The sequence below is a fragment of the Acidovorax sp. genome (genome assembly GCF_034519795.1).
In the GTDB taxonomy this organism is placed as follows: Bacteria; Pseudomonadota; Gammaproteobacteria; order Burkholderiales; family Burkholderiaceae_C; genus Acidovorax.
Genome location: NZ_JAXHOB010000027.1, coordinates 1 through 112,901, shown reverse-complemented (window position 1 = coordinate 112,901; position 112,901 = coordinate 1). Strand labels below are relative to the sequence as shown.

The 112,901-nt window shown below is 68.1% G+C and carries 99 protein-coding genes and 1 pseudogene (1 of these 100 running past the window's edge); 53 read left to right on the top strand and 47 right to left on the bottom strand.

The window, feature by feature from the left end:
- The 4 genes in view from U5N23_RS28150 to U5N23_RS28135 are tightly spaced (at most 38 nt apart) and all read left to right on the top strand, a layout consistent with a single transcriptional unit that may run on beyond the window.
- Window positions 1-472: the 3' end of an NADH-quinone oxidoreductase subunit M gene (locus U5N23_RS28150; protein WP_322596008.1), read on the top strand. 1,004 nt of this gene lie to the left of the window's left edge; 472 of the gene's 1,476 nt are visible here — the last part of the coding sequence; the start codon falls outside the window, past its left edge; its stop codon occupies window positions 470-472.
- Window positions 473-496: 24 nt separating this feature from the next.
- Window positions 497-1,990, top strand: coding sequence for an NADH-quinone oxidoreductase subunit NuoN (nuoN, locus tag U5N23_RS28145; protein ID WP_322596007.1), 1,494 nt, complete (start codon window positions 497-499; stop codon window positions 1,988-1,990).
- A gap of 21 nt (window positions 1,991-2,011) precedes the next feature.
- Window positions 2,012-2,317: a DUF2818 family protein gene (locus tag U5N23_RS28140; protein WP_322596006.1), complete on the top strand. Its 306-nt coding sequence runs from the start codon at window positions 2,012-2,014 to the stop codon at window positions 2,315-2,317.
- A gap of 38 nt (window positions 2,318-2,355) precedes the next feature.
- On the top strand, window positions 2,356-2,820 hold the full coding sequence (locus tag U5N23_RS28135; RefSeq protein WP_322596005.1) for a DUF1178 family protein: 465 nt from the start codon (window positions 2,356-2,358) through the stop codon (window positions 2,818-2,820).
- Between the two features lie 33 nt (window positions 2,821-2,853).
- Here U5N23_RS28135 and U5N23_RS28130 read toward each other — a convergent pair whose 3' ends face one another.
- Window positions 2,854-4,671 carry an ABC transporter transmembrane domain-containing protein gene (locus U5N23_RS28130; protein WP_322596004.1) on the bottom strand — a complete coding sequence of 606 codons (1,818 nt, stop codon included), beginning with the start codon at window positions 4,669-4,671 and terminating at the stop codon, window positions 2,854-2,856.
- Between the two features lie 373 nt (window positions 4,672-5,044).
- Here U5N23_RS28130 and U5N23_RS28125 point away from each other — a divergent pair, with 373 nt between their 5' ends.
- From U5N23_RS28125 to U5N23_RS28105, 5 genes are all read left to right on the top strand, one after another.
- Window positions 5,045-5,815, top strand: coding sequence for an ABC transporter ATP-binding protein (locus tag U5N23_RS28125; RefSeq protein ID WP_322596003.1), 771 nt, complete (start codon window positions 5,045-5,047; stop codon window positions 5,813-5,815).
- A complete protein-coding gene (locus tag U5N23_RS28120) occupies window positions 5,815-6,528 on the top strand; it encodes an ABC transporter ATP-binding protein (protein WP_322596002.1) in 714 nt (237 codons plus the stop codon). Before U5N23_RS28125 ends, U5N23_RS28120 begins: the two co-directional genes overlap by 1 nt.
- Before the next feature lie 72 nt (window positions 6,529-6,600).
- Window positions 6,601-7,797, top strand: coding sequence for an ABC transporter substrate-binding protein (locus U5N23_RS28115; protein WP_057202194.1), 1,197 nt, complete (start codon window positions 6,601-6,603; stop codon window positions 7,795-7,797).
- A gap of 50 nt (window positions 7,798-7,847) precedes the next feature.
- Window positions 7,848-8,732, top strand: coding sequence for a branched-chain amino acid ABC transporter permease (locus tag U5N23_RS28110; protein WP_322596001.1), 885 nt, complete (start codon window positions 7,848-7,850; stop codon window positions 8,730-8,732).
- Between the two features lie 15 nt (window positions 8,733-8,747).
- Window positions 8,748-9,746, top strand: coding sequence for a branched-chain amino acid ABC transporter permease (locus U5N23_RS28105; protein ID WP_322596000.1), 999 nt, complete (start codon window positions 8,748-8,750; stop codon window positions 9,744-9,746).
- Between the two features lie 883 nt (window positions 9,747-10,629).
- Here U5N23_RS28105 and U5N23_RS28100 read toward each other — a convergent pair.
- The 8 genes from U5N23_RS28100 to gdhA form a co-directional block, all read right to left on the bottom strand.
- Entirely contained in the window at window positions 10,630-11,739 is a 1,110-nt protein-coding gene (locus U5N23_RS28100) for a lipocalin-like domain-containing protein (protein ID WP_416208682.1), read from the bottom strand.
- Window positions 11,740-11,761: 22 nt separating this feature from the next.
- Window positions 11,762-12,844, bottom strand: coding sequence for a PLP-dependent cysteine synthase family protein (locus U5N23_RS28095; protein ID WP_322595999.1), 1,083 nt, complete (start codon window positions 12,842-12,844; stop codon window positions 11,762-11,764).
- A gap of 41 nt (window positions 12,845-12,885) precedes the next feature.
- The gene (locus U5N23_RS28090) at window positions 12,886-15,483 is read right to left on the bottom strand and encodes an FtsX-like permease family protein (protein ID WP_322595998.1); all 2,598 of its coding nucleotides are present in this window, start codon (window positions 15,481-15,483) and stop codon (window positions 12,886-12,888) included.
- A gap of 20 nt (window positions 15,484-15,503) precedes the next feature.
- Window positions 15,504-16,160 carry an ABC transporter ATP-binding protein gene (locus U5N23_RS28085; RefSeq protein WP_322595997.1) on the bottom strand — a complete coding sequence of 219 codons (657 nt, stop codon included), beginning with the start codon at window positions 16,158-16,160 and terminating at the stop codon, window positions 15,504-15,506.
- On the bottom strand, window positions 16,157-17,128 hold the full coding sequence (miaA, locus tag U5N23_RS28080; RefSeq protein ID WP_322595996.1) for a tRNA (adenosine(37)-N6)-dimethylallyltransferase MiaA: 972 nt from the start codon (window positions 17,126-17,128) through the stop codon (window positions 16,157-16,159). Before miaA ends, U5N23_RS28085 begins: the two co-directional genes overlap by 4 nt.
- A complete protein-coding gene (locus U5N23_RS28075; protein ID WP_322595995.1) occupies window positions 17,115-18,356 on the bottom strand; it encodes a multidrug effflux MFS transporter in 1,242 nt (413 codons plus the stop codon). The genes miaA and U5N23_RS28075 overlap by 14 nt, the downstream gene beginning before the upstream one ends.
- Before the next feature lie 238 nt (window positions 18,357-18,594).
- Window positions 18,595-19,515: an alpha/beta hydrolase gene (locus tag U5N23_RS28070; RefSeq protein ID WP_322595994.1), complete on the bottom strand. Its 921-nt coding sequence runs from the start codon at window positions 19,513-19,515 to the stop codon at window positions 18,595-18,597.
- Window positions 19,516-19,654: 139 nt separating this feature from the next.
- Window positions 19,655-20,998, bottom strand: a complete 1,344-nt coding sequence (gene gdhA / locus U5N23_RS28065; protein WP_322595993.1) for an NADP-specific glutamate dehydrogenase — start codon at window positions 20,996-20,998, stop codon at window positions 19,655-19,657.
- A 253-nt stretch (window positions 20,999-21,251) separates the two neighbouring features.
- Between gdhA and U5N23_RS28060 the strand changes: the two genes are divergently transcribed.
- The gene (locus tag U5N23_RS28060; protein ID WP_322595992.1) at window positions 21,252-22,421 is read left to right on the top strand and encodes a glycerophosphodiester phosphodiesterase; all 1,170 of its coding nucleotides are present in this window, start codon (window positions 21,252-21,254) and stop codon (window positions 22,419-22,421) included.
- A gap of 75 nt (window positions 22,422-22,496) precedes the next feature.
- Here the strand turns inward: U5N23_RS28060 and mutL are convergent, their stop codons facing one another.
- Window positions 22,497-24,509 carry a DNA mismatch repair endonuclease MutL gene (mutL, locus tag U5N23_RS28055; RefSeq protein WP_322595991.1) on the bottom strand — a complete coding sequence of 671 codons (2,013 nt, stop codon included), beginning with the start codon at window positions 24,507-24,509 and terminating at the stop codon, window positions 22,497-22,499.
- Window positions 24,510-24,605: 96 nt separating this feature from the next.
- Here mutL and U5N23_RS28050 point away from each other — a divergent pair, with 96 nt between their 5' ends.
- Complete coding sequence (locus U5N23_RS28050) at window positions 24,606-25,256, top strand: DedA family protein (protein WP_322595990.1); 651 nt, start codon at window positions 24,606-24,608, stop codon at window positions 25,254-25,256.
- 281 nt (window positions 25,257-25,537) lie between these two features.
- Here the strand turns inward: U5N23_RS28050 and U5N23_RS28045 are convergent, their stop codons facing one another.
- Entirely contained in the window at window positions 25,538-25,783 is a 246-nt protein-coding gene (locus U5N23_RS28045) for a glycine zipper 2TM domain-containing protein (protein ID WP_322595989.1), read from the bottom strand.
- A 295-nt stretch (window positions 25,784-26,078) separates the two neighbouring features.
- Between U5N23_RS28045 and U5N23_RS28040 the strand changes: the two genes are divergently transcribed.
- Window positions 26,079-27,662, top strand: a complete 1,584-nt coding sequence (locus tag U5N23_RS28040; protein WP_322595988.1) for a methyl-accepting chemotaxis protein — start codon at window positions 26,079-26,081, stop codon at window positions 27,660-27,662.
- Between the two features lie 2 nt (window positions 27,663-27,664).
- Here the strand turns inward: U5N23_RS28040 and U5N23_RS28035 are convergent, their stop codons facing one another.
- From U5N23_RS28035 to tsaE, 3 genes are all read right to left on the bottom strand, one after another.
- Window positions 27,665-27,997, bottom strand: a complete 333-nt coding sequence (locus tag U5N23_RS28035; RefSeq protein WP_322595987.1) for a cupin domain-containing protein — start codon at window positions 27,995-27,997, stop codon at window positions 27,665-27,667.
- A gap of 97 nt (window positions 27,998-28,094) precedes the next feature.
- The gene (locus U5N23_RS28030) at window positions 28,095-29,555 is read right to left on the bottom strand and encodes an N-acetylmuramoyl-L-alanine amidase (RefSeq protein WP_322595986.1); all 1,461 of its coding nucleotides are present in this window, start codon (window positions 29,553-29,555) and stop codon (window positions 28,095-28,097) included.
- A 4-nt stretch (window positions 29,556-29,559) separates the two neighbouring features.
- Window positions 29,560-30,114: a tRNA (adenosine(37)-N6)-threonylcarbamoyltransferase complex ATPase subunit type 1 TsaE gene (gene tsaE, locus U5N23_RS28025; protein ID WP_322595985.1), complete on the bottom strand. Its 555-nt coding sequence runs from the start codon at window positions 30,112-30,114 to the stop codon at window positions 29,560-29,562.
- A 12-nt stretch (window positions 30,115-30,126) separates the two neighbouring features.
- Here tsaE and queG point away from each other — a divergent pair, with 12 nt between their 5' ends.
- A complete protein-coding gene (gene queG / locus U5N23_RS28020; protein ID WP_322595984.1) occupies window positions 30,127-31,167 on the top strand; it encodes a tRNA epoxyqueuosine(34) reductase QueG in 1,041 nt (346 codons plus the stop codon).
- Window positions 31,168-31,239: 72 nt separating this feature from the next.
- On the top strand, window positions 31,240-32,553 hold the full coding sequence (locus U5N23_RS28015; RefSeq protein WP_322595983.1) for an ArgE/DapE family deacylase: 1,314 nt from the start codon (window positions 31,240-31,242) through the stop codon (window positions 32,551-32,553).
- 78 nt (window positions 32,554-32,631) lie between these two features.
- Here the strand turns inward: U5N23_RS28015 and U5N23_RS28010 are convergent, their stop codons facing one another.
- Window positions 32,632-33,447 (bottom strand): helix-turn-helix transcriptional regulator, encoded by an 816-nt coding sequence (locus tag U5N23_RS28010; protein WP_322595982.1) that lies wholly within the window; start codon window positions 33,445-33,447, stop codon window positions 32,632-32,634.
- A gap of 216 nt (window positions 33,448-33,663) precedes the next feature.
- Between U5N23_RS28010 and U5N23_RS28005 the strand changes: the two genes are divergently transcribed.
- From U5N23_RS28005 to U5N23_RS27970, 8 genes are all read left to right on the top strand, one after another.
- Window positions 33,664-35,253 carry an ABC transporter substrate-binding protein gene (locus U5N23_RS28005; protein ID WP_322595981.1) on the top strand — a complete coding sequence of 530 codons (1,590 nt, stop codon included), beginning with the start codon at window positions 33,664-33,666 and terminating at the stop codon, window positions 35,251-35,253.
- A gap of 49 nt (window positions 35,254-35,302) precedes the next feature.
- Window positions 35,303-36,292: an ABC transporter permease gene (locus tag U5N23_RS28000; protein WP_322595980.1), complete on the top strand. Its 990-nt coding sequence runs from the start codon at window positions 35,303-35,305 to the stop codon at window positions 36,290-36,292.
- A gap of 18 nt (window positions 36,293-36,310) precedes the next feature.
- Entirely contained in the window at window positions 36,311-37,141 is an 831-nt protein-coding gene (locus U5N23_RS27995; RefSeq protein WP_322595979.1) for an ABC transporter permease, read from the top strand.
- Window positions 37,138-38,793 carry an ABC transporter ATP-binding protein gene (locus U5N23_RS27990; protein WP_322595978.1) on the top strand — a complete coding sequence of 552 codons (1,656 nt, stop codon included), beginning with the start codon at window positions 37,138-37,140 and terminating at the stop codon, window positions 38,791-38,793. The genes U5N23_RS27995 and U5N23_RS27990 overlap by 4 nt, the downstream gene beginning before the upstream one ends.
- Before the next feature lie 73 nt (window positions 38,794-38,866).
- On the top strand, window positions 38,867-39,793 hold the full coding sequence (locus U5N23_RS27985) for a glyoxylate/hydroxypyruvate reductase A (protein ID WP_322595977.1): 927 nt from the start codon (window positions 38,867-38,869) through the stop codon (window positions 39,791-39,793).
- A gap of 52 nt (window positions 39,794-39,845) precedes the next feature.
- Window positions 39,846-40,832 (top strand): alpha/beta hydrolase fold domain-containing protein, encoded by a 987-nt coding sequence (locus tag U5N23_RS27980; RefSeq protein ID WP_322595976.1) that lies wholly within the window; start codon window positions 39,846-39,848, stop codon window positions 40,830-40,832.
- An 11-nt stretch (window positions 40,833-40,843) separates the two neighbouring features.
- The gene (locus U5N23_RS27975; RefSeq protein ID WP_322595975.1) at window positions 40,844-41,479 is read left to right on the top strand and encodes an FMN-binding negative transcriptional regulator; all 636 of its coding nucleotides are present in this window, start codon (window positions 40,844-40,846) and stop codon (window positions 41,477-41,479) included.
- A gap of 26 nt (window positions 41,480-41,505) precedes the next feature.
- Window positions 41,506-42,243: a class II aldolase/adducin family protein gene (locus U5N23_RS27970; RefSeq protein WP_322595974.1), complete on the top strand. Its 738-nt coding sequence runs from the start codon at window positions 41,506-41,508 to the stop codon at window positions 42,241-42,243.
- A 9-nt stretch (window positions 42,244-42,252) separates the two neighbouring features.
- Here the strand turns inward: U5N23_RS27970 and U5N23_RS27965 are convergent, their stop codons facing one another.
- Both U5N23_RS27965 and U5N23_RS27960 read right to left on the bottom strand, forming a co-directional pair.
- A complete protein-coding gene (locus U5N23_RS27965) occupies window positions 42,253-42,864 on the bottom strand; it encodes a GDSL-type esterase/lipase family protein (RefSeq protein WP_322595973.1) in 612 nt (203 codons plus the stop codon).
- A gap of 44 nt (window positions 42,865-42,908) precedes the next feature.
- Window positions 42,909-43,814, bottom strand: coding sequence for an AEC family transporter (locus tag U5N23_RS27960; RefSeq protein ID WP_322595972.1), 906 nt, complete (start codon window positions 43,812-43,814; stop codon window positions 42,909-42,911).
- Between the two features lie 128 nt (window positions 43,815-43,942).
- On the opposite strand from U5N23_RS27960, the gene U5N23_RS27955 reads away from it, so the two are divergent.
- From U5N23_RS27955 to U5N23_RS27945, 3 genes are all read left to right on the top strand, one after another.
- Window positions 43,943-44,905, top strand: coding sequence for a tripartite tricarboxylate transporter substrate binding protein BugE (locus U5N23_RS27955; RefSeq protein ID WP_322595971.1), 963 nt, complete (start codon window positions 43,943-43,945; stop codon window positions 44,903-44,905).
- Between the two features lie 69 nt (window positions 44,906-44,974).
- Entirely contained in the window at window positions 44,975-45,874 is a 900-nt protein-coding gene (gene xerD, locus U5N23_RS27950) for a site-specific tyrosine recombinase XerD (RefSeq protein ID WP_322595970.1), read from the top strand.
- Window positions 45,875-45,921: 47 nt separating this feature from the next.
- Entirely contained in the window at window positions 45,922-46,929 is a 1,008-nt protein-coding gene (locus U5N23_RS27945; protein ID WP_322595969.1) for a tripartite tricarboxylate transporter substrate binding protein, read from the top strand.
- A 66-nt stretch (window positions 46,930-46,995) separates the two neighbouring features.
- Here the strand turns inward: U5N23_RS27945 and U5N23_RS27940 are convergent, their stop codons facing one another.
- From U5N23_RS27940 to U5N23_RS27930, 3 genes are all read right to left on the bottom strand, one after another.
- Window positions 46,996-48,276 carry an EAL and HDOD domain-containing protein gene (locus U5N23_RS27940; RefSeq protein WP_322595968.1) on the bottom strand — a complete coding sequence of 427 codons (1,281 nt, stop codon included), beginning with the start codon at window positions 48,274-48,276 and terminating at the stop codon, window positions 46,996-46,998.
- A gap of 102 nt (window positions 48,277-48,378) precedes the next feature.
- Window positions 48,379-49,650: an EAL and HDOD domain-containing protein gene (locus U5N23_RS27935; protein WP_322595967.1), complete on the bottom strand. Its 1,272-nt coding sequence runs from the start codon at window positions 49,648-49,650 to the stop codon at window positions 48,379-48,381.
- Between the two features lie 82 nt (window positions 49,651-49,732).
- A complete protein-coding gene (locus U5N23_RS27930; protein ID WP_322595966.1) occupies window positions 49,733-50,536 on the bottom strand; it encodes a ferritin-like domain-containing protein in 804 nt (267 codons plus the stop codon).
- 104 nt (window positions 50,537-50,640) lie between these two features.
- Here U5N23_RS27930 and U5N23_RS27925 point away from each other — a divergent pair, with 104 nt between their 5' ends.
- From U5N23_RS27925 to U5N23_RS27915, 3 genes are all read left to right on the top strand, one after another.
- The gene (locus tag U5N23_RS27925; RefSeq protein WP_322595965.1) at window positions 50,641-51,165 is read left to right on the top strand and encodes a gamma carbonic anhydrase family protein; all 525 of its coding nucleotides are present in this window, start codon (window positions 50,641-50,643) and stop codon (window positions 51,163-51,165) included.
- Between the two features lie 40 nt (window positions 51,166-51,205).
- Complete coding sequence (locus U5N23_RS27920) at window positions 51,206-52,198, top strand: Hsp33 family molecular chaperone HslO (protein WP_322595964.1); 993 nt, start codon at window positions 51,206-51,208, stop codon at window positions 52,196-52,198.
- 132 nt (window positions 52,199-52,330) lie between these two features.
- Window positions 52,331-52,801: a CZB domain-containing protein gene (locus U5N23_RS27915; RefSeq protein ID WP_322595963.1), complete on the top strand. Its 471-nt coding sequence runs from the start codon at window positions 52,331-52,333 to the stop codon at window positions 52,799-52,801.
- Here U5N23_RS27915 and U5N23_RS27910 read toward each other — a convergent pair.
- The 6 genes from U5N23_RS27910 to U5N23_RS27885 form a co-directional block, all read right to left on the bottom strand.
- Window positions 52,761-53,237 carry a hypothetical protein gene (locus tag U5N23_RS27910; protein ID WP_322595962.1) on the bottom strand — a complete coding sequence of 159 codons (477 nt, stop codon included), beginning with the start codon at window positions 53,235-53,237 and terminating at the stop codon, window positions 52,761-52,763. The two genes, U5N23_RS27915 and U5N23_RS27910, sit on opposite strands and share 41 nt — an antisense overlap.
- 32 nt (window positions 53,238-53,269) lie before the next feature.
- Window positions 53,270-53,548, bottom strand: coding sequence for a septum formation initiator family protein (locus U5N23_RS27905; protein ID WP_007859924.1), 279 nt, complete (start codon window positions 53,546-53,548; stop codon window positions 53,270-53,272).
- Between the two features lie 100 nt (window positions 53,549-53,648).
- Window positions 53,649-54,935: a phosphopyruvate hydratase gene (gene eno, locus U5N23_RS27900; RefSeq protein WP_305745761.1), complete on the bottom strand. Its 1,287-nt coding sequence runs from the start codon at window positions 54,933-54,935 to the stop codon at window positions 53,649-53,651.
- Window positions 54,936-55,102: 167 nt separating this feature from the next.
- Entirely contained in the window at window positions 55,103-55,393 is a 291-nt protein-coding gene (locus U5N23_RS27895) for a DUF1330 domain-containing protein (RefSeq protein ID WP_007859228.1), read from the bottom strand.
- Between the two features lie 4 nt (window positions 55,394-55,397).
- Window positions 55,398-56,255: a 3-deoxy-8-phosphooctulonate synthase gene (gene kdsA / locus U5N23_RS27890; protein WP_322595961.1), complete on the bottom strand. Its 858-nt coding sequence runs from the start codon at window positions 56,253-56,255 to the stop codon at window positions 55,398-55,400.
- A 36-nt stretch (window positions 56,256-56,291) separates the two neighbouring features.
- Entirely contained in the window at window positions 56,292-57,962 is a 1,671-nt protein-coding gene (locus U5N23_RS27885; protein WP_322595960.1) for a CTP synthase, read from the bottom strand.
- 139 nt (window positions 57,963-58,101) lie between these two features.
- Between U5N23_RS27885 and coaBC the strand changes: the two genes are divergently transcribed.
- The 4 genes from coaBC (at window position 58,102) to U5N23_RS27865 (ending at window position 61,018) form a co-directional block, all read left to right on the top strand.
- Complete coding sequence (coaBC, locus tag U5N23_RS27880; protein ID WP_322595959.1) at window positions 58,102-59,325, top strand: bifunctional phosphopantothenoylcysteine decarboxylase/phosphopantothenate--cysteine ligase CoaBC; 1,224 nt, start codon at window positions 58,102-58,104, stop codon at window positions 59,323-59,325.
- Between the two features lie 40 nt (window positions 59,326-59,365).
- Window positions 59,366-59,869 (top strand): hypothetical protein, encoded by a 504-nt coding sequence (locus U5N23_RS27875; RefSeq protein ID WP_322595958.1) that lies wholly within the window; start codon window positions 59,366-59,368, stop codon window positions 59,867-59,869.
- The gene (dut, locus tag U5N23_RS27870; protein WP_322595957.1) at window positions 59,866-60,312 is read left to right on the top strand and encodes a dUTP diphosphatase; all 447 of its coding nucleotides are present in this window, start codon (window positions 59,866-59,868) and stop codon (window positions 60,310-60,312) included. The genes U5N23_RS27875 and dut overlap by 4 nt, the downstream gene beginning before the upstream one ends.
- A 208-nt stretch (window positions 60,313-60,520) precedes the next feature.
- Window positions 60,521-61,018 carry a glycine zipper 2TM domain-containing protein gene (locus U5N23_RS27865; protein WP_305745766.1) on the top strand — a complete coding sequence of 166 codons (498 nt, stop codon included), beginning with the start codon at window positions 60,521-60,523 and terminating at the stop codon, window positions 61,016-61,018.
- Window positions 61,019-61,080: 62 nt separating this feature from the next.
- Here U5N23_RS27865 and U5N23_RS27860 read toward each other — a convergent pair whose 3' ends face one another.
- A complete protein-coding gene (locus U5N23_RS27860; protein ID WP_322595956.1) occupies window positions 61,081-61,605 on the bottom strand; it encodes a peptidylprolyl isomerase in 525 nt (174 codons plus the stop codon).
- A 53-nt stretch (window positions 61,606-61,658) separates the two neighbouring features.
- Here U5N23_RS27860 and U5N23_RS27855 point away from each other — a divergent pair, with 53 nt between their 5' ends.
- The 3 genes from U5N23_RS27855 (at window position 61,659) to U5N23_RS27845 (ending at window position 63,796) form a co-directional block, all read left to right on the top strand.
- A complete protein-coding gene (locus U5N23_RS27855; RefSeq protein ID WP_322595955.1) occupies window positions 61,659-62,798 on the top strand; it encodes a cupin domain-containing protein in 1,140 nt (379 codons plus the stop codon).
- 2 nt (window positions 62,799-62,800) lie between these two features.
- Window positions 62,801-63,328: a hypothetical protein gene (locus U5N23_RS27850; RefSeq protein ID WP_322595954.1), complete on the top strand. Its 528-nt coding sequence runs from the start codon at window positions 62,801-62,803 to the stop codon at window positions 63,326-63,328.
- A gap of 219 nt (window positions 63,329-63,547) precedes the next feature.
- Entirely contained in the window at window positions 63,548-63,796 is a 249-nt protein-coding gene (locus U5N23_RS27845) for a hypothetical protein (protein ID WP_322595953.1), read from the top strand.
- Window positions 63,797-63,895: 99 nt separating this feature from the next.
- Here the strand turns inward: U5N23_RS27845 and U5N23_RS27840 are convergent, their stop codons facing one another.
- From U5N23_RS27840 to U5N23_RS27815, 6 genes are all read right to left on the bottom strand, one after another.
- A complete protein-coding gene (locus tag U5N23_RS27840) occupies window positions 63,896-64,732 on the bottom strand; it encodes an MBL fold metallo-hydrolase (protein WP_322595952.1) in 837 nt (278 codons plus the stop codon).
- A gap of 74 nt (window positions 64,733-64,806) precedes the next feature.
- Window positions 64,807-65,904, bottom strand: coding sequence for an outer membrane protein assembly factor BamC (gene bamC / locus U5N23_RS27835; protein WP_322595951.1), 1,098 nt, complete (start codon window positions 65,902-65,904; stop codon window positions 64,807-64,809).
- Between the two features lie 41 nt (window positions 65,905-65,945).
- Window positions 65,946-66,842: a 4-hydroxy-tetrahydrodipicolinate synthase gene (dapA, locus tag U5N23_RS27830; RefSeq protein ID WP_322595950.1), complete on the bottom strand. Its 897-nt coding sequence runs from the start codon at window positions 66,840-66,842 to the stop codon at window positions 65,946-65,948.
- Between the two features lie 32 nt (window positions 66,843-66,874).
- Window positions 66,875-67,429, bottom strand: a complete 555-nt coding sequence (locus tag U5N23_RS27825) for a class I SAM-dependent methyltransferase (protein WP_322595949.1) — start codon at window positions 67,427-67,429, stop codon at window positions 66,875-66,877.
- Window positions 67,430-67,437: 8 nt separating this feature from the next.
- On the bottom strand, window positions 67,438-67,605 hold the full coding sequence (locus U5N23_RS27820) for a hypothetical protein (RefSeq protein WP_322595948.1): 168 nt from the start codon (window positions 67,603-67,605) through the stop codon (window positions 67,438-67,440).
- A gap of 30 nt (window positions 67,606-67,635) precedes the next feature.
- Window positions 67,636-68,853, bottom strand: coding sequence for an MFS transporter (locus U5N23_RS27815; RefSeq protein ID WP_322595947.1), 1,218 nt, complete (start codon window positions 68,851-68,853; stop codon window positions 67,636-67,638).
- 118 nt (window positions 68,854-68,971) lie between these two features.
- Between U5N23_RS27815 and U5N23_RS27810 the strand changes: the two genes are divergently transcribed.
- The 6 genes from U5N23_RS27810 (at window position 68,972) to U5N23_RS27785 (ending at window position 78,146) form a co-directional block, all read left to right on the top strand.
- Window positions 68,972-70,954, top strand: coding sequence for a DNA topoisomerase IV subunit B (locus U5N23_RS27810; protein ID WP_322595946.1), 1,983 nt, complete (start codon window positions 68,972-68,974; stop codon window positions 70,952-70,954).
- Window positions 70,954-71,937, top strand: a complete 984-nt coding sequence (locus tag U5N23_RS27805; RefSeq protein WP_322595945.1) for a hypothetical protein — start codon at window positions 70,954-70,956, stop codon at window positions 71,935-71,937. Before U5N23_RS27810 ends, U5N23_RS27805 begins: the two co-directional genes overlap by 1 nt.
- Before the next feature lie 238 nt (window positions 71,938-72,175).
- Entirely contained in the window at window positions 72,176-72,952 is a 777-nt protein-coding gene (locus U5N23_RS27800; RefSeq protein ID WP_322595944.1) for a hypothetical protein, read from the top strand.
- A 56-nt stretch (window positions 72,953-73,008) separates the two neighbouring features.
- Window positions 73,009-73,827: a lytic transglycosylase domain-containing protein gene (locus U5N23_RS27795; protein WP_322595943.1), complete on the top strand. Its 819-nt coding sequence runs from the start codon at window positions 73,009-73,011 to the stop codon at window positions 73,825-73,827.
- On the top strand, window positions 73,824-76,178 hold the full coding sequence (parC, locus tag U5N23_RS27790; protein ID WP_322595942.1) for a DNA topoisomerase IV subunit A: 2,355 nt from the start codon (window positions 73,824-73,826) through the stop codon (window positions 76,176-76,178). Before U5N23_RS27795 ends, parC begins: the two co-directional genes overlap by 4 nt.
- Window positions 76,179-76,394: 216 nt before the next feature.
- The gene (locus U5N23_RS27785; RefSeq protein ID WP_322595941.1) at window positions 76,395-78,146 is read left to right on the top strand and encodes a methyl-accepting chemotaxis protein; all 1,752 of its coding nucleotides are present in this window, start codon (window positions 76,395-76,397) and stop codon (window positions 78,144-78,146) included.
- A 28-nt stretch (window positions 78,147-78,174) separates the two neighbouring features.
- Here U5N23_RS27785 and U5N23_RS27780 read toward each other — a convergent pair whose 3' ends face one another.
- The gene (locus U5N23_RS27780; protein WP_322595940.1) at window positions 78,175-78,633 is read right to left on the bottom strand and encodes a RidA family protein; all 459 of its coding nucleotides are present in this window, start codon (window positions 78,631-78,633) and stop codon (window positions 78,175-78,177) included.
- Between the two features lie 153 nt (window positions 78,634-78,786).
- Here U5N23_RS27780 and U5N23_RS27775 point away from each other — a divergent pair, with 153 nt between their 5' ends.
- The 3 genes from U5N23_RS27775 (at window position 78,787) to U5N23_RS27765 (ending at window position 83,866) form a co-directional block, all read left to right on the top strand.
- On the top strand, window positions 78,787-81,357 hold the full coding sequence (locus U5N23_RS27775; protein ID WP_322595939.1) for a DNA internalization-related competence protein ComEC/Rec2: 2,571 nt from the start codon (window positions 78,787-78,789) through the stop codon (window positions 81,355-81,357).
- Between the two features lie 92 nt (window positions 81,358-81,449).
- The gene (locus U5N23_RS27770; protein WP_322595938.1) at window positions 81,450-82,907 is read left to right on the top strand and encodes a circularly permuted type 2 ATP-grasp protein; all 1,458 of its coding nucleotides are present in this window, start codon (window positions 81,450-81,452) and stop codon (window positions 82,905-82,907) included.
- The gene (locus U5N23_RS27765) at window positions 82,907-83,866 is read left to right on the top strand and encodes an alpha-E domain-containing protein (protein ID WP_057202295.1); all 960 of its coding nucleotides are present in this window, start codon (window positions 82,907-82,909) and stop codon (window positions 83,864-83,866) included. The genes U5N23_RS27770 and U5N23_RS27765 overlap by 1 nt, the downstream gene beginning before the upstream one ends.
- 64 nt (window positions 83,867-83,930) lie before the next feature.
- Here the strand turns inward: U5N23_RS27765 and U5N23_RS27760 are convergent, their stop codons facing one another.
- Window positions 83,931-85,262, bottom strand: a complete 1,332-nt coding sequence (locus tag U5N23_RS27760; protein WP_322595937.1) for a PLP-dependent aminotransferase family protein — start codon at window positions 85,260-85,262, stop codon at window positions 83,931-83,933.
- Between the two features lie 90 nt (window positions 85,263-85,352).
- On the opposite strand from U5N23_RS27760, the gene U5N23_RS27755 reads away from it, so the two are divergent.
- On the top strand, window positions 85,353-85,970 hold the full coding sequence (locus U5N23_RS27755; protein ID WP_322595936.1) for a DJ-1/PfpI family protein: 618 nt from the start codon (window positions 85,353-85,355) through the stop codon (window positions 85,968-85,970).
- Window positions 85,971-85,983: 13 nt separating this feature from the next.
- On the opposite strand, the gene U5N23_RS27750 is transcribed toward U5N23_RS27755, so the two are convergent.
- Window positions 85,984-86,274, bottom strand: a complete 291-nt coding sequence (locus U5N23_RS27750) for a VF530 family protein (protein WP_322595935.1) — start codon at window positions 86,272-86,274, stop codon at window positions 85,984-85,986.
- 138 nt (window positions 86,275-86,412) lie between these two features.
- Window positions 86,413-87,330: a LysR family transcriptional regulator gene (locus U5N23_RS27745; RefSeq protein ID WP_322595934.1), complete on the bottom strand. Its 918-nt coding sequence runs from the start codon at window positions 87,328-87,330 to the stop codon at window positions 86,413-86,415.
- A 166-nt stretch (window positions 87,331-87,496) separates the two neighbouring features.
- On the opposite strand from U5N23_RS27745, the gene U5N23_RS27740 reads away from it, so the two are divergent.
- The 5 genes from U5N23_RS27740 (at window position 87,497) to U5N23_RS27720 (ending at window position 96,442) form a co-directional block, all read left to right on the top strand.
- A complete protein-coding gene (locus U5N23_RS27740) occupies window positions 87,497-88,378 on the top strand; it encodes an alpha/beta hydrolase (RefSeq protein ID WP_322595933.1) in 882 nt (293 codons plus the stop codon).
- A 442-nt stretch (window positions 88,379-88,820) separates the two neighbouring features.
- A complete protein-coding gene (locus U5N23_RS27735; RefSeq protein WP_322595932.1) occupies window positions 88,821-90,065 on the top strand; it encodes an efflux RND transporter periplasmic adaptor subunit in 1,245 nt (414 codons plus the stop codon).
- 46 nt (window positions 90,066-90,111) lie between these two features.
- Window positions 90,112-93,345, top strand: a complete 3,234-nt coding sequence (locus U5N23_RS27730) for an efflux RND transporter permease subunit (protein WP_322595931.1) — start codon at window positions 90,112-90,114, stop codon at window positions 93,343-93,345.
- Between the two features lie 19 nt (window positions 93,346-93,364).
- Window positions 93,365-94,849, top strand: coding sequence for an efflux transporter outer membrane subunit (locus U5N23_RS27725; protein WP_322595930.1), 1,485 nt, complete (start codon window positions 93,365-93,367; stop codon window positions 94,847-94,849).
- A gap of 156 nt (window positions 94,850-95,005) precedes the next feature.
- Window positions 95,006-96,442: an NAD-dependent succinate-semialdehyde dehydrogenase gene (locus U5N23_RS27720; protein ID WP_322595929.1), complete on the top strand. Its 1,437-nt coding sequence runs from the start codon at window positions 95,006-95,008 to the stop codon at window positions 96,440-96,442.
- 66 nt (window positions 96,443-96,508) lie between these two features.
- On the opposite strand, the gene U5N23_RS27715 is transcribed toward U5N23_RS27720, so the two are convergent.
- Window positions 96,509-97,300 (bottom strand): LytTR family DNA-binding domain-containing protein, encoded by a 792-nt coding sequence (locus tag U5N23_RS27715; protein ID WP_322595928.1) that lies wholly within the window; start codon window positions 97,298-97,300, stop codon window positions 96,509-96,511.
- Entirely contained in the window at window positions 97,297-98,421 is a 1,125-nt protein-coding gene (locus U5N23_RS27710) for a sensor histidine kinase (protein ID WP_322595927.1), read from the bottom strand. Before U5N23_RS27710 ends, U5N23_RS27715 begins: the two co-directional genes overlap by 4 nt.
- Window positions 98,422-98,576: 155 nt before the next feature.
- Here U5N23_RS27710 and U5N23_RS27705 point away from each other — a divergent pair, with 155 nt between their 5' ends.
- From U5N23_RS27705 to U5N23_RS27695, 3 genes are all read left to right on the top strand, one after another.
- Window positions 98,577-99,317, top strand: coding sequence for a LuxR family transcriptional regulator (locus U5N23_RS27705; RefSeq protein ID WP_322595926.1), 741 nt, complete (start codon window positions 98,577-98,579; stop codon window positions 99,315-99,317).
- Window positions 99,318-99,415: 98 nt separating this feature from the next.
- Window positions 99,416-99,937: a MarR family winged helix-turn-helix transcriptional regulator gene (locus U5N23_RS27700; RefSeq protein WP_322595925.1), complete on the top strand. Its 522-nt coding sequence runs from the start codon at window positions 99,416-99,418 to the stop codon at window positions 99,935-99,937.
- Entirely contained in the window at window positions 99,934-100,611 is a 678-nt protein-coding gene (locus tag U5N23_RS27695) for a GNAT family N-acetyltransferase (protein WP_322595924.1), read from the top strand. Before U5N23_RS27700 ends, U5N23_RS27695 begins: the two co-directional genes overlap by 4 nt.
- Window positions 100,612-100,661: 50 nt before the next feature.
- Here U5N23_RS27695 and U5N23_RS27690 read toward each other — a convergent pair whose 3' ends face one another.
- The 8 genes and pseudogenes from U5N23_RS27690 to U5N23_RS27660 all read right to left on the bottom strand — a co-directional run bounded on the left by U5N23_RS27690 (window position 100,662) and on the right by U5N23_RS27660 (window position 112,532).
- Window positions 100,662-102,227 (bottom strand): diguanylate cyclase domain-containing protein, encoded by a 1,566-nt coding sequence (locus U5N23_RS27690; protein WP_416208681.1) that lies wholly within the window; start codon window positions 102,225-102,227, stop codon window positions 100,662-100,664.
- 234 nt (window positions 102,228-102,461) lie between these two features.
- A pseudogene (locus U5N23_RS33200) lies at window positions 102,462-102,953 on the bottom strand (MHYT domain-containing protein); the annotation flags it as partial.
- Between the two features lie 335 nt (window positions 102,954-103,288).
- Window positions 103,289-105,460, bottom strand: coding sequence for a TonB-dependent siderophore receptor (locus U5N23_RS27685; RefSeq protein ID WP_416208678.1), 2,172 nt, complete (start codon window positions 105,458-105,460; stop codon window positions 103,289-103,291).
- Between the two features lie 219 nt (window positions 105,461-105,679).
- Entirely contained in the window at window positions 105,680-106,396 is a 717-nt protein-coding gene (locus U5N23_RS27680) for a DUF4198 domain-containing protein (RefSeq protein ID WP_322595922.1), read from the bottom strand.
- A 110-nt stretch (window positions 106,397-106,506) separates the two neighbouring features.
- The gene (locus U5N23_RS27675; RefSeq protein ID WP_322595921.1) at window positions 106,507-108,714 is read right to left on the bottom strand and encodes a TonB-dependent receptor; all 2,208 of its coding nucleotides are present in this window, start codon (window positions 108,712-108,714) and stop codon (window positions 106,507-106,509) included.
- A 33-nt stretch (window positions 108,715-108,747) separates the two neighbouring features.
- Window positions 108,748-108,984 (bottom strand): hypothetical protein, encoded by a 237-nt coding sequence (locus tag U5N23_RS27670; RefSeq protein WP_322595920.1) that lies wholly within the window; start codon window positions 108,982-108,984, stop codon window positions 108,748-108,750.
- Window positions 108,981-110,162 (bottom strand): PepSY domain-containing protein, encoded by a 1,182-nt coding sequence (locus tag U5N23_RS27665; protein WP_322595919.1) that lies wholly within the window; start codon window positions 110,160-110,162, stop codon window positions 108,981-108,983. The genes U5N23_RS27670 and U5N23_RS27665 overlap by 4 nt, the downstream gene beginning before the upstream one ends.
- A gap of 210 nt (window positions 110,163-110,372) precedes the next feature.
- A complete protein-coding gene (locus U5N23_RS27660) occupies window positions 110,373-112,532 on the bottom strand; it encodes a TonB-dependent siderophore receptor (RefSeq protein ID WP_322595918.1) in 2,160 nt (719 codons plus the stop codon).
- Window positions 112,533-112,901: the final 369 nt, after the last annotated feature.

Below are 112,901 nucleotides of genomic sequence, written 5' to 3'. Positions count from 1 at the left end.
CTTCGTCTCGGGCGCGATGTTCCTGTCCATCGGCGTGCTGTACGACCGCGTGCACTCCCGCGAGATCGCGGCCTATGGTGGCGTGGTGAACACCATGCCCAACTTCACGGCCTTCGCGCTGCTGTTCGCCATGGCCAACTGCGGCCTGCCGGGCACTGCCGGTTTCGTGGGCGAGTGGATGGTGATCCTGGGTGCCGTCAAGGCCAACTTCTGGATCGGCCTGGCTTCGGCCACGGCGCTGATCTTCGGCGCCGCCTACACCCTGTGGATGTTCAAGCGCGTGTACCTGGGCCCGGTGGCCAACGACCACGTCAAGGAACTCACCGACATCAACAGCCGCGAATTCCTCGTGATGGCGCTGCTGGCGATTGCCGTGCTGGGCATGGGCCTGTACCCACGCCCCTTCACGGACGTGATGGACACTTCGGTCGCGGAACTGCTCAAGCATGTCGCACTGTCGAAGCTGAACTGACCAGACTGAACTGAGAGATTCGAGATGATTGACAACATCAGCTGGCTTGCGATTTACCCCGAGATCGTCCTTTTGGTCATGGGCTGCGTGATCGCGCTCGTTGACCTGGGCGTGAAAAGCCCCCGCCGCACGGCGACCTACGTGCTGACCCTGCTCACGCTGGCCCTCGTGGCCGGCCTGCAGGCCATGTATGCCAGCACCGGCAGCACCTTCTACGGCTTTGGCAACATGGTGGTCAGCGACTCCATGGGCAACTGGCTCAAGTGCTTCGCCACCATCGCCGTGATGGTCACCCTGGTCTATGGCCGCCCCTACGCGGCAGACCGCGACATGATGCGCGGCGGCGAGCTGTTCACGCTGTCGGTGTTCGCGCTCCTGGGCATGTTCATCATGATTTCGGGCAACAACTTCCTGATGATCTACCTGGGCCTGGAGCTCCTGACCCTGTCGAGCTATGCCCTGGTGGCCCTGCGCCGCGACAACGCCACCGCGACCGAAGCCGCGATGAAGTACTTCGTGCTCGGCGCCATGGCCAGCGGCTTCCTGCTGTACGGCCTGTCCATGGTCTACGGCGCCACCGGTTCGCTCGACATCGGCCAGGTGTTCAAGGCCGTCAACTCCGGCCAGATCCGCCACCAGGTGCTGGTCTTCGGCCTGGTGTTCGTGGTCGCCGGCCTGGCCTTCAAGCTCGGCGTCGTGCCCTTCCACATGTGGATCCCCGACGTCTACCAGGGTGCGCCCACGGCCGTCACGCTGATGATTGGCGGCGCCCCCAAGCTGGCGGCCTTCGCCATCACCATCCGCCTGCTGGTGGACGGACTGCTGCCCCTGGCCATCGATTGGCAGCAGATGCTCGGGGTGCTGGCCATCGGCTCGCTGCTGGTGGGTAACCTCGCCGCCATCGCGCAGACCAACCTCAAGCGCATGCTGGCCTACTCGACGATCTCGCAGATGGGCTTCGTGCTGCTGGGCCTGATGTCGGGCGTGGTCAATGGCAACGTCGAAGCCGCCGCGGTCGAGAACGCCTACAGCGCCTCCATGTTCTATGTGGTGAGCTACGTGCTGACCACGCTGGCCGCCTTCGGCGTGATCCTGCTGCTGGCCCGCGAAGGTTTCGAGAGCGAAGAGATCGCCGACTTTGCCGGCCTGAACCAGCGCAGCCCGCTGTACGCCGCCGTGATGGCCGTGTGCCTGTTCTCCATGGCCGGCATCCCGCCCATGGTCGGCTTCTACGCCAAGCTGTCGGTGCTGCAGGCGCTCGTCGCCTCGGGCCAGGCGGCCTACATCGCCATGGCGGTGTTCGCGGTCATCATGTCGCTGATCGGCGCGTTCTACTACCTGCGCGTCGTCAAGGTCATGTACTTCGACGCCCCGCTGACGGCCACCAGCGTCTCCGCCCCCGTGGACGTGCGCGTGGTGCTCACCATCAACGGTGCCCTGGTGCTGGTGCTCGGTCTGCTGCCCGGTGGCCTGATGGCGCTGTGCGCCGAGGCCGTCGTGCGCGCCCTGGCCACCTGACCGACCGGCCGGAGCGAGCCCGTGTCCCTGACCGGTTCCGTCTGGCTGGTGATCGTGGCGGCGCTGATCGCCGCCAACCTGCCCTTTGCCAACGAGCGCTGGCTGGTGGTGGGGCCGGTGGCGCAACCGAAGAAGGGCCTGCCGGTCCGCATCGCAGAACTGGTGCTGGCGTATTTCCTGGTGGGAGGCCTGGCGCTGCTGCTGGAGCGCCGCGCCGGGCAGATCGCGCCCCAGGGCTGGGAGTTCTACGCCATCACCGGTACGCTGTTCCTCACGCTGGCCTTCCCCGGCTTCGTGTACCGCTACCTGCTGCGCCGCCACGGCTGAACAGCTTCGGCGTCCCTTTCCCCTCTGCTGCGCATCCCATGAAAGTGCTCGACCTGCACTGCCACGAAGGCCATGTCTTTGAAGGCTGGTTCGCATCGGAGGACGATTTCCAGAGCCAGAACCAGCGCGGCCTGGTGCAGTGCCCCTGGTGTGGGGATTCGAGCATTTCCAAGCGCCTGAGTGCGCCGCGCCTGAACCTGGGCGCCAAGCCGCCGGCTCCCGCACCTGCCAAACCTGCTGCCACCGCCGGCAGCCAGGAAGCCGTGGCCTTGCCCCCGGCCCTGCAGGCAGCCTGGCTGGAACTGGCGCGCAAGATCGCCGCCAACACCGAGGATGTGGGCAAGCGCTTTGCCGACGAGGCCCGGCGCATGCACCACGGCGAGACCGAGGAGCGCGCCATCCGCGGCCAGGCCACGCCCGACGAGGCCGCGCAACTGCTCGACGAAGGCATTGCCGTGCTGCCGCTTCCCCTGCCCGCGGCCACCAAGGAAACCTTGCACTGAATTCCGGCAGGGCAGATCTGCCCTGCCTTGCATTCAGGCCGTGAACTGCAGTGCTGCCAGCCGCGCGTAGATGCCCTCGGCCGCCAGCAGGTCGGCATGCGTGCCTTGCTCCACGATCCGGCCATGCTCTAGCACCACGATGCGGTCGGCGTTCTGCACGGTGGCCAGGCGGTGGGCGATCACGAGCGTGGTGCGCTGGCCGGTGTGGCGCTGCATGGCCGTGTCCAGGGCGGCCTGCACCATGCGCTCGCTCTCTGCGTCCAGGGCGCTGGTGGCCTCGTCGAGCAGCAGCAGCGGCGGGTTCTTGAGCATGGCGCGGGCAATCGCGATGCGCTGGCGCTGGCCGCCCGACAGGCGCACGCCGCGCTCGCCCAGAAAGGTGCCATAGCCCTCGGGCAGGGCCATCAGGAAGTCGTGTGCAAAGGCCGAGCGCGCTGCGGCCATCGCTTCTTCGTCCGTCGCCCCGGGGCGCCCGTAGCGGATGTTCTCCATCGCCGATGACGAGAAGATCACCGCATCCTGCGGCACCACGCCCACATGTGAGCGCAGCTCGGTCAGTGCCATGGACCGGATGTCCGTGCCGTTCAGCCGGATGGCGCCGCGTGGCTGTTGGCCATCCACCGCATCCACGTCATAAAAGCGCTGCAGCAGTTGGAACACCGTGGTCTTGCCCGCCCCGCTGGCGCCCACCAGGGCCACGGTCTCGCCCGCAGCCAGCTGCAGGTTGAAGCCCTGCAGAGCCGATTGGTCCGGGCGCGAGGGGTAGTGGAAGTCCACCTGGTCGAAGTCCACCGCCAGGCCCCTGCCGGTACCGGGCAGGGCCACGGGCGCGGCAGGCTCGGCCACGGGCGAGCGGCTGCCGAGCAGCTCCATCAACCGCTCGGTGGCGCCCGCCGCGCGCAGTAGATCGCCATAGACCTCGCCCAGCACCGCCACGGAGCCCGCCAGCAGCACCACATAAACAATGGTCTGCCCCAGGTGCCCGGCGGTCATCTTGCCGGCCAGCACGGCCTGCGTGCCCTGGTACAGGCCCCACAGCAGCAGGGCGGCGTTGGCGATGATGATGAAGGCCACCAGCACCGCCCGCGCCAGGGTGCGGCGCACGGCCACCTGGAAGGCGTTTTCGTTGGCCTGCGTGAAGCGCTGGGCCTCGCGCGGCTCGGCCGTGTAGCTCTGCACCACGGGGATGGCGTTGAGCACCTCGGCCGCGATGGCGCTCGAATCGGCCACGCGGTCCTGGCTGTCGCGCGAGAGGCGCCGCACGCGCCGCCCGATCCACATGGTGGGCACGACCACCAGCACGATGGCCAGCAGCACCCACGACATCACGTAGGGGTTGGTCCACACCAGCATGGCCAGCGCGCCGATGCCCATCACCGCGTTGCGCAGCCCCATGGACAGGGAGGAGCCCACCACCGTCTGCACCAGCGTCGTGTCCGCCGTCAGGCGCGAGAGCACCTCGCCGGTCTGCGTGGTCTCGAAGAACTGCGGGCTTTGCTGCAGCACATGGCTGTACACCGCATTGCGCAGGTCGGCCGTCACGCGCTCGCCCAGCCAGCTCACCATGTAAAAGCGCCCGGCCGAGAACACCCCGAGCGCAATCGCCACGGCGAACAGCGCCTCGAAATGCTCGCGCAGCGCCATGGCCTGCTCGCCCCTGTCGGCGTTGACCAGACCGCCATCGACCAGCGTGCGCAGCGCGATCGGAAACGCCAGCGTGGCCAGCGCCGCCAGCACCAGAAAGACGCCCGAGAGAGCAATGCGCCCGCTGTAGGGCCGCAGGAACGGCAGCAGGCCGCTCAGGGAGCGCGGCGCACCGCGCGCGGGGGAGGATGTCGAGGGAGAGGCCATGCGCGCAGTGTAGGGGGCCGGGTGCTTGCGCGTGCGAGGGACGCTGACAACCGCACAGGCCGGTGCAGGTCCCCGCCCAACCCACGCATGTCCTACCAGTCAGTAAAAAGTCAGCCGCCCGAACGCGTGCGTCCGGCGCTGCCCGCATCGGGCTGTCGCGGTCTGTTCCAGAGGAGGCATTCGGGTATACGCGCATGCCCCGGGCGGGGTGCATACCGCCCCGCACTGTCACCTAGGCGTTTATACATAGGCATTAGTCCCAGTATCTGCGGATGGGCTCACCCGCATACGATGCGTTGCAACAAATAAGTATGCATGGAGACCTTGTTGCAAGGCCCTTGCATCCCGCACACCACGGAGCAGCCAAGGCGCAATGAGCGACGTCATCCTCGAAACCACCAGCCTGACCAAAGAGTTCAAGGGCTTCACCGCCGTCAGCGACGTGAACCTGGCCGTGCGCCGGGGTTCCATCCATGCGCTGATCGGGCCCAATGGCGCAGGCAAGACCACCTGCTTCAACCTGCTGACCAAGTTCCTCACGCCCACGTCGGGCGTCATCCGGTTCAACGGCCATGACATCACGCGCGAGCAGCCCGCACAGATCGCGCGCCGCGGTGTCATCCGCTCGTTCCAGATCTCGGCCGTGTTCCCGCACCTCACGCTGATGGAGAACGTGCGCCTGGGCCTGCAGCGCAAGCTCGGCACCTCGTTCCACTTCTGGCGCAGCGAACGCAGCCTGCACCAGCTCGACGACCGCGCCATGCAGCTGTTGACCGAGGTGGGCCTGGCCGACATCGCCGACGAAGTCACCGTGAACCTGCCCTATGGCCGAAAGCGCGCGCTGGAGATCGCCACCACGCTGGCCATGGAGCCCGAACTGATGCTGCTCGACGAACCCACCCAGGGCATGGGCCACGAGGACGTGGACCGCGTCACCCAGCTCATCAAGAAGGTCTCGGCCGGCCGCACCATCCTCATGGTGGAGCACAACATGAAGGTGGTCTCCACCATTGCCGACCGCATCACGGTGCTGCAGCGCGGCGCCGTGCTGGCCGAAGGGCCGTATGCCGAGGTATCGAACAATCCGCTGGTGATGGAAGCCTACATGGGAACCACCGACGGCCAACTGCAGGGAGCCCACTGATGGCCGGTACCCCCGCACTCGAAATCAAGGGCCTCGAAGCCTGGTACGGCGAGTCGCATGTGCTGCATGGCGTGGACATCGTCGTGCAGCCCGGCGAAGTGGTCACCCTGCTGGGCCGCAACGGTGCGGGCCGCACCACCACCATGCGCGCCATCATGGGCCTCACGGGCGCTCGCAAGGGCTCGGTCAAGATCCATGGCGTCGAAACCGTGAACATGGCCACGCACCGCATCGCCCACCTGGGCGTGGGCTACTGCCCGGAGGAACGCGGCATCTTCTCCAGCCTCTCGTGCGAAGAAAACCTGCTGCTGCCCCCAGCCCTGAAAACCGGCACGCCCGGCATGTCGGTGCAGGAGATCTACGCCATGTTCCCCAACCTGGCCGAGCGCAAGAACAGCCAGGGCACGCGCCTGTCCGGCGGCGAGCAGCAGATGCTGGCCGTGGCCCGCATCCTGCGCACCGGCGCCAAGCTGCTGCTGCTCGACGAGATCTCCGAAGGCCTGGCGCCCGTGATCGTGCAGGCCCTGGCGCGCATGATCACCATGCTGCGCGAGAAGGGCTACACGGTGGTCATGGTGGAGCAGAACTTCCGCTTTGCCGCACCCCTGGCCGACCGTTTCTACGTCATGGAGCATGGCCGCATCGTCGAGAAGTTCGGTGCCGCCGAACTCGAAGCCAAGATGCCGGTGCTCACCGAGCTGCTGGGCGTCTGAGCCGACCACAGCGCCCTTTCGAAGACCCCTCCCTCGATTCTTCACCACCACCACACCTACAGGAGACAAACCATGAAGAACCAACTCAAAGTGCTGGCCTTGATGCTCGGCGCAGCAGGTCTTGCAACGTCGGCCGCGCACGCGCAGGACAAGGTCAAGATCGGTTTCATCACCGACATGTCCAGCCTGTACGCCGATGTGGAAGGCAAGAACGGCGCGCTGGCCATCCAGATGGCCATCGACGACTTCGGCGGCAAGGTGCTGGGCATGCCCATCGAGCTGATGAGCGCCGACCACCAGAACAAGGCCGACATCGCCGCCTCCAAGGCGCGCGAGTGGATCGACACCCAGGGCCTGACGATGATCTTCGGCGGCACCAACTCCGGCACGGCCCTGGCGACGGCCAAGGTGGCGTCGGAGAAGAAGCGCGTGTACATCAACAACGGCGCGGCCAGCTCGGCCCTGACCAACGAGCAGTGCTCGCCCTACACCGTGCACTATGCCTACGACACCGTGGCGCTGGCCAAGGGCACGGGCTCGGCCATCGTCGACACCGGCGGCAAGAGCTGGTACTTCCTGACCGCCGACTACGCTTTCGGCCACGCTCTCGAAGCCGACACCACCACCGTGGTCAAGGCCAAGGGCGGCAACGTGGTGGGCGCCGTGCGCCACCCGCTCAATGCCTCGGACTTCTCGTCCTTCCTGCTGCAGGCGCAGAACTCCAAGGCCCAGATCCTGGGCTTGGCCAATGCCGGCGGCGACACCATCAACGCCATCAAGGCCGCCAAGGAGTTCGGCATCGGCAAGACCATGAAGCTCGCCGGCCTGCTGATCTTCATCAGCGACGTGCACAGCCTGGGCCTGCGCAACACCGAAGGCCTGCAGTTCACCACCAGCTGGTACTGGGACCTGAACGACGAGACGCGCAAGTTCTCGGCCCGCTTCTTCGAGAAGACCAAGCGCATGCCGACCGAAATCCAGGCCGCCGACTACTCGGCCACGATGAACTACCTCAAGGCCGTGGAAGCCGCCAAGAGCATCGATGCCGACAAGGTCATGACCACCTGGCGCGGCATGAAGATGAACGACTTCTTCGGTTCGGGCCAGCTGCGCGCCGATGGCCGCTACGTGCACGACATGTACCTGATGGAAGTCAAGAAGCCTTCGGAATCCACCAAGCCATGGGACTACTACAAGCTCGTCAAGAAGCTGCCCGGCGACACGGTGTTCACCACCAAGGCCGAGAGCAAGTGCCCGCTCTGGAAATAAGCCCGCGCCCACCGACCTGAACCACTTCGCACCTCCTGCCGCCTTCGCCCATGGAAATCTTTGGTGTCTCATTGCCAGGCCTGTTGAGCCAGCTCCTTCTGGGGCTGGTCAACGGATCCTTTTATGCAATCCTCAGCCTGGGGCTGGCCGTGATCTTCGGCCTGCTCAACGTCATCAACTTTGCGCATGGTGCGCTGTTCATGACGGGGGCACTGATCACCTGGATGGCCATGAACTACCTGGGCATCAACTACTGGTGGATGCTGGTGCTGGCGCCGCTGGTTGTGGGGGTGTTCGGGGTGGTGATCGAGCGCTTGTTGCTGCGCTGGATCTACAAGCTCGACCACCTGTACGGGCTGCTGCTCACGCTCGGCCTCACGCTGCTGATCGAAGGGGTGTTCCGCTCCATCTACGGCGTGTCGGGCCTGGGCTACGACACGCCCGAGCTGCTCGAAGGCGCGACCAACCTCGGCTTCATGATCATGCCCAACTACCGGGCCTGGGTGGTGGTGGCCTCGGTGGTCGTGTGCCTGGCCACCTGGTACGTGATCGAGAAGACCAAGCTCGGCGCCTACCTGCGCGCCGGCACCGAAAACCCGCGCCTGGTGGAGGCCTTCGGCATCAACGTGCCGGTGATGGTGACCCTGACCTACGCCTTCGGCGCAGCCCTGGCCGCATTTGCCGGCGTGCTCGCCGCGCCGGTCTACCAGGTCACGCCGCTGATGGGGCAGAACCTGATCATCGTGGTCTTCGCCGTGGTGGTGATCGGGGGCATGGGCTCCATCATGGGCTCCATCCTCACCGGGCTGGGCCTGGGCGTCATCGAAGGCTTCACCAAGGTGTTCTACCCCGAGGCTTCTTCCACCGTGGTGTTCGTCATCATGGTCATCGTTCTCCTCATCCGCCCCGCCGGCCTGTTCGGCAAAGAAAAGTAAGCAGGGGCCGCTCGCATGAATCTCAAGAACCTTGCCCCCATCGGCTACGGCCTGCTGCTGCTCGCCTTGATCGCCGCGCCTTTCCTGGGGGCCTACCCCGTCTTCGTGATGAAGCTCATGTGCTTCGCACTGTTCGCTTCGGCCTTCAACCTGCTGCTCGGCTTCACCGGCCTGCTGTCCTTCGGCCACGCCGCTTTCCTGGGCGGCGCCGCCTACGTGGCCGGCCATGCGATCAAGGTCTGGGGCCTGACGCCCGAGATCGGCCTGCTGCTGGGCACGGCCGGCGGCGCGCTGCTGGGCCTGCTGTTCGGCTGGCTGGCCATCCGCCGCCAGGGCATCTATTTCTCGATGATCACCCTGGCCCTGGCGCAGATGCTGTTCTTCGCCTGCCTGCAGGCCCCGTTCACCGGTGGCGAGGACGGCCTGCAGGGCGTGCCGCGCGGCAAGCTGTTCGGCATCATCAGCCTGCAGAGCGACCTGGTCATGTACTACGTGGCCCTGGTCATCGTGGTGCTGGCCTTCCTGGTCATCGTGCGCACCATCCACTCGCCCTTCGGGCAGGTGCTCAAGGGCATCAAGGAGAACGAGCCGCGCGCCATCTCCCTGGGCTACGACACGCACCGCTTCAAGCTGCTGGCCTTCGTGCTCTCGGCTGCCCTGGCCGGGCTGGCGGGGTCGCTCAAGACGCTGGTGCTGGGTTTTGCCACCTTGTCCGATGTGCACTGGACGGCGTCGGGGCAGGTGATTTTGATGACCCTCGTGGGTGGGCTCGGGACGCTGTCCGGACCGCTGATCGGGTCGGCTGTGGTGGTGATGCTGGAGAACAAGATCGGCGAGTTCGGCAACCTGCTGGCTGCGCTCACCAGCGTCGAATGGTTCAAGACGCTGGGTGAGTCGGTCACCATGGTCACTGGCTTGATCTTCGTGATCTGTGTGCTGGCGTTCCGGCGCGGGATCATGGGGGAGATCATTGCCTGGCTGGCTGCTCGGCGGTCTGCTGGTTCAAGGCACTGAGGTTCTTATTGGCCTCAGGCTTATGTGGAAGGCGGAGGCCGGGTCTCGGCCCGGCGGCCGAGGGCCATTCGACGGGCTGGGGCTTTGGTGATGGCGTGCCAGTGCGTGGTGCGGGAGCCGGGATGTGCGCCCGGCGGCGCACCTACCTTCTTTTGCGTCGCCAGAAGAAGGTAGGCCAAGAAAAGGCGACCCCGCTGCCCGTGTCCCCACTCGCCCGTTGGGCGAGTGGGGCAACCTGCGATGCTCGGACCTGGGGTGACGCCGAAGAACTCCCTGCGCTGCCTCTGCGAGGCAGCTCCGGTCAAACAGCTTCGGCGAGCCAGACAACGATGCGCGTGTCCTTCGGCACGCGCTCACCCCAGGCCCTGCGCTTCTCGGCACGGTCAGAAGGGGGTGGAAGCGGGCTCCACACGGGCCATTGCTTCGCTCGGCCTGTGGTCCTTCGCTGCGCTCGGCTCGCCTGAGCGACCGCGCCAGCTGCGTCGGCAGCGCGCCTCGCGCGCGTCACCGACACCCGGCGCAGCTGCGAAGCAGCAGCCGTTTTTGACTCCGCTCCCCACCCCTGCTGGCTGCGCCGAGAAGCGCAGGAGCTGAGGTGGGCGTGTGTGCCGAAGGACACACACGCTTCGTGATCTGACTTGCCGCAGCTGTTTGAGCGGAGTTCGAAGAACGTAGCGAGTTCTGCGGCACCACCCCAGGTCCGAGCATCGCAGGTTGCCCCCGTTCGCCCGACAGGGCGAACGGGGGACGCAGACTGGGGGTCGCCTTTTCTTGGCCCACCTTCTTTTGGCGACGCAAAAGAAGGTGGGTGCGCCGCCGGGCGCACATCCCGGCTCCCGCCCTCAGCACAGGCATGCTGCAACCATCGACCACCGACCACCGACTACAACTTCAAAGCCCTCGCATACCCCGTCATCTCCAGATACCCCTTCCCCACCACCGCCCCCTCCCGCACCAACTCCGACAACCCTTCCCAGTAGATAGCCCCCGTAGACCCACTGCTATCGAGCTCCTGGTTGTCCAGCAGACTCCGCACCTCAAATACACCCACAGGCGTCTGCACCCGCCACTGCACCGGATACCGCGCCCCGCTCACAGCGCTCGTCCACCACCGCTCGGGCGTGAACACCACCTCGGCCGCATCGAACACCCGGGCCACCTGCCCCGGGGCGCGAAACGACCCACCAGCCCACAGCGCAGACCCATCCCCACGCCGCAGCCGGAACGCCGTGAGCGCACTGCCATCGAGCAGGTTCATCCCTATCCAGTCCCACCCCTGCGCCTCGGGGTGCATCAGCGCCTCGCTCCACTCGTGGTCCATCCAGGCGCGGCCACTGCCTGGGTCGATGGCCATGCGCTTGCCATCGAGCACGATGGCGCCGCCCACCGCCAGCTGCGGCTGGCTGTAGTAATAGCTGGCCTGGGCGCTCTCGGGCCCCTTGCGCGACAGGCCTTCGCGGCCCTGCAGCAGCACGGGCTGGGTGGCGTCGCACTGCAGCTGCAGGCCGAAGTGCTCGCCCTCTATGCGCGCGGCATAGCGGCCGCCTTGGCCCCCCGGCAGGTCGCTGCGCACCAGGCTCCAATCCTGCAATCGGATGGCTGTGTCGGATTCGCTCGCTTGGGCCACGCCGAAGCCAGCCCGGGCAATGCGCTGGTCGTGGTGCAGGCGCTGGCCCTTCAGATCGGTGAGGGCCGCATGCGCGAACAACAGGTGCTTTGCGGCAAAGGCCGACCGGAGGCCCTGCGCAACGTCCACGCGCGAGCGAAAGAACGTGACCTGAAAGCCCCAGTCGCGGCCGCCCGCCCGCGCATGGCCGGTGATGTACCACCATTCGGTGCGCTGCTCGGGGTGGCTGCCATGGTCGCGGGGAAAGGCCAGCGTGCGAGGCGGCAGGGCGTGGGCCCTGCTACTCCAGACTGCAGCACCCATGGCGCCCGCCATGCCCAGCGCGAGCGCCTTGCGTCGCGATGGGGCGGGTGGCACAGGAAACATCGTCTGGGGCATGCGGTCCACCTCAGTCCATCAGAGCCTGCACCTTGCGCTGTGCCTCGGTGCAGTCGCCGAAACTCCGGGCCACCCACTCGGGGTTGAAGTAGGTGGGCAGATAGCGCTCGCCCGCATCGCACAGCAGCGACAGGATGGAGCCCTGCTCGCCGCGCTCGCGCATCTCGCGCGCCAGCGTGAGCATGGCCACGAAGTTGGTGCCGGTGGAGGGCCCCACGCGCCGCCCGAGCAATTGCGACAGCGCCTGCATGGCGGCCACCGACTCCACGTCGGCCACCTCCTGCATGCGGTCCACCAGGGTGCGGATGAAGCTGGGTTCCACGCGCGGGCGGCCGATGCCCTCGATGCGCGAGCCGGGAGCAGTCAGCGTGGCGTCGCCCGTGCGGTGGTAGGCGCTGAACACCGAGCCTGCGGGGTCGGCCACGCACACCTCGGTGGCGTGCTGCTGGTAGCGCAGGTAGCGGCCGATGGTGGCGCTGGTGCCGCCCGTGCCCGCACCCACCACGATCCAGCGCGGCACGGGGTGGGGCTCGCGCGCCATCTGCGTGAACATGCTCTCCGCGATGTTGTTGTTGCCGCGCCAGTCGGTGGCACGCTCGGCGTAGGTGAACTGGTCCATGTAGTGGCCGCCCGTCTGTTCGGCAATGGACCGGGCCTCTTCGTACACCTGGCCGGCGCTTTCCACCAGGTGGCAGCGGCCGCCGTGGAACTCGATCTGCGCGATCTTCTCGGGCGAAGTGGTGCGCGGCATCACGGCCACGAAGGGAAGGCCCAGCAGGCGCGCGAAGTAGGCCTCGCTCACCGCCGTGGAGCCGCTCGACGATTCGACCACGGTCGAGCCCTCGCTGATCCAGCCATTGCACAGCGCGTACAGGAACAGCGAGCGCGCCAGCCGGTGCTTCAAGCTGCCCGTGGGGTGCGTGGATTCGTCCTTGAGGTACAGGTCGATGCCATGCGCGGCGTAGGAGGGCAGGCGCAGGGGAATCAGGTGCGTGTCGGCGCTGCGCTGGTAGTCGGCCTCGATGCGGGCGATGGCGGTATGCAGCCAGGTGGTGGCATGCAGGGGGGGGAGGGTCTTGTGGGCAGCAGTCATGGGGGGATTGTCTCGCACGGCCTGTCCGCCCTTCACCGTGATTACCAGTCTTCCTTGACGGCCATGACCGCGTCGCGCCCTGCGGCGGCCCGCCCGGCCAGCCAGGCAGTCACCGTGCCGGAGACCACCACGGCCGCGCACAGCGCCGCGAGGCGCCAGCCCGGGATGCGCAGGTCCATGGTCCAGTGAAAGCTCTGCGGGTTCACCACGTGCACCAGCACCACCGACACGGCCAGGCCCAGCAGCACGCCGGCGACCGCGCCCACGCCGGTCCAGGCCGCGCCCTCGGCGGCCACCACGGCCAGGACCTGGCGGCGCGTAAGGCCCAGGTGCGCCAGCAGCCCGAACTCCTTGCGCCGCGCCAGCACCTGGGCGCTGAAGCTCGCGGCCACGCCGAACAGCCCGATGCCGATGGCCACCGCCTGCAGCCAGTAAGTCACGGCAAAGCTGCGGTCGAAGATGTGCAGTGAGCGCTCGCGGATCGCGCTGGCGGACATGAACTCCAGGGGCAGCTCACCGGCTGCGCCACGGGCCGTCGCCAGGTCGCGGATGGCCTGCTGCAGCGCGGCCAGGTCGGCGCCCTCGCGCGGCCACAGGGCCAGGTCGCTGGTGCGTGCGTCGCCCGTGAGACGCAGGTAGTCCGCCCGGTCCAGCGCCACCGCGCCCGACTGGCGTGCATAGTCGCGCCAGACCCCGGCGATGAAGAAGCGCGGTGCATCCACCCGGGTGCTGAAGGCGCGCGACAGGCCATCCCACTGCATGCCGGGCGCCAGTCCATAAAGGTCCACCACCGCTTCGCTGATGTAGATGCCGATGCTGCCCGCAGGCACCGGCAGGGCCGTTCCCACCAGCGGCAACTGGCGTGCCGGGTCGGCGCCCAGCGGCCGGCTGATGAGCATGAGCGCCGGGCGCGAGGGGTCGAGCTGCAGCGGGCTGGCACGCAGCGGCTGCACGCGCGCTATGTCCGGCAACTGCGCCACGGCTTCGGCAAGGCCGGCGGGCAGCAGTGCGGCCTCGCTGCCCGCACCGCCCAGGGCCGAGCGCACGTACAGCGGTGAGGGCAGCACCCCATCGAGCCACTGCGCGACCGATCCGCGAAAGCTCGACACCATCACCGTCAGCGCCACGGCCAGGCTCAGGCTGGCCACCACGCCGCCCACGGCAATGGCGGCGCTGCCACGCATGCGGCGCGCGCGCTCCAGTGCCAGCAAGGGCAGGGGGTGCCTCGCGGCCAGCGGCTGCAGGCGTGCCAGCAGCGCCGCCATGCCGCGCGGCAGCAAGGCGATGCCGCCCACCAGCAACAGGGCAATGGCGCCATAGGCGGCCAGCGGAATGCCGGCCACGGGTGGCGCGAACGACAGCGCCACGCCTGCCGCCACCAGGGCCAGGCCCACGGTGCCCCGGTCGGCCCTGGCGGTGGCACTGCCCAGGCCCTTGAGGGTCTGCGCGGGTGGCAGGCTTTGCGCCGCGCGCGCGGGCCACCAGCCACCGGCCAGTGCGGCGGCGATGCCCAGCGCGCCATAGATGGCCGCCGCCGGTGCACTCCATTGCAGCGCGGGCTGCACGCCCGCGAAATAGCCGCCGCCCAGGTCCCCGCCCAGCAGGCGCAGCGCCGCTGCGGCCAGGCCCGTGCCCAGCGCGATCCCGGCCACGCTGCCCACCACCCCCAGCACCGCCGATTCGGCCAGCACCAGGGCCAGGCGCTGGCGCGGCGTGGCACCGAGCACGGCCAGCAGCGCGAACTGCGGCCCGCGCTGCGCGACGCTGAGTGCCAGCACCGAGAACACCAGGAAGGCGCCCGTGAACAGCGCCACCAGCGCCAGCACCGTAAGGTTGACGCGGTAGGCGCGCGACAGGTTGCTGATGCGCTGCGCCGCATCGCCGGGCTCGGCCAGCAGGGCCTGGGCCGGCCAGCCGGGCAGGGCGCGCAGGCCCTGCGCGAAGGCCGTGCGGTCGGTGCCGGTCTGCAACTGCAGGTCGATGCGGCTCAACTGCCCGCTGCGGCCGAACAGGTCCTGCGCGGCGCCGATGTCCATCACCGCCAGCGGCGCGCCGCCCGCGCCCACTGTGCCGGCCACGCGCACCGCCAGGCGCTGCTGGCCGGTGTGCAGCGTGATCTGCGGCAACGGGGCGTTCGCATCGGCCGGCGCGGTGGTTGGCAAACCGAGTGCCTGCAGCGCCGAGGCATTGAGGAACACCGTGGCGGGCGAGAACAGCGCAAAGCGGTCTGCCTGGGCCCAGGGGCGCGGCATGAGTGCCGGGGCCACGGCGGGCAGCAGCAGGGCATCGGCCCCCAGCACCCGCAGCGGCACGCGCGCGGCCTGGGCCCCCGAGGCCTCTGCGGGCGCCGCCACGGCCGACAGCTCCAGCATCGGGCTGGCCCGTGCCACCTGCGGGTGCGTGGCGATGCGTTCGTACAGGGCCTCGTCCAGGTGGCCCTGCATGGCGCGCAGCTCCAGGTCGGGCTGGCCGTTGACGGCACGCACCGCCTGCGAGAACTCGTCCAGTGCCGAGGCATTGATCACATGCACCGAAAACGCCAGCGCCACGCCCAGCATCACCGCGATCACGGCCGCCAGGCTGCGCCAGGGGTGGTGGCGCAGGTCCTGCCAGGAGAAGGTGCGCAGCAGGGCAAGCATGGCGGGCTGTGGCGGCGGTGTCAGCCCGCGCCGATGCCGTGGCTGGTGAGCCGCAGCACCCGGTCCGCGCGTGCAGCGGCCGCGTCCGAATGCGTGACCAGTACCAGCGATGCGCCGTGCTCGCGCGTCTGCGCGAGCAGCAGGTCCATCACCAGTGCAGCCGTGGTGGGGTCCAGGTTGCCGGTGGGCTCGTCGGCCAGCAGCAGCGCAGGGCGGTGCACCAGCGCACGGGCAATGGCCACACGCTGCAACTGGCCGCCGCTGAGCTGCTGCGGCAGGCGCGCACCCAGTTCCGCCAGGCCCACGGCGGCCAGCATGTGCTGCACGCGCGCGCCATCGTTCTGGCCCAGCAGCATCAGCGGCAGGGCCACGTTCTGCGCCACGTCCAGGTGCGGCAGCACGTGGAAGGCCTGGAACACGAAGCCCACGTGCGCGCGCCGCCACAGGGCGCGCGCCGTGTCGTCGAGCGTGCCCAGGTCGGTGCTGCCGTGCGTGATGCGCCCGGTGTCCCAGGTGTCCAGGCCCGCCAGGCAGTTGAGCAGGGTGGACTTGCCCACCCCCGAGTCACCCACGATGGCCACGAACTCGCCGCTCTGCACGGCAAAGTCGACACCGGCAAACACCGTGGCCTCGCCATAGTGCTTGCCCAGGCCGTTGACGTTGAGCGAGGCCGTCATGGCGCGGCGGCATCCAGCCGTGCCAGCACGGCCTGCACCAGCGCGGCCGTGGCATCGGGCTGGTCGCAGGCGATGGCATGGCGCGCGGGCATGCTGCGCAGCCAGGTGATCTGGCGCTTGGCGAGCTGGCGCGTGGCGGCAATGCCGCGCTCGCGCAGGCTGTCCATGGGGAAGGGGCCGTAGAGGCTTTCCCAGGCCTGGCGGTAGCCTACGCAGCGCATGGAGGGCAGGTCCGGGTGCAGGTCGCCGCGCGCGTGCAGGGCTTTCACTTCGTCCAGAAAGCCCGCCTGCAGCATGGCATCGAAGCGCTGGGCGATGCGCGCGTGCAGCCAGGCGCGGTCCCCGGGCTCCAGGCTGAACAGGGCGGTGCTGGCCGCCACCGCGCTCGGGGCGCGGTCCTTGGCCGAGTGGAAGCTCGACAGCGGCCGGCCCGAGACATGCCAGACCTCCAGCGCGCGCTGGATGCGCTGGCTGTCGGCCGGGGCCAGGCGCGCGGCGGTGACCGGGTCCACGCGCGCGAGTTCGGCATGCAGCGCGGGCCACCCCTGCTCGGCGGCCTGGGCCTCGATGCGCTCGCGCACCGCAGGGTCGGCAGCCGGCATGTCGTCGATGCCATCGAACAGCGCCTTGAAGTACAGCATGGTGCCGCCCACCAGCAGCGGCAGCGCGCCGCGCGCGCGGATCTCGGCAATGAGCCGGGTGGCGTCTTGCACGAACTCGGCCGCGCTGTAGGCCTGCAGCGGGTCGCGGATGTCGATCAGGTGGTGCGGTACGGCGGCCAGTTCGTCGCTGCTGGGCTTGGCGGTGCCGATGTCCATGCCGCGGTAGACCAGGGCCGAATCCACGCTGATGATCTCCACCGGCATGCGCGGCGCCAGCACGGCGGCCAGCGCCAGGGCACCCGCCGTCTTGCCCGAGGCCGTGGGGCCGGCCAGCGCGATGGTTCGAAGGTGGTCAGGCGCGCTCACCGGGATCTCCGAACTTCTGCACCAGCGTCCACGAGATCAGGGCCAGCACCACCGACCAGAACCAGATGCCGTTGACCAGCGGCCACACCGTGCCATCCAGGCGCAGGCCCAGCCAGGCGCCGATGCCGAAGGCCGCCAGCATCATCATGAAACCGTTGAGCGCCGAGGCCACGCCGGCGGCCTGGGGAAACGGCCCCACGGCGCCGCTTTGCCCGCAGGGCTGGTGGATGCCATGGGCCAACATGAACAGGTAGAACGGCAGCAGCAATGCCCAGGGCTGGTGCCAGCCCATGAAGGCGACCAGCCCCATCAGCGTGCCGCCTGCCAGGCTCAGGCCGCCCGCAATGGCCACGGAGCGCTTGAGGCCGAAGCGCACCAGCAGCCCCCGGCACAGAAAGGTGCCCGCAAAGTAGGCCACGCAGGCCGATGCCATGGCCCCGCCGTACTGCGTGCGCGACAGGCCCAGCACGTCGATGAACACGAAGGACGAGGACGCGAGGAAGGTGAACAGCCCGCCATAGGTGGCCGTGGTCTGCAGCGAAAAGGCCCAGAAGGTCGGGTGGCGCAGCACCTGCAGCCAGGTGGCCACCAGGGTGCGGGGCTGCAGGGCGCGCGGGTTGCGGTGTGCCAGGGTCTCGGGCAGGCGCAGGGCCACCAGGGCCAGCGTGGCCACGGCATACACCGTGAGGGCCGAGAGCGAGGCCCGCCAGCCCAGCCACTCGGCCAGCAGGCCGCCCAGGGGCGCGCAGATGCAGGCCACGAAGCCCAGTCCGGTGAGCGCCTTGGACATGGCGCGCGCACCCTCCAGCGGGGTGTACAGGTCGCGCACGATGGCGCGCGCACACATCACCACCGAGCCCATGGCCGCCCCCTGGGCGATGCGCCACAGGATCAGCAGCGACATATTGGGTGCCAGCGCGCTGCCGATGGAGGCCACGGTGTAGATGGCCAGGCCCGCCAGCAGGATGGGCCGGCGGCCGAAGCGGTCCGACAGCGGGCCCCAGACCAACTGCGAGCAGCCGAAGGCCAGCAGCAGGCCGCTGAGCGTGAGCTGGGCCGCGGACACGGGTGCACCCAGGCTGCGCGTGAGGGCGGGCAGCGCCGGCAGGTACAGGTCGGTGGTGACGGGCTGGATGCTCAGCAGCAGGGCCAGGATCACGATGGCCAGTGCCGGGGCGATGGCAGCGGGCGCGGCCGGCTGACCGGCGGTGGCGAAGGGGGCAGACATATCTGTCTGAGCGTACCAGATGGGTCGGGACAAACCCGCAGACGGGGCTTTCGCGCCGCTGGCACGGCATTGGCATGGGCACGCCGCTGCAGGGCGCGGGCCTGAACGCCACGGCCCGGCTACAGCCTCCGCAACCAGGGGTGGGGGCTGCACAACGCCGATGGCGCCCATGAGGAGGCCTCAGGCATCCATGGGCAGATGGTGCATGTGAACCCGGCGGTCACCCAGGCGCTCACGCTCAAGGCGTGGTCGGCGCTGGCGCAGGCCGTTCGGCGTTGAGGCCCACGAGGGGCGCGAGGTGCGCGGAATCGCCCTCGTAGCCTGGGGGCGTGAGCCGGAACAGCGAGACCAGGGCCTCGCGGTAGAGGTCCATGCCCACATCGTTGGTGTTGTGGTGCGAGCCGCCTTCCACCAGCACGAAGCGCTTGGGCTCCTGCGCGGCCTCGTACAGCTTGCGTCCGAGCGCCGGGGCGATCAGGCTGTCCCGGCTGCCGTGCACCACCAGCAGGGGCGAGCCGATCTGGGGCACCTTGCGCACCGATTCGAAGCGCTGGGTGATCAGGGCCGACACCGGCAGCCAGCCCCATTTGAAGGTGCTGAGCACGTCGGCGATGCTGGTGAAGGTGCCTTCCACCATCACGCCTTTTTCGTCCTGGACTTCGCGGGCCAGGTCGATGGCGATGGCGCCGCCCAGCGAGTGGCCGAAGAGGTAGCGCGGTGCCTGGGGGTGGCGCTGGCCCAGCCAGTCCCAGGCGGCGCGCGCGTCCTCGGCGGCCATGGCCTCCGAGGGCAGGCCGGCGCTGCTCTGGCCGAAGCCCCGGTAGTCGATGGCCAGCACCGAAAAGCCCAATGCGTGCATGCGCCGGATGCGGGGCGAGGAGCCCGCCACGTTCCAACGCGCACCATGCAGGTACAGCAGCACCGGCGCATCCGCCCGCTCGGCGGGCATCCACAGCCCGTGCAGGCGCTCGGCCTTGTCCGTGGCGCGCGATGCGAAGTCGATCCACACGTCCTGCATGCCTTCGGTGACCCCCGTGCCGCCCCAGCTGCGGTTGCTGGGCTGGAAGATCCATTCGCGTTGCTTGGCATCCAGGGTGGAACAGCCAGCGCTGACCGCCAGGGCCAGCACCAGGGAGAGCAGGAGGGCGGTGCGTTTCATTGCAGGAACTGACTCGCGTGCGTGCAGGAAAGTTCTGATTTCCGTTGCACGCATCGTGCCTGTTACGCCAAAGGAAGGCCCTGCCTCCCTTTTGTTACCTATTTCCCGCTTCTGGCGGGATTTTGGGCGCTGTTGATGGTTACACCACGCCCTGCGCCAGCATCGCGTCGGCCACCTTCACGAAGCCCGCCACGTTGGCACCGTCCACATAGCTCACGCTGCCATCGGCGCGCTTGCCGTAGCGCAGGCAGGCGGCGTGGATGCCTTGCATGATCTGCAGCAGGCGCGCATCCACCTCTTCGCGCGGCCAGGACAGGCGGGCCGCGTTCTGGCTCATCTCCAGGCCCGAGGTGGCCACGCCACCCGCGTTGCTGGCCTTGCCGGGTGCGTACAGCACGCCCGCTGCCTCGAAGGCCTTGGCGGCCTCGATGGTCGAGGGCATGTTGGCGCCCTCGGCCACGCAGACCACGCCGTTCTGGATCAGCACGGCCGCGTCGTCCGCGTCCAGCTCGTTCTGGGTGGCGCAGGGCAGGGCCACATCCACCGGTACATGCCAGGGGCGCAGGCCGGCCTCGAACTTCGCGCCGGTGCGGGCCGCGTAGTCGCTCACGCGGCCATAGTGGTGGTTCTTCACGTCCATCAGGATGGCCAGCTTCTCGGTGGTGAAGCCTTCCTCGTCGATGATGGTGCCGCTGGAGTCGGACACCGTGACCACCTTGGCGCCCAGCTCCAACGCCTTTTCCACCGCGTACTGCGCCACGTTGCCCGAGCCGGAGACCGACACGCGCAGGCCGTCGAAGCTGCGGCCTTTCTGCTTGAGCATCTCGGCCGCGAAGTAGACCGTGCCGTAGCCCGTGGCTTCGGGGCGCACCAGCGAGCCGCCAAACGACAGGCCCTTGCCCGTGAACACGCAGTCGGACCGGTTGCTGAGCTTCTTCATCATGCCGGCCATGAAGCCCACCTCGCGCCCGCCCACGCCGATGTCACCGGCCGGCACGTCCGTGTCCGCGCCCACATGGCGGAACAGCTCTGAGACGAAGGCCTGGCAAAAGCGCATCACCTCCCCGGGGCTCTTGCCCTTGGGATCGAAGTCGGAGCCGCCCTTGCCGCCGCCCATGGGCAGGGTGGTCAGGGCGTTCTTGAAGGTCTGCTCGAACGCCAGGAACTTGAGCACCGACAGGTTCACCGAGGGGTGAAAGCGCAGGCCGCCCTTGTAGGGGCCGATCGCCATGCTGTGCTGGATGCGGTAGCCGCGGTTGACCTGCACCGTGCCATGGTCATCCACCCAGGCGACGCGGAACATCACCACGCGCTCGGGCTCCACCAGGCGCTCCAGCAGGCCATGCTCGGCGTAGCGTGGGTGCTGGGCGATGAAGGGCCACAGGCTTTCCATGACTTCTGTGACAGCTTGCAAAAACTCGGGTTGATGGGGGTTGCGCTGCGCCACCTGCGCAAGGAAACTGCCAGCGGACTCGTACTTCATATCAGAGAAAGGCTTTCTTCAGGGAGGAGGAAAAGGCCTGGCGGAAATGGCCAGACCCGCGGTTATGTCAAAAAGTCATCAACTCATGTGTGCAAATGCACAATCGTGGGGATTATGACGGCTGTGTTGCTTCAATGTGGTGCGAATCCCCTGGCTTCAATCACTGAAATGCCCTGTAATGGGGCGTCATGGTCCTGTCACAAGCGGGCCCCACAGTTCGGCGATTCCAATTCCACAACACGAGGAGAAGACGATGCACATTCATGGTGCGAAAGCCGGTTCATTGGCCCTTTTGGCGGCCGTGGCACTCACGGCCTGCGGTGGTGACAACGATTCCAAGTACCCCACGCTCAACGGCGCCACGCCCCTGGTCGTCGGCCACCGTGGCGCCAGCGGCTACCTGCCCGAGCACACGCTGGAGAGCTACCGCCGCGCCATCGAACTGGGTGCCGACTTCATCGAGCCCGACCTCGTGGCCACCAAGGATGGTGTGCTGATCGCGCGCCACGAGCCCAACATCACGGCCACCACCGACGTCTCGCAGCGCCCCGAGTTTGCCAACCGCAAGACCCAGAAGACCGTGGACGGCCTGAAGGAAGAAGGCTGGTTCGCCAGCGATTTCACCCTGGCCGAGATCAAGACCCTGCGCGCCATCCAGCCCATGGCCGACCGCGACCAGTCGAACAACGGCAAGTTCCAGATCCCCACCTACGAGGAGATCATCGAGCTGGCCAAGACCGAAGGCGCCAAGGCCAACCGCACGGTGGGCGTGTACACCGAGACCAAGCACCCCACCTACCATGTGGGCCTGAACCTGGCGCTCGAAGACCGCCTGCTGTCCATCCTGGCCAAGAACGGCTACACGGCCAAGAACTCGCCGGTGATCATCCAGTCGTTCGAGGTCTCGAACCTCAAGTACCTGCGCAGCAAGACCCAGGTGCGCCTGGTGCAGCTGGTGGACGCGGACGACGTGAAGGCCGACGGCAGCATGTCGCTGGTGGCCCCCTACGACAAGCCGTACGACTTCGCCGTGGCCGGCGATGCCCGCACGTTCGCCAGCCTGCTGACCCCCGCCGGTCTGAAGGAAGTGAAGACCTACGCCGACGGCATCGGCCCCTGGAAGCCCTACCTGATTCCTTCGAAGCAAGTGGATGCCAACAATGACGGCAAGGCCGATGACCTGAACGGCGATGGCCTCATCGACAACCGCGACCGCGTGATGATGCCCCCGACCGACGTGGTGAAGAATGCCCACGCAGAAGGCCTGTTCGTGCACCCCTACACCTTCCGCAGCGAGCCCAAGCAGCTCGCCTCGGACTTCAAGGGCGACCCCAAGGCCGAGTACAAGCTGTTCTTCAACCTGGGTGTGGACGGCCTGTTCAGCGACTTCCCCGACCAGGCCAAGGCTGCACGCGACAATTGAGCCTGCGCACTGTCTGCGACAAGCCCGCAGTCTGCGGGCTTTTTTCGTTGTGGCGCGCTGGCCGGGTGGGATGGATCAGCGCCCGCGCAGGAACAGCGCGTCCAGCTCGCGCATGGACAGCTGGCGCCAGGTGGGGCGGCCGTGGTTGCACTGGTCGGAGCGGTCGGTGGTTTCCATCTGGCGCAGCAGGGCGTTCATCTCGTCGATGGTGAGCCGGCGGTTGGCGCGCACGGCGCCATGGCAGGCCATGGTGCCCAGGATCTCGTTGCGCGCTCGCTGCACCACCGTGGTGGCGTCGTGCGCGGCCAGCTCGGCCAGCACGCTGCGCGCCAGCTCCACGGCATCGCCCTGGGCCAGCGTGGTGGGCACGGCGCGCACGGCCAGGGTCTTGGGCGAGAAGGGCACGACCTCCAGGCCCAGCATGGCCAGCACGTCCACCGAGGCCTCGGCCGTTGCCACCTCTTCGGGCGTGGCCGCAAAGGTGGCGGGGATCAAGAGGGGCTGGCTGGCAATGCGTGCGCCGCTGTCCACCTGGGATTTGAGGCGCTCGTAGACGATGCGCTCGTGCGCGGCGTGCATGTCCACGATGACCATGCCCTGGGCGTTCTCGGCCAGGATGTAGACACCATGCAACTGCGCCACGGCCCGGCCCAGGGGCCAGGCGGATTCCTGGCCGTCGCGGCCCACGGGCAGGGGGGCGTCGCCCGAGGTGCGTTGTGGGAAGGTGGCAGGCGCCGCCGCAGCCATGCTGCCGGCACCGGGCGCCGGGCGTTCGGCGACCACCGCGTCGGCCTGTGCCGCAGGCGCGGTGGCCGAGCTGTTGAATCCGGTGAGGGGGGCCGGGGTGGCGGCAGGCGGCGTGCCCCACAGGGCCTGCAGGTCCGTCACGCGGTGGCCCACGGGCTCTTCGAAGCGCATGGCCGACTGGGCGCGCCAGTCGGGCAGCGGCGACTTGGCCAGGGTGAAGGAGGCTTGTTCGGTGGCTGCAGGTGCCGTTTCCGCTGCCAGGGCGGCAGCGGCCAGGGCGGCGGCACGGGGCGCAGCCAGTGCATTCTCCACCGCATGGCGCACGGCCTGGTGCACCTCGCGGCTGTCGCGAAAGCGCACCTCGATCTTGGTGGGGTGCACGTTCACGTCCACGCGGGCCGGGTCGATCTCCACGTACAGGGCATACACCGGCTGCTTGTGGCCGTGCAGCACGTCTTCATACGCGCTGCGCGCCGCGTGTGTGAGCACCTTGTCGCGCACGAAGCGGCCGTTCACATAGCAGTACTGGTGGTCGGCGCGCGAGCGCGCCGCATCGGGCAGGCCGGCGCGGCCGGTCACGGTGACGGCGCCCGAGCGGTGCTGCACGGCCACCGATTGGGTCACGAAGTCCTCGCCCAGCACGTCGGACAGGCGCCGGGCCAGCGCATCCTGCGCGTCGCTGCCCTGGCCGGGCACGAAGGTGGCGCGCCACTGCTCGACCAGCTTGCCCTCATGCCAGATGGCAAAGCCCACATCGGGCCGGGCCAGCGCATGGCGGCGCACGGACTCGATGCAGTGCGCGAGCTCCGTGGAGTCGGTCTTGAGGAACTTGCGCCGCGCAGGGGTGGAAAAGAACAGTTCCTTCACCTCTACCGTCGTACCCGTGCTGCGGGCCGCAGGGCGCAGCTCGCCACTGCGCGCATCGAGCAGAAAGGCCGTGGCCTGGCTGGCCGGGCGCGACAGCAGCGACATCTCGGACACCGAGGCCACGGCGGCCAGGGCCTCGCCGCGAAAGCCCATGGTGGCCACGGTCTCCAGGTCCGTGAGGTTGGTGATCTTGCTCGTGGCATGGCGGCGCAGCGCCACCGGCAGCTCTTCCTGAGGAATGCCGCCGCCATCGTCCTCCACGGTGATCAGGCGCACGCCGCCGGCCGACAGGCGCACGGTGACCTGGGTGGCGCCAGCGTCCAGCGCGTTGTCCACCAGCTCGCGCACCACGGAAGCGGGGCGCTCGACCACCTCGCCGGCCGCGATCTGGCTGATGAGCTCGTCGGGCAGGTCGCGGATGGGGCGGCGGGCGGGGGTGTCGGCGCTGGGGGAGGGCAGGGTGGTGGAGGTCACCCGAGGGATTTTAGGTCGGGTTGCCGTGGGGGCTTGCCGGCAGGGGCAGGAGGCCGGTGGGGATAATGCGCGCTGCCTTCACCAGACCCGGACCCCATGGAACTCATCACCTTCCTGATCGACTTCATCCTGCACGTGGACAAGTACCTCGAGATGTTCGTGCAGAACTACGGGCCCTGGGTCTATGCGCTGCTGTTCATCATCGTCTTCGTCGAGACCGGTGTGGTGGTCATGCCCTTCCTGCCGGGCGATTCGCTGCTGTTCATCGTGGGCGCGCTGTGCGGTGCGGGGCTCATGAACTTTCCGCTGGCCTGCACGGTGCTGATCGTGGCGGCCATCCTCGGGGACCAGTGCAACTACACCATCGGCCGCTATTTCGGACCCAAGGTCTTCCAGTGGGAGGACTCGCGCTGGTTCAACCGCCGGGCGTTCAACCAGGCGCATGAGTTCTACGAGCGCTACGGCGGCGTCACCATCGTGATCGCGCGCTTCATGCCCTTCATCCGCACCTTTGCGCCCTTCGTGGCCGGCGTGGCCGAAATGTCGCGCGGCAAGTTCACGGCGTTCAATGTGGGCGGTGCGCTGCTGTGGGTGCTGGGCATCGCCACGGCGGGCTACTTCTTCGGCAATTTCGCCTGGGTCAAGGAGAACCTGGACAAGATCATCTGGGCCATGATCTTCATCCCCGGGCTGATCGCGATCTTTGGCGCCTGGCGGGCTGGGCGCAAGGCCAAGGCCATGGCCTGAAGTGAAACACCCCCTGAGTCGCTTTGCGCCTTCACCCCTCTCTCGACTCGCTGCGCGAGTCGGGAGGGGCGCGCCCCCAGCGCAAGGGCTGGATACGCCGCCTTCGCGGCGGGGCGGCCCTTGCGCGGGGGCACTGGCCTTGGCCGCGCCAGTTTCATGCGCCGCAAATGTCGCGCAGCGCAATACATAACTGATACGGTCTCCTCTGCGTGAAGCGCCGCCCAACGCGAGATGGCGGCGCTTTGTGCATGGTCGGGGGCAGAGCGCCCCCTGAACCGGGCTCAACGGCGGTAGTTGCGGCGTTGGTCGCGGTCTTCACCGATTTCGTGGCCCACCAGGGCACCGGCGGCGGCACCGCCGATGGTGCCCACGGGGCCACCGAAGATGGCGTTGCCGGCTGCACCGCCGACCACGGCACCGACACCGGTACCGACCTGTGCGTTGGTGGGGTTGGAGGCGCAACCGCCCATGGCCAGGGCAGCGGTGGCGGAAGCGGCGACGAGAAGGGTACGGAGGGTGGTGGTCATGGCGGGATTCCTTTGCGGTGGGTGGAGTCAGGCCTTGAAGTTCAAAAACCCTGGGGGCTTTCGGTGTTCGACCTGTGCCTCTACTGTCGCGCGCCAGGCGTTTTTGCGGTGTAGGTACCCGGGGGCAGCGGCTGTAGGACCCTGACCGGGCGCCGTGTCCACCATAAGCGTTGCACAAGGTGCACGCGAGACGCGTTTCGATTGCCAAGCGATGCAGGGAGAGGGATCATGCAGTGTTCATTCCAGCAGAACACTGCTGCCGCCAGCGCGGCCATAACAAGCAAGGAGACACGCCATGGGCAACCCCGCACTTCCATCACCCCGCAGCAACAGCAGTTGGGGAGGGGCACTCACCGTGGCCCAGCAGATCAGCCTGGTCGTGGCCCTGGCGGCGGCCGTGCTCGTGGTCGTGCTGGCGCTCAGCCTGGTGCGCGTGCAGCACCTGGGCGCCACGGTGGAGCAGCTGTCCGGCGAACAGGTCGAGCGCCTGCAACTGGCCCTGCGCTGGCGCAGCAACATTGCGGTCAACTCCACGCGGGTGTTCTCGGTCGTGCAGTCCGATGGCGACGACCTGCAGAACTTCTTCAAGGACCTGATCGCAGCCACCACGGCCGACACCTCGCAGGTGCAAAAGCGCTACACCGAACTGGAGTCCAGCCCCGAGGGCCTGCGCATCCAGGAGGAGCTGGCCACGGTGCGCAAGCCTTACCTGGAAACGCGCGACAAGGCCCTGGCCCTCAAGAAGGGGGGCGACATGGCGGCCGCCAAGGCGTTCGCCCTGTCCACCTTCGTCCCCGTGGTCAACCAGTACAACGCGGTGGCCGACAAGATGGTGGCCTACCAGGTCCAGCGCTCGGCCGACCAGGCGGCCGAGGCGGCGGGGCTGATCCGCTCGTACCGCACCATGGTGCTGGTGGCCGGCGTGGTCGGCCTGGCGCTGCTGGTGCTGCTGTCCTGGGTGGTGGTGCGGCGCATCCGCGCTTCACTGCACGGGGTGGCCGTGGTGGCACGCAACATCGGCGAGGGTGACCTGTCGCAGCACATCGCCGTGCAGGGCCGTGGCGAGGTGGCCGAGATGATGCAGGCCATGCAGCACATGCAGACCTCGCTGGTGCGCATTGTGGGCGCTGTGCGCCAGAGCAGCGACTCCATCGCCACCGGCTCCAGCGAGATCGCCATGGGCAACGCCGACCTGAGCCAGCGCACCGAGGAGCAGGCCAGCAACCTGGAGGAAACGGCGGCCTCTATGGAAGAGATCACCAGCACCGTGAAGAACAATGCCGACACCGCGCGCAAGGCCGCCACGCTGGCCGGCACCGCGTCGCAGGCGGCGGTCAAGGGCGGCGAGGTGGTGGGCCAGGTGGTGGCCACCATGCAGGACATTTCGGTGGCTTCGAAGAAGATCACCGACATCATCAGCGTCATCGACGGCATCGCCTTCCAGACCAATATCCTGGCGCTCAATGCGGCGGTGGAGGCCGCCCGGGCCGGCGAGCAGGGCCGGGGCTTTGCCGTGGTGGCCAGCGAGGTGCGCAGCCTGGCGGGCCGCAGTGCCGAGGCCGCCAAGGAGATCAAGTCCCTGATCGGCGCCAGTGCCGAACGCGTGGACAACGGCACCCGCCTGGTGGCCGATGCCGGCGCCAGCATGGAGGACATCGTGGCCCAGGTGCAGCGCGTGAGCGACCTGATCGCCGAGATCTCCAGCGCCACGGGCGAGCAGACCATCGGCATCGGCCAAGTCGGCGAGGCCGTGACCCAGCTCGATCAGGTGACCCAGCAGAACGCCGCGCTGGTGGAGCAGAGCGCTGCCGCGGCCGACAGTCTCAAGCACCAGGCCGCGCGCCTGGCCGAGATCGTGAGTGTCTTCCGGCTTTCCTGAACTCAGCCTGGCAGCAGGCAGATCGTCAGCAGCACCGACGAGTCCTTGACCGCCTTGAGCGCGTGCGGCGAGCGCGGCGCCAGGTGCACGAAGTCGCCGGGCTGCATCAGTTGTACAGAATCGCCGGCGAGGAACTCCACCGCGCCCTCCAGGCACTGTACGGTGGCCTCGCCCTGGGTCTGGTGCTCGCGCATGGCCTTGCCTGCAGGCAGCACCACGCGCATCACCTCCAGTTGGCCGGCCTTGAGGATGGCCGAGGTGGTGGCGCTGGCCAGCTGCGCGCCCAGGGGGCGCACGCTGGCCACTTCTCCGGATTGTGCGTGGGGCAGTGCCATGGCTTTTCTCCTTCACCGTTGTCGTGGGGCTGTGGCTCCCACTGTGCCTGCGAAGGCAGCATGAGGCAAGCCATGCGCACCCCAAGGCGGTGGCGGCCTACACCGAGCGGCTGCGCGCCAGCGGCGGGTTCTTGGCGAAGTAGCGGGTGATGCCGCGCATCAGCGCGTCGGCCAGTTGCACCTGGTAGGCGCTGCTGCGCAGCTTGGCCTCTTCCTCGGGGTTGCTGATGAAGGCGGTCTCCACCAGCACGCTCGGGATGTCGGGCGCCTTGAGCACGGCGAAGCCGGCCTGCTCCACACGCGGCTTGTGCAGCTTGGCCATGCTGCCGATCTCGCCCAGCAGCACGCTGCCGAGCTTGAGGCTGTCGTTGATCTGCGCCGTGGTGCTCATGTCCAGCAGCATGCGCTGCACATGGCGGTCCTGGCTCTGCACGTTCAGGCCGCCCACCAGGTCGGCCTGGTTCTCCTTGTTGGCCAGCCAGCGCGCGGCCGTGCTCGATGCGCCGCTCTGGCTCAGCGCGAAGACGCTGGCGCCGCGCGCCTTCGGGGTGGTGAAGGCATCGGCATGGATGCTCACGAACAGGTCGGCCTGCACGCGCCGGGCCTTTTCCACGCGCGTGCCCAGGGGCACGAAGAAGTCGCCGTCGCGCGTGAGAAAGGCGCGCATGGGGTTGCCGCCCACGGTGGTGGCGTTGATGCGGTCGCGCAGCAGGTGGGCCACGCGCAGCACCACGTCCTTCTCGCGCGTGCCGCCGGGGCCGATGGCGCCGGGGTCCTCACCGCCATGCCCGGGGTCCAGCGCCACGATGATGATGCGGTCGGTCTGCGTGGACGTGGCGCGGTTGCCGCCTTTGGCGGGCGGGGCCACGGCCACGGCAGGCGGTGGCGCCGGGTCTGCGGGGGCGGCTGGCGCCGGGCCGGGGCGGTTGGCGCGCTGGGCGATCAGCTCGCCCAGGGGGTCGCTCTCGGCCGATGGCGGGGCCGGCGCCGCCCCGGGGGGGCGGGCGGCGGGCTGCGCAGGGGTTGCGGCGGCCACGGGTGGTGGTGCGGCACGGCCGGCCCCCGTGGTGTCGCGCAGGCGTTCGGCGATCAGGGCTTCCAGCGGGTCCACGGGCTCGGCCGGGTACAGGTCGAACACCAGGCGGTGCTGGTAGGCCGCCACCGGCGGCAGGGTGAACACCTGGGGCATGGCGGGCTGCTTGAGGTCCACCACCAGGCGCACCACGTTGGGCGCGTTCTGGCCCACACGGATGCCGGCGATGTTCGGATCGTCGGGCTTGACCTTGGCCACCAGCTCGCGCAGCTCGGGGCTCAGGTCGATCCCCTCGATGTCCACCGCCAGGCGCGGCGGCGTGGTCACGAAGAACTGCTTGGCCACCAGCTTGCCGTCGGACTCGATGGTCACGCGCGTGTATTCGGGGGCGGGCCAGACGCGCACGGCCAGGATGGTGGCGCCGCGGGCGATCTGCTGTGTGCCCAGCAAAAGCACCAGGCTGCCCGTCTGCAGCAGGGTGCGGCGAGACGGCTGGCGGGGTGCCGGGCGGGCGGGCAGCTTCATTCGTTCAGAGTCCTTGCAGCAGCCGTTGGCCGGCGGCGGTGTGTGCTTGCACGGTGACTTGCCTTTCGGTGTCGTCAATTGCTTCAATGTGTATAGCAAGGTCGGCAGGCGGGGTCAGCGCTGCAGCCTTTTCCGGCCATTCTGCCACCTTGAGGCCCGGGTTGGCAAAAATGTCCCTGAATCCCGCGTCTTCCCACTCGCGCGGGTCGTCGAAGCGGTAGAAGTCGAAGTGCCACACGGTGGTGGCGTGCGGGGCCAGCCCCGGGGCCTCGTGCGGCTCCACCACGGCATAGGTGGGGCTCTTGATGCGGCCCTGCACCCCCAAAGCGCGCAGCAGGTGGCGCACCAGCGTGGTCTTGCCCGCGCCCAGGTCGCCGTGCAGGGTGATGAAGGCGTTGGCCAGCAAGGGCTGCCGGGCGGCCAGCGCCTGCGCGAAGGCGGCGGTGTCGTCCTCGCCGTGCCAGCGCCAGGTGCGAGGGCTTTGCGTGCGAGGGCTTTCCTGCGCGGCCGTGGGCGCAGGGCTTTCTACAATCGGGCCGGTATGTGGTGCAACAGTCAACTCGTTCCTCAAATGCAGGAGTGGGCCCGCGAACTGGGATTTTCCCAAATCGGCGTGGCGGGGGTGGATTTGTCTGCCGCCGAAGAGGGCTTGATGCAGTGGCTGGCCCAGGGGTTCCATGGCGAGATGCACTACATGGCCACCCACGGCACCCGCCGCGCCCGCCCGGCAGAGCTGGTGCCCGGCACCGTGAGCGTGATCACGGCACGCATGGATTATCTGCCGCGCGGCAAGGCCATGGACGACTGGCAGGCTGCCGAGCTGTCGCGCCTGGCGCGCCCTGGCGAGGGCATCGTCTCGGTCTATGCCCGGGGGCGCGACTACCACAAGGTGCTGCGCGCGCGGCTGCAAAAGCTCAGCGACCGCATCGCCGAGGCTGTGGGCCCGTTCGGCCACCGCGTGTTCACCGACTCGGCCCCGGTGCTCGAGGCCGAGCTCGCTGCGCGCAGCGGCCAGGGCTGGCGCGGCAAGCACACGCTGGTGCTCAACCGCGAGGCGGGCTCGATGTTCTTTCTGGGTGAGATCTACGTGGACATGCACCTGCCCGAGAGCGCCCCTGTCACGGCCCACTGCGGCAGCTGCAGCGCCTGCATAGCCATCTGCCCCACGCAGGCCATCATCGCCCCGCACCGGATCGACGCGCGCCGCTGCATCTCCTACCTGAGCATCGAGCACAGCGGCCCCATCCCGGCGGAGTTCCGCGCGGCCATGGGCAACCGCATCTACGGCTGCGACGACTGCCAGCTGGCCTGCCCCTGGAACAAGTTCGCGCAGGTCAGCCGTCTGCCCGACTTCGACGAGCGCAGCGGCCTGTCGGGCCAGCAACTGGTGCACCTGTTCGCCTGGGACGAGGCCACCTTTCTGCGCATGACCGAGGGCGGGCCCATCCGCCGCATCGGCCACGAGCGCTGGCTGCGCAACGTGGCCGTGTCGCTGGGCAACGCGCTGCGTGCCGATCCCGGCGACGAGGGCCTGCGCAGCGCGCTGCAGTCGCGTGCCGGGCATGAGAGCGCGCTGGTGCGCGAGCATGTGGCGTGGGCGCTGGCGCAGTGATCGGCGCGATTGCGACAGTGCGCGGCCCGTTCTGAACAACGCGCCCGCTGGCCCGGTGAAAGAATGGTTTCCATGCAAGAAACCACCACCACCCCTGAATTCGTGGCAAGCGAAACCGCCATCGTTGCCGCCGCCCACGCGCTGCGCGGCGAAGCCGTCGCCATGCTCAGCGAACTGGTCACCCACCCCTCGCTGCTGGGCCAGGAGCAGAGTGCGCAGAGCTTCATGGCCAGGGCCTTCGCCGGCCTGGGCCTGCAGGTGGACGAGTTCCAGATCGACGAGGAGAAGCTCAAGGCGCACCCCGGCTACTCGCCCTCCCTGGTCTCGTACGAGGGGCGCACCAACGTGGTGGGCATCCACCGCCCCAGTGGCCCGTTCAAGGGCAACTCGCTGATCTTCAACGGCCACATCGACGTGGTGCCCACGGGCGCCGAAGTGCTGTGGACCGGCTCGCCGTTCTCCGGCCGGGTCGAGGGGGACCGCCTCTACGGGCGCGGCGCGTCGGACATGAAGGCCGGCATCGTGGCCTACACCATGGCCTACAAGGCGCTCAGGTCCATGGGCCTGGAACCTGCCTCGCCGGTGTACTTCCAATCGGTGATCGAAGAGGAATGCACCGGCAATGGCGCGCTGGCCTGCCTGGTGGAGGGCTACCGAGCGGACGCCGCGGTGATCACCGAGCCGGTGGCGGACAACGGCGTCATGACCTGCCAGATGGGTGTGCTGTGGCTGGCCATCGAGGTGCTGGGCAAGCCCGTGCACGCCTCTGTGGCACAGACCGGCGTGGGCGCCATCGACTTCACCATGTACCTGTTCGGCGAGCTCAAGAAGCTCGAAGCGCGCTGGAACGCGCCCAGCGCGCGCTACCGCAACTATGCGCACCACCAGCACCCGGTGAACTTCAACCTGGGCAAGATCAGCGGCGGCGAATGGGCGTCGTCCGTGCCCTCGGCCTGCCGGGCCGATGTGCGCATCGGCTTCTATCCCGACATGAAGGTCGGCAAGGCCAAGGCCGAGATCGAGGCCGTGCTGGCCGCCGCCTATGCGGCCCATCCCGCGCACGAGGCGCTGAGCTACCAGCTGGTCTATGGTGGCTTTCAGGCCGATGGCTGCGACGTGCCGCCCGATGCGCCCATCGTCGTGGCCATCTCGCAATGCCACAAGGACATCGTGGGCACGGAGCTGGTGCCCACGGCCTTCACCGGCACCACCGACGCCAAGTTCTTCAACCTCTACGGCGACACCCCGGCCATCTGCTACGGCCCCTCGGGCGGTGCCAACATCCACGGCATCGACGAGTGGGTCTCCATCGACAGCATGGTGCAGACGGTGGCGGTGCTCGCCGTCTTCATGGCGCGCTGGTGCGGGGTCAACCGGCTCGGTTGAACACCGCCAGAAGAAAAGCCCCGCCTGGTCCCTGCCAGCCGGGGCTTTTTTGCGTTCATGGTGCAGGCATGCACCAGTTCAGTCCAGATCCATGTCACCACGGCCCAGGTAGTGGCGCGGCGTCTTTCCCATCACGCGGCGGAACATGGCCGAGAAGGCGCTGGGGCTCTCGTAGCCCAGGTCGAAGGCCACCGTGGTGACGGGCGTGCCCGAGGACAGGCGGCGCAGCGCCTCCATCAGGCGCACCTGCTGGCGCCACAGCGTGAAGGTGATGCCGGTCTGGTCGCGGAACAGCCGCGTGAGCGTGCGCCGGCCCAGGGCGCCATGGTGCGCCCAGTACTCGATGTCGCCGTCGTGGCTGGGGTCGGCCAGCAACGCCCGGCAGATGCGCAGCAGGCGTGCATCGCGCGGCATGGGCACGTGCAGCGGGATCTTGGGCGCGCCGCAGATCTCGTCGAGGATCAGGCGCATCACGCGGCCGTCGCGGCCGGCCTCGTCGTAGAGCAGGGGGATGTCGATGGCCTCGATGATGAGGTGGCGCATCAGCGGCGAGACCTCGATCACGCAGCACTCGGTGGGCAGGTCGGGCGAGGCGTCGGGCTGGATGTAGAGCGAGCGGTTGGATACGGCCTGGCCGCGCGCATGCATCTCGTGCTCCACGCCGCCGGGTACCCACACGGCGCGGTTGGGCGGCACCAACCACGCGCCCTCTTCGGTGTGCAGGGTGAACGTGCCCTTGACCGAATAGGCCAGCTGCGCGCGCGGGTGCGAGTGCCGGGGGACGATCATCGACGGCTCGGGGTCGTGCTCCACGATGATCATGGAGACCGGCCTCGGGATGTCCTGGTAGTCCTGGAAAACGACGCTGCGGGCAGTGGTCAAGCGGTTGTTCATCACTCCCTCCCGGCACGCAAGAAGCGCGCCAAAGCAATGCAGCGGACTGTGACGCGCGCAAGTCCCGCCGTCAAGCCATCGCAAGGATGGCCCAAGCGAAACAGAACTCGGCTCGAAACGCGCCGCCTTGGCGGGGCCTGCTGCCTACACTGAATTCGCGATCAACACACCGCGCAACCCGTGCGGCAGTCCACGTCCAACCCCCTGAGGATCAGCATGAACAAACGTGAGTTCCACAAGTACCTGCTTGCGACCGGCGCCCTGGGCCTGGCCGAGTTTCCGCTGGGTATCACCGCAGCGCACGGCCAGACGCGCGGCGGCACGCTCAACTCCATCGTGCAGCCCGAGCCGCCGATCCTGAACCTCGCGGTGAGCCAGCTCACGCCCACCCAGATGGTCTCGGGCAAGATCTTCCTGAGCCTTTTGACCTACGACGTCAACCTCAAGCCCATGCCCAGCCTGGCCAGGAGCTGGACCATCTCTCCCGACGGCAAGACCTACACCTTCAAGCTCGAACCCAATGCCAAGTGGCATGACGGCAAGCCGCTCACGTCCGAGGACGTGCTCTACACCGTCAAGGAGTTCCTGCCCATCACGCACCCGCGCGCCAAGGCCATCTTCGGCCGCTGCGAGTCGATCACCGCGCCCGATGCGCAGACCGTGGTGTTCAAGCTGGCGGAGCCCTTCGGCCCCTTCATCGGCGCCTTCGACATCTCCAACCTGCCGGTGATGCCCAAGCACATCTATGCGGGCACCGACGTTGTCAAGAACCCGGCCAACCTCAACCCCATCGGCTCGGGCCCCTTCAAGCTCAAGGAATGGGTGCGCGGCTCGCACATCCACCTGGTGCGCAACGAGAACTACTTCAAGCCCGGTCTGCCCTACCTGGACGCCATCATCTACCGCGTGGTGCCCGATGGTGCATCGCGCGCCCTGGCGCTCGAAAACGGCACCGTGCAGCTCACGCAGTGGACCGACCTGGAACTGTTCGACGCCAACCGCCTGGCCAAGAAGGACAACCTGGCCGTCACCACCAAGGGCTACGAGTACTTCGCGCCCATCATGTGGCTGGAGATCAACAACCGCACGGCACCGCTGAACGACAAGCGCTTTCGCCAGGCGGTGATGCACGCCATCGACCGCAACTTCATCAAGGACAAGATCCTCTACGGCTTCGGCAAGGTCGCCACCGGCCCGGTGAACTCCAAGACCAAGTACTACGAGCCCAACGTCAAGAAGTACGATTTCTCCATCGACAAGGCCAAGGCCCTGCTCGACGAGATGGGCCTCAAGCCCGACGCCAAGGGCGTGCGCACCACCGTTCGCCTGCCGGTCTCGCCCTACGGGGAGATGGTGCAGCGCACCTGCGAGTACATCCGCCAGTCGCTGGCCAAGGTGGGCATCGCCGTCACGCTGGAATCCACCGATCCCGGCAGCTACACGCAGCGCATCAGCAACTGGGACTACGAGCTCAACCTCTCGTGGCTGTACCAGTTCGGGGACCCGGCCCTGGGCGTCACGCGCAACTACGTGACCTCCAACATCCGCAAGATCCTGTTCACCAACACGGTGGGCTACTCCAACGCCCAGGTCGACAAGCTGGCCGACCAGGCCGCGGTGGAGGTGGACGAGGCCAAGCGCGGCGCGCTCTACAGCGAGATGCAGAAGATCATCGTCGACGAGGTGCCCATCGCCTGGCTGGTGGAGATGGACTTCCCCACCATCCACGACAAGCGCCTGCAGAACCTGGTGACGAGTGCCATCGGCATCCACGAGAGCTTCGACACGGTCTACTTCAAGGGCTGATGGGACACGGGCGTGGCCATGTGCCGCGCCCGTTGCCCGGGCATGACTTATGAATCTTCAATGGCTCAAGGGCCTCGGCGCGCTCGGCGTGCGGCTCGCAAAGATGGTGGCGGTGGTCCTGCTGATCGCCATCTTCAATTTCATGCTGGTGCGTGCCGCGCCCGGTGACCCGGCCCTGGTGATGGCCGGGCAGTCCGGTGCCACCGACGCGGCCTTCCTCGAACGCGTGCGCGCCGACTACGGCCTGGACAAGCCCATGGCGACGCAGCTCGTCACCTACCTGGGCAAGATCGTCACCCTGGACCTGGGTTACTCGCACCGCCAGCAGCGTACCGTGGCCAGTGCCATCGCCGAGCGCCTGCCGGCCACGCTGCTGCTCACGCTCTCGGCCTTTGCCATCTCGCTGGTGGGCGGCGTCGTCCTGGGGGCACTGGCCGGCGTGCGTGCCGGCAAGCTGTCGGACACGCTGATCAGCCTGCTCGCGCTGGTGATCTACGCCACCCCTGTCTTTTGGCTCGGCCTGATGCTGGTGCTGCTGTTTTCCGTGCAGCTGGGCTGGCTGCCGGCCTTCGGCTACCAGACCATCGGCACCAGCATCAGCGGCTGGGCCGCTGTGGTGGACAAGCTCAGGCACCTGGCGCTGCCGGCCTTCACGCTGGGCATGCTCTACCTGGCGATCTATGCGCGGCTCATGCGCTCGTCGATCATCGAGGTGGGCCACCAGGACTACGTGAAGACGGCGCGCGCCAAGGGCGCCTCCGAAGGCCGCATCCTGTGGCGCCACATGCTGCGCAACGCGCTGCTGCCGGTGGTGACCATGGCCGGCGTGCAGGCCGGCACCCTGATCGGCGGCTCGGTGGTGATCGAGACCGTGTTCGCCTGGCCGGGCCTGGGCCGCCTGACCTACGACGCCGTGCTGCAGCGCGACTACCAGGTGATGCTGGGCGTGTTCCTGGTGCTGTCGGTGCTGGTGATCTTCTTCAACTGGGTGACCGACCTGCTGTACCGCGTGATCGACCCCCGCATCCAGGCTGCCTGAGCGGCGCGGAGAACCCCGATGAAACAGACCCTCAAATCCTTTGTGCGCCACCCGAGCGGCATGCTCGGCCTGGTGATCCTGCTGGCGGTGATCGTGCTCGCGGCCAGTGCCCCCTTCCTTTTTCCGGGCGACCCCTGGGACACGGTGGCCGCGCCGTTCACGCCACCGCAGACCGAGGGCATGCTGCTGGGCAGCGACAGCCTGGGCCGCGACATCGCTGCCGGCATTGCGCACGGCACGCGGGTGTCGCTGATGATCGGTGTCACGTCCACCCTGGTGGCGCTCATCATCGGCGTGGTGGTGGGCTCGCTCTCGGGCTATGTGGGCGGGCGCGTGGGCGAGTGGCTGATGCGCTTCACCGAGCTGTTCCAGACCATTCCGGCCTTCATGCTGTGCATCTTGCTGGTGGCCATCCTGGAGCCCTCGATCCGCACCGTGGTGGTGGCCATCGCGCTGGTCAGCTGGCCGCAGGTGGCGCGCCTCACGCGCGGCGAGTTCCTGGCGCTCAAGGAGCGCGAGTTCGTGCTGGCCGCCCGCTGCCAGGGCGAGTCGCCGCTGTCGCTGATCGTGCGCTACATCCTGCCCAACGCGCTGTCGCCCATCATCGTGGCGGGCTCGCTGAGCATCGCCAGCGCCATCCTGATCGAGAGCGCGCTGAGCTTCATGGGCCTGGGCGACCCCAACCTCATGAGCTGGGGTTTCATGATCGGCGCAGCGCGCACCATGCTGCGCCAGGCCTGGTGGATGAGCTTCTTCCCGGGCATCGCCATCCTGCTCACCGTGCTGGCCATCAACCTCGTGGGCGAAGGCCTGAACGACGTGCTCAACCCGAGGATCTCCCGCCAATGACGACGACCTCCACCCCCGCCACAGCGCCGCTGCTGTCGATCCAGGGCCTGTCCATCGTGCTGCCCAGCTCGGGCGACCGCAACTATGCGGTGGACCGCCTGTCTCTGGACATCGCCGAGAACGAGATCGTCTGCCTGGTGGGCGAATCGGGCTCGGGCAAGTCCATGACGGCGCACGCCATCCTGGGCCTCTTGCCGCCGCGCGTGGGCATCGACAAGAACAGCCGCATCCTGCTCGACGGCACCGACCTCACCGGGCTCGCCCCGCCGCAGATGCGCAAGCTGCGCGGCGAGCGCATCTCCATGGTGTTCCAGGAACCCATGAGCGCCCTGAACCCGCTGCAGCGCATCGGCGCCCAGGTGGCCGAGGCGCTGCAGCTGCACAACGCCGAGCACCTCGGCGCCGCCGCCATCGAGGAGCGCTGCATCGCCATCATCGATGCCGTGGGCCTGCCGTCGCCCCGGCAGATCGTGCGCAGCTACCCCTTCCAGCTCTCGGGCGGGCAGCGCCAGCGCGTGATGATCGCCATGGCGCTCTTGAACAACCCGCGCCTGCTGCTGGCCGACGAGCCGACCACGGCGCTGGACGTGACCACGCAGCGCCAGATCCTGGACCTGATCCAGAAGCTGCAGGCCGAGCGCCGGATGGGTGTGCTGTTCATCACCCACGACTTCGGCGTGGTGGCCGACATCGCCGACCGCGTGGTGGTGATGCGCCACGGCCGCGTGGTGGAGGAGGGCACGCGCGACGCCATCCTGCGCAACCCGCAGCACGAATACACGCGCGCCCTGATCGCCGCCGTGCCAGGCCGCCAGGCGCGCAGCACGGCCCGGCCTGCCGCGCAGGCCGAACCGCTGCTCAAGGTCGAGCAACTGAAGAAGACCTTCGTCTCCAAGGCCGGCCTGTTCGCGCCGCCGCGCACCGTGGTGGCGGCCGATGGCATCGATCTGGCCATCGAGGAAGGGGAGACGGTGTCGGTGGTGGGCGAATCGGGTTCGGGCAAGTCCACGCTCGGCCGCATGGTCATGCGCCTGATCGAGCCCGACAGCGGCCGCATCACCTTTGCGGGCAAGCCCGTGCTGGGGCAGGACGCTGCGGCGCAGCGCGATTACCGCCGCCAGGTGCAGATCATCTTCCAGGACCCGTTCGCCTCGCTCAACCCGCGCCAGAAGGTGGGCGACGCCATTGCGCGCGGGCCCATGATCTACGGCACGCCGCGCGCTGACGCGCTCAAGGCCGCAGCCGCGCTGCTCGACCGGGTGGGCCTGGGGGCATCGGCCATCGACCGGTTTCCGCACGAGTTCTCGGGCGGGCAGCGCCAGCGCATCTCCATTGCCCGCGCGCTGGCGCTCAAGCCGCGCCTGTTGATTGCGGACGAAGCGGTGTCGGCACTCGACGTGTCCATCCAGGCGCAGGTGCTGGCCCTGCTCGCCGAGCTCAAGGCCGAGCTCAACCTGGCCATGATGTTCATCACCCACGACCTGCGCGTGGCGGCCGAGATATCGAACTCGGTGGTGGTCATGCAGCGCGGCCAGATCGTCGAGCGCGGCGCGCCGGGCCAGCTCTTCAGCAACCCGCAGCACGCCTATACGCGCACGCTGCTGGCGGCCATGCCGGGGCTGGATTTCTTCGAGCACAGGCTGGCGGCTTGACTACCATGCAAGTCCCTTCCACCCCGATGTCGGCCCACTCCGCGCTGGCACAGCACCCCATCGCATCCTCGCCATGACCACCGTTGCCCTTCTGAGCCGTACCGCCAACCTCGACTTCCTTCGCCCCCTGCTGCAGGCGGCCGACCCCACCCTGGACGTGTGCACCTGGCCCGACCCGCGTGCGCTGCAGGCCGAGGTGGCCGTCTGCTGGCAGACGCCGCCCGACCTGTATGCGCAGATGCCCCACCTGAAGCTCGTGCACAGCATCGCGGCCGGCGTGGACAACGTCGTGGCCGGGCAGGACCTGCGCGGCCTGCCGGTGTGCCGCGTGGTCGACCCCATGCTGGCCGAAGGCATGCTGCAGTTCGTGCTGTGGGGCGTGCTGTACTTCCATCGCAAGCTCGATGCCGCGCTGGCCAGCCAGCGTGTGCGCGAATGGAAGCGCCCGCTGCAGACGCCCGCCGCCACCTGCCGCATCGGCCTCATGGGCCTGGGCGAGCTGGGCGGCCTGATCGCCGCGCGCCTGCCCGCGCTGGGCTACACCGTGAGCGGCTGGGCACGTACGGCGCGCGAGGTACCCGGCATCCAGGTCTTTGCCGGGCACGAGCAGTACGACGCCTTCCTGGCGCAGACCGACGTGCTGGTGTGCCTGCTGCCGCTGACCGAGCAGACGCGCGGCATCCTGGGCCGCCGCACCTTCGATGCACTGCCCAAAGGTGCGGCGCTGATCCATTGCGGCCGGGGCGAGCACCTGGTCGAGGGCGACCTGATCGCCGCGCTGGGCAGCGGCCAGTTGCGCGGCGCCGTGGTCGACGTCTTCGAGCAGGAGCCGCTGCCGCAGGACCACCCGCTGTGGACCACGCCGGGCGTGGTCGTCACGCCCCACATGGCCACCATGGCCACCTACGACGTGGTCGCCGGCCAGGTGGCCCGCAACATCGCCCAGATGCGCTCCGGTGGCGCGCTCTTCAACCAGGTAGACACCGCGCGCGGGTACTAGCACCGCCGCCCGCACGGGCCTTTCGATCCATCCACTGCAAACACACGCCAACATGAACCAGCTCGACCCCGCCTTCGCTGCATCCACCCAGGGCGCAAAGCCTGCGCCCCTCGATCCGCAAGTCCAGCTGTTCGTGCAGCGCATGGCGGCGGATGCGTCGAAGTTCCCGCGCCGCGACACGGTGTCCATCGCCGAAGGCCGCGACATCGCCGAGAAGGTGCGCGCACCCTGGACTGCGGGCGGGCCGGTGATGGCACGCACCACCGAGCGCCAGGTGCCCACGCGCCACGGCGAGGTGATGATTCGCACCTACTACCCCAAGGAGCAGCGCATGCCCGGCGCCTTCTTCTACATCCACGGCGGTGGCTTCGTGCTGTTCAGCGTGGACACGCACGACCGCCTGATGCGCGAGTACGCCGAGCGGGCCGGCATCGTGGTCATCGGCATCAACTACACGCGTGCGCCCGATGCGAAGTTCCCCCAGCCGATCGAGGAGTGCATCGACACCGTGGACTGGCTCATCGCCCATGCCGGCGAGATCGGCTTCGACAAGGACCAGTTCTTCATCGGCGGCGACTCGGCGGGCGGCAACCTTTCGCTGTGCACGGCATTGCATTTTCGCGACCAGGGTCCAAGCCCGATCCGCGGCATGGTGCTCAACTACACGGGCTTCAGCACCGACCTGTACCAGGACTCGGTGGTGCGCTACGGCGCGGGCGACTACGGGCTGTCGCTGCACATGATGGTCTGGTTCTACCGCAACTACCTGGGCCGCAAGGAGGACTACACCGACCCGCGCATGAACCTGCTCGATGCCGACCTGCGCGGCATCCCGCCGGCCTTCCTGGTGATCACCGAGTGCGATCCGCTGTACGACGGCAACGTCGACATGGTGGCCAAGATGAAGGCCGAGGGCGTGGACGTGGATTTCAAGGTCTACAAGGGCACGGTGCACAGTTTTCTCGAAGCCGTCTCGGTGGCCGACGTCGCGGGCGTGGCCTTCGACGACACGGTGCGCTGGTTCCACCAGCACGCGTAAGGGGCCGCGCCATGTACACGCCCCCCGCCTATGCGGAAAAGGACGAGCCGCTGCTGCGTGCGCGCATGCGCGCGTGGAGCTTCGCCACCCTGGTGACCCATGGCGCGCAGGGGCTCAATGCCACGCACCTGCCGTTCCTGGTGGACGAGGAGGGCGGGCCGCACGGCCTGCTGACCACGCACCTGGCGCGTGGCAATGCGCAATACCATGACCTCAAGGCCGGCGCTCCGGCACTGGTCATTTTCCAGGGCCCGCACGCCTTCATCTCGCCGAGCTGGTATGCCAATCGGCTGACCTTCCCGACCTGGAACTACACCGCCATCCACGTGCAGGGCACGCCCGAAGTGGTGGAAGACGTGGCAGCGATCCATGCGGTGCTCACGCGCACCGTGGCCACCTACGACACGCCGCTGGGCGGTGAATGGACCTTTGAAGGCGTGCCCACTGACCATACCGCATCGCGCTTGCGCGCCATTGCAGCCGTGCGCATTCCCATCGCTCGCATCGAGGGCAAGATGAAGCTCAACCAGGACAAGTCCGTGGCCGACCGCCTGGGCGTGATCGCCGCGCTGGAGGCCCAGGGCGATGCGCAGAGCCTGGCCGTGGCGGCCCTGATCCGCCAGCAGCCGGACCTGGCGCCGGCCTGACGACCACTGCAAACCAGCACACCACCATGACCACCAACGAACCCGCGGCATCCCTGGATGCCGAAACCCAGACCCGGCGCGACCTTGCGGCACTGTACCGGCTCATTGCGCACTTTCGCATGACGGATCTGATCGACACGCACATCAGCGCGCGCATTCCGGGCACGCCGGACCACTTCCTCATCAACCGCTACGGCGTGCTGTTCCACGAGATGCGGCCCGAGGACCTGGTGAAGATCGACCCCAGTGGCGCGGCGGTGGAGGCCGGCGATGCGGCCGAGCGCGTGAATGCGGCGGGCTTCACCATCCACTCTGCCGTGCACATGGCACGCCATGACCTGGCCTGTGTGATCCACACGCACACGGCCGATGGCATTGCCGTGTCGTGCCAGGAGGAGGGGCTCCTGCCCATCACCCAGCATGCGCTCAAGTTCTATGGCCATATCGGCTACCACGCCTACGAGGGCATCGCCCTGGACCTGGAGGAGCGCGAGCGCCTGGTGGCCAGCCTGGGCGCGCACCGCGTGATGATCCTGCGCAACCACGGCCTGCTGGCCGCGGGGCGCACCATCGCCGAAGCGTTCCTGAACATCTACTTCCTGGAGCGCGCCTGCCAGGCGCAGACCAAGGCCCTCGCGGGCGGCCGCACCATCACCTACCCGCCGGTGGCGGTGTGCGAGCGCACGGCAGCGCAGTTCAACCGCGAAGAGGGGCTGTCCCACGCGCAGATGGCCTGGGAGTCGGCGCTGCGCCTGATCGCCTGATCCCGCAACCTACCGGGCGAGCAGCCCGGTGTCCTTCAGGGTGTCCACCAGCCCCTGGGTGAACAGCTCGTAACCGGCTGCGTTGGCGTGGATGTTGTCCGAGCGCAGCTTGGCGTCGGCCAGCACGCCGGACCATCCCTTGCGGTGCAGGGGGACTTCCAACTCCTTGGCGATGTCTTCGAACATCGCATGGTCGCTCAACTGGCCCAGGGTGGCCAGGATCGTGAGCTCGGGTATCGCCACCAGCAGCACCTGCGCGCCGCCGGCCTTCGCGTCGGCGCAGATCCTGTGCACGTTGGTGCGCGTGGCGCTGGCGCTCTGGCGGCGCAGGAAGTCGTTGCCGCCGATGCTGACGATCACCAGGGCCGGTCGGTGCTGCTGGAGCAGCCCCGGCAGGCGCTGCAGGGCCCCGGCCGAGGTGTCGCCGGAGACGCCTGCGTTGACGACTTTCCACCCCGTCAGGCGCTGCAGCACGGCGGGGTAGGCGGTTTCGGCGGAGGCGCCCACGCCCGAGGTCAGCGAGTCGCCCAGCGCGAGCACGGTGGCCCCTGGCGGGATGGCCTGGGCGCGGGGCGGCTTGCGCCCGCAGCCGGCCAGCGGCACCAGGGCTGCCGTGAGCAAGCCCGCAGCCAGAATGCGTCGGCGCGCAAGGGTCTGCGCGGTCCTCACCGCAGCACCCCGAGCGCAAACGGCAGGCTCACCACCCCGAGCAGGGTGGACAGCGTCACCAGCCCCGCCACATAGGGGCCGTTGTAGCCCATGCGCGCGGCCAGCACGTAGCAGGTGCTGGCCGTGGGCAGGGCCGAGAAGGCCAGCAGCACGGTCGCCTGCACCGGGTTCAGTCCGAACAGGTGCGCCATGCCGAAGGCGATCACGGGCAGCACCAGGTGGCGTATGGCCAGCACCGAGATGCTCAGCGCCTTGCCGCGCGTGAGCAGGCCGAACTGCATGCCCGCGCCGGCGGCCATCAGGCCCAGGGCCAGCGAGGCGGCACTGATGCGCGTGACGGTGGGCTCGATCCAGCCGGGGATCTGGAAACCCAGCAGGTTGGCCGCCAGGCCCGAGAGCGTGGCCACGATCAGCGGGTTGCGCGCCAGCTCGCGCACGAAGCCATGCTCGCCCTGCCGCGCCATGGGCCACACGGCGGCCACGTTGAACAGCGGCACGCACACGCCGATCAGCACGGCGATCATGAGCAGGCCCTGCGCGCCCGCCAGCCGCTCGGCAATCGCCAGGCCGATGAAGGAGTTGAAGCGGAATGCGATCTGCGCGCTGGCCGCATGGTCGCGCAGGTCCAGCCGTTTGCCCAGCCAGGGCCAGTGCGGCAGGCTGTAGGCCAGGGCAATGCCGGCAATGCCGGTGAGCATGCCGGCGGCGATCAGGCCCGAGGCGGCGCCGATGTCCACCGGGCTCTTGACGATGGACTGGAACAGCAGCACCGGAAACAGCAGGTAGTACACCAGGCTTTCGACCGGCTGCCACACGGCGCGGTTCAGCGCGGTGAAGCGGCACACCAGATAACCGCACAGAATGAGGGAGAAATCGGGGAGCAGGAGCTGGGCGTAATTCACACTCCGAGAATACCCGAGACGCCGCACGGTCCACGGGTAAGCACCTATGTGAAATCCATAGGGCGGGATGGCTGCCATTGCGCATACCATCACCGCTGTCTGTCATCCCCCTCATGAAGGAGAAATCAATGCATCGTCGTCAATGGCTCGCGCTGACGCTGGTGGCCGCCGCAGGATCTGCGGCAGCCCAGGGCTACCCCAACAAGGTCATCAAACTGCAGGTGCCGTTCGCACCCGGTGGCACCACCGACATCATTGCGCGCGTGATCGCCGACCCGCTGGGCAAGGCCCTGGGCCAGAGCGTGATCGTCGAGAACAAGGCCGGTGGCGGCGGCATCGTGGGTGCCAGTGAAACCGCGCGCTCGGCGCCCGATGGCTATACCCTGGGCGTGGCCACGGTGTCCACCACGGCAGCCAACCCGGCCATCAACCCCAAGACGCCGTACAACCCGCTGACCGATTTCACGCCCATCATCAACATTGCGGCCACGCCCAACATCATTGCGGTGCACCCGAGCTTTCCCGCCAAAGACTACAAGGCCTTCGTGGCCGAACTCAAGAAGTCGCCCGGCAAGTACTCGTACTCGTCGTCGGGCACGGGCGGCATCGGCCACCTGCAGATGGAGCTGTACAAAAGCCTCTCGGGCACCTTCGTGACCCACATTCCCTACCGCGGCGCAGGCCCGGCGCTCAACGATACGGTGGCCGGTCAGGTACCGATGATCTTCGACAACCTGCCCTCGGCACTGCCCTTCATCAAGGAAAACCGCCTGGTGCCCATCGTGGTGGCGGCACCCCAGCGTGTGACCGCCCTGCCGAACGTGCCCACGTTCAAGGAAATGGGCCTGGAGCCCGTGAACCGCATGGCCTACTACGGCATCCTGGGCCCCAAGGGCCTGCCCAAGGACGTGGTGGACAAGGTCAACGCCGCCGTGCGCAAGGCCCTGGAAGACCCGGCCGTGAAAAAGCGCATCGAGGACACCGGCTCCATCGTGATCGGCAACACGCCCGAGCAGTTCGCCGAACAGATCAAAGCCGAGTTCGGCGTCTACAAGGACGTCGTGGCCAAGCAGAAGCTGGCGCTCGAATAAGCGCCCTTCGCGCTCGCCGAAAAGCCGCCCGTTGCTCCGGGTGGCTTTTTTACGTGCTATCGTTTTTACATGCTCACCGCCAGCCTGAACGCGATCGATACCTTTGTGGACGCCCTGTGGCTGGAGGACGGCCTTTCGCGCAACACCCTGGCCGCCTACCGGCGCGACCTCACGCTGTATGTACAGTGGCTGGCCGAGCACCATCCCGAACTGGCCCTGGATGGCACGGCCGAGCAGCACCTGCAGGGCTACTTCGTGGCACGGCATGAAAAGACCCGCGCGACCTCGGCCAACCGGCGCCTCACGGTGCTGCGGCGCTACTTCCACTGGGCACTGCGCGAGCGCCGCATCAGCGCCGACCCTACCGTGCGCCTGCAGGCAGCGCGCCAGCCCCTGCGCGTGCCCAAGACCCTGTCACAGGCGCAGGTGGAGGCCCTGCTCACCGCGCCCGACCCGGGCAACCCCCTGGGCCTGCGCGACCGCACCATGCTGGAGCTGATGTATGCCAGCGGCCTGCGCGTGACCGAGCTGGTCACGCTCAAGACCTTCCAACTGGGGCTCAACGAAGGCGTGCTGCGCGTCATGGGCAAGGGCAGCAAGGAGCGCCTGGTGCCCTTCGGCGAAGAGGCGCGCCGGTGGCTCGATCGCTACCTGGCCGAGGCGCGCAGCACCATCCTCGCGGGCCAGCAGACCGACGACCTGTTCGTGACCCAGCGCGGCGCGGGCATGACGCGGGTGATGTTCTGGGTCATCGTGAAGAAGTGGGCGGCCGTGGCCGGCATCACCACGCCGCTGTCGCCGCACACGCTGCGCCATGCCTTCGCCACCCACCTGCTCAACCACGGTGCCGACCTGCGCGTGGTGCAGCTGCTGCTCGGGCACGCCGACATTTCCACCACCACCATCTACACCCACGTGGCGCGCGAGCGGCTCAAGGCGCTGCATGCGCAGCACCATCCGCGCGGGTGATCGGGCCACAATCGCTCGAGATATTGAATCCAGAAAAAGGACTGAACATGGAATTCGACAACCATACCGTCAACCCCGGCCGGCGCGCTGCGCTGGGAGGGTTGGCCGGCAGTGCCGTGCTGCTGTTGGCGCCCGCCTTGGCGCATGCCCAGGCGCCCGCCTGGCCGACGCGGCCCGTGCGCATCGTCGTGGCCTACCCTGCGGGTGGCGTGAGCGATGTGGTGGCGCGGCTGCTGGCCGACAAGCTGGCGGGCCCGCTGGGCCAGCCCGTGGTGATCGAGAACAAGGCCGGTGCCAGCGGCAGCATCGGCCTGGATGCCGTGGCCAAGGCGACGGACGGGCACACCCTGGGCTTTGCCGCCATCAGTCCGCTGGCGCTGAACCCGCACCTGGGCGCATCGCCGTTCGATCCGGCCAAGGACATCGTGCCCGTGGCCACCGTGATGTACTCGCCCGTGCTGCTGCTGGGCACGCCGGCCAGCACTGCGCGCGATTTCCGCGACCTGCTGGCACAGGCCAAGGCAAAGCCGGGCAGCATCCGTTGGGCCACCTCGGGCCAGGCATCGCTGGGCCACATCATGCTGGAGCAGGTCATGCACACCGCGGGGGTGCAGATGACGCACATCCCCTACAAGGGCGGCGGCCAGCAGATGAACGACGCGCTCAGCGGGCAGTTCGAGATCCTCTCCACCAACGCCGGGCCGGCCGTGCTGCAGCACATCAAGGCCGGCAAGCTCAAGGCCCTGGCCGTGGGTGCCCCGGACCGGCTCGATACCCTGCCCGAGGTGCCCACCCTGGCCGAGCTGGGCCAGGGCGCGGCCAATCTGTCTTCGCTGTTCGGGGTATTTGCCCCGGCGGGCATGCCGGCCGCCGTGGTGGCCCGGCTCAATGCCGAGATCAACAAGGTGTTGGCCCTGCCCGACGTGCGCGCCAAGCTCGACGCCTCCGACAACGTGCCCCTGGGCGGCACGGCGGCGGATTTCGGCAAGCGCATCGCCGCCGAGTCCGAGGCCAACCTGCGCATCATCCGCGCGGCGGGCATCAAAGGGCAGTAAGCGCCCGAAGAATGCAAAAGGGGAGCCATTGGCTCCCCCTTGTCGCATGGTGCGGTCGGTGCGCGGTCAGTCTGCGTTCAGGCTTTCGGCCCAGGTCAGCGCCTGCAGGTGGGCCCAGTTGACCTGGCGGTTGGACAGGTGCAGGGCCTCGGCCGTGCGCGCAAACACCACCTCGTCGCCGCTCTCGCAGGCCTTGGTCAGCTCCAGGAAAGGGGCGAACACGCCGGTGTTGTGCAGCAGCGCGTCGGTCACGGGCTGGGGCAGGGCCACGGATTCGAGGGCCTTCTCGATGGGCACGTTGAGCATGGTGTCCAGCAGCGAGAACACGCCCACCACGAAGGCGTTGTCGCATTCTTCGGGCGGCAGCAGTTCGGTGGCCAGCAGCTCCATCAGGCGGCCGCGCACCACGGCGGTCTGGCCCACGGCCGGCGGCGAGCCATCGGCGCGCGAGGTGGTCATGAGCAGCGCCGCCCAGCGGAACAGCTTCTTGAGGCCCAGGATCATCACCGCGTGCCGGAACGAGGTGATCTCGCACGACAGGCCGAAGCCCGAGGAATTGATGAACCGCAGCAGGTTGAAGGACAGCGTGGGGTCCTTCTTGAGCAGGTCTTCGATCTCGGCCGTGCTGGCCTGTTTGCGCACCAGGTTGATGAGCTGGATGATGGTGGCCTGCGAGGGCCGGATGGTCGTGGCCTTGACCAGCGAGGGCTTGGCGAACCAGAAGCCCTGGAACAGCTTCACGCCCAGGTCGAGCATCATCTTGAACTGCTCGGGCGTCTCCACCTTTTCGGCCACCAGCGTGGCCTTGGCGTAGTTGCCGGCAAACTTGACCAGGGGCCCTGCCAGCTCGGGCTTGAAGGCCTGCATGTCGAGCTTGATGTAGGCTGCCAGCGGCATCCAGCTGGCATAGGCACGGCGCAGGGCATGCTGGTTGAACGCCAGGCGAAAGCCGCGGGCGCGCAGCGATTCGAGCACGGGCACGCGGCCGTCGATCTCTTCCTGGGTGGCGCCGTCGGGCAGCGGTGGCACTTCGAGCACCACCTTCTCGGGATGGATCAACTCCAGGTGGCCGCCGGCCAGACTGTCGTGCGTGCAGTTGATGAAGACGGTCTTCTTGCCCACCAGGGCTTCGGTGCCCGCATAGGACAGCGCGTTGAACAGCAGTGCGGCATCGCTGGCCGCCGTGTGCGAGGCGCTGGCCGTGGAGCGGTCGAACAGCTCGTAGCCATACACGGCGCGGTGCTGGTCCACGATGGGCTGGCGCGCGATGATGGCCAGGTTGCTGTCTTCGACGTTCTCCTGGGTCAGGTCGACTTCGGAGGCGGCTTGTTCAGGGGTGGTCGACATGGAGCGCTTGGAATGAAAGTAGGCGAGGAGGTTCTGTGCCAGATTCTAGACCCCCTGCAGCAATCTCCCTGTATGCAAAATGCACGCCATGGTGCGGCAGGGTCAATCCTCGGTGAGCTGGTCGGCCCAGGCCAGGGCCTGCAGGTGGGCCAGGTTGATCTGCTGGCTGGACAGGTGCAGGGTGCCCGCAGCGCGGTGGAATATGGCGTCGTCGCTGGATTCGCAGGCCTCGGCCAGGTTCAGCAGGTCGCCCAGGAAGCCCTCGCGGCGCAGCAGCGCGGCCGCGGAGGCCTCGGGCACGTTGAGCAGGCCGATGGCCGACTCCATGGGGATGGACAGCATCACGTCCAGCAGCGAGAAGATGCCCACGACGAAGGCCTGGTCGGCCTCGTCGGGCGGCAGCGTCTCCAGCGCCAGCAGTTCCATCAGGCGCCCACGCACCACGGCGGTCTGGCCCACGGACGAGGGTGCGCCGCTGGTGCGCGAGGCCGTGAGCAGCAGGGCCGCCCAGCGGAAGAGCTTTTTCAGGCCCATGAGCATCACCGCCTGGCGGAAGGAGGTGATCTCGCGGTTCATGCCGAAGCCGGCCGAATTGATCAGGCGCATGAGGTTGAAGGCCAGGCCCGCATCCTTCTTGAGCACTTCCTCGATCTCGTCGGTGCTGGCCTGCTGGCGCACCAGGTTGATCAGCTGGATGATGCTGCTTTGCGCGGGCGTGAGCAGTTTCGCCTCGACCAGCGCCGGGCGGGCGAACCAGTAGCCCTGGAACAGCTGCACGCCCTGGGTGGAGACCATGTCGTACTGCTGGGCGGTTTCCACCTTCTCGGCGATGAGCTCGGCCTGGGAGTGGCGCCCGGCATAGCTGATCAGCACCGCCAACTGGTCGGCCGCCAGCACCGACAGGTCGAGCTTGATGTAGTCGGCCAGCGGCAGCCAGGGCGCATAGGTCGACTGCAGCACCGTGTGGTTGAACGCCAGGTGAAAGCCGCGGTCGCGCAGGCCGGTGAGGATGGGCAGGCGTGCCTGCACCTCGTCGGCGGCCGCGTGGCCCAGGGGCGGGATCTCCAGCACCACCTTGTCGGGGTCCAGCAGTTCCAGGTGGCCGCCCGAGAGGCTCTCGTGCGTGCAATTCACGAAGATCAGCTTCTTGCCCACGAGTTCTTCGGTGCCCGCATGCGAGAGGGCATTGAAGATCAGGATCACGTCGCTGGCCGCCGTGTGGGAGGCTTCGGTGCGCGAGCGGTTGAACAGCTCGTAGCCGACCACGATCTGCTGGCCATTGACGATGGCCTGGCGCGCGATCATTGCCACGGGAGACTGGCCAGGTGCAAAGCTGGCGGGGTAGGTGGTTCCATTGGCAGGGTGGGAGGGCATGGATCGTGGTGGCGTTGGCGGAACATGGTGGGGCGAAGGGCGCGAGGCATTGTAGGGAAGTTCGGGTGTCCGAGCAGTCCGCTCAGCCCTGCTGGAGCCATTGCAGCTCGGTGTCGGTGAAACCGGCGGCGCGGCGGGCGGCATCGTTGAACGGCGGCTTCAGGCGCGGTGCCTCGTACCGGCGCGCCAGCACGCTGTAGTGCGCCTCGGGCTCCAGCCCCTGGCGCGTGCACAGCCAGCGGTACCAGTGGTTGCCGATGGCGACATGGCCCACTTCGTCGCGCAGGATGATCTCGAGAATGTCCACGGCGGCCAGCGCATCGGGCGTGCCCACCTGGCGCAGCTTGCGCTGGATCTGCGGGGTGGCGTCCAGGCCGCGTGCCTCCATCGTGCGCGGCACCAGGGCCATGCGCGCCACGACGTCGTCCTGCGTCTTCTCGCACATGGTCCACTGGCCCTGGTGGGCCGGGAAGTCGCCATAGTCATGGCCGTGCGTGCGCAGGTGCGCGCGCAGCAGGTTGAAGTGGGTGGCCTCCTCGGCCGCCACGCGCAGCCAGTCCAGGTAGTAGGCGCCGGGCATGCCATCGAAGCGCCAGATGGCGTCGAGCGCCAGGTTGATGGCGTTGAACTCGATGTGGGCGATGGCGTGCAGCAAGATGGCCCGGCCTTCGGGCGTGGCGGGGGAGCGGCGGGCCAGCTCGGTATGCCGCAGCAGCGCCGGGCGCTCCGGGCGGCCGGGCAGAACGCCCGGGTCCGCAGGGCCTTCAGGGGCTTTGTCTGCTATTGAAAGCTGAGCAGCCTGTGCGTGCAGGCTGAGCGACTGCGCCGCTTTTTGTTCGGGGTCCGCAAGGCACAAGACCTGCAGTGCACGTTGGCGTAGCTCCATCCTTACAATTCTAGGCCCTGCCATCCGCAACGCCGCAAACGCTTTGTAACCATTGGCAGGCCCCGATGCGGGCAACATTTTCTTTTCTGTCTGGAGTCTGCGGTATGGCGATTTACGAACTCGATGGTGCGATCCCCCAGGTGGCCGCTTCGGCCTGGGTGGCCGACAGCGCCCAGGTCATCGGCAATGTGGTGCTGGGCGAGGACGCGAGCGTCTGGTTCGGCACCGTGGTGCGCGGCGACACGGAAAGCATCACCATCGGCGCGGGCTCCAACATCCAGGACGCCAGCGTGCTGCACGCCGACATCGGCAAGCCGCTGGTGGTGGGCGAGCGCGTGACGGTGGGCCACCAGGTCATGCTGCACGGCTGCACCATCGGCGACGAGTCGCTGATCGGCATCGGCGCCATCGTGCTCAACGGCGCCAAGATCGGCAAGCACTGCCTGGTGGGTGCTGGCGCGCTGGTGACCGAGGGCAAGGAGTTCCCCGATGGCTCCATGATCATCGGCAGCCCCGCCAAGGCGGTGCGCGAACTCAGCCCCGAGCAGATCGAGGGCCTGCGCCAGAGCGCGCAGCATTACATCGACAATGCTCGCCGCTTCCAGAGCGGCCTGCACCGGGTGGGCTGATCCTTGGCTGCACCCCGACTTTTCAACGGAACCCCCCCGCGTGTCTGAACTTCACAAATTCCTCTTCGATGGCCTGCCCGTGCGCGGCATGCTCGTGCGCCTGACCGACGCCTGGACCGACATCCTGCGCCGGCGCGCCGGCAATTCGGCCACCGGCGCCTACGCCGCCCCGGTCACCGAGCTGCTCGGCGAGATGGCGGCGGCGGGCGTGTTGATGCAGTCGAACATCAAGTTCAATGGCGCGCTGGTGCTGCAGGTGTTCGGCGACGGGCCGGTGAAGCTGGCCGTGGCCGAGGTGCAGTCCGACCTGTCCCTGCGCGCCACCGCCACGGTCACCAGCGAGGTGCCGGCCGATGCGCGCCTGAGCCAGATGGTCAATGTAGCCGGCGGCGGGCGCTGCGCCATCACCCTGGACCCCAAGAACCGCCACCCCGGCCAGCAGCCCTACCAGGGCGTGGTGCCGCTGCACGGCGACCACCATGAAAAGCTCGAACGCCTGTCGGACGTGCTGCAGCACTACATGCTGCAGTCCGAGCAGCTCGACACCGTGCTGGTGCTGGGCGCCAACGAGACGGTGGCCGCCGGCCTGCTGATCCAGCGCATGCCCATCAAGGGCGAGGGCAATCTGGCCGCCGGCCTCACGCACCGTGAGAACGAAGACCAGATCGGCCACAACGAAGACTACAACCGCATCGCCCACCTGGCCGCCAGCCTGACGCGTGAGGAACTGCTGAGCCTGGACGTGGACACCATCCTGCGCCGCCTGTTCTGGGAGGAAAAGTTGGTGCGCTTCACGCCCCAGGAGGGCGAGACGGGCCCGCGCTTTGCGTGCACCTGCAGCCGCGAGCGCGTGGGCAACATGCTGCGCAACCTGGGCGCGGCGGAGTCCGAGAGCATTCTGGCCGAGCGCGGCGAGATCGAGGTGGGCTGCGAGTTCTGTGGCCAGCAGTACCGCTTCGATGCGGTGGATGCGGCGCAGATCTTCGTGGAGCCGGCCATCATCCAGCCGCCGGCACCCACGGGCATGCAGTAGCGCCACCGGCCCCATACCGGGTGGGGCGGGCCATCTGACCATCGTTGACAATCGCCGCCGGCACGCACGGCGCGGCGGCTCTACCATCAAGGCCTGTAACAAAGGGCTGTCATGGGGTTTCTGAGTCGCGTCATGGGCATAGGTGCCCGCCACAGGGGGGTGCCGCCACTGGCCTTGTACGAGAGTTCGCTCGCGCAGGATTCCCGGCGTGCCGATACCGTGCTGGCCGTGCTCGACCTGGACGCCGCCATCAACGCCCATGAGCGCTGGAAAGAGCGGCTGATGGACTACCTCGAAGGCCGCTCCGCCAAGGGGCTGGACCCGGCCATGGTGCGCCGCACCGACCAGGACGCCCTGGGCCGCTGGCTGCACGGCGTGGGTGCCGAATTGCTGGGCGACCGCCCGGCCTTCACCTTGCTGGTGGCGCGCCACGAGTATTTCCACGAACAGGCCGCCACCATCGTCGAGCTGGCGCAGCAGGGCGAATGGCCGCGCGTGGTGCAGGTGCTCAATGGCGGCTACCGCCACGGCTCCAGCCAGGTGGTGCTGCTGCTCAAGGAGCTCAAGCGCAGCCTGGCGCAGGAGGCCGGGTCAGCGCAGTGAACAGCCGGTGCTCGCACACCGGGTCGCTGCATTTTTCGCACCCATAGGCGCGCAGGCGGGCCGCGCGGGATTCGCTGGCCCGCACGGCCTCGCTTTCAGGCATGCCCAGCACGGACCCCAGCGCACGCAAGGCGCTGGCCAGGCGCGCCGGCCCTGTTCCATACACCACCCGGTAGCCGACTCCCGCCGCATTGAGCGCCGCGCGCAACTGCGCGTCGGCCGCTTGCCGTTCGGGCTGCTGGCCTTGCGGGCAGGGCAGGTCCAGGCCCATCAGCAGCGCCATGGAGGCGGTCCGGTCCAGAGCGGAGAAGTCCGCCAGCACGGTCAGCGTGACGGGTGTGGGGGAGGGCGTGGCGGCCAGGTGCGCCGCGAGGGCGTCGGCCAGATCCTGTGCGCCGGTGCCGGGCGCGCCCAGCAGCACGATCTTCAAAGGCACGAGAGGGGGCCGTGAGAGGGCGCTGACACCGCTCAGCGCGGCGTGAACTGCACGTAGATTTCGTTGGGCCTGACCATGCCCAACTCGCTGCGCGCCTTTTCCTCGACCATGTCCAGGCCCTCCTTGAGGTCGTGCACCTCGGAGGTCAGGCGCTCGTTGGCCTGCTGGGCCTGGGCGTTGGCGGCCTTTTGCACGTCGATCTGGCGCTGCATTGCATTCACGCGCGGCAGGCTGCCACGCCCCAGCCACAGCTGGGCGTGCACGGCTGCCAGCAGGGCCAGCAGCACGACGGGAACGAGGCGGTTGACCATGGTCCGCTAGCTTAGCAGCCGGGCGCCATCGGGAATGCGCCGCTCCTGGAAAGGAGCGGGCGCTTCGCAGGCGCGCAGACCGGCATGCTGCAGCCCGGCCTCAGCGCAGGTTGTAGAAGGCAGCGCGGCCAGGGTAGTGCGCGATGTCGCCCAGGTCTTCTTCGATGCGCAGCAACTGGTTGTACTTGGCGATGCGGTCCGAGCGCGACAGCGAGCCGGTCTTGATCTGGCCGGCATTGGTGCCCACCGCGATGTCGGCAATGGTGCTGTCTTCGGTTTCGCCCGAGCGGTGCGAGATCACGGCGGTGTAGCCGGCGCGCTTGGCCATCTCGATGGCGGCAAAGGTCTCGGTCAGCGTGCCGATCTGGTTGATCTTGATCAGGATCGAGTTGGCGATCTGCTTGTCGATGCCTTCCTTGAGGATCTTGGTGTTGGTGACGAACAGGTCGTCGCCCACCAGCTGCACGTTCTTGCCCAGGCGCTCGGTCAGGATCTTCCAGCCGTCCCAGTCGCCTTCATGCATGCCGTCTTCGATGCTGATGATGGGGTACTTGTCACACCACGATGCCAGCATGTCGGTCCATTGCGTGGCCGTCAGCTTCAGGCCGCCTTCGCCTTCGAGCACGTAGTGGCCGTCCTTGTAGAACTCGCTGGCCGCGCAATCGAGGCCCAGGGCGATCTGCTCGCCCGCCGTGTAGCCCGCGGCTTCGATGGCCTGCAGGATCAGCACGATGGCCGCTTCATGGTTCTCGACGCTGGGGGCAAACCCGCCTTCGTCGCCCACGGCGGTGCTGATGCCCTTGTCGTGCAGGATCTTCTTCAGGGCGTGGAACACTTCGGCACCCCAGCGCAGGGCTTCGCGGAAGGTGGGGGCGCCCACGGGGATGATCATGAACTCCTGCAGGTCCAGGCTGTTGTTGGCGTGCGCGCCGCCGTTGATCACGTTCATCATGGGCACGGGCAACTGCATGCTGCCCATGCCGCCCAGGTAGCGGTACAGCGGCAGGCCCGATTCCTCAGCGGCAGCGCGGGCCACGGCCATCGAGACGGCCAGCATGGCGTTGGCGCCCAGGCGGCCCTTGTTGTCGGTGCCATCGAGGTCGATCAGCGTCTTGTCCAGGAAGGCCTGCTCGGAAGCGTCCAGGCCGAGCACGGCCTCGGAGATCTCGGTGTTGATGTGTTCCACCGCCTTGAGCACGCCTTTGCCCAGGTAGCGGCTCTTGTCGCCGTCGCGCAGCTCGATGGCTTCGCGGCTGCCGGTGGACGCGCCCGACGGCACGGCCGCACGGCCCATCACGCCCGACTCCAGCAGCACGTCGCATTCGACGGTGGGGTTGCCGCGGCTGTCCAGCACTTCGCGGCCTACGATGTCAACAATGGCACTCATGATCTTCCTTGAGGGTTTTTGAAATTCATCCGGACGGGCAGGGAGGAGGGGCAAACCACCTGCGGTGCCTGGCGCCGCCGCGCGTCGGTCGCGATTCTATGCTACCGATTTGATAGTGTTCGGGGCAGGTGCGGTACGTACCGGGTACGTATTGCGGCCTGCGGTGGCTATACGCCTTCCACGCAGACCATGCGCATGATGGCAGCGCCCTCACGCGCGGCCTTGGCCTTCTGGTACTCGGGCGTGTCGTAAAAAGCGCGGGCCGCCTCGAAGCTCGGGAACTTGAGGATCACAGTGCGGCCGGGGTTCCAGTCGCCTTCCAGCACCTCGACCTTGCCGCCGCGCACGCAGACCTCGGCGCCATGGGCCTGCATGGCGATGGTGCTCCACTTGCGGTACTCCTCGTACTGCGTGGGATTGGTGACGGTGACGGATGCGATGACGTAACCACTGCTCATGTCTTCAGGCTCCAAAGTTGTTTTCGAGAAAACCGTTCTTCTTGGTGATGCCGTCCAGGGCCACCAGCGTCTCCAGCAGCGCCTTCATGTGCTTGAGGGGCACGGCGTTGGGCCCGTCGGACAGGGCGTTGGCCGGGTCCGGGTGGGTTTCCATGAACAGGCCGGCCACACCCACGGCCACGGCGGCACGCGCCAGCACCGGCACCATCTCGCGCTGGCCGCCGCTGCTGGTGCCGTTGCCGCCTGGCAACTGCACCGAGTGCGTGGCGTCGAACACCACCGGGGCATTGGTCTCGCGCATGATGGACAGGCTGCGCATGTCCGACACCAGGTTGTTGTAGCCGAAGCTCGCGCCGCGCTCGCAGGCCATGAAGCTGTCTTCGGGCAGGCCCGCGTCACGGGCGGCAGCGCGGGCCTTGTCGATCACGTTCTTCATGTCGTGCGGCGCAAGGAACTGGCCCTTCTTGATGTTCACCGGCTTGCCCGACTGCGCCACGGCGCGGATGAAGTCGGTCTGGCGGCACAGGAAGGCCGGCGTCTGCAGCACGTCGACCACCTTGGCGGCTTCGGTGATGTCGTCCTCGGTGTGCACGTCGGTGAGCACCGGAACGGAGAGGTCCTTGCGGATCTTGGCCAGGATCTCCAGGCCCTTGTCGCGGCCGGGGCCGCGAAAGCTGGTGCCCGAAGACCGGTTGGCCTTGTCGAAGCTGCTCTTGAAGATGAAGGGGATGCCCAGGGCACCCGTGATCTCCTTGAGCTGGCCGGCCACGTCCATCTGCAGTTGCTCGGACTCGATCACGCAGGGGCCCGCGATGAGGAAGAAGCGGTGTTCGAGGCCGACGTCAAAGCCGCAGAGTTTCATGGCAGGGTCTCTTCTTTTTGGGGTGGGTTGCGCCGATCAGGCCGCCAAGGCGGGCTGCTGCAGGCTCTTTTGGTGCTCCACCGCCGCCTTGATGAAGGCGTTGAACAGCGGGTGGCCGTTCCAGGGGGTGGACTTGAACTCGGGGTGGAACTGCACGCCGATGAACCAGGGGTGCACGCTCTTGGGCAGCTCGACGATCTCGGTGAGCTGCTCGCGCTGCGTCAGTGCCGAGATCACCAGGCCCGCCTTGCGCAGCTGGTCCAGGTAGTTCACGTTGGCTTCGTAGCGGTGGCGGTGGCGCTCGGTCACGATGTTGCCGTAGATCTCGTGCGCCAGCGTGCCGGCCGAGACGTCCGAGCTCTGCGCGCCCAGGCGCATGGTGCCGCCCAGGTCGGAGTTCTCGTCGCGCTGCTTGATGGTGCCGTCGGCGTCCTTCCACTCGGTGATCAGGGCGATCACGGGGTGGGGCGTGGCGGGCTCGAACTCGGTGCTGTTGGCGTCCTTGAGGCCGGCCACATGGCGCGCGTACTCGATGGTCGCGACCTGCATCCCCAGGCAGATGCCCAGGTAGGGCACGCGCTGCTCGCGGGCAAAGCGGGCGGTGCTGATCTTGCCTTCCACGCCGCGCGCGCCAAAGCCGCCGGGCACCAGGATGGCGTCGTACTTGGCCAGCTTCTCGGCCGCATCGGCGGCGTTGATGGTCTCGGAGTCCACATGCTCGATCTTCACGCGCACGTGGTTCTTCATGCCGGCGTGGCGCAGCGCCTCGTTCACCGACTTGTAGCTGTCCGACAGGTCCACGTACTTGCCCACCATGGCAATGGTGACCTCGCCCTGCGGGTGCTCGGTCTCGTACACCAATTGGTCCCAGCGCTTCAAGCTGGTGGGCGGCGTGTTCAGGCGCAGCTTGTCGCAGATCAGGCCATCGAGGCCCTGCTCGTGCAGCATGCGCGGCACCTTGTAGATGGTGTCCACGTCCCACATGCTGATCACGCCCCACTCGGGCACGTTGGTGAACAGCGAGATCTTGGCGCGCTCATCCTCGGGCATGCGGCGGTCGGCGCGGCACAGCAGCGCGTCGGGCTGGATACCGATCTTGCGCAGCTCCTGAACGGTGTGCTGGGTGGGCTTGGTCTTGAGCTCGCCGGCCGCAGCGATCCACGGCACATAGGTCAGGTGCACGAAGGCGGCGTTGTTCGGGCCGAGCTTCAGGCTCAGCTGGCGCACGGCTTCGAGGAAGGGCAGGGACTCGATGTCGCCCACGGTGCCGCCGACTTCCACGATGGCCACGTCCACGGCGTCATCGGTGCCGACGCCGGCGCCGCGCTTGATGTACTCCTGGATTTCGTTGGTGACGTGCGGAATCACCTGCACGGTCTTGCCCAGGTAATCGCCCCTGCGCTCCTTTTCCAGCACGCTCTGGTAGATGCGGCCGGTCGTGAAGTTGTTGGTCTTTTTCATGCGCGTTTCGATGAAACGCTCATAGTGACCCAGGTCGAGATCGGTTTCGGCGCCATCGTCCGTGACGAACACTTCGCCATGCTGGAACGGTGACATGGTGCCCGGATCCACGTTGATGTACGGGTCGAGCTTGATGAGGGTGACTTTGAGGCCCCGCGATTCGAGGATCGCGGCAAGGGAGGCTGAGGCGATTCCCTTGCCCAGGGAAGACACCACACCGCCGGTGACGAAGACAAATTTGGTCATGTCTTTTTTGGTGGTGGGAAATTGGGATTATAGATGCCCGCCCGGCCTGGGCCCCGGCCATGGTCTTTTCACGGGGCCTGCTGCAGTGCCATCGGGCTGCCCGCAGGCGCTTGCGGCCCCGTCTGCTAAATTCGCGCCCATGAATGAGCTTGCTGGCAAACACATTGTTCTGGGACTGAGCGGAGGCGTGGCTTGCTACAAGTCGGCCGACTTGTGCCGTCAGCTGATCAAGGAGGGCGCCACCGTGCAGGTGGTGATGACCGAGGCGGCCGCGCAGTTCATCACGCCGGTGACCATGCAGGCCCTGTCGGGGCGGCCCGTGTATGGCTCGCAGTGGGATGCACGCGAGCCCAACAACATGCCCCACATCAACCTGAGCCGCGAGGCCGACGCCATCCTGATCGCGCCCTGCAGCGCTGACTTGATCGCCCGCCTGGTGCAGGGCCGCTCCGACGAACTCCTGAGCCTGCTGTGCCTGGCGCGCCCCATGGACAGCGTGCCCCTGCTGCTGGCCCCGGCCATGAACCGCGAGATGTGGGCCCACCCCGCCACCCAGCGCAACCTGGCCCAGGTCGCCCAGGACGGTGCGCGCGTGCTCGGCGTAGGCAACGGCGACCAGGCCTGTGGCGAGACGGGCGACGGCCGCATGCTGGAGCCGCTGGAGCTGCTCGACGAACTGATCGCCTTTTTCGCGCCCAAGCCCCTGGCGGGGCGCAAGGTGCTGATCACGGCCGGCCCGACCTTCGAGGCCATCGACCCCGTGCGCGGCATCACCAACCTGTCGAGCGGCAAGATGGGCTTTGCCATCGCCCGCGCCGCGCGCGAAGCCGGTGCCGAGGTGACCCTGGTGGCCGGGCCCGTGCAACTGCCCACGCCGCGCGGCGTGCAGCGGGTCAACGTGCAGTCGGCCCAGCAGATGCTGGCCGCAGTGCAGGGGCTGGCGCCCGCGTCCTCGGTGTTCATCGCCACGGCGGCCGTGGCCGACTGGCGTCCGGCCACGCAGGCCGGCGAGAAGATCAAGAAGGACGGCTCGGGCCAGACCCCGACGCTGGCCTTCGTGGAGAACCCCGACATCCTGGCCACCGTGGCCCAGTTGCCCCAGGCGCAGTCGGGCCAACTCTATTGCGTGGGTTTTGCGGCAGAAAGCCACGACCTGCTGGCCCATGCCACGGCCAAGCGGCTGCGCAAGAAAATTCCGCTGCTGGTGGGCAATATCGGCCCCGCCACCTTCGGCCAGGACGACAATGCCCTGTTGCTGGTGGACGAGCATGGCCACCGCGAACTGCCCTTGGCGTCCAAGCGCTCACTGGCGCAGCGCCTTGTGACCGAGGTGGCTGCGAGGCTGCCCGCGCGGCGCAGCTGACGGTTTTTGCTCCTTTTCTTGACCCCTGCGGGGAGGCCCTATGACGATGCACTCGATCAAGCCCGAATGGGACACCCCGCCCAACGGCGACTTTGCCAGCTATGTGGAGCGCTTGAGCGCCTCACAGGCGCTGCAGTCGGGGCGGGCGCAGGCGGCCCATTCCGCGCAGGTCACGCAGCAGCATGCTTTGCCCGGCAGCGTGGCCCCCGGGTCTGCACAGGCCGCCGCCCGCCAGGGTGGCGCCAGCCCGGCGCCGCTGGCCGCGGCCTTGCCGCCCGATCTGCTGAAGGTGGTGGCGCCCTTCGTCGGCCTGGTGCGCATCGCCCGCACCCTGCTGGCCGTGATCGCGGCGGTGCATGCCCTCACGCTGCTGATGGCGGGCCAGGGCTCGTGGTTCGGGCTGGCGGTGATGGCCGGCCTGTGGTGGTTCATGGGCATCGTGGCCAATGCCGCGTCGGCAGGCGCCGTGGTGGTGCCGCCCGCGGCCGTGAAGGAGCGCCAGCGGCAAGCCGCCCAGCAGCGCAAGACAGGAAACAAGAAGTGAAGATCGACGTCAAGATTCTCGACCCGCGCATGGCGGACCAGTTGCCCACCTACGCCACCCCCGGCAGTGCGGGGCTCGATTTGCGGGCCTGCCTGGATGCCCCGCTCACCCTCGAACCCAATGCCTGGCAACTGGTGCCCACGGGCATCTCCATCTACCTCAAGGACCCCGGCTACGCCGCGCTGATCCTGCCGCGCTCGGGCCTGGGGCACAAGCACGGCATCGTGCTGGGCAACCTGGTGGGCCTGATCGACAGCGACTACCAGGGCCAGCTCATGGTGAGCGCCTGGAACCGCAGCAGCACGGCCTTCACGCTCGAGCCCATGGAGCGGCTGGCGCAACTGGTCATCGTGCCCGTGGTGCAGGCGCAGTTCAACGTGGTCAGCGAATTTCCCGCCAGCGAGCGCGGCGAGGGTGGCTACGGCTCCACCGGCAAGGCCTGAGCTTGCCCGGCCATTTGTAATCTTCTGAACAAACGCTTACGGGCGTCCCGTCAGGCTTCCTATGCTGTAGGTGGTGGCTGACGCAGCGTCCCGCTGCCGGATGGCGCCGGGAACCCTTGGCCGGTGCTCCAATCTCAACACGGTCGGGCAAGGGCCGCTGCGCTGCTGCAGTCGGTCGCCCGTCGAGATCCATTTTCAGGAGATTGCAATGAACAAGACGACCCGTATCGCCACGCTGACTGGCTCCCTCATCCTCATCGGGAGCCTGGCTGCCTGTGGCGCTCCCCCGCGCTCGCAGGAATACTACGCCGGCGGCGGCTACCAGACCCAGGCGCCGGTGTACTCGTCTTCCAACCCCGTGCCCACCGAGTTTGGCCGCGTGGCGAACATCGAGGTGATGCAGTCCCAGGGCCAGGGACGCACCTCGGGCGCCGGTGCCATCATCGGCGCCGTGGTCGGCGGTGTCATCGGCAACTCCATCGGTGGCGGCTCGGGCCGCGCCGCAGCCACGGCCGTAGGCGTGCTCGGCGGTGCGGTGGCGGGCAATGCCGTCGAGGGGCGCAACAACAGCGGGTACAGCCAGGCGTACCGGGTTTCCATCCAGCTGGACCACGGTGGCTACCGCGCCTATGACGTGCCGTCGCCCGGCGACCTGCGGGTAGGCGATCGCGTGCGCCTGTTCGACGGCCAGATCTCGCGCATCTGATCCGTTAAGCGGCCGCTCGCGCTGCGAGCAACGAACGGGCCCTCTGGAGGGCCCGTTGTCGTTCAGTGCAGCAGGTCGTTTCCGGGTGCCTGGGGCTGGACGCGGAAGAACCCGGTTCCCGCGCTGCCCTGGCCGATTTCGTCTTCGGTGGCCTCTCGCACCGACTGCACCGTGAGCTGCAGGCGCAATGCAATGCCGGCCAGCGGGTGGTTGCCGTCGAGCACCACATGCTCGGGGTAGATCTCGGCCACCGTGTACAGCACGTCGCGTGGCGCGTCGGGGTTGACGCCTTCGGGCAGGGCTGCGCCATCGAAGGTCATGCCTTCCTCGATTTCCGGTGGGAACAGCGAGCGCGGCTCCAGGAACAGCAATTGGTCGTTGAAGTCGCCAAACGCATCCTCGGGCTCCAGGTGCAGTGCCACCGAGGCACCGGCGCCGTGCCCCTGCAGGGCCTCCTCGATACGGGGCAGCAGGTCATCGCCCCCCACCAGGAACTCCACCGGCTCGTCGAGCACGTCGAGTTCCTCGCCCAGGGTGTCCTTGAGGATCCAGGTCAAAGCGACCACACATTGTTCGGTAATTTCCATAGGAGAATTGTCGCAGTTTGACCAACCGCCCTGCCAAGGGCCGCACAGTACCCATGGACGCCCACCAACCCCTGACCCTTCTGGGCGGACTCACCCCTGCCCAGTTCATGCGCCGCCACTGGCAAAAAAAGCCGCTGCTGGTGCGCCAGGCCATCCCGGGCTTCGTGCCGCCGGTGCAGCGCGCCGAGCTGTTCGACCTGGCCGGACAGGACGGCGTGGAGTCGCGCCTGGTGCAACAACTGCGGGGCGCCTGGAAGCTGCGCCAGGGGCCGCTCCCGCGCCGCGCGCTGCCCTCGCTCAAGCAGCCCGACTGGACGCTGCTGGTGCAGGGCGTGGACCTGCACCACCAGGGCGTGCACGCGCTGATGCAGCAGTTCCGCTTCGTGCCCGAGGCGCGCCTGGACGACCTCATGGTCAGCTACGCCAGTGACGGCGGCGGCGTGGGCCCGCACTTCGACAGCTACGACGTGTTCCTGCTGCAGGCCCATGGCCGGCGGCGCTGGCGCATCGGCCGCCAGAAGGACCTCACGCTCAAGGACGGCATAGCGCTCAAGGTGCTGGCGCAGTTCGAGCCCGAGGAGGAGTTCGTGCTCGAGCCCGGCGACATGCTCTACCTGCCGCCGCGCTATGCCCACGACGGCATTGCCGAGGGCGAGTGCATGACCTATTCCATCGGCTTTCGCGCACCGGCGCGGGCCGAGCTCGCCAACGAACTGCTGCTGCGCCTGACCGAAGAGGCCGAGGAGGGGGATGTCCCCCTGCTCTACCGCGACCCGCGCCAGGAGGCGGTGGAGCAGCCCGCAGCCATTCCCGCCGGCCTGCAGGACTTCGCGCGCGAGGCGCTGGCCCGGGCCCTGGCCGAACCGCTGGCGCTGGAGCGGGCCCTGGGCGAGTACCTGACCGAGCCCAAGCCCAGTGTCTGGTTCGATCCCGACGCATCCGGCGCCATGATCGAAGGGGTGGTGCTGGACCGCCGCACCCGCATGATGTACGACGCGCAGCATGTGTTCATCAACGGCGAGAGCTACCGCGCTGGCGGCCGCGACGCCACGCTGATGCGGCGCCTGGCCGACCACCGGCGCCTGACCGAGCGGGAGCTGGCGCGGGCCAGCGACGATGCGCTCGAACTGATATCGTCCTGGTGCGATGCGGGATGGGCCCATTCCGATACCGAGGAACCGCAGGAGGATTGACCGTGACGCAGGATCCGAGCACCCCACCGCCTGGCGTTTCGGCCGGCGAGCTGCCTTCGGGCCGGTTCGCCAGCCGCGAGACCTTCATTCAACTGGTGCGCGATGCGCTGGCGACGGCGGCGCGCGACGGCTGGGGCGAGATCGTGGTGAGCGACGCCAACTTCCATGACTGGCCACTGGGCGAACGGGCCGTGGTGGAGTCGCTGCAGAACTGGGCCCGCACCGGCCGGCGCTTCACCATGCTGGCCGGCTCCTACGACGAGGTGATCCGCCGCCATGCACGCTTCGTGCGCTGGCGTGGCACCTGGGACCACATCATCACCTGCCGGCGCGCCGGATCGGCCGATCCGCTGGGCATCCCCAGTGTGCTATGGTCGCCGCAATGGGTGATGCATCGCCTGGACCCCGAGCGCTGCGTGGGCATCACGGGGAGCGAGCCTGAGCGCCGGGTGCTGGTGCGTGAAACGCTCAACGACTGGGTGCACGGAAAAAGCGCACCGGGCTTCCCCGCCTCCACCCTGGGCCTGTAGGACAAACGCCCGACTTGGCGTTTTCGGGCCTTGCACCATATGAAGGCATGGTAAACCTTGCATTGGTGTTAGCCAGTATTGACTAAATGCCAATATAATCGGCGGCTGCGCCGAAATGGTGCTACTCAAGTGCACTGTGCCAATGCGCGAGGGCTTTTCAGGAGCCGGGCGCCGTGGCTTTTCAAGATTCTGTCTGTCTGTCCAACTAGGAAAAACCCAATGAAGAACTCTCTCGTTCTGGCCGCCCTGATCGCTGCTGCTGCCCTCGCCGCTTGCGGCAAGAAGGAAGAACCCGCTCCAGCACCAGCACCAGCACCTGTGGAAGCCCCCGCTCCTGCACCCGCTCCAGCCGCTTCCGAAGCCGCTCCCGCTGCCTCCGACGCTGCTCCTGCCGCTTCGGACGCCGCTGCTGCTGCCAACGCTGCTGCCACGGCCGCTACCGCTGCTGCCAGCGCTGCTTCCAACTAAGCACGCCTGAACCCTGGCCGCGCCCTGGCGCCGGCCTTTGGTTCGGAAGCCCGCCCTCGACAGAGTGCGGGCTTTTTTTTGCCTGTCGGCCGGAGGCGTTCAGAACAGCGAGGTGGGCAGGGGCGGCGGCGACAGGGGGCCGCAGGGCGCGGGCTGCTCGCCCACGGTCAGCCAGCCCGTCCCCTGGGCCTGGTCGGCCACCACGATGAGCTCGGGCGCCCACTGCAGCGCCCCCGCAAGCGCCTGCCGGGCCAGTTCGGGCGTGTTGTTGCGCGCGCTCAGGTGGGCCGCCACCACCCATTTGAGGCCGTCGTGCCGCACGGCCTGCACGATGGCGGCCGTGGCCTGGTTGGCCAGGTGGCCATAGGCCCCGCCCACGCGGCGCTTGAGGAAGGCCGGGTAGGCCGACGTGGCCAGCAGGTCGGGGTCGTGGTTGGCCTCGATGAACAGCGCGTGGCAGCCGGACACCTGCTGCAGCACGTGGGGCGTGGCATGGCCCAGGTCGGTGAGCAGGGCCAGGTCGTGGGCGCCGTCGGTGCAGCGCAGCTGCAGGGGCTCGCGCGCATCGTGCGGCACGGTGAAGGGCTGGAACGACAGCGGCCCCAGCTCGATGGCCTGCATGTCGTGGGCGAGCTGCAGCAGGCCGTCGAAATCCGGTGCGCCGATGGCCATGTGCGTGCCCTGGCTCATCCACACCGGAATGCGGTGGCGCAAGGCCAGCGTGTGCGTGCAGCCGATGTGGTCCGAATGCTCGTGGGTGATGAACACCCCGTCGATCTGCCCGATCTGCAGGCCGGCCACGGCCAGGCGGGTTTCGAGCTGGCGTATGCCCAGCCCGCAGTCGACCAGCAGCCGGCGCGTGTGCAGGCCGTCGCTGGCCTCCACGAGGGTGGCATTGCCGGCGCTGCCGCTGGCCAGGTTCTTCAAACGCAGCATCTTGAAATGCATTGCGCCTGGGCCCCACCCCGCAGGGTGGCGTCCAGGCGCAACAGGCAGGGTCTCGGTTGGGCTTACTTGAGCTCGTCCGCAATCACGCGCACGATGCGCTCGGCGTTGGCCGACGCTTCGGGCGTGCCGCCCTCGTTGAGCACCGACACGGTGGTCGATTCACCCTGGCTGCGCACGACGATGCGGTACTTGAGCGGCGGCACGGCATCCGGCGAGCGGCTGAACAGCTTGCCGAAGAAACCGGCCTCCTTCTTGTCGGCGTTGGGGGCCACATAGCGCACGAAGTACACGCCTTCGTTGCGGTTGCGGTCTTCCACGGTGAAGCCGGTGCGGTCCAGGGCCACGCCGACACGGCGCCAGGCGCGGTCGAAGCCTTCCTTCATCTGCACCACGGGCACGTTGTTCACCGTGGCCACGGTGGCCGATGGCGCCACGGGCGCGGCGGCGGTGGCCACGACGGCCTTCGATTGCTCCTGGGTCACGCCCAGCTTGACCATCAGGCGACGCAGGAATTCGGTTTCCAGCTCGGGGTCGGCCGCCCGGGGCTGCCAGACGGTCTGGTCCTTGGTGGTGTTGCTGTAGACCTCGACCATGCCGCGGTGCGTGATGTAGACCTCGGTGCCGCCAGCGGCATTGCGTTCCAGGCGGGTGCGGAAGCGGTCACGCTCGCCCGTGGAGTACAGCGAGTCGATGACCTTGCCCAGCGTCGAGCGGATCAGGTCCTGCGGCAGCTTGGCGCGGTTTTCGGCCCAGTCGGTTTCCATGATGCCCAGGTTGGCCTGGTCCAGGTCCAGCGTGAAGCCGTTTTCCAGCCAGAAGTCGCGCACGGGCTCCCACAGCTTGTCGGCGGGGCGGTCGATCACCAGCCAGCGCTTGTTGCCGTCGCGCTGGATGCGCACGTCGCCCAACTGGGCTGCGGCCGCATTGGCCGTGCCCGAAGGCTGGGCCGCCTGGCTGGCCTGCAGGGCTGCAGCCGACACGGCACCGCCCGGCACGTTGTAGCGCGAGTCGCGCGAGAGCTGCGTAAGGTCCGGGGGCACCTCCAGCGTGGAGCCCTTGGCGGCGCTCTTGTAGTCGATCTTGTCGCCTTCGAGGGCGGAGCAGGCAGACAGGGCCAGGGCGAGGGCCAGCAGGCCCGCTCGGGTAGTAACAGCGTTCACGCGTATGTCCTTGGAGTGTCAGGAGTCGGGCGCAGCCCGGGTTAGATCAGGCTGGCGGAGCGCAGGGCCGCCTCGACCACGGCTTCATTGGCCTGGGTCAGCGGGGTCATGGGCAGGCGCAGTGTGCCACCGCACAGGCCCATGCGGGCCACGGCCCACTTCACGGGAATGGGGTTGGCTTCGACGAAGAGCTGCTTGTGCAGGGGCATCAGCTGGAACTGGATTTCCATGGCGCGCTGCACGTTGCCGGCAATCGCCGCCATGCACAGCTCGTGCATCAGGCGCGGGGCCACGTTGGCCGTCACGCTCACGTTGCCATGGCCGCCGCACAGCATCAGGGCTACGGCGGTCGGGTCGTCGCCCGAGTAGATGCCGAAACCCTTGGGGGCTTCGCGGATCAGCCACTGCGCGCGCTCGATGTTGCCCGTGGCTTCCTTGATGCCGATGATGCCGGGCACCTGGGCCAGGCGCAGCACGGTGTCGTGCTGCATGTCGGCCACGGAGCGGCCGGGCACGTTGTACAGAATGGTGGGCAGGTCACCCACGGCTTCGGCGATGGCCTTGAAATGCTGGTACTGGCCCTCTTGCGTGGGCTTGTTGTAGTAGGGCACGACCTGCAGCTGCGTGTCGGCGCCGACCTTCTTGGCAAAGCGGGCCAGCTCGATGGCCTCGGCCGTGGAGTTGGCGCCGCAACCGGCCATGATGGGCACGCGCCTGGCGGCCTGCTCCACGGACACGCGGATGATCTCGCAGTGCTCCTCGACGTTCACCGTGGGCGACTCGCCTGTGGTGCCCACGACACCGATGCAGTCGGTGCCTTCGGCGATGTGCCAGTCGATCAGTTTGCGCAGCGCAGGGTAGTCGACGCTACCGTCCTCATGCAAGGGGGTGACGAGGGCGACGATGCTGCCAGTGAGTGGCACTAAGGAAGAGGTCATGTCCGCAGTGGTGAACGGGATAAAAGAGCATTCTAACTAGCCGGACTGGCCAGCAGATGTCTTGAGGGTGCCCCGGCCTGGGCAAGTTCCCTGGCGGCCGTGATGCGCTGCACGAAACGCGCGGGTTCTTCGAGGAAGCCGTCCTCGTAGGCCACGGTGCGCAGGCTGCTGCAGGCGGCCAGCAATTCACCGGGCTGCAGCAGGAATTCCGCTCGCGCGGGGCGGCCCACCGTTTCGTTACCGTGTGCAAAGGTCTCGTAAATCAGTACCCCACCCGGCGCCAGGCTGGCCAGCAGGGTGGGAAACAGCGGGCGCCACAGGTAGTTGGTGACCACCACGGCCCCGAATTGGCGCCCGGCGAAGGGCCAGGGGCCGCTTTCGATGTCGGCGCAGACCATCTCCCCGAACGGGGCTCCTGCGGCCACGGCCTCGGGGGATCGGTCCACCCCCACCACGGTGTGGCCCAGGCCGTGCAGCCAGCGCAGGTGGCGCCCGGCGCCGCAGGCCACGTCGAGCACGGTGCTGGCGGGCGCGATCAGGGCCGACCAGCGGCGTACCCAGTCCGAGGGCGTGTCAGATCCATGCATGCGCGGTATCAGAAGCAGCTCCACACCTGGTCGGCCAGCATCACCATGAAATCGGGCACGGTGTACATGGCAAACACGGCCAGGCACGCCAGGATGGCCACGGCCCAGGCCAGAACCCGCCACACCAGCGGCAGGGCCGGGGTGCGGTGGGGGGCGTGCTCGGGGGCGGTGGGCATGGTGGTTGTGCGCAAAATTTCAGTCCGCCATCATGCCGGCACAGGCGCCGCGCGCTGGATAGGGCTTTCCTTGACCGGCAGGTTCACCAGGGCGGCGAACACCCCCAGGGCGATGGCGATGTACCAGACGATGTCGTAGCTGCCCGTGGCGTCGTACAGGTAGCCACCCAGCCACACGCCCAGGAAGCTGCCGATCTGGTGGCTGAAGAACACGAAGCCGCCCAGCATGGACAGGTGCTGCACGCCGAAGATCTGGGCAATGGTGGCATTGGTCGGCGGAATGGTGGACAGCCACAGCGTGCCCATCACGGCCGAGAAGATGTACACCGATGCCGGCGACAGCGGCACCACGAGGAACACCGCGATGGCAATCGCCCGCGCAAAGTAGATGAAGGCCAGGATGTAGCGCTTTTGCAGGCGTTGGCCCAGGGTGCCGGCGATGTAGGTGCCGAACACGTTGAACAGGCCGATCAGCGCCAGCGCATAGCTGGCCACCTGGGGCGACAGGCCGTTGTCCTTGAGGTAGCTGGGCATGTGCACGCCGATGAACACCACCTGGAAGCCGCAGACGAAGTAGCCCGCCATCAGCAGCGAGAAGCTCGGGTAGCGAAAGGCCTCGAACAGCGCCTGGGCGACGGTCTGGTCGCGCTTGGGCGGTGCTGCGCCCTTGAAACCGGGCTCGCGCAAGCCAAACGCCAGGGGCACGATGAGCAGCACGGCCAGCGACAGCGCCAGCAGCGCCTGCTGCCAGCCAAAGCTGGCGATCAGCCAGCCTTCCACGGGCACCATGAGGAACTGGCCGAAGGAGCCGGCCGCTGCCGCTACCCCCATGGCCCAGGAGCGTTTTTCGGGTGCGATCTGGCGGCCCAGCACACCGTAGATCACCGCATAGGTGGTGCCCGCCTGGGCGGCGCCGATCAGCACGCCCGCGGTCAGCGCGAACAGCGTGGGTGTGGGCGATAGTGCCATGCCGGCCAGGCCTGCGGCGTACAGGGCAGCGCCGGCCAGCAGCACGCGGAAGGCGCCGAAACGGTCGGCCGCCATGCCGGCGAAGATGCCGATCAGGCCCCAGGAGAGGTTCTGGATGGCGATGGCCAGGGCGAAGGACTGGCGTGTCCAGCCCATTTCCTGGGTGATGGGCAGCAGCCACAGGCCGAAGCCGTGGCGGATGCCCATGGACAGGGTCACGATGGCCGCGCCGCACGCGAGCACCTGGAACATGGACAGTTTCGGAGGATGCATAGACATGCGCAGAATGTAGCCAGATTGGCCACAATCTGCCCGCACACCACCGAACAGTACAGTTGGGGGGTGGTGGAGCTGTATCTTTATCCAGTCTTTGCTGCGCCGCACTACAATCCGCCGCATGTCTGCCAAACCGTCTCCCGTCTCCGCCAGCGAATATTCCGAAGGCTCGATCCGCGTGCTCAAGGGCCTGGAGCCCGTCAAGCAGCGCCCGGGCATGTACACCCGCACCGACAACCCCCTGCACATCATGCAGGAGGTGCTGGACAACGCCGCCGACGAGGCGCTGGCCGGCCATGGCAAGAAGATCAAGGTCACGCTGCACACCGACGGCTCGGTCAGCATCGAGGACGACGGGCGCGGCATCCCCTTCGGCATGCACCCCGAAGAGAACGCCCCGGTGATCGAGCTGGTGTTCACGCGCCTGCACGCAGGCGGCAAGTTCGACAAGGGCAAGGGCGGCGCCTACAGCTTCTCGGGCGGCCTGCACGGCGTGGGCGTGAGCGTGACCAACGCGCTGGCCACCCGCCTGGAAGTGAGCAGCCACCGCGAGGGCAAGGTCGCCCGGCTGGTGTTCTCGGCCGGCGACGTGGTCGAGCCCCTGGTGACCCGAGCGCTCGAAGCCGGCGAGCGCAAGCAGGGCACGAGCGTGCGCGCCTGGCCCGATGCCAAGTATTTCGAATCGAGCGCGCTGCCGATGGGCGAGCTCACCCACCTGTTGCGCAGCAAGGCCGTGCTGATGCCCGGCGTGTCGGTGACGCTGGTCAACGAGAAGACGCGCGACACCCAGACCTGGCAGTACAAGGGCGGCCTGCGCGACTACCTGATGCAGACGCTCAGCGGCGACCCGGTGATCCCGCTCTTCGAGGGCGAGGGCTTTGCCGACCGCAACAACGAGAGCTTCGCCGAAGGCGAGGGCGCATCCTGGTGCGTGGCCTTCACCGAAGACGGCCAGCCCGTGCGCGAGAGCTATGTCAACCTGATTCCCACCAGCGCCGGCGGCACGCACGAAAGCGGCCTGCGCGACGGCCTGTTCAATGCCGTCAAGAGCTTCATCGAGCTGCACAGCCTGCTGCCCAAGGGCGTGAAGCTGCTGCCCGAGGACGTGTTCGCACGCGCCAGCTACGTGCTGTCGGCCAAGGTGCTGGACCCGCAGTTCCAGGGCCAGATCAAGGAGCGGCTCAATTCGCGCGACGCGGTGCGCCTGGTGTCGGGCTTCGTGCGCCCGGCGCTCGAGCTGTGGCTCAACCAGCACGTCGATTACGGCAAGAAGCTGGCCGAGCTGGCCATCAAGGCCGCGCAAACGCGCCAGAAAGCCGGCCAGAAGGTCGAAAAGCGCAAGGGCTCGGGCGTGGCGGTGCTGCCCGGCAAGCTCACCGACTGCGAAAGCAAGGACATCGCCCACAACGAAGTCTTCCTGGTCGAGGGCGATTCGGCCGGCGGCAGCGCCAAGATGGGCCGCGACAAGGAAAGCCAGGCCATCCTGCCGCTGCGCGGCAAGGTGCTCAACACCTGGGAGGTGGAGCGCGACCGCCTGTTCGCCAACAACGAGATCCACGACATCTCGGTGGCCATCGGCGTGGACCCGCATGGCCCCAACGACACGCCCGACCTTACGGGCCTGCGCTACGGCAAGGTCTGCATCCTCTCGGACGCCGATGTGGACGGCTCGCACATCCAGGTGCTGCTGCTCACGCTGTTCTTCCGCCACTTCCCCAAGCTCATCGAAACCGGCCACATCTACGTGGCGCGTCCCCCGCTGTTCCGCGTGGACGTGCCCGCACGCGGCAAGAAACCCGCCGCCAAGATGTATGCGCTGGACGACGGCGAGCTCACCGCCATCCTCGACAAGTGCGCCAAGGACGGCGTGGCGCGCGAGAAGTGCCAGATCAGCCGCTTCAAGGGCCTGGGCGAGATGAACGCCGAACAGCTGTGGGAAACCACGCTCAACCCCGACACCCGCCGCCTGCTGCCGGTGCAGCTGGGCGACATGGACTTCGCCCAGACCGAGGACCTGATCACCAAGCTCATGGGCAAGGGCGAGGCGGCCTCGCGGCGCGAGCTGATGGAACTGCATGGCGATGCAGTAGAAATCGACATCTGATGGCTTGGCTGCATCTGGGGCGTGTGCTCGGCATGGTGGCGCTGATGGGGGCTTTGCTTCCTGTGGTGACTTCTTTTGCCGATGCCAGGCCCGCCCGGATGCTGGTGGCTGGGGGCTGGATGTTGCTGGGCCTGGCGGTCGCCGTGGTGTGTGACCGCGCCCTGGATGCAGCCCTTGACCGCAAGCTGCGGCGTGAGCAGCAACTGGGACAGGACTTCATTGCAGCGCAGTTGCAGGTAGGGTTGCGCTGGTTTCGATGGCTTCTTCAGGTCGCTGTCATCGGAGGCCTTGCACTGTTGTCCGCGCTCTTTGGGTGGGAGGCGTGGAAAGCGGACTCCCTGTTGATTGGAGCCTTGGGAGCTGGTCTCGCTTTTTTGTTCCTGTCTGCCTTGGTGCCACTACTCGTGCTGGCGTTCCAGGTGACGCGCTCCGGCCATCTACTGTGCGTCGGTGCCGCAGGTTTTTCGGTGGCTGGCGAGCGCACTGTCGATTGGCCAGTGGTTCGGGGACTGGACATGCAGTACGGATCTGCAGGATTTCGCCATGCAGGAGAATCCATCAGCCGCCCTTACCATCTGCAACTGGCGGTCGATGCACCATTCGCACAGGCTGCAGGTATCGGGGCAGGATACTGGCCATGGCGGTGGAATCGGCCTCGTCTCATCGCAGAAGGACGCATTTTGGACCTGCCGCTGTATTTGTACGCAGCCAGCCCGCATGTCATCGAAGGTGCTGTGCGAGTGCTGTGCAAGCGGCATGGCGAGCGCTTTCTCGACCAGTGGAGAGGCGCCCATACACGTCCTGACGAGGTGGCTGACCTGGAACGTGCGGACTCGGAGAAAAAGCGGCAGGAGCAGGTGTTTGCCGTGGCCAATTCAGTGCGCTACGAGGACATCGCGAAATTGCCGGCAGCAGAGCGCAGGCAAAAGATCCAGGCCGCCTTGGATGGATTGAAAGAACTCGGTTTTCTCAAGGCAAAGTGAAGCCCAAAATGTCTGGACTTTTCTTTCGACTTTCGCGCGGGGGGGTTGGGCGGGGGGTTTGGCCCTTTTTTTTTTCCCTCGTTTTTTTTTGTTTTTTTTCCTTCTTTTTTTTTTTCTTTTTCCTTTTTTCTTTCCCGTTCCTTTCCCCTTTTTTTATTTCTTTTTTTCTTTCCCCTTATTTCCAATTTTATAACCCTAGAATTTTTCAATTAATTACCCCCTATCCCAAAATTTCGTCATGATGCCTGAACGCGTACCACCGCTTTCAATGCGGAGCGTCGACAGGGAGAAGGCACCTGCCCAGGAATTCTCGCAAGCACGATTGGTCATTGGGCTCAGGTGGTCTCGATGGCTGCTGACGGTGGCTTTCCTCGCGGGTATGGGCGTGCTGGCGGTGCTGTTCGGAACAGCGCATGCGCGCAGAGACCCTGTGTTCGGCATTGCTCTGGTGACCACTGTACTGCTGCTCGCAATCCCGCTCTGGACGCATGTATTGCAGGCCACCCGCGCTGTCCGGTGCGGTTATCTGCTGCGTGTAGACCAGCGCGGATTCCATGTGGTCGGTGAGTGTTTTGTTCCTTGGTCGAAGTTTCACGATGCGGCAGTGAGGCACAGCAACTTTCTGCAACTGCAACTGGTGGTTGATCCTTCGACGGCAGTTTCTCTGAAGGGCAGGGAGGGCCAGTGGCCTTGGCAATGGGGGCGTCCTGTGGTTGCGGCACATGGCCGGCTCATCCAGGTGCCGCTGCGTCTGCTCGATGTGAGTCCGGATTTCCTGGAAAAGGCCATGTACGCTCTGTGCAAGCGCTACGGCACGGAGGAATTTTGGGAACGCAATGAGTCGGCACGCATGGAACGCAGGCTGGAAACGATCCAGCGCGACATGGATATTCTCGGCTCGATCCGTCTAGCGGACATCAGGAAAATGCCTGTCGCAAAGCAGGAAGAAATTCTTCAAGCGGGCCTGGATGCCCTGGAGAAAACGAGTGCGCTCGAAAGGGCAACCGGTCCATGATGGCTTGGTACGTTTCATTTCTGCAAGAGCGGGGCGTGGCTTGGCGCCGTGCTGGAATGTACGCAGCCTTGTGCGTGGTGATGGGGCTCGGCCTTTTTTCACGCCCTGCCCATGCCGACCTCTGGGCCTATGTCGACCCGCGCGGGGTGACGCATTTCGCGCCCGAGCAGGTGGATGCCAACTACCAGCTGTTCTTCAAGGGCAGCGAGTTCGACTCCACGCGCGATGGGCCGGCGGGCGCCAGCGCCGAGCCCCCGGCCCTGTCACCGGCGGGCGCGCGGCTCCTGGCCTACTTCGATATTGCGCCGGACTACAAGCGCGTCAAGCACCACCTGCGCGCTGCCGCCGCCAGGCACGAGGTGGACTACGAGCTGCTGCAGGCGCTGATCGCCACGGAGTCGGGCTTCGATGCCGGTGCCGTGTCGCCCAAGGGAGCGGTGGGTCTCATGCAGGTGATGCCGGCCACGGCCACCCGCTTTGGCGTGAGCGCCGATGCCAAGCGCTCGGTCGAGAAGAAGCTGGCCGACCCGGCCGTGAACGTACCCACCGGCACCCGCTACCTGCGCCACCTGCTGGACCTGTTTCCCGAGCGCCTGGACCTGGCGCTGGCCGCCTACAACGCAGGCGAAGGGGCGGTGCAGCGCGCGGGCAACCAGATCCCGGCCTACAAGGAAACGCAGAACTACGTGCGTACCGTGATGGGCCTGTATGCGCAGCTCAAGCCGCCGGCGCCCGAGAAGGCGCGGCGCGCCGTCTCCGGCCGCGTGCGCATGGAGCTCTCGGGCGGCGCCCTGAACCGGGGCAACCTGCCGCCCACCCGGGTGGCGCAGACGCCCGCAATGACCGAACCTCCTGAATCCCACAAGAACGAATGAGCGACCAACCCACTCTCGATTTTCCGGCCTCCGACGACGGCGGCGATTCCCTGGGCCTGGCCGGCTATGCCCAGCGCGCCTACCTGGAGTACGCGCTCTCGGTCGTCAAGGGCCGGGCCCTGCCCGACGTGTGCGATGGCCTCAAACCCGTGCAGCGGCGCATCCTGTACTCCATGGACCGCATGGGCCTGGGCTACAGCGGCCCCACGCGCAACACGGCGGCCAAGCCGGTCAAGAGCGCCCGCGTGGTGGGCGATGTGCTGGGCCGCTTCCACCCGCACGGCGACCAGTCGGCCTATGACGCGCTGGTGCGCATGGCGCAGGATTTTGCCCAGCGCTACCCGCTGATCGACGGCCAGGGCAACTTCGGCAGCCGCGATGGCGATGGCGCTGCGGCCATGCGCTACACCGAGGCACGCCTGTCGCGCATCACCAGCCTGCTGCTCGACGAGATCGACGAAGGCACGGTCGATTTCATGCCCAACTACGACGGCTCGACCACCGAGCCGCGCCAGCTGCCCGCACGCCTGCCGTTCGCGCTGCTCAACGGTGCCAGCGGCATTGCCGTGGGCCTGGCCACCGAGATCCCGAGCCACAACCTGCGCGAGATCGCCGACGCCTGCGTGGCGCTGATCAAGACGCCGTCGCTCTCGGCAGAGGACCTGCTGGCCCTGGTGCCCGGCCCCGATTACCCGGGCGGTGGGCAGATCATCAGCGCTGCCTCCGACATCGCCGACGCCTACCGCACGGGCCGCGGCAGCCTCAAGGTGCGCGCGCGCTGGAAGATCGAGGACCTGGCGCGCGGCCAGTGGCAACTGGTGGTCAACGAGCTGCCGCCGGGCGTGAGCTCGCAGAAGGTGCTCGAAGAGATCGAGGAAATCACCAACCCCAAGGTCAAGGCCGGCAAGAAGGCGCTGAGCCAGGACCAGACCCAGCTCAAGGCCAGCATGCTGGCCGTGCTGGACGTGGTGCGCGACGAATCGAGCAAGGACGCGCCGGTGCGCCTGGTGTTCGAGCCCAAGACCGGCAAGACGCCGCAGCAGGAGCTGATCACCGCACTGCTGGCGCACACCAGCCTGGAGACCTCGGCCCCGATCAACCTGACCATGGTGGGCCTGGACGGCCGGCCGGTGCAGAAGTCGCTGCGCCTGATGCTGGAGGAGTGGATCTCCTTCCGCCAGAGCACCATCACCCGCCGCTCGCAGCACCGCCTGGGCAAGGTGCTGGACCGCATCCACATCCTCGAAGGGCGGCAGCTCGTGCTGCTCAACATCGATGAAGTGATCGCCATCATCCGCCAGTCCGACGATCCCAAGGCCGCGCTGATCGCCCGCTTTGCATTGAGCGACCGCCAGGCCGAGGACATCCTGGAACTTCGCCTGCGCCAGCTGGCCCGGCTCGAAGCCATCAAGATCGAGCAGGATCTCAAGGACCTGCGCGACAGCCAAAGCAAGCTCGAAGACATCCTGAACAACCCCGGCTCGCTGCGCCGCCTGATGGTCAAGGAGATCGAGGCCGATGCCAAGACCTTCGCCGACCCGCGCCGCACGCTGATCCAGGCCGAAAAGAAGGCCGTGGCCGAGGTCAAGGTGGTCGATGAGCCGGTGACCGTGGTGGTCTCGCAAAAGGGCTGGGTGCGCGCGCGTAGCGCCCATGGGCACGAGGCGGCGAGCTTCGCCTTCAAGGCGGGCGACGGCCTGTACCGCACCTTCGAGTGCCGCACGGTCGACACCCTGCTGGCCTTCGGCAGCAACGGCCGGGTGTACTCGGTGCCGGTGTCGGTGCTGCCCGGTGCGCGCGGCGACGGCCAGCCCGTGACCACGCTGATCGAGCTCGAATCGGGCACGCAGCTCTTGCACTACTTCGCCGGGCCGGCCAGTGCCAGCCTGCTGCTGTCCAACTCGGGCGGCTATGGGTTCCTGGCGTCGGTGGAGAACATGGTCTCGCGCCAGAAGGGCGGCAAGGCCTTCCTCACGCTGGGCGAGGGCGAAACCGTGTGCCCACCATCGCATGCCGCGGGCAGCACCGGCGGCCAGCCGCTGGCGGCGGCCACGCATGTGGCCTGCGCCTCGGCGGGCGGGCGCATCCTGACCTTCGAGATCACCGAGCTCAAGACCATGGCCAATGGCGGACGCGGCCTGATGCTGATCGACCTGGAACCCAAGGACACGCTGGCCGGTGCCGCGGCCTATACGCGCAGCGTCCGCATCGAAGGCATCGGCCGCGGTGGCAAGGAGCGCGAGGAGACGCTGGAGATCCGCTCGCTCAACAATGCCCGGGCCGCGCGCGGGCGCAAGGGCAAGGCGGCGGACCTGGGCTTCAAGCCCGCGTCGGTGACCCGCGTCGAATAGAAGCGCGCCGCGCGGCAGCCAGGAAGCCAGGAAGCCACCCACCCGGGTGGCTTCTTTTTTGGTGCATCGCAACATTCCACGGGTTGCTACGGATTGGACGAAATGCCAGAACGGGCGCACCATATGTAAAAAAGTGTCTGCCCTGGTGCCACTCCGGGTTTCGCCCCGGTGGTGGCGGGCAGGCCCGGCAAAGATCGACAACGACAGGAGACCATGATGTTCCAACGCATCCGCATTGCCCAGAAACTGTGGCTCGCAGTCATCTTCATTGTGGTCATGCTGGCCGGCGTGGTGGGCTTTTCGGCCTACCGCTCGGCCAAGGTGCAGGCCCAGGCCGACGCGGTCTCCCGCGAGATGCAGACCCGCGTGGGCGCCGCCATCCGCTGGACGGGACTTACCGAGACCAACGCGGCCCGCACGCAGGCCCTCATCGTGAGCAGCGACCCGGCAGTGGAGGCCGAGTTCAAGGACGTGATCACCGCCACCTCGGCGCAGATCTCCGAAGTGCAGAAGTCGCTCGAAGGCATGGCCCTGTCCGACGCGGACAAGGCGCAGATGGCCAAGATCGCCGACGCCCGCAAGGCCATGCTCGATCTGCGCGGCAAGGCCCGCCAGCTCAAGGCCGATGGCAAGGCCGAAGAGGCCGTCACCCTGATCAAGCAGACCTACAACCCGGCGGTGGCCGCCTACCTCAAGACCCTGCGTGACTTCGTGGAGTTGCAGCAAAGCACGGCCCAGACCCGGCTGGCCGAGATGACTGCATCGCGCATGCTCACGGTGAAAATAGCGGCGGCGGCGGTGGGCGTCCTGCTGCTGGCCATCGTCGCCGGGGCCTACTACCTGATCGGCCATATCCAGCGGCCCCTGGCGCAGGCCAACGACCTCGCGGCCAAGATCGCGGCCGGCGACCTGAGCGAGCAAGGCTCGGTCACGCGCGGCGACGAGTTCGGCGACCTGCTGCGCTCGCAGTATGCGATGAGCGATTCGCTCGGGCGCATGGTGCACCAGGTGCGCCAGAGCACCGACAGCATCGCCATTGCCAGCGCCGAGATCGCCACCGGCAACCACGACCTGTCGGCGCGCACCGAGCAGACCTCGAGCAACCTGCAGGAGACGGCAGCGGCCATGGAGCAGTTCACCAGCACCATCGCCCAGAGCGCGACCAGCGCCCGCCAGGCCAGCACCCTGGCCGCCAGCGCCACGGGCGTGGCCGAACGCGGCGGTGCGGTGGTGACCCAGGTGGTCTCCACCATGGAGGACATCAACCACAGCAGCAAGAAGATCTCGGACATCATCGGCACCATCGACGGCATTGCCTTCCAGACCAACATCCTGGCACTCAACGCGGCCGTGGAGGCGGCGCGTGCCGGCGAGCAGGGCCGGGGTTTTGCAGTGGTGGCCAGCGAGGTGCGCAGCCTGGCCCAGCGCAGCGCCGAGGCGGCCAAGGAGATCAAGGCGCTGATCAGCGCCTCGGTGGAAAAGGTGGAAACCGGCAGCCGCCTGGTGGCCGATGCGGGCACGACCATGACCGACATCGTGCGCTCGGTGCAGAGCGTGACCGACATGATCGGCGAGATCACCTCGGCATCGTCCGAGCAGAGCCTGGGCATCAACCAGGTCAACCAGGCCGTGGGCAACCTCGATCAGATGACGCAGCAGAACGCCGCCTTGGTGGAAGAGAGCGCCGCCGCCGCCCAGAGCCTGCGCGAGCAGGCCGAACACCTGGCGCAGGTGGTCTCGGTGTTCAAGGTCAACGGGGCTGCCTACGGCGGCGTGGCCCCGCCGATGCGTGCGGCGCACCCCCCCGCACCGCCGGCCAGACCGGCTGCCGTCAGCAAGGCCAGTGCGCCCCGCATTGCCCAGGCGGGCAACAAGCCGGCAGCCAAGGTTGCTGCAGCCCCGGCCAAGCCCGCGCCAGCGCGCTCGCCTGCGATGGCAGGCGCAGAGGAGGACTGGGAGTCGTTCTGACCAGCCTGTCAGCCGGTCAGCAAGTGCTTCAGGCCAGCTCTGCGATCAGTTCGATTTCCACGCAGGCTCCCATGGGGATCTGCGCCACACCGAAGGCGCTGCGCGCGTGCACGCCCTTGTCGCCGAACACCTGGCCGAACAGTTCGCTCGCGCCATTCGTCACCAGATGCTGTTCGGTGAAGTCGCCGGTCGAGTTCACGAGGCTCATCACCTTCACGATGCGCTTGATGCGGTTCAGGTCGCCGCCAGTGGCCGCATGCAGCGTGCCCAGCAGGTCCACGGCCACGGCGCGCGCAGCGTTCTTGCCTTCTTCGGTGCTGATGTTGTTGCCGAACTGGGCCACCCAGGGCTTGCCGTCCTTGCGCGCGATGTGGCCGGAGAGGAACACCAGGTTGCCGGTCTGCACGTAGGGCACATAGGCGGCAGCAGGCACCGACACCGGTGGCAGGCTGATGTTCAGTTCGGAAAGCTTGTCGTAAACGCTCATGGTCGTCGTCCTTGGTTGGAGGTGGTTGATCGGGCCCGCGGCAGTAGGTGGCGATGTTCACCGGGCCAGGCCAGGGCAGCATGCGAGTGTTACATACCCAGGCGCCCCGGTGGTGCGCGAAGGCCTGTTGCGCCCGCGGTTTAGCATGCGCGCATGCCCGAACCCCTTGCCAGCGTGCTAGCCACCTCCCCCGGTGCCCCGGTGTTGGCGGCGGTGCGCAGCCATGCGCCGGCCCAGTGGCGCCTGCCCGCGCTGCTGGCGGGCAGCCTGGTGGGGGCGGCACTGCAGCTGCAGCAGCCGGTGCTGTGGCACTGGCATGTCTATGCGCTGGTGTTGGCGTGCGCGGTCGCGCTGTGGGGCTTGTCGGGACTGCTGGTCCGGTCCGGCGGCAATGCCCGCCGCTGGCTGTGCCAACTGCTGGTGGCCTGTGCGGGTGCCAGCCTGCTCTTCGCCACCACCGGCCTGCGCGCCACGGTCTACCTGCAGGGTGCGCTGGACCCGGCACTGGAGGGGCAGAGCATCCGCGTCATCGGCACCATCGCTGCCATGCCGCAGGTCAACGAGGCGGGCGTGCGCCTGCGCCTGGATGTGGAATCGGCCTGGCTGCCCGGTGAGGGTGCGGGGTCGGCGCGCCAGCCCGTTCAGCTGCCCGGGCGCATGGACGTCTCCTGGTACGGCGGCTTTTTCTTCGGCGCCACCAGCGCCACCACCACCGTGCGGCCGCTGGAGCCGCAGCGCCGCCCGCCGGCCCTGCATGCGGGCGAGCGCTGGGAAATGACCATCCGCCCGCGCGCACCGCATGGCCTGAGCAACCCGCACGGCTTCGACTACGAGCTCTGGGCCTGGGAGCAGGGTGTGCAGGCGACAGGCACGGTGCGCACGGGGCCCAAGGACCTGGCGCCCGTGCGGCTGGCCAGCACCTGGCGGTACCCGGTGGAGCAGGCGCGCCAGTCCGTGCGCGATGCCATCCTGGCGCGCCTGGCGCCGGGCCTGGACCCCGACGACCCCGGCCGTGCACGCATGGCGGGCGTGGTGGCGGCCCTGGTCACGGGCGACCAGCGGGCGATCGACCGGGTCGACTGGGATGTGTTCCGGGCGACCGGCGTGGCACATCTGATGAGCATTTCCGGGCTCCACATCACGCTGTTTGCCTGGCTTGCTGCGCTGTTGGTGGGTGCCCTGTGGCGCCGCTCGCCGCGGCTGTGCCTGGCCGTGCCGGCACCCACGGCGGCGCTGGTGGCCGGGGTGCTGCTGGCGGCCGCCTATGCGCTGTTCAGCGGCTGGGGCGTGCCCGCGCAGCGCACGGTAACCATGCTGGCCACGGTGGCCCTGCTGCAGCTCTCGGGCCGCCGCTGGCCCTGGCCCCAGGTGTGGCTGCTGGCCTGCGCGGCCGTGGTCTGGGTGGATCCGTGGGCGCTGTACCAGGCGGGCTTCTGGCTGAGCTTCGTGGCGGTGGCCGTGCTGTTCGCCACCGACACCCGGGCCGTGGGCGGTGCGCCCCCCACGGGCAGGGTGCGCGTGCTGGCATTGCTGCGCGAGCAGTGGGTGGTCACGCTGGCGCTCACGCCGCTGTCCCTGCTGCTGTTCGGCCAGGTGTCGCTGGTGGGCTTTGTGGCCAATCTGGTGGCGATCCCCTGGGTCACGCTCGTCGTCACGCCGCTGGCACTGGGCGGGGTGCTCTGCGTGCCCTTGTGGAACCTGGCGCTGTGGAGCCTGCAGCCCCTGTCCGCGCTGCTGCAGTGGCTGGCCACCTGGCCCATGGCCGTGCTGTACCTGCCCGTGGCGCCGCTGTGGGCCGGCGCGGCGGCCCTGGCCGGTGGGCTGCTGCTGGCCATGCGCCTGCCATGGCGGCTGCGCCTGCTGGCCCTCCCCCTGCTGCTGCCGGTGCTGTGGTGGCAACCCGGTCGGCCCGCGCCCGGCCAGTTCGAGCTGCTGGCCGCCGACATCGGCCAGGGCAATGCGGTGCTGGTGCGCACGGCCAGCCACACCCTGCTGTACGACGCGGGCCCGCGCTTCAGCCTGGAGAGCGATGCCGGCCACCGCGTGCTGGTGCCGCTGCTGCGGGCCTTGGGCGAGCGGGTCGACGTGCTCATGCTCAGCCACCGCGATGCCGACCACACGGGGGGCGCCGCGGCCGTGCTGGCCCAGCAACCCGGTGCCAGGCTCACGGGCTCCATCGAGGCCGGGCACGAGCTGCAGGCGCTGCGCCCGGCCACGCCCTGCCTGGCGGGCCAGCGCTGGGAGTGGGATGGCGTGGCCTTCGAGGTGCTGCACCCCGCGCCCGGGGATGCGGGCGCGGCCGTGCGCGCCAACCACATCAGCTGCGTGCTGCGCATCGTGGCGGCCGGGGGGCAGGCCCCCGTGGCGCTGCTGGCCGGTGACATCGAGACCGGGCAGGAGCAGGCCCTGCTGGCGCGTGGCGTGCCGCTCAAGGCCGACGTACTGCTGGTGCCGCACCATGGCAGCAAGACCTCGTCCACCGGGGCCTTCCTGGATGCCGTGGCGCCGCGCACTGCTTTGGTGCAGGCGGGCTACCGCAACCGTTTTGGCCATCCGGCGCCCGAGGTGGTGGCGCGCTACCAGGAACGCGGCATCACCGTGGTGGAGTCGGCGCGCTGCGGGGCCGCCACCTGGTCATCGGCCTGGCCCGATGGCGTGGCCTGCCAGCGTGAATCCGGCCAGCGGTATTGGCAGCACAGCATGGTGCCAGCTTTGTCGCGCTGAGTCTTGAGGGCCGGTGATGGCACAGTGCCTTGGTAGGCCGATTCGGGAAACTGGGCGCACAACTTGCTATCCTGCAAGCAGGAGGCCAGTTCATGCAGAAATTTGATGAGATGTACGCCATGCTGCCTTTTGACGGCAGCGACGTGCGAGAACACTACAAGCGCTACGCGCAATGGCTGTCCAAACAGCCGGTGGACGTGATGCAGGCCCGCCGGGCCGAGGCGGAGATGATCTTTCGCCGCGTGGGGATCACCTTTGCCGTCTATGGCGCCAAGGACGAGGACGGTGCCGGCAACGAGCGCCTCATCCCCTTCGACCTGATACCCCGCATCATCCCCTCGCACGAGTGGGCCAGCATGCAGCAGGGCCTGGTGCAGCGGGTCACGGCGCTCAACCGCTTCATCCATGACGTCTACCACGGGCAGGACATCATCCGTGCCGGCATCGTGCCGGCCGATCTGGTGCTCAACAACGCCCAGTACCGCCCCGAAATGGCCGGTGTGCAGGTACCGCAGAACATCTATGCGCACATTGCCGGCATCGACATCGTGCGCGCCCCCAACGCCCAGGGCGAGGGCGAGTACTACGTGCTGGAGGACAACCTGCGCGTGCCCAGCGGCGTGAGCTACATGCTGGAAAACCGCAAGATGATGATGCGGCTGTTCCCCGATCTGTTCAGCATGCACAAGGTGGCGCCTGTGGCCCACTACCCCGACATGCTGCTCGAAACCCTGCGCGCCAGCGCCCCGGCCACGGCCGACGAGCCCACGGTGGTGGTGCTCACGCCGGGCATGCACAACAGCGCCTATTTCGAGCACGCCTTCCTCGCGCAGCAGATGGGTGTGGAACTGGTCGAAGGCCAGGACCTGGTGGTCAAGGACCGCTTCGTCTACATGCGCACCACGCGCGGCCTGCAGCGCGTGGACGTGATCTACCGCCGTGTGGACGACGATTTCCTCGACCCGCAGGTATTCCGCCGCACCTCCACGCTGGGCTGCGCGGGGCTGATGGAGGCCTACCGCGCAGGCAACGTGGGCATCTGCAACGCCGTGGGCACGGGCGTGGCCGACGACAAGTCGGTCTACCCCTACGTGCCCGAGATGATCCGCTTTTACCTGGGCCAGGAGCCCATCCTGAAGAACGTGCCCACCTGGATGTGCCGCAAGCAGGACGACCTGCAGTACGTGCTGGACCACCTGCACGAGCTGGTGGTCAAGGAGGTGCACGGCGCGGGCGGCTACGGCATGCTGATCGGCCCGGCCGCCACCAAGGCCGAGATCGAGGACTTCCGCCGCGCGCTGCTGGCCAACCCGGCCGGCTACATCGGCCAGCCCACGCTCAGCCTGTCGAGCTGCCCGACCTATGTGGAAAGCGGCATCGCCCCGCGCCACATCGACCTGCGCCCCTTCGTGCTCAGCGGGCGCGAGGTGCAGATGGTCGCCGGCGGCCTGACCCGCGTGGCCTTGCAGGAAGGCTCGCTGGTCGTCAATTCATCACAGGGCGGGGGCACCAAGGACACCTGGGTGCTCGGAGAAGGAGGGACCCCATAATGCTCAGCCGCACCGCCGACCACCTGTTCTGGATGTCCCGCTACACCGAGCGGGCAGAGAATACTGCGCGCATGCTCAATGTGAGCTACGAGACATCGCTGCTGCCCCAGTCCGCCGCCGTGGCGCAGGAGGGCTGGGAGGGCCTGCTGTCCATCAGCGAGCTGATCCCCGCCTACACGGCCAAGCATGGCGAAGTGACGCCCGAGCGCGTGCTGCACTTCATGGTGCGCGATGGCGAAAACCCCTCGTCCATCGTCTCCTGCCTGCGCGCTGCGCGCGAGAACGCCCGCGCCGTGCGCGGCGCGCTGACCACCGAGATCTGGGAGACGCAGAACCAGACCTGGCTGGAACTGCAGCGCCTGCTCAAGGGCGATGCCTACGAGCGCGATCCGGGCCAGTTCTTCGAATGGGTCAAGTACCGCTCGCACCTGTCGCGCGGCGTCACGCTGGGCACCATGCTGCAGGACGAGGCCTTCCACTTCCTGCGCATGGGCACCTTTCTCGAACGCTCGGACAACACCGCGCGCCTGCTGGACGTGAAGTTCCACGCGGTCAAGAAGGACTTCTTCGGCCGCGCCAGCGAGCGCAACCAGGAGAACGACTTCTACCACTGGAGCGCCATCCTGCGCAGCGTCTCGGCCTTCGAGGTCTACCGCAAGGTCTACCGCGACGTGATCACGCCGGGCCGTGTGGCAGACCTGTTGATCCTGCGCCGCGACATGCCGCGCTCGCTGCACGCCAGCATGCGCGAGGTGGTCGACAACCTGGCCGTGCTGGCCAACGACCATTCGTCCGAAACCCAGCGCCGCGCCGGCCGCCTGCTGGCCGACCTGCAGTACGGCCGCATCGACGAAATCCTGTCGACCGGGCTGCACGCCTTCCTCACGCAGTTCCTGGACCGCGTGAACGACCTGGGCGGCGGCATCAGCCGCAACTTCCTCGTCGCCAACGGGGACTGAGGAGCCTGCCCCCAGCCCCCATCGGGCTGGGGCCGGCGCCCCGCCAGGCAGTCACCTTCACCGTTCACGAAGAATCCTGCTCCACGGCTTGTCGCACCAGCGCCAGCGCGTGGGGCAGGTCCTCCAGCGCGACCGACCCGAGCGCTACGCGCAATGCCTGGGGCACGTGGGTCGTGGTGGCGAAGGCTTCGGCGGTGGAGACGGTCACGCCGCGCCGCAGCAGCGTGGCGGCGATGCGGTCGGCACGCTGGTCATCGCCGAGCGGCAGCCAGACGAAGTAGGAGTGCGGGTGGCGCACCAGCGGTAATCCGTGCAGTGCGCTGGTCACCAGGGCCTGGCGCTGCGCAGTGTCGGCGCGCTTCTCGGCCTCCAGCCGGGCCACGGTGCCGTCCTCGATCCAGGCGCAGGCCATGGCGGTGAGCACGCCGGCCGTGTTCCACGAGGTGGCGCGGATGGCGCGCTCCAGCGGCGCGATCAGCGCCGGCGCTGCCGCGACAAAGCCGAAGCGCAGGCCGGTGGCCACGTTCTTGGACAGGCTGGAGACATACACCGTGCGCTCCGGCGCGAGCGCAGCGATGGGCACCAGGGCGTCGCCTGCCAGGTAGGCGTAGGGCGCGTCCTCGATCACCAGCAGGTCGTGCTGGCGCGCAATCATGGCCAGCCGCCCACGCGAGCGCGCCGGCATCACGCAGCCCAGCGGGTTGTGCACGGTGGGCATGGTGTAGATGGCGCGCACGGGCCGGGCGTGGCACAGGCGCTGCAGGGCATCCAGGTCGGTGCCCTCCGGGCCGATGGGCACGGGCGCCAGGTCCAGCCGCAGGCGTTCGGCCAGCACGCGAAAGCCCGGGTAGGTGAGGGCATCCACGGCCACGATGTCGCCGGGGTTGAGCAGGCCCAGCGCCGCAATGGCCATGCCGTGCTGCGCGCCGTTGACGATGAGCACCTGCTCGCCGCTGACCTTGAGCAGCCGCGACTGCAGGTGCCGGGCCACGATGGCGCGCTCGTGCGGGCGCCCGCCATAGGGCTGGTAGTGCAGCAGCGATTCCAGGTCGCCCGATGCCGCCAGTTGGCGCAGGGCCTCGCGCAATTGCTCGGTCTGCCCGGGCACGCTGGGGTTGTTGAACGACAGGTCGATGGCGCTGGCCTGTGGCGCGGTGAGGTCGGCCCCCGGCCGCGGGTACGAGGGGTCGCGCACGAAGGTGCCGCGCCCGGTTTCGCCCACCACCAGGCCGATGGCCTCCAGCTCCGCATACACCCGGCTCGCCGTGCCCAGCGCCAGGCCGTGTCTGGCGGCCAGTTCGCGGTGCGTAGGCAGCCGGGAGGCGGGCCGCAGCCGGCCCGTGCGGATATCGGCCGCCAGTGCATCGACCACCTGCTTGTACCGGACGAGACCCATGGCAATCCCAAGCGTATCTATGACAATTCTTTGATTGTACTAAGTGCTTTGCCTACGATGGCGGCTCCATCCCCCCAACGGAACCCCTCCATGCGCATCGCCCTGCTGGCCTTCGACGGCTTCAATGAACTCGACTCCCTGATCGCCCTGGGCATCCTCAACCGGGTCAAACGCCCCGGCTGGGAGGTGGCGCTGGTCTGCCCGGCGGCCCGCGTGCGCTCCATGAACGGCATCGTGGTCGAGCCGCACCATGCCTCGCTGGCCTGGGCGCAGAGGGCCGATGCGGTATTGATCGGCAGCGGCATCAAGACGCGCGAGGTGGTGGAGGACGCGGCGCTGATGGGATCGATGCAGTTCGACCCCCGCCGCCAACTGCTGGGCGCCCAGTGTTCGGGCGCACTGGTGCTGGCAAAACTCGGGCTGCTCGATGGCGTGCCGGCCTGCACCGACCTGACCACCAAACCCTGGGTGCAGGCGGCGGGTGTCACGGTGCTCGACCAGCCGCTGTTTGCCCGTGGCAACATCGCCACGGCCGGGGGCTGCCTGGCATCGTCGTACCTGGCGGGCTGGGTGATTGCCCGCCTTGCGGGTGTGCAGGAGGCGGCCACGGCACTGCATTACTTCGCCCCGGTGGGCGAAAAAGAGGAGTACGTGGCCCGCGCCATGGGCCATATCGAGCGCTATCTGCCTGTGGCAGAGCCCGCCTGACGCCTGCCTGCGCTTACCCCTGCGCGTTGCGCCGCTGGTCGCGCAGCATGAACAGGTACAGGCTCTCGACCTTCTCGCGCGCCCAGGGCGTCTTGCGCAGGAACTTGAGGCTGGAGCCCACGCTTGGGTCGACCTGGAAGCAGCGCACCGGAATGCGCTGGCCCAGCTCGTCCCAGCCGAAGTAATCGGCCAGCCCCACCACCATGGCCTCCAGCGTCACGCCGTGCAACGGGTTGCGCGGCTGGACTGGCTTGGTCGGTGCGTTGTCCGGGTTATCGGGTGGCGGGGTCTCAGGGATGCTCATGGCCCCAAGCATACAGACTGCAGGCTCCCCAAACCGTGAAACGGGCATGCACCAGGCTAGCGCCACCGTGGAACTGGCTTTGCCAGGCCACGGGTGGCGTCCCCCTCAGGGGGATGACGCGAAGCGGCTCAGGGGGAGTCAAGTGGTGCGCTGCAGGTGCGAGTTGCGTTGCACCAGTTCGGCCGTCCAGTCCACGAAGGCGCGCACCTTGGCGCTCAGGTGGCGGTTGGGCGGGTAGACCACATAGATCGGCAGGAGCGCCTGCGTCCATTCGGGCAGCAGGCGCACCAGCGTGCCGTTCTCGAAGTGGCGCGTGGCCTGGAAGCTGGTGATCTGCCCGATGCCCAGGCCCGACACCACCGCCGTCACATAGGCATTCGTCTCGTTCACGCTGACCTGGTAGGGGCCGGTGATGTCCACCGACTCCTCGCCCTTGCGGAACTCCAGCGGGTAGTGGCGCCCGCTCTGGGGCGAGAAATAGACCACGATGGAGTGCTTTTCCTCGATCTCCAGCGGGTGCGCGGGCGTGCCTTGGCGCTCCAGGTACTCGGGCGAGGCCACGGTGATGAATTCCAGGTTGCCGATGCGCCGCGCCACCAGCGACTGGTCGGTCAGCTCGCCGCCGCGGATCACGCAGTCCACGTTGTCGCTGATCAGGTCCACCATGCGGTCGCTCACGCCCAGGTCCACCTGGATGTCGGGGTAGCGCGCATGGAACTCGGCCAGGTTGGGCAGGATGAGCAACTGCGCCATCGAGGTGCCCACATCCACGCGCAGGCGTCCGCGCGGGTTGGAGCGGGCGTTGGTCATGCTCGCCTCGATGTCATCGAGGTCGGTGAGCAGGCGGATGGTGCGCTCGTAGTAGGCGGCGCCGTCCGCCGTCACCGTGACGCGGCGCGTGGTGCGGTTGAGCAGCTTCACGCGCAGGCGCTCCTCCAGCGCCTGCACATGCTTGGTGACCGTGGCCTTGGGCAGGCTCAGTGAGTCCGCTGCCCTCGTGAACGTGCCGGCCTCCACCACCCGCACGAATATGCGCATGGCCTGTATCTGGTCCATGGGCTCTCCTTGTACTTGCACCCACCAGTGGGTGCAGGGTAATTCTCACACGCGGCCTGCGCTCGATTGTTGAGCTTTTGGAAACAGTGCAGTGGTGTTTGGCCTGTTTATCCGAAAGTCGCAAGGTACTACATTTCATCCATCGTCAATCCAATGGGTCCATGCCATGCAGCCCGATCGCTCGTCCCCCACATCGTCGCCTAGCCGTGCCGGAGCCTCCTCCAAGGCCCCTGGCGCCGCAGTGGGCGCCCCCCAGCGCGCCGACGCCACCATTGAGGTGGCCAAGGGCGAAGAGGTCGCGGTGCGCGTCTACGGCCGCAAGCTGCCCGGCAAGCCTTCGCCGCTGGTGGTGCACTTCCACGGTGGCGCCTTCACCACGGGTGACCTGGATACCGGCTGCACCGTGGCCGACCTGCTCGAACGCGCCGGCGCCGTGGTGGTGTCGGTGGCCTACCCGCTCACGCCGTTTCCCCAGCCCGTCAACACCGGCTACGGCGTGCTGCAGTGGGCCTTCCGCAACCGCGTCAAACTCGGCGGGCAGGGCGCGCAGATCTACCTGGCCGGTGAAGAGGCCGGTGGCAACCTGGCCGCAGCCGTCTCGGTGATGGCGCGCGACCAGTCGCACCCGCCGCTGGCCGGGCAGATTTTGCTGTCGCCCATGCTCGACCCCTGCGTGGGCACGGCCTCGGTGCGCGAAGCCACGGGCGATGCCACCGGCTGCAAGTGGACCGAGGGCTGGCGCAACTTCCTGCGCTGCCCGCGCGACGCCGAACACCCCTACGCCGTTCCCGCCACCGCGCACCGCCTGGCCGGCCTGCCGTCCACGCTGGTGATGGTGGGCGACACCGACCCCATGCACGATGAGGCGCTGGCCTATGCCGCGCGCCTCGAATCCGCCGGCCTGCTGGTGCGGCGCCATGTGTTTCCCAAAGCCGGTGAGATGCCCGAAGCCCTGGAGTCGGGGCTGCGCGAATGCCCCTGCGCCGAAGGCGCGCTGGTGCAGATCCGGCAGTTTTTCGAGGACACCCGATGTCCGGCCCCCACCTGAGACCCCAGGGTTCGTAGGATGTGGTTGACCTCAACTTAGCTTGAGGTTCGATACTCCCGCCACCCCACTTACCGAGCGAAGCGCTCACCCCGAAATTTCCGGCCATTGGCACCGGCGGGGAGAGGCTTTGCCCACGACTGGCCAGGAGCCAGTGCAGGTGCCGTCTGCGAGCGGTACGGACCGGCTGTTGCCCGCATTTTTTGCGGATCTGTTTTTTGCCCATTTCAATGACACGGAGGAATCACACATGAACGTCATCCACCTGCAGGCCGCTGCATCCGGGAGCACTGCCACTGCCGACACCCAGGCCGCCACCGCACGCCGCCGGTGTTGACCTTGCCACCGTGTCATTGCCCAGACTTCGTTTGCATCCATTCCACCCGATCTTGAAAACCGCAACGGGGCGTGTTCCACGAGAACTGCCCCGCCACTGAAAGTGACCATGAACTTCCATCTTCCTTTCCCCAAGCGCCCTCTGGGCCTGGCCACGCTGGCCACCGCCGTCACCGCCGTGGTGGCTTCGTCCGTGCTGGTGTTCCAGTCTCCTTCCGCACAGGCCACTGCCGGCGCCGCACAGCCCCAGGCCGTGCCTGTCTCCGTGGCCTCCGTGCTGCAGCAGGACATTTCCCTGTGGGACGAGTTCTCGGGCCGGCTCGAAGCCGTGCAGCGCGTGGACATCCGCCCGCGCGTTGCGGGCGCGGTGCAGGCCGTGCACTTCCGTGAAGGCTCGCTGGTCAAGCAGGGCGACCTGCTGATCACCGTGGACCCCGCTCCTTATGCCGCCGAGGTGGACCGCGCCGACGCGCAGGTCGCTGCAGCGCAGGCCCGCGTCTCCTACACCCGCAGCGAGCTGGAGCGCGCCACGCGCCTGCTGCAGGAAAGCGCCATTGCCCAGCGCGAACACGACGAGCGCCAGAACGCCCAGCGCGAGGCCGACGCCAACCTGCGTGCCGCCCAGGCCGCCCTGCAGGCCGCGCGCCTGAACCTCGGCTACACCCAGGTGCGCGCCCCCGTGGCGGGCCGCGTGGGCCGCATCGAAGTCACCGTGGGCAACCTGGTGGCCTCGGGCGCCGGTGCGCCGGTGCTGACCACGCTGGTCTCGGTGAGCCCGATCTACGCGAGCTTCGATTCCGACGAGCAGATCGTGGTCAAGGCCCTGCAGGACCTCAAGTCCGGCACCAGTGCCCGCGCCCTGATCGAGCGCATCCCCGTGCAGATGGGCACCGGCACCTCGGGCGGCACGCCCCATGCGGGCAAGCTGCAGCTCATCGACAACCAGGTCGATGCCAAGAGCGGCACGGTGCGCGTGCGCGCCGTGTTCGACAACGCTGATGGCGACCTCATCCCCGGCCAGTTCGCACGCATCCGCATGGGCCAGGCGCGCAGCTCGCAGGCCATCCTGATCAACGAGCGCGCCGTGGGCACGGACCAGAACAAGAAGTTCGTGCTGGTGGTGGGCGAGGGCAACAAGGCCGAGTACCGCGAGGTCACGCTGGGCGCACCCGTCGAGGGCCTGCGCGTGGTCACCTCGGGCCTGAAGGCCGGCGAAACCATCATCGTCAACGGCCTGCAGCGCGTGCGCCCCGGCGCCGTCGTCGCCCCGCAGTCCGTCCCCATGACCGCCAAGGCCGAAATCCCTGCTGCCGACCGCAAGGAAGCCCGCGCCGCCAAGTCGCCTGCCGCATGAACGGGCGCCCGCCTGAACGCCACGCCCGCATGCTGAAAGACCTGCCATGAATCTCTCCCGCTTCTTCATCGACCGCCCCATCTTCGCCGGGGTGCTGTCGGTGCTCATCTTCCTCGGGGGGCTGATCGCGCTGCGCAGCCTGCCGATCTCCGAGTACCCCGAGGTGGCCCCGCCCTCGGTGGTGGTGCGCGCCCAGTACCCGGGCGCCAACCCCAAGGTCATCGCCGAAACCGTGGCCACGCCGCTGGAGGAATCCATCAACGGCGTGGAAGGCATGCTCTACATGGGCAGCCAGGCCACGACCGACGGCGTGATGACGCTGACCGTGACCTTCGCCCTGGGCACCGACCCCGACAAGGCCCAGCAGCTGGTGCAGAACCGCGTCTCGCAGGCCGAACCGCGCCTGCCCGAGGAAGTGCGCCGCCTGGGCGTCACCACGGTCAAGAGCGCGCCCGACCTGACCATGGTCGTGCACATGGTCTCGCCCAACGGCCGCTACGACATCGACTACCTGCGCAACTACGCCGTGCTCAACGTCAAGGACCGCCTCGCGCGCATCCAGGGCGTGGGCCAGGTGCAGATCTTCGGCGGCGGCGACTACTCCATGCGCGTCTGGCTCGACCCGCAGAAGGTCGCGCAGCGCGGCCTCTCGGCCAGCGACGTGGTGTCCGCCATCCGCGGCCAGAACGTGCAGGCCGCCGCCGGTGTGGTGGGCGCATCGCCCGGCCTGCCCGGCGTGGACCTGCAGCTGTCCATCAACGCGCAAGGGCGCCTGCAGACCGAGGACGACTTCGGCGACATCATCGTCAAGACCGGTGCCGATGGTGCGGTGACGCGCCTGCGCGACATCGCCCGCCTGGAGCTGGGCGCGGCGGATTACTCGCTGCGTTCGCTGCTCAACAACGACCCGGCCGTCGGCATGGGCGTGTTCCAGGCGCCGGGCTCCAATGCCCTGGACATCTCGGCCAACGTGCGCAAGACCATGGACGAGCTGCAGAAGAACATGCCCGAAGGCGTGGAGTTCCGCATCGCCTACGACCCCACGCAGTTCGTGCGTGCCTCCATCAAGTCCGTGATCCAGACCCTGCTCGAAGCCATCGCGCTGGTGGTGGTGGTGGTGATCCTGTTCCTGCAGACCTGGCGCGCCTCCATCATCCCGCTGCTGGCCGTGCCGGTGTCGGTGGTGGGCACCTTCGCCGTGCTGCACCTGCTGGGCTTTTCGATCAACGCGCTGAGCCTGTTCGGCCTGGTGCTGGCCATCGGCATCGTGGTGGACGATGCCATCGTGGTGGTGGAGAACGTGGAGCGCAACATCGAGGCCGGCCTGAGCCCGCGCGAGGCGACCTACCGCGCCATGCGCGAAGTCTCCGGCCCCATCATCGCCATCGCGCTGGTGCTGGTGGCGGTGTTCGTGCCGCTGGCCTTCATCAGCGGGCTCACGGGGCAGTTCTACAAGCAGTTCGCGGTCACCATCGCGATCTCCACGGTGATCTCGGCCATCAACTCGCTGACCCTGTCGCCCGCGCTCAGCGCACTGCTGCTCAAGGGCCACAACGAGCCCAAGGACGCGCTCACGCGCGGCATGGACAAGGTGCTGGGCGGTGTGTTCCGCGGCTTCAACCGCGTGTTCCACCGCGGCTCCGAGGCCTACAGCGGCGGCGTCAAGCGCGTCATCGGCCGCAAGGCGCTGATGCTGGTGGTCTACCTGGCGCTGGTGGGCGTGACCTTCGGCCTGTTCAAGCTGGTCCCGAGCGGCTTCGTGCCCGCACAGGACAAGCAGTACCTGATCGGCTTTGCGCAGCTGCCCGACGGCGCCACGCTGGACCGCACCGAGGACGTGATCCGCCGCATGGGCGACATCATGAAGAAGAACCCCAACGTGGAGGACGCCATCGCCTTCCCCGGCCTGTCGATCAACGGCTTCACCAACAGCTCGAACTCCGGCATCGTCTTCGCCACGCTCAAGCCCTTTGCCGAGCGCACGCGCGCCGACCAGAGCGGCGGTGCCGTGGCCGGCCAGCTGAACCAGTCGTTCGGCGAGATCCAGGAAGCCTTCATCGCCATGTTCCCGCCGCCACCGGTGGCGGGCCTGGGCACAACTGGCGGCTTCAAGCTGCAGATCGAGGACCGCGCGTCGCTGGGCTATGAGGCCATGGATTCGGCCGTGAAGGCCTTCATGGCCAAGGCCTACCAGACGCCCGAGCTGGCCGGCCTGTTCACCAGCTGGCAGGTCAATGTGCCGCAGCTGTACGCGAACATCGACCGCACCAAGGCGCGCCAGCTGGGCGTGCCCGTGACGGACATCTTCGAGACGCTGCAGATCTACCTGGGCAGCCTGTACGCCAACGACTTCAACCAGTTCGGCCGCACCTACAGCGTGCGCGTGCAGGCCGATGCGGCCTTCCGTGCCCGCAGCGACGACGTGGGCCTGCTCAAGGTGCGCTCCACCTCGGGTGAGATGGTGCCGCTGTCGGCGCTGATGAAGCTCGAGCCGAGCTTCGGCCCCGAGCGTGCGATGCGCTACAACGGCTTCCTGGCCGCCGACGTGAACGGTCAGCCTGCACCCGGCTTCTCGTCGGGCCAGGCGCAGGACGCCATCGAGCGCATTGCCGCCGAAACGCTGCCCAAGGGCATCAGCTTCGAGTGGACCGAGCTGACCTACCAGGAAATCCTGGCCGGCAACTCCGCCGTGCTGGTGTTCCCCATCGCCATCCTGCTGGTGTTCCTGGTGCTGGCCGCGCAGTACGAAAGCCTGACCCTGCCGATCGCCATCATCCTGATCGTGCCCATGGGCCTCTTGGCCGCCATGACTGGCGTGTGGCTCAGCAACGGGGACAACAACGTGTTCACGCAGATCGGGCTCATCGTGCTGGTGGGGCTATCGGCGAAGAACGCGATCCTGATCGTGGAGTTCGCCCGCGAGCTGGAGTTTGCCGGGCGCACACCGGTGCAGGCCGCCATCGAGGCCAGCCGCCTGCGGCTGCGCCCCATCCTGATGACCTCGCTGGCCTTCGTGATGGGCGTGCTGCCCCTGGTGCTGTCCACCGGCGCCGGTGCCGAAATGCGCAGCGCCATGGGCGTGGCGGTGTTCGCCGGGATGATCGGCGTGACGGCCTTCGGCCTGTTCCTCACACCCGTGTTCTACGTCGTGCTGCGCCGCCTGGCGGGCAACCGCCCCCTGCAGCAGCACGGCAGCCATGTGGCGCCACTGACGGATGCCTCCGGCCCCGGCGCCGTGGCCCACCCCATATTGGCTGCACCGCGCGGCCATGACGAATGAGCGCAAAGGAGTCTTTGCAATGATTGCCAATACGATGTTTTCCGATCCTTCCCTGACCGTGCGGCGCGTGGCGCGCCTGGCGCCGCTGGTCGCGGCCCTGGTGCTGGCCGGCTGCATGGGCACGCCCATCGCGTCGCAGCCCGAGCATGCCGGCGTGGCCGTGCCCAAGAGCTTCAGCGTGGCCGATGGCGCACCCGCCTGGACCACCGCAGCCCCCGCCGAGGCACAGCCGCGCGGCGAGTGGTGGCTGGGTTTCCAGGACCCGGTGCTCAGCAGCCTGGTCGAGCGCGCCGCCAGCGGCAATACCAGCATCCAGGAAGCTGCGGCCCGCCTGGCCGAGGCCCGCTCGCTGCTGCGCTCGGCCGACGCGGCGCGCGCTCCGCAGGTGGGTGCATCGGCCGGTGCCAGCCGCCAGGCCGGTGCCGGCACCACGGGCAGCACCGATGCGTCCACGCTGACCTCGGTGGGGCTCAATGTGTCGTACGAGCTCGACCTGTTCGGGCGCCTGTCCAAGGCCAGCGATGCCGCGCGCCTGGATGCCCAGGCCCGCGATGCGCTGCTGCAGAGCACGCGGTTGCTGGTACAGGCCGACGTGGCGCAGACCTACCTGCAGCTGCGCTCGGTGCAGGCCGAACAGGTGCTGCTGCAGGGCAGCCTGTCGGCCTACCGCGACACGCTGCGCCTGACGCAGCGGCGCTTTCAGGCCGGTGACGTGGCCGAGCTCGATGTGGCGCGCGTGCAGACCGAGGTGGCGGCCACCGAGTCCGAGGCCCTGGCCCTGGAGCGCCAGCAGGCGCTGCTGTCCAACGCCCTGGCGGTGCTCGTGGGCGACGTGGCCACCGGTTTTGCCGTAGCCCCGGCGGGCAGCGATGCGGCCTTGCCGGTGATACCCGCCGGTGTGCCCGGCACGGTGCTGGCGCGCCGGCCCGACGTGTCGGCCGCGCAGGCCTCGGTGCTGGCAGCCCAGGCGCGCGTGGGCGTGGCCCAGGCGGCCTGGTTCCCGGCCATCACGCTCACCGGCAATGCCGGCCAGGCCTCGCCCGAGCTCGGTGACCTGTTCAAGTGGTCGGCCCGCTCCTGGGGTATCGGTGCGCTGCTGTCGCTGCCGATCTTCGACGGCGGCCAGCGCAAGGCGCAGGAAGAGGGCGCCCGCGCCCGGCTGGAAGCCGCCATGGCGGCCCACCGCGGCCAGGTACTCATCGCCTTTCGCGAGGTGGAAGACCAGTTGAGCGCGCTGCGCCTGCTGGCCGGCCAGTCCGAGGCACAAAGCCGCGCCGTCCAATCGGCCGTGCGCGCCACGCAGCTGTCGGACTCGCGCTACCGCAACGGCCTGGTGAGCCAGCTCGAACTGCTGGACGCGCGCCGCAGCGAGCTGCGCAACCGCCGCCAGGCCCTGCAGGTGCGCACCGCGCAGTACACCGCCACCGTGGGTCTGATCCGCGCGCTGGGCGGCGGCTGGGGCGATGGCCAGGGCGCGGCCCTGGCGCAGGCGCCTGCCCGCTGAGCGCGGGTTGTCGCGGGCGGGCTTGACAGGGCTTTTCCGGGCTGCCCGCCCCGGCCTGCGGCAAGGGGCCTATAGTGCCGGGTGCCGCCATGCGACCGATGGGTCGGCGACATGGCTTTCCACCCCCCTTTTCCCCTTGCACGCAGGAGACTTCGCATGAGCTACCCCGATACCCGCCTCTTCATCGCCGGCCAGTGGCAGGACGCCGCCGACGGCAAGACCATCGCCGTGCACAACCCCGCCACCGGCAAGGAAATCGGCCGCGTGGCCCATGCCGGCAAGGCCGACCTGGACCGGGCACTCGAAGCCGCCCAGAAGGGCTTCGAAGCCTGGCGCGACATCCCCGCTGCAGACCGCGCCAAGACCATGCGCCGCGCCGCCGTGCTGATGCGCGAGCGCGCCGACGCGATCGCCGCCATCATGGTGCAGGAGCAGGGCAAGCCCCTGGCCGAGGCCAAGGTCGAGACCATGGCGTCTGCCGACATCATCGAATGGTTCGCCGACGAATCCCTGCGCGTCTACGGCCGCATCGTGCCGTCGCGCAACCTCAAGGCCCAGCAACTGGTCATCAAGGACCCCGTGGGCCCCGTGGCGGCCTTCACGCCCTGGAATTTCCCGATCAACCAGGTGGTGCGCAAGCTCGCGGCGGCGCTGTCGGCCGGCTGCTCCATCCTCGTCAAGGCGCCTGAGGAAACCCCGGCCAGCCCGGCCGAGCTGATCCGCGCCTTCGCCGATGCCGGCGTGCCCGCCGGCACCGTGGGCCTGGTCTATGGCGATCCGGCCGAGATCTCCAACTACCTGATCCCGCACCCCATCATCCGCAAGGTCACCTTCACCGGCTCCACGCCCGTGGGCAAGCAGCTCGCGGCCCTGGCCGGCAAGCACATGAAGCGCGTGACCATGGAGCTCGGCGGCCACGCCCCCGTGATCGTCGCCGAGGACGCCGACGTGGCCCTGGCCATCAAGGCCGCCGGTGGCGCCAAGTTCCGCAACGCGGGCCAGGTCTGCATCTCGCCCACGCGCTTCCTGGTGCACGAAAGCATCCGCGCCGAGTTCGTGGCCGCGCTCACCAGCCACGCCCAGGGCCTGAAGGTCGGCGACGGCCTGGTCCAGGGCACGCAGATGGGCCCGCTGGCCAACCCGCGCCGCATCACCGCCATGGCCGACCTGCTGGCCGACGCCGTGCAGCAGGGCGCCCACCTGTCCGCCGGCGGTGAGCGCATCGGCAGCGAAGGCAACTTCTTCCAGCCCACGGTGCTCAACGACGTGCCGCTGTCGGCCCGCATCTTCAACGAAGAGCCCTTCGGCCCCGTGGCCGCCGTGCGCGGTTTCGAGAAGATCGAGGACGCCATCGCCGAGGCCAACCGCCTGCCTTTCGGCCTGGCCGGCTACGCCTTCACGCGCTCGCTCAAGAATGCCCACCTGCTGTCCCAGCGCCTGGAAGTGGGCATGCTATGGATCAACCAGGCGGCGGCCCCCGCAGCCGAGCTGCCATTCGGCGGTTTGAAGGACTCGGGCTACGGCTCCGAAGGCGGCTCCGAGGCCGTCGAGGCGCACCTGAACACGCGCCTGGTCTCGATCATGAATGTCTGATGGCGCTGTGATCGCCCTTGCAGTCCTCATGGCCATGGGGACTGCACCCGTCAGCCGGCCGGCCCGCTACTGCTGCTGCTTCAGGCGTGCCCTGACATCGGCGGCATAGGTCCGGCCCACCTTGGCCGTCTTGCCGCCCGGCAAGACGACGCTCAGTGATGAGTAGGGACCCACAGCCACATGGGAGATGGCTTCCAGGCGGACCAGCGTGCTGCGGTGGATGCGCATGAATTCTCCCGCAGGCAGGCTGCGCTCCAGGTCGGACAGGCTCTCGCTGTGCAGGTAGTCCCTGCCGTCAGCGTGGATGCGCGCGTAGTCGCGCTCCGCCTGGATGTGGGTGATGCTGCTGCACGGGATGCGCAGGTAGTTGTGGCCCGACTTCACCCACAGGTCGCTGGTGCCGGCACTGCGGTGCGTGGCGGCAGCTGCTGCGCTGCGCAGGCTGGCAATGATCTCCTCCAGTTCCGCGATCCGATCCTGGCGGCCTTGCGACAGCACGGCCTGGCGCGCGCGCTCCAGGGCCAGGTGCAGGCGCCCCGGGTCGATGGGCTTGGTCACGTAGTCGATGGCATGGGCATCGAATGCGCGGCGGGCCTGGTCGTCAAAGGCGGTCACGAAGACGATGGCGGGTGCCGGGGCAGGCAGGCGGGGCACCAGGTCGAAACCGCTGCCGCCGGGCATCTGGATATCCAGCAGGACGATGCGCGCGTCGAACTGCGCCAGCCTGGCGATGGCCTGCTGCACGGTGGCCGCTTCCGTGACCGCGCCGACCCAGTCCAGGCGCTGCAGGTGGCGGATGAGCCGGCGCCGTGCCAGCGGCTCGTCGTCCACGACCAGCACGTCGATGGGGCCCATCATCGGGTCCTCCAGGGCAGTTCGATCTCGGCGCGAAAGCGCGCTCCATCGGTGTAGGCGCTGAACCGGCCGCTCTCGCCAAAGCGCATGCGTAGGCGGTCCGCCACGTTGCGCAGGCCGATGCCGAAGCCGACCACGGTGTCCGCCGACGGGTGCCTGCCGGCCGGCAGATCGTTCTCGACCGCCAGCTGCAGAACGTTCTGCTGGCGCAGCGCGCGGATGGTGATCTGGGTGTGCGCTGCGGACTGGCCCACGCCATGCTTGACGGCATTCTCGATCAGCGGCTGCAGGATCAGGCTGGGCACGAGCGCGTGCCGCACCTCCTCGGCGGCATCCACGGCGAAGCCCATGCGGTCGGAAAAGCGCTCCTGCTCGATCTCCAGGTAGTCCTCCTGCAGCACCAGTTCCTCGGCCAGCGTGACGTCCTGCAGGGGGTCGATGGTCAGCGTCGTGCGCAGGAACATCGACAGCGACAGCAGCATGCGGCCTGCGCGCGCGGTGGCGCCTTCCTCGACCAGGCCAGCGATGGAGTTGAGGGTGTTGAACAGGAAATGCGGGTTCGCCTGGTAGCGCAGGGCGCGCATCTGGGCGAGCAGGGCCTCCTCGCGCGCGGCGGCCAGGCTGCGTTCGCGGTCCCGCACCTCGAAGGCATAGACCATGGACACATACAGGCAGGACCAGCCGAAGAACATCGCCATGCTCGAGACCATGGTGTAGCCGAAGTTGCGCCAGCTGAATTCAGGCACTTCGGGTGCCACGTAGAAGGTGTAGACCTGGAAATCGAACAGGCTGTACAGCGGTGCACAGGCCAGGGACAGCGCAAACGCCATGGCCGCCTTGAACAGGATGCCACGGCGGCGCACCCGGAACAGCAGTGCCGACATGCCGATGGTGAGCAGGGCGCCGAAGCTGTTGAGCACCAGCTTGCCCGAGAACGATTCGAGCGGGTCGACGCCTGCGATCCCCCACAGGATGCTGTCGCTGAGCAGCACGGCGCTCCAGAACACCGCGGCCAGTTGCAGGGTCGTGCGGCGCAGGCCGGACCAGGTACTGGCGGCGGCGCCGCCGGGCAGCTCGGGGGTGTCGTTCGTCGACGCTTGGGGTCCGTTCGTCGAAATGTGCATGGTTTCGTCGGCCAGGGATGTCGTTGGAATTTCCGGGTGGGGCAGTCTCGCCAAGAATTCTCCCGGGTCCTCTCCATTTCTGGAATGGGGGCCTTGCAGGCCCCGGTTCCAGCCGGATGGATTCTGGCCCATCCCCGTTCCACCCTTTTCCGCCAATGGATCTGACGCTACAGCCCTTTCGCGAATCGCTCGACCAGCTGCTGCACAGCCCCGACCTGCCCAGCCTGCATGCCCAGGTGCAGCGGCTGGCGCAGGCGCTCGGATTCGAGCATTTCATCTATGCCCTGCGGGTGCCGGAGCACTTCGCGCAGTCGAGCGTGCTGCTGGTGGATGGCTACCCGCCGGGATGGACCCGCCACTACATGGCCCGCGACTACCATGTGCACGACCCCATCATCCGCTATTGCAGCCGCAATATCCTGCCGGTGCTGTGGCACCAGGTGCCGGGGGACGCCCCTGGCCCCGAAGCCCGGCAGGTCATGGACGAGGCCGCCGGGCACGGGCTGTGCACCGGCCTGAGCGTGCCGCTGCACACGCCCCACGGCGAGGTGGGCATATTGAGCGGCACCACCTCGCGCGTGGGCCGCAGCGCCCGGGCCGACATTGCGCAGGCCCAGGCGCACGCACACCTCCTGGCCTCGTATGTGCACGAGGCCATGCGGCGCCTGGCGCCCATGCCGCTGCAGCGCCCGGCCCTGAGCCCGCGCGAACAGCAGGTGCTGCGCTGGGCCGCCGACGGCAAGACTTCGTGGGAGATCTCGTGCCTGCTGCACATCTCCGAGCGCACGGCCAATTTCCACCTCAACGCCATCGCGCAGAAGCTGGGGGTGTTCAGCCGCCAGCATGCGATTGCACGGGCCCTGCTGCTCGGCCTCATCCAGCCGCGTCCGTTCTGATCGCGTGCCAGCGGGTGCGCGCTGTCCCGGTGAGGAGCGGGAGGATTCTTGACAGGCGCCGGCCAAATACATATCATGATATATATCAAAGGTAAATCATGGTCCACGACACCGTCAAGGAACTCGGATTCCTCACCCTCGGCACGCGCTTTCGGCGCATCGGTGAGTCGCTGCAGGCGCAGACCCAGGCGCTCATGGCCCGGCATGGCATCGACCTGCCCGCGGCCCACTTTCCGCTGCTCGCGGCGCTGGACCGGCATGGCCCGCTGGGCGTGGGGGAGCTGAGCGCAGCGGTCGGCGTCAGCCAGCCCGTGGTCACGCGCTCGCTGCGCGGGCTGGAGGCCAGCGGGCTGGTGGAGTCCCGGTCGCAGGAGGGGGACCGGCGCATCCGCAAGGTGCAGCTCAGCAGCGCAGGGCAGGCACTGGTTGCGCGTGCCAAGCGCGATGTCTGGCCGGTCATCGAAGCCTCGGTCGCGCAGATCTGCGCGCCCCTGCAAGGGCCTTTGCTGGAGCAGCTCGCTGCCCTGGAAGCGGGCCTCGAAAACACCTCGCTGCTGCAGCGTGCGGCGGCTTCTCTCACCCCCAGGCCGCAAGGTCCGCAAGAAAAGGCATCCCCATGAACGACAAGCCCCTTGACCGCCCTGTGTGGGCCGCGCTGCTCCACGCGCCGCAGCTCACCGAAGGCACAGTCCTCGCCCGGCGCTATCGGCGCGACGTGAACCTGTTCGCGTCCGCGCGGGATGATGACAGCGCCAGCCTCGCAGCGCTGGCCGACCTGGTGGGGGCGGGCGAGTCCATCTTCATGGCGCAGGTGCCGCCCGTCCAGGTGCCGCCGGGCCTGCAGCTCGTGCGCAGTGCCCAGGGCGTGCAGATGCTGGCCATGCAAGCCGTCGCGCCCGTGCCGGGCGAAGAGGCCGTGGTGGTGCTTGGCGATGCGGATGCGCCCGAGATGCTGGCGCTGGCGCAGCTGACCGAGCCCGGCCCCTTCCTGCCGCGCACGCACACCATGGGCCGCTTCGTCGGCGTGCGGATCGGCGGGCGCCTGGCGGCGATGGCCGGCGAGCGCATGCGCTTTGCGGGCGCCACCGAGGTCAGCGGGGTCTGCACCCATCCCGACTTCCGGGGGCGGGGCCTGGCGCGCCGGCTGTCGTCCGTGGTGGCGCATGCCATCCAGCAGCGTGGCGACCAGGCCTTCCTGCATGCCTGGGCGTCCAACCATGCGGCCATCGCGCTTTATGAAAGCCTGGGTTTCCAGACCCGCACGGAAGTGCAGGTGGCGGTGCTGGCGCGCTAGTCTCCGGGAGGGAGGGAGGGTGGGCGGGCTTGTCGGTGCCGTGCCGGCGCTCAGCCCGTGCCCAGTGGCTCGGCCATGACAAAGCGCCGTTTCCCCGCCTCCTTGGCCCGGTACATGGCGCTGTCGGCCTGCTGCAGCAGGGCCTCGCAGCTGGCCAGGTCGGTGGCGGCATGCGGGCCGTAGCTGGCACCGCCGATGCTGGCGGAGATCTGCAGCACCAAGCCCTCGATCAGGAACGGGGACGACAGGCTTTCCACCAGCATGCCGGCCACCTTGGCCGTGCCCCGCAGGCCCGGCTGGAACAGTGCCACGGCAAATTCGTCGCCCCCCAGCCGTGCGACCAGGTCACCGCCGCGCACCCCCAGCAGCAGGCGCTGGGCTGCCTGCTGCAGCAGGGCATCGCCCACCGCGTGGCCGTGGGCGTCGTTGATGGCCTTGAACCCGTCGAGATCGATGAACAGGATGGAGACGTTGCCGCCGTTGCGGTGGGCCTGCGCCAGTTGCTGCTGCACGATCTGGCGGAACAGCGAGCGGTTGGCCAGGCCGGTCAGCATGTCGTGGTGGGCCTCGTGTTTCGCCGTGTCCAGCAGGTGTGCGGCCTGGCGCAGTGCGTTGCCGACCTTGTCGGCCTCCGTCAGGCCCAGGGGCGGCACCACGATGGGGGCGCCCGAACCCAGGGCCAATGCCGGTCCGGTCAAGGCCTGCACGGCGTTGGCGATGGAGCCGCCGATGCGCCAGGCCAGGAGCAGGCTGGCGGTCAGCATCAGCACCAGGCCTGCGATTAGCCACGCGACCGTGCTCAGCAGCGGGGTGCTGAGGCTGCTGCTTGGAATGCCGATGGAGACCGCCCAGCCCGTGGCGGGTGAGCGGCTGAAGGCCGAGAGCACGGGGATGCCTTCCAGGGTCACGGCATCCACCGAGTCCTCGTCCACCTGGGCCAGGCGCTGCAACAGACGCGGGGCGCCCCTGGCCCCGACAAAGCGCCGCATCTCGTGGCTGCGCGCGACGATGGTCCCCTCGGCGTCGTAGATGGAGACGATCCAGTCCCTGGCCAGGTGCTGGTTGTTCAGCAACTGGGTCAGCCGCTCGGGCCACAGGCTGGCCCTCAGCCACTGGTCCGAAGCAGGGGCCTTGCCGGCCTTCCCTGGCGCCACGGGCACCGCGATCGTGACGGTGGTCTCCTTCTCGAAACGGGTTTGCAGAAAGGCCGCGTTCGAGAAGGAGGAAGAGGCGGGGCGGGGGCCGTGCGAGGGGGTGGTGGAGTGGGCGCCCGGCGGCAGGCGGGTGTCCATCAGCACGCTGCCATGGCCGTCCTCCAGCACGAGCGCCGCCACATGCAGGTGGCCCAGCGCGTCTTCGGCCTGCAGCTGGAAGGCGGGCAGGTTGCCGTCCAGCAGTGATCGGGACGTGGACAGCACCCGAAGGCCCGACTCGACACCGGCGAGGTCCTTGTCCACGGTGGCAAGGATGGCGCGGGCCGTGACCACCAGCGCCCTGGCGTGCTGCTCGCGCAGGCGCTGGTAGTCGTGGACCATGACCACCACGGCCATCAGGGACACGGGCAGGCTGGCTGCCACCACCAGGAACACCAGGCGCGAGCGGATGGTCGGTGGCATGGCGCCATAGACCGAGATCAGCAGCGTTGTGACCAGGAACAGCGCCACCAGCCCGCTGATGACGAAGCCCAGCCAACTGCCACCGATGCCGGTCGGCCCCGCACCGCAGACGCTGCCGGGGGCGAAGTTGGCGGCCCCCATGCCCGTGTAGTGCATGCCGGCGATGGCGGCCCCCATGACGACGGCACTGGCCGTCTTCTTGCGAAAGCCCGTCAACACGGTTTCGTGGCGCAGGCGAAAGCAGATCAGCAGCGCGGCGCTCGAGGCAGCGATGGCGACGAGCACCGAGAGGCCGAACAGCCAGGGGTCGTAGGCAATGCGCGGGCGCATCTGCATTGCCTCCATGCCCAGGTAGTGCATGGCGGCGATACCCACGCCCATGAGCGTGCCCGCGCCCAGCAGGCGTCGCCAGCCCAGCTGCCGCTGGCTGACCGTGTGCAGGGCCAGTGCGGAGGACAGCACGGCGACCAGCCAGGAGGCCAGCGTGGCGCCGACCTCGTAGGCCAGTGGCACCGGCAGCGAAAAGGCGAGCATGCCCACGAAATGCATGGACCAGATGCCGGTTCCCATGGCCAGGGCGCCGCACCCCAGCCACAGCAGTGCGCGGCGCGCGTTGCCGATGGCCGCTGCCACCCGCGAGGCCATGTCCAGCGCCACGAACGATGCCACCACCGCCGTCGCGACCGACAGCAACACCAGCACCGGGTCGTAGCTACCCTGCATGGGCGCCCGGGATCCGGCCCCTGCGCGGGGCGGCTGGCATGCGCAGACTCATCGACACCTCCCCTGGGAAACGCGTGGACATCCTCTTTGGACAACCATGCTAGCGGTTCCCTGCGGCGGCTGAAAGCTTTGCTTTGCACGCCGCCGCAGCAGCAGCAGCGGCCGGACCGGCGCCTCAGAGGCTGGGAATTTTCTGGCCGTCTCCGAAGTGCGCGCCACAACGCCTCGGATCTAGGCGCAAAGCACAGCCATAGCTCGGGCTATGGCGAGCATTTGCTTTCGACGAGCCGGGGTGTTTTGGCGTGCAAGGCGGGCGTGGACGAAAGATTCTCAGTCTCTCAGAACCGATAGGTCGAGGTCAGTGCGTAGGTGCGTCCCTGCCCATAGAAGCAGTCCCCCCGCGCCAGGCACTGGGTGATGTGCACCTTGTCGGCCAGGTTGGTCACGTTGAAGGCCAGGCGCCAGTCGCCCGCATCGTAGGCCAGCAGGGCGTCGGCCAGCGTGGCCGAGGGGGTGGAGATGGCGGATGTGCCGCTCCACTGCGAGCCGGTGTAGCGCACGCCGGCGCCCACGGTCCAGCCGCCGCGCCCTTCGGAGGCAAAGCGGTGCGACAGCCAGGCCGAGCCGGTGTGTTTGGGCACGCTCGCCACGGGCAGGCCCTGGTCGCCAGCGTTGCTGCGCGAGACCTTGGCATCGGTGTAGCCGTAGGCCAGGGTGGCGTCCCAGTGGCTGGCCAGGCTGGCGGTGATCTCGGCCTCCAGGCCGGTGACCTTGACCTCGCCGATCTGCAGGCTGTTGAGCGGGTTGGCCGGGTCATTGGTCTTGCGGTTGGTCTCGCGCAACTGGTAGGCGGCGACAAAGGCCGAAATGCCCTGGCCTGGCGGTTGCCACTTCACGCCCGCCTCCCACTGCTTGCCGCGCGTGGGCTTGTAGGGGGTGCCGTACACGTCCACGCCGCCCAGCGGCTGGAAGGATTCGGAGTAACCCACATACGGGGCCCAGCCGCCGTCCATCTGGTAGGTGGCGCCGGCGCGCTTGGTCCAGGCCTTGTCGTCCACGGCGGCTGCGGGGCGGCCTTCGGTGTCGGTCTTGGCGCTGTCGTGGCGCAGGCCCAGCGTGGCCGTCCATCGACCCCAGGTGATCTGGTCCTGGGCGTAGAAGCCGAGCTGGCGCTGCGCCACGCCCGGCTGGCGCACCAGCGCCGAGGCCGCAGGCGGCGTGAAGTTGCCGTACACCGGGTTGTAGACGTCGATGGAGGGGGCCACGGCGCGCCAGGCCGACTGGCCCGAGTGGTTGCGCTGCACATCCAGGCCCGCCAGCAGCGTGTGCTGCGTGGCGCCTGCGTTGAGCTTGCCTTCGAGCTGGGTGTCGATGAGCAGCATGCGGCCGGTGTTGAGATTCCACACCGCGTCGCGCACCACGCTGCGGTTGTCGCTGTTGAACACCGGGCGCGCGGGGCGGCCTGCGCCGGCATTGGCCGTGAAGCTGGTGTAGATGGTGCGGTAGTCCACCTCGGTCACGGTGCGGCGCAGGTTCTGGCGCACGGTCCAGGCGTCGTTCAGGCGGTGGCTGAACAGGTAGCCCCAGGAGCTGTTCTCGGTGTTGAACGCATCCCAGCCCGGCTCGCTGATGAAGGCCGAGCGCGGGATCTGGCCATAGGGGCTGGGCAACTGCGTGCCTTGCCAGGGGAAGAAGCCGATCAGCGATCCGCTCTTGTCCTTCTGGTACAGGCCCTGCAGCGTGAGCGAGGTGTCCGCGCTGGGGCGCCAGGTCAGCGAGGGGGCCAGCACAGTGCGGTCATCGGCCACATGGTCGACCTGGGTGCCGCTGTCGCGGCCCACGGCCACCAGGCGGTACAGCCATTGGCCATTGGTATCGAGCGCGCCGGTCAGGTCGGCGGCGATCTGCTTGCGCGCGTGGCTGCCGACCTGCACCTGCACTTCGCGCGCGGTCTCGGCCTGGGGGCGCTTGCTCGTGAGGTTGAGCACACCGCCCACACTGCCCTGGCCATAGAGCACCGAGGTCGGGCCACGCAGGAATTCCACGCGCTCCAGCGTGTACGGATCGGGCCGGCTGCTGTTGTAGGTGCCGTAGGTGCGCAGCAGGCCGTCCTGGTACTGGGACACATTGGCGCCGCGCGCGCTGAAGCTGTCCACGCGGCTGTCGAAGTAGTTGGAGACCGCGCCTGCCGTGTAGGCCGTGACCTGGCGCAGCGTCTGCACGCCCTGGGCCTCCATCTGGTCACGCGTCACCACGCTGATGGCTTGCGGCGTTTCGAGCAGCGGCGTGTCGGTCTTGGTGGCGCTCAGGGCGCGCTTGGCCACGAAGCCGGAGACCGGCGCCGTGGGGTTCTCCCGCTCTGCGCCGGATTGCACGGTCACGGGGGCGAGGGTGGCTTCAGCGGCGGGGGGCGTGGCGGTCTGGGCCTGTGCACAGGCGCTGCAGACCATCAGGAACGCGGCGTGTGCAACGGCAGTGCGCGCAGGTCGCGCGGGGCAATGGGATGGCATGGTCTTCAAGGGTGGTGCAGCCTGCGGCCATGCGGCAGCGAAGGCGGGTTGGCTGGGGTGTGGCGGTGCGCGGCCGGCGCCGTGAAGGCTGCCGGTGGCAGTGGCTGGCGAAAGGAAAAGGGGCCGGGTGCAGGTCCGGACGCCCTGGAGACCCCCACCAGGCTCAATGGCCCTGCAGTCACCTGGGTTGGGGGTTGGCGCCCCTTCGGGCGCGGGTTGTCAGTGCTTTTCGGGTGCGGGCGGCAGCAGTGGCGAGACAGCGCCTTCGGCCTGCACGAAGCTCAGCGTAGTGACGTAGCTGGCCTCACCATACTTCTCGCCCTGGGCTTCGCCGGGCGTCTTGTCGGTGTGGTGCACTTCGGCCACGTACTGGCCCTTCCAGGGGGTCAGGAACTCCACGGTGCCGTCGTCGGCGGACTGGGCTTCGCGGCTCCAGCCGGCGGGCGAGACCAGTTGCACCTTGGCCTTGGGCAGCGGCTTGCCGTTGAACACGACCTTGAGCTGGCCGGGCTTGCCGGTGGGCACCAGGTCCAGCGCCTGGCCGGGCGCCACGGGCTGGGCGAGGCTCGCGACCCAGCGGGCCGAAGGCTGCCAGTACATGGCGGGCAGGTTGCGCTTGCTGCGGTCGATCAGCGGGTAGGTGGCTGCGGCGAACAGCGTGTCGGCGTTGCCGGTCACGGTGTAGGCGAAGGCGTCCTTGGTCAGCTTGCCTTCGACCTTCTGGCTGGCGGCGCCGGCGCGCTGTTCGAGCACGGGCACGCCCTTGAACTTGTCCAGCGAACCGGGCGAGGTCTCGCGCAGGTTGTCGTTGAACTCGCCGAAGTGCAGGCGGGCCTGGCCACCGGCATTTTCGAGCCACACCTGGTGGGCCTGGGCTGCGCTGGCGCCGAGGGCCAGCAAAGCGGCGGCCAGCAGGGGCTTCATGGAGGATTGCATGGAAGTCTTCCTTTCAATGGTTGGTGTGGAACACGGAAATCGAACAAACGCCCCCTCCATGCGGTTGCATGGTCGGGGCTGATGGCACGGGTCGTCGACCCTGCCGGAGATCAGAAATCGACGCTGGCGCTCAGGCTGAGGGCACGCGGAGCACCCACCACCAGGTAGCCCGAGCCTGGGTAGCCGCCCACCGAAGCCCAGTGGTTCTTGTCGGTCACGTTGTCGATGCGCGCGCGCAGCGTGACCAGCTTGCCGCCCATCTCGGTCAGGTAGCGGGCGCCCAGGTCCAGGCGGTTCCAGCCGGCCACGCGCAGGGTGTTGGTGGCGTTGGCATGGCTCGATCCGGTGTGCACCAGGCGGCCGTCCAGCGCCAGGCCTCGCACGCCGGGCACGTCCCACTCCAGCCCCAGGTTGGCCTGCAGCTTGGGCACGCCGATCACGCGCTGGCCATCGGTGAGTGCCGAGCCGGTGCGCTGCTGTTTGGCGTCGAGCCAGGTGGCACCGCCGAGCACGCGCAGACCGCTCATGGCCTCGCCCTGCACGGCCAGTTCCAGGCCCTGGTGGCGGTCCTTGCCGCTCGCGCCGAAGATGCCGGCGGCATCGACCACGGAGCGTGGCTTGTCGGTGGAGAACAGCGCCAGGCTGCCGCCCACGCGACCGCCATCGTATTTCACGCCGATTTCCTTTTGCTTGGAGACATAGGGGGCCAGCATGGTGCCCCGGTTGGCTGCGGTGGAGGGCGCGGTCTCGCCCTGGCTCAGGCCTTCGGCATAGTTGGCGTACACCGACAGGCTCTTGTCCAGCTTGTACAGGGCGCCGAGCAGGGGGCTGGTGCGGCTTTGGTCGTAGCGGTCGGTCTGCGCGCCGGTGCCATAGGCGAAGTTGGCGATGTCGAACTTCTGGTGGCGCAGGCCCAGCGTCACGAGCAGGCGCTTGTCCAGCATCGACAGCGTGTCGCCCAGCGCCACGCTGCTCAGCTTGATGCGGCCCGTGGTCAGCGGGTTGTCCATCATGCCGCCGCGCAGCGCCGTGGCGCTGTAGGCCGGCGTGGCGGTGTACAACGGGTTGTAGAGGTTGGTGGCCTGGGTGTTGCCGAAGTCCATGACATAGGCGTTCTTCTTGTCCAGGCTGAACGAGGAGGCGGCGAGCACCCATTCATGGCCCACGCTGCCGGTCTGCAGCTTGCCGCGCAAGCCCAGCTCGCCGGTATTGACGTTGTCCTTGCGGTTGTTGTCGAAGCGGTAGGTGGTGCCGGCGCCGGTGGCCGCATTGGCCACCGAGAGGTTGGCCAGCGAGTTCGACTCCGTGCCGCTGCGTGCGCCAGCGGCAGCCCAGGCGGTGATGTTGGAAGTGATGTCCCACTCGCCGCGCAGCGTGCCAAAGGTGTCGCGCTCGTTGGAGAAGGCCCAGGGCTGCGCGAAGTTGCTATTGCCGTCGGGTGCGGTCGGCACAGCGGTCACGGCGCCGAGCGTGACGTTGGTGCGGGTGCGGTCGAGCTTGTGGTCCTGCCAGCCGATGTCGCCCGACAGGCGCACGTCGCGGCTGCGCCAGTCCAGGCCCACGGCGGCCAGGCCGAGCTTGGCCTTCTCGTCGTCGACGGCGGTGCCGCCGTTGTGCGAGGCCACGTTGACGCGGATGCCGGCGCTGCCATCTGGACCGAAACGGCGGGCGATGTCGGCTGCCACATCACTGTGGCCGCCACTGCCCACGCCCACGCTGACCCGGCTCAGGGGCTCGTTGGGGGCGCGCTTGGGCAGCAGGTTGATGGCACCGCCCAGGCCGCCACCACCGGGGTTGGCGCCGTTGAGGAAGGACGATGCGCCGCGCAGCACTTCCACGCGCTCGAACAGCTCGGTGGCGATGTACTGGCGTGGCAGCAGGCCGTACAGGCCGTTGTAGGCCGTGTCGTCCGAGCCCAGGATGAAGCCGCGGATGAAGTACGACTCCTGGAAGTTGCCGAAGCCACGGGCCACGCGCACCGTGGGGTCGTTCTGCAGCACGTCGCCCACGCTGCGCGCGTGGCGGTCTTGGATCAGCTCATTGGTGTAGCTGATGGTGGAGAACGGCGTTTCCATCGCATCGCGCGTGCCCAGAATGCCCACGCGACCGCCGCGTGCCACCTGGCCGCCGGGGTAGGCGGGCGACAGGCCTTGCGCCGATGCGTCGGCGCTGGCGTTCACGGTGACGGTTGAGAGCGTCTGGTCGCTGCCGGCAGCGGTCTGCGCGAGTGCTGCGGGCAGGGCCAGCGTGCACAGCAGGGCGGCGGCCAGGGCCGCTGGCGTGTGTGGGACCAGAGGGAAGCGTGGTGAGTGGTGCATGGCGGTCAGAGGAAGTGAACGGAGCGGGCGGTGTCAGAAAGGGGCGGCAGGGTCATCGCCGGGGTCGGGGTCGGCAGGGGACGCGGCAGGCGTGGGCCGCCAGGCGAACCAGGCCATCACGGCCACGGGCAGGCCCAGGCCGACCCAGGACCACCAGTCGCCCCAGGTGTCGGAGATCAGCGCGGTGGCCAGGCCGCTGGCGGTCAGCAGCCCGAGCACGATGGGCCAGCCCCACAGAGCGCGAAACGGCGTGGGTGCGTTCCTGCTCATGCGGCGCGCTCCGGGTTGGCCAGGGAGGCTGCGGCGTTGGCGGGCAGGCCGCCAGCGGCTGCCGGCGCGGCGGCCTGCACGGGCGCCCTGCGGCGCAGCCACAGGTACAGGCCGCTGCCCAGCACGACGATGGTGGCGATGTCCAGCAGCGCCCAGAGGATCTTCATCGGCATGCCGCCGTAGTCGCCGAAGTGCAGCGGCTGCGACACCAGCAGCGCCGTGAGGTACCAGGGCAGCTGCGGCGCGGCCGTGATCTGGCCGCTGTGGGCGTCGACCAGCACCGGCTGCAGCAGGCGCGAGGTCAGGGGTTCGGCGCCGCGCACGAAGACGGTGTTGTGGTGCGGGCTGGAGAACGAGGTGCCGGGGAAAGCGATGAACGACAGCTTGGTGCCCGGCGCATGCGCGCGCGCCACGTCCACTGCCTGCTGCAGCGGGCCGCGCTCTGCCATGGCGATCACGGGCTTGCCCTTGTAGGGCGCGAGCAGGGTGGACAGCTGGTCGTACTGCCAGTACTTGATCATCAGGTCGGCCCAGGTGTTGATCATGCCGGTGGCGCCCACCACGAGGGCCCAGACCAGGGTGACGACGCCCAGCAGGTTGTGCAGGTCCAGCCACTTCACGCGCGTGGAGCGCTCGCGCCGCACATCGCCGAAGCGCAACTTGCGCATGAAGGGCGCGTACAGCACCACCCCGGTGACGATGGCCACCAGCAGCAACAGGCCCATGAAGCCCAGGAACAGCTTGCCCGGCAACCCCGCGAACAGGTCCACATGCAGGCGGAACATGAGGTTCATGAATCCCTGGTTGGTGGGAATGTCGGACAGCACCTGGGCCGTGCGCGCATCGACCGCGACGGACTTGAAGTCCTCGGTCGGGTCGGGCGTGTGCGTGAGCGTGACGAACCAGACCTTGTCATCGTCCTCGGCCTGCGAGACGAACTGCACCATGCGCTCGGGGTGCACGGCCTTGGCGGCGGCGATCACGGTGTCCAGGCTGGCGCGCGGCGTGCCCTCGGGCATGGCGGGGGCCTCGACCTCGGTACCCAGCAGGTGGCCGATTTCGTGGTGGAAGATCAGCGGCAGGCCCGTGAGGCACAGCAGCAGCATGAAGACCGTGCAGATGAGGCTGGACCACTTGTGGGTCCAGGACCAGCGGCGGATGGCGGTGGGTGACAGCATGGTGCAGGGTTTCTCGGGCCGGAAAAGCTTGGAAACGTGGAAACGGGCGATGGAAGAAGCCCCCGCAGCGGCGTGCCGAGGGGGCTTGCATGCTGATTTTACGATGCAAGTAAGAATGATTTGCTTTTGCGTTGTTGTTTTGAGGGCAAAAAAGGCCCGGTGCGCCTTGGGCGAACCGGGCCATGCAGGGACTTGGGGACTGCCGGGCGCTCAATAGCGCGCCTTGAGCGCCAGCGTCACGCGGCGCGGCTCGCCGTAGAAGTTCTGGCGAAAGGTGTTGGAGACCTTCTCGTAGTAGGTCTTGTCGAACAGGTTGTCCACCGAGAGGTTCAGCGCCAGTTGGTCGTTGATCTGGTAGCCCACCTGGGCGCTGGCCAGCACGTAGTCGCCCGGGCTGATGCGCAGTGCGCCGCTCTGCGCGAAGAACTCGCTGCGGTAGGAGATGCCGCCGCCGATACTGAAGCCGCGCAGCGCGGGCGAGGTGAAGGCATAGCGCGTGAACAGGTTCACGCTGTGGCGCGGGGTGACGGGGCTGAACACCTGGCCCACCTGGGATACGGGTGCATGGAGGTACAGCGTGTCGTTGTAGGCGTAGCCGGCCACCACGTCCCAGCCGGGCTGGGGCTGGCCGCTGACCTCGGCCTCGAAGCCCTGCGAACGCACCTTGCCGCCGGCGATGGACGCATTGGTCGCGTTCGGGTCGGTCATGGCGCGGTTCTCGTCGATGATGCGGAACACGGCAGCATGCGCCTGCAGGCGCTTGTCCAGGAACTCGCCCTTCACGCCGAACTCCACCTGCTTGCCGGTGCGTGGCGCGAGCAGGTTCCTGGCGGCATCGAGCTGGCTTTGCACCACGAAGGTTTCGGAGTAGCCCGCGTAGGCCGTGTACTGTGGGTGGAAGTCGTACAGCACCGCCACCGAGGGGATGAACTGGCGGCCTGGGTCGGCCACGCTCGTGGCGGCACCGGTGGCCGTGCTGCGCGTCACCGCGTCGGCCCAGCTCAGGCGCCCGCCGGCCAGGACCTTGACGGAATCCGCCACGCTGACCTGCGCCTGGCCGTACAGCGCGTTCTCGGTGCGCGTGGTGATGGCCGAGTAGCCGGGCAGCACGAGCGCCGGGTAGGGCGCGGCATAGTTGGGCGTGAGCAGGTTGGCCTGGGTTGGGGTGCCGTAGACGTAGTTGTTGTCGTAGCTCTTGTTCTCGCTGCGGCTGGCGCCTACCAGCAGGCGGTGGCTGCGGCCCGCCACGTCCACGGGCAGGCTGGCGAACAGGTCGTAGTTGCGCGTCTTCACATGGGTCAGACCATCCACCATTTCCATGGTGAAGTTGCCATTGGGGGCGAGGGCGCTGTTGGCGCGCGCAGCACTGTAGAAGGCGCTGCGGTCCACATCGCGGGCCGACAGGCGCACCGTGCCGCCGCCCGAGAGGCGGTGCTCCAGCTCGGCAAACAGGTCGGTGGTCTTCAGGTCCTGGCGGTTGCTCGCGAGGCCCGAGAAGGCGCTGCGCGGCAGGTCGGCCAGGCGGCCGTCGGCGTAGGTGGGCAGGCCCTGGTCGATGGACGAGCGCACGCGCTGCTGCGCGCCGCCGATGGACAGCGTGGTGGATGGGGCGAGGTCCCATTCCAGCGTGCCATAGCCCAAGCGCTTGTTGTTGAACAGGGTGTCGACATGGCTGTCGCGGTCTTCGGCCACGGCCACGGCGCGGGCGCGCACGGTGCCTGCGGCGTTGAGCGCGCCGCCCACATCCACCTCACCGCGGCGCAGGCCGAAGGAGCCCACGGCCGCGTCGGCATTGAGCATGAGCTTGCCCGGTGCGCGCTTGCGCACCAGGTTCACCGTGCCGCCCGGCTCGCTGCCGCCCTGCAGCAGGCCGGCGGGGCCGCGCAGCACTTCGATGCGGTCGTACATGGCGGTGTCCAGCGTGCTGTAGTTGCCCTGGGGGATGGGCACGCCATCGAGCTGGATGGCGCCCAGGTCGAAGCCGCGCGACTGGAAGGTGTTGTAGTTGCCCGCACCGTCGAAGCGGGTCACGGTGATGCCGGTGCTGAACTTGACGGCGTCCTCGACCTTGGTGACGTTGCGGTCGTCGAGCTGCTGGCGCGTGATGACGCTGATGGACTGCGGGATCTCGCGCGGCGCCTGGTCCATCTTGCCCACGTTGACCTGGCGCGCCGTGTACTGGCCCGTGCCTTCAGTGGCAGGGGTATCGGCAGAGTGGGTGACCTTCACCTCGGGCAGGGCCGCGTCCTGCGCGTGGGCGGCCCCTGCGGCCAGGCAGCTGCAGGCGGCCAGCAGGGCCAGGGTGGAAAGGGGATACGAGGGCGCTCGGAGAGCGCTGCGCAGGTGTGCGGGCAAGTGGCTATGCGTCATGGCAGGGGCAGAGGGTTGTGCAAGCGGATGCTCAGGAAGCGAGGCGCCGGGTGCTTCCTGCGCACGCTCCCAGGCAGTGGCGGCTGCCGTTGCTGCCGAGAGCGGGCGCGCAAGGCGCGGCGAGGGATGCGGGGGCATCCCGGGTTCACTATTGGCTGGCAGGAGAGGGTGCTTGAACGATGCGGCCCGGTGCCGGGGGCGCGCTGTCGAGACTGGCTGCTGGCTGGGGCCGTATTCTACTTAATTGCGAACAATTCTCATTGTTTTTGGCAATCTGTGTGCGTTTGCAACAATGCTGGCACCATGGGCCCGTTGGTGCCGCCCGGCGGACGGGCATAAAAAAACGGGCCGAGGCCCGTTTTGGAAGGT

Excerpts from the sequence above, each read along its gene's own strand:
- U5N23_RS27925 (WP_322595965.1), top strand. The coding sequence starts at position 50,641 with ATGGCGATTTACGAACTCGATGGTGCGATCCCCCAGGTGGCCGCTTCG.
- U5N23_RS27765 (WP_057202295.1), top strand. The coding sequence starts at position 82,907 with ATGCTCAGCCGCACCGCCGACCACCTGTTCTGGATGTCCCGCTACACC.
- U5N23_RS27685 (WP_416208678.1), bottom strand. The coding sequence starts at position 105,460 with ATGCCATCCCATTGCCCCGCGCGACCTGCGCGCACTGCCGTTGCACAC.
- U5N23_RS27985 (WP_322595977.1), top strand. The coding sequence starts at position 38,867 with ATGACCACCGTTGCCCTTCTGAGCCGTACCGCCAACCTCGACTTCCTT.
- U5N23_RS27810 (WP_322595946.1), top strand. The coding sequence starts at position 68,972 with ATGTCTGCCAAACCGTCTCCCGTCTCCGCCAGCGAATATTCCGAAGGC.
- U5N23_RS27750 (WP_322595935.1), bottom strand. The coding sequence starts at position 86,274 with ATGAGCATCCCTGAGACCCCGCCACCCGATAACCCGGACAACGCACCG.
- U5N23_RS27700 (WP_322595925.1), top strand. The coding sequence starts at position 99,416 with ATGGTCCACGACACCGTCAAGGAACTCGGATTCCTCACCCTCGGCACG.
- U5N23_RS27815 (WP_322595947.1), bottom strand. The coding sequence starts at position 68,853 with ATGTCTATGCATCCTCCGAAACTGTCCATGTTCCAGGTGCTCGCGTGC.
- U5N23_RS28005 (WP_322595981.1), top strand. The coding sequence starts at position 33,664 with ATGAACAAACGTGAGTTCCACAAGTACCTGCTTGCGACCGGCGCCCTG.
- U5N23_RS28035 (WP_322595987.1), bottom strand. The coding sequence starts at position 27,997 with ATGGCACTGCCCCACGCACAATCCGGAGAAGTGGCCAGCGTGCGCCCC.
- U5N23_RS27775 (WP_322595939.1), top strand. The coding sequence starts at position 78,787 with ATGCCCGAACCCCTTGCCAGCGTGCTAGCCACCTCCCCCGGTGCCCCG.
- U5N23_RS28045 (WP_322595989.1), bottom strand. The coding sequence starts at position 25,783 with ATGACCACCACCCTCCGTACCCTTCTCGTCGCCGCTTCCGCCACCGCT.
- U5N23_RS27805 (WP_322595945.1), top strand. The coding sequence starts at position 70,954 with ATGGCTTGGCTGCATCTGGGGCGTGTGCTCGGCATGGTGGCGCTGATG.
- U5N23_RS28075 (WP_322595995.1), bottom strand. The coding sequence starts at position 18,356 with ATGTCTGCCCCCTTCGCCACCGCCGGTCAGCCGGCCGCGCCCGCTGCC.
- U5N23_RS28000 (WP_322595980.1), top strand. The coding sequence starts at position 35,303 with ATGAATCTTCAATGGCTCAAGGGCCTCGGCGCGCTCGGCGTGCGGCTC.
- U5N23_RS27875 (WP_322595958.1), top strand. The coding sequence starts at position 59,366 with ATGACGATGCACTCGATCAAGCCCGAATGGGACACCCCGCCCAACGGC.
- U5N23_RS27970 (WP_322595974.1), top strand. The coding sequence starts at position 41,506 with ATGACCACCAACGAACCCGCGGCATCCCTGGATGCCGAAACCCAGACC.
- U5N23_RS27945 (WP_322595969.1), top strand. The coding sequence starts at position 45,922 with ATGGAATTCGACAACCATACCGTCAACCCCGGCCGGCGCGCTGCGCTG.
- gdhA (WP_322595993.1), bottom strand. The coding sequence starts at position 20,998 with ATGAAGTACGAGTCCGCTGGCAGTTTCCTTGCGCAGGTGGCGCAGCGC.
- U5N23_RS27915 (WP_322595963.1), top strand. The coding sequence starts at position 52,331 with ATGGGCATAGGTGCCCGCCACAGGGGGGTGCCGCCACTGGCCTTGTAC.
- U5N23_RS27990 (WP_322595978.1), top strand. The coding sequence starts at position 37,138 with ATGACGACGACCTCCACCCCCGCCACAGCGCCGCTGCTGTCGATCCAG.
- U5N23_RS27905 (WP_007859924.1), bottom strand. The coding sequence starts at position 53,548 with ATGGTCAACCGCCTCGTTCCCGTCGTGCTGCTGGCCCTGCTGGCAGCC.
- U5N23_RS28115 (WP_057202194.1), top strand. The coding sequence starts at position 6,601 with ATGAAGAACCAACTCAAAGTGCTGGCCTTGATGCTCGGCGCAGCAGGT.
- dapA (WP_322595950.1), bottom strand. The coding sequence starts at position 66,842 with ATGACCTCTTCCTTAGTGCCACTCACTGGCAGCATCGTCGCCCTCGTC.
- U5N23_RS27720 (WP_322595929.1), top strand. The coding sequence starts at position 95,006 with ATGAGCTACCCCGATACCCGCCTCTTCATCGCCGGCCAGTGGCAGGAC.
- U5N23_RS28120 (WP_322596002.1), top strand. The coding sequence starts at position 5,815 with ATGGCCGGTACCCCCGCACTCGAAATCAAGGGCCTCGAAGCCTGGTAC.
- U5N23_RS27845 (WP_322595953.1), top strand. The coding sequence starts at position 63,548 with ATGAAGAACTCTCTCGTTCTGGCCGCCCTGATCGCTGCTGCTGCCCTC.
- U5N23_RS27780 (WP_322595940.1), bottom strand. The coding sequence starts at position 78,633 with ATGAGCGTTTACGACAAGCTTTCCGAACTGAACATCAGCCTGCCACCG.
- U5N23_RS27725 (WP_322595930.1), top strand. The coding sequence starts at position 93,365 with ATGATTGCCAATACGATGTTTTCCGATCCTTCCCTGACCGTGCGGCGC.
- U5N23_RS27690 (WP_416208681.1), bottom strand. The coding sequence starts at position 102,227 with ATGCCACCGACCATCCGCTCGCGCCTGGTGTTCCTGGTGGTGGCAGCC.
- U5N23_RS27840 (WP_322595952.1), bottom strand. The coding sequence starts at position 64,732 with ATGCTGCGTTTGAAGAACCTGGCCAGCGGCAGCGCCGGCAATGCCACC.
- kdsA (WP_322595961.1), bottom strand. The coding sequence starts at position 56,255 with ATGAAACTCTGCGGCTTTGACGTCGGCCTCGAACACCGCTTCTTCCTC.
- U5N23_RS27755 (WP_322595936.1), top strand. The coding sequence starts at position 85,353 with ATGCGCATCGCCCTGCTGGCCTTCGACGGCTTCAATGAACTCGACTCC.
- U5N23_RS27745 (WP_322595934.1), bottom strand. The coding sequence starts at position 87,330 with ATGGACCAGATACAGGCCATGCGCATATTCGTGCGGGTGGTGGAGGCC.
- U5N23_RS27710 (WP_322595927.1), bottom strand. The coding sequence starts at position 98,421 with ATGCACATTTCGACGAACGGACCCCAAGCGTCGACGAACGACACCCCC.
- U5N23_RS27695 (WP_322595924.1), top strand. The coding sequence starts at position 99,934 with ATGAACGACAAGCCCCTTGACCGCCCTGTGTGGGCCGCGCTGCTCCAC.
- U5N23_RS27740 (WP_322595933.1), top strand. The coding sequence starts at position 87,497 with ATGCAGCCCGATCGCTCGTCCCCCACATCGTCGCCTAGCCGTGCCGGA.
- U5N23_RS27940 (WP_322595968.1), bottom strand. The coding sequence starts at position 48,276 with ATGTCGACCACCCCTGAACAAGCCGCCTCCGAAGTCGACCTGACCCAG.
- U5N23_RS27865 (WP_305745766.1), top strand. The coding sequence starts at position 60,521 with ATGAACAAGACGACCCGTATCGCCACGCTGACTGGCTCCCTCATCCTC.
- U5N23_RS27955 (WP_322595971.1), top strand. The coding sequence starts at position 43,943 with ATGCATCGTCGTCAATGGCTCGCGCTGACGCTGGTGGCCGCCGCAGGA.
- U5N23_RS27730 (WP_322595931.1), top strand. The coding sequence starts at position 90,112 with ATGAATCTCTCCCGCTTCTTCATCGACCGCCCCATCTTCGCCGGGGTG.
- U5N23_RS28070 (WP_322595994.1), bottom strand. The coding sequence starts at position 19,515 with ATGAAACGCACCGCCCTCCTGCTCTCCCTGGTGCTGGCCCTGGCGGTC.
- U5N23_RS27715 (WP_322595928.1), bottom strand. The coding sequence starts at position 97,300 with ATGATGGGCCCCATCGACGTGCTGGTCGTGGACGACGAGCCGCTGGCA.
- U5N23_RS27785 (WP_322595941.1), top strand. The coding sequence starts at position 76,395 with ATGTTCCAACGCATCCGCATTGCCCAGAAACTGTGGCTCGCAGTCATC.
- U5N23_RS27895 (WP_007859228.1), bottom strand. The coding sequence starts at position 55,393 with ATGAGCAGTGGTTACGTCATCGCATCCGTCACCGTCACCAATCCCACG.
- U5N23_RS28010 (WP_322595982.1), bottom strand. The coding sequence starts at position 33,447 with ATGAACAACCGCTTGACCACTGCCCGCAGCGTCGTTTTCCAGGACTAC.
- eno (WP_305745761.1), bottom strand. The coding sequence starts at position 54,935 with ATGAGTGCCATTGTTGACATCGTAGGCCGCGAAGTGCTGGACAGCCGC.
- U5N23_RS28085 (WP_322595997.1), bottom strand. The coding sequence starts at position 16,160 with ATGACGGCCTCGCTCAACGTCAACGGCCTGGGCAAGCACTATGGCGAG.
- nuoN (WP_322596007.1), top strand. The coding sequence starts at position 497 with ATGATTGACAACATCAGCTGGCTTGCGATTTACCCCGAGATCGTCCTT.
- U5N23_RS28090 (WP_322595998.1), bottom strand. The coding sequence starts at position 15,483 with ATGCTTGCCCTGCTGCGCACCTTCTCCTGGCAGGACCTGCGCCACCAC.
- parC (WP_322595942.1), top strand. The coding sequence starts at position 73,824 with ATGAGCGACCAACCCACTCTCGATTTTCCGGCCTCCGACGACGGCGGC.
- U5N23_RS27860 (WP_322595956.1), bottom strand. The coding sequence starts at position 61,605 with ATGGAAATTACCGAACAATGTGTGGTCGCTTTGACCTGGATCCTCAAG.
- xerD (WP_322595970.1), top strand. The coding sequence starts at position 44,975 with ATGCTCACCGCCAGCCTGAACGCGATCGATACCTTTGTGGACGCCCTG.
- U5N23_RS27930 (WP_322595966.1), bottom strand. The coding sequence starts at position 50,536 with ATGGAGCTACGCCAACGTGCACTGCAGGTCTTGTGCCTTGCGGACCCC.
- U5N23_RS27670 (WP_322595920.1), bottom strand. The coding sequence starts at position 108,984 with ATGAGCAGGAACGCACCCACGCCGTTTCGCGCTCTGTGGGGCTGGCCC.
- U5N23_RS27770 (WP_322595938.1), top strand. The coding sequence starts at position 81,450 with ATGCAGAAATTTGATGAGATGTACGCCATGCTGCCTTTTGACGGCAGC.
- U5N23_RS27675 (WP_322595921.1), bottom strand. The coding sequence starts at position 108,714 with ATGCACCACTCACCACGCTTCCCTCTGGTCCCACACACGCCAGCGGCC.
- U5N23_RS27680 (WP_322595922.1), bottom strand. The coding sequence starts at position 106,396 with ATGCAATCCTCCATGAAGCCCCTGCTGGCCGCCGCTTTGCTGGCCCTC.
- U5N23_RS27665 (WP_322595919.1), bottom strand. The coding sequence starts at position 110,162 with ATGCTGTCACCCACCGCCATCCGCCGCTGGTCCTGGACCCACAAGTGG.
- U5N23_RS27660 (WP_322595918.1), bottom strand. The coding sequence starts at position 112,532 with ATGACGCATAGCCACTTGCCCGCACACCTGCGCAGCGCTCTCCGAGCG.
- U5N23_RS28130 (WP_322596004.1), bottom strand. The coding sequence starts at position 4,671 with ATGGCCTCTCCCTCGACATCCTCCCCCGCGCGCGGTGCGCCGCGCTCC.
- U5N23_RS27795 (WP_322595943.1), top strand. The coding sequence starts at position 73,009 with ATGTACGCAGCCTTGTGCGTGGTGATGGGGCTCGGCCTTTTTTCACGC.
- U5N23_RS27935 (WP_322595967.1), bottom strand. The coding sequence starts at position 49,650 with ATGCCCTCCCACCCTGCCAATGGAACCACCTACCCCGCCAGCTTTGCA.
- U5N23_RS27975 (WP_322595975.1), top strand. The coding sequence starts at position 40,844 with ATGTACACGCCCCCCGCCTATGCGGAAAAGGACGAGCCGCTGCTGCGT.
- U5N23_RS27760 (WP_322595937.1), bottom strand. The coding sequence starts at position 85,262 with ATGGGTCTCGTCCGGTACAAGCAGGTGGTCGATGCACTGGCGGCCGAT.
- U5N23_RS28100 (WP_416208682.1), bottom strand. The coding sequence starts at position 11,739 with ATGTTTCCTGTGCCACCCGCCCCATCGCGACGCAAGGCGCTCGCGCTG.
- U5N23_RS27705 (WP_322595926.1), top strand. The coding sequence starts at position 98,577 with ATGGATCTGACGCTACAGCCCTTTCGCGAATCGCTCGACCAGCTGCTG.
- U5N23_RS27800 (WP_322595944.1), top strand. The coding sequence starts at position 72,176 with ATGATGCCTGAACGCGTACCACCGCTTTCAATGCGGAGCGTCGACAGG.
- queG (WP_322595984.1), top strand. The coding sequence starts at position 30,127 with ATGCAGGAGTGGGCCCGCGAACTGGGATTTTCCCAAATCGGCGTGGCG.
- U5N23_RS28135 (WP_322596005.1), top strand. The coding sequence starts at position 2,356 with ATGAAAGTGCTCGACCTGCACTGCCACGAAGGCCATGTCTTTGAAGGC.
- U5N23_RS28060 (WP_322595992.1), top strand. The coding sequence starts at position 21,252 with ATGCACATTCATGGTGCGAAAGCCGGTTCATTGGCCCTTTTGGCGGCC.
- U5N23_RS27885 (WP_322595960.1), bottom strand. The coding sequence starts at position 57,962 with ATGACCAAATTTGTCTTCGTCACCGGCGGTGTGGTGTCTTCCCTGGGC.
- U5N23_RS28015 (WP_322595983.1), top strand. The coding sequence starts at position 31,240 with ATGCAAGAAACCACCACCACCCCTGAATTCGTGGCAAGCGAAACCGCC.
- U5N23_RS28030 (WP_322595986.1), bottom strand. The coding sequence starts at position 29,555 with ATGAAGCTGCCCGCCCGCCCGGCACCCCGCCAGCCGTCTCGCCGCACC.
- U5N23_RS27820 (WP_322595948.1), bottom strand. The coding sequence starts at position 67,605 with ATGCCCACCGCCCCCGAGCACGCCCCCCACCGCACCCCGGCCCTGCCG.
- U5N23_RS27980 (WP_322595976.1), top strand. The coding sequence starts at position 39,846 with ATGAACCAGCTCGACCCCGCCTTCGCTGCATCCACCCAGGGCGCAAAG.
- U5N23_RS27995 (WP_322595979.1), top strand. The coding sequence starts at position 36,311 with ATGAAACAGACCCTCAAATCCTTTGTGCGCCACCCGAGCGGCATGCTC.
- U5N23_RS28040 (WP_322595988.1), top strand. The coding sequence starts at position 26,079 with ATGGGCAACCCCGCACTTCCATCACCCCGCAGCAACAGCAGTTGGGGA.
- U5N23_RS28105 (WP_322596000.1), top strand. The coding sequence starts at position 8,748 with ATGAATCTCAAGAACCTTGCCCCCATCGGCTACGGCCTGCTGCTGCTC.
- U5N23_RS28095 (WP_322595999.1), bottom strand. The coding sequence starts at position 12,844 with ATGACTGCTGCCCACAAGACCCTCCCCCCCCTGCATGCCACCACCTGG.
- U5N23_RS27855 (WP_322595955.1), top strand. The coding sequence starts at position 61,659 with ATGGACGCCCACCAACCCCTGACCCTTCTGGGCGGACTCACCCCTGCC.
- U5N23_RS28125 (WP_322596003.1), top strand. The coding sequence starts at position 5,045 with ATGAGCGACGTCATCCTCGAAACCACCAGCCTGACCAAAGAGTTCAAG.
- U5N23_RS28110 (WP_322596001.1), top strand. The coding sequence starts at position 7,848 with ATGGAAATCTTTGGTGTCTCATTGCCAGGCCTGTTGAGCCAGCTCCTT.
- U5N23_RS27825 (WP_322595949.1), bottom strand. The coding sequence starts at position 67,429 with ATGCATGGATCTGACACGCCCTCGGACTGGGTACGCCGCTGGTCGGCC.
- U5N23_RS28050 (WP_322595990.1), top strand. The coding sequence starts at position 24,606 with ATGGAACTCATCACCTTCCTGATCGACTTCATCCTGCACGTGGACAAG.
- U5N23_RS27735 (WP_322595932.1), top strand. The coding sequence starts at position 88,821 with ATGAACTTCCATCTTCCTTTCCCCAAGCGCCCTCTGGGCCTGGCCACG.
- coaBC (WP_322595959.1), top strand. The coding sequence starts at position 58,102 with ATGAATGAGCTTGCTGGCAAACACATTGTTCTGGGACTGAGCGGAGGC.